This window comes from Gloeobacter violaceus PCC 7421 (assembly GCF_000011385.1).
GTDB lineage: Bacteria > Cyanobacteriota > Cyanobacteriia > Gloeobacterales > Gloeobacteraceae > Gloeobacter > Gloeobacter violaceus.
In genome coordinates this window covers 901,497-1,014,627 of the sequence record NC_005125.1, presented here as the reverse complement: position 1 = coordinate 1,014,627, position 113,131 = coordinate 901,497, and the positions used below count along the sequence as shown (strand labels likewise).

The following is a 113,131-nucleotide window of genomic DNA, read 5'->3' as shown; positions in this document are numbered from 1 at the left end:
GCTCACTCCCCTCTACGACGTGCAACGCATCGGCACGATTCCCGCCGGCCGCCACATCAACATCCCCGTTCCCTACGCGCCCAATTGTCCACCCAAAGACCCCCAGCGCCGCCGCTGGGAGGCGGGGGGCGTCTCCTACCAGGGTTTCATCTTCCCGAACATCACCTACGGCACCTCCGCCCACACGGTCTTCTTCTCGCGCTACATCCCGGTGAATCCGACCGTCACCCGCTTCGAGGCGTTCATCTACCAGACGCCTGCCCAGCACGCTGCCGAGCCCTACATCGGCGAAGCCGGACCGAGCAAAGTGGGCCAGGAGGACACCGACGTGTGCACGCTCTTGCAGGAGGGCGTGCGCTCCCGCGCCTACCAGATTTCCCACCTGGCCGAGGAGCACGAACTGGGGATCAGCCACTTCTACAACACCGTCCGCGCTTACCTGGGCTAGGTGGCACCCGTCCGCATCGACTTTTAGTGAGGAGTGAGTCCGCAATGAAACCATTGGCAGACGTAGTGATCGTGGGTGGCGGCATCCTGGGGGTGGCCGTCGCCTGGGCGCTGGCCGAGCGCCGCTTCAAAGTGGTGCTGTTGGAGGAAAAGTCGCTGAGCGCCGGGGCGACCGGTTGCACCTTCGGCTGGCTCAACGCCACTTCCAAGACCACCGACTGGACCTATCACCGTCTCAACGCCCGGGGGATGGAGATATACATAGAACTGGAGGCGCGCTGGGGGTGCGAGGCGTTGGGGATGGGCGGGGGCGGCTATCTCGCCTGGGTGAACGGGGACGACTCCAACGCGGTCGACAGCCTGTACGATCAGATCCGCCGGCTGCAGCAGTGGGACTACCCGGCAGAATTGCTCGAACTCGACACCCTGCGGCTGCTCGAACCGCAGGTACGCTTTCCTTCCGCGGCCCTGGGTCTATTCGCCCCGGCGGATCGGTGGGTAGAAGCGCCGGTACTCGCCGGCTTTTTTGCCGGGCGGGTGCGTTCGCTGGGTGGAGAGATCCGGGAGCGCTGTCCTGCTGTTGCTTTTCGGTTCGAGGACGCCGGGCATCTGGCTGCTGTGGTCACCCCCCAAGGCGAAATCGCCACTGCGATAGCGGTGCTGACAGGCGGCATTCACCTGCCGGCGCTGGTGCGTATGGCCGCCCGCGATCCGATCGACGGCGAGCGCTTCGCGGTGCGGCGGGTGCCGGGGCTGTTGGTCCAAACCCCGCCCGGCTCGGCGATCGGGCTTATCGAGCGTCTGGTGGAACCCCTCGACGGCAGCGGGCTGCACCTGCGGCCCACACTCGCGGGGGGAGTGATGCTGGGAGCCGACGGCATCGACGAGCGGCTGGGAGACTTGCCGCCGGGCGAGGAGCCTCAGGCTCAGGCCGCCGAATTGTTGCACTCGGCTGCCCGGCACCTCAAAGCCCTGGACGATCCCGGTCTAACGGCGCGCTCGAAGATTGGCGTGGGCGTGCGGCCAGTGCCCGCCGACGGCTTTCCGATCGTCGGGCCGCTTGCCAGTGCCCCGGGCGTTTACGGCGTGGTCACCCACAGTGGTATCACCCTGGCACCGCTTCTGGGCCGGTTGCTCGCCGAGGAGATTGCCACCGGCCGCTGTCCGGACCTGCTCAAGCCCTACCGGCCGGATCGCTTCGTCGGAGCGGCGGTGCACTAGGTTCCGTTGACATTGGGGGCGAGGTGTACGCTGCAAAAAAGGCCCGCACCTTCTGTGTAGGGTTGGTGGTCCGTCCTTCGGTCATGGAACCTTTCTCCACCCTGGATTGGCGTGGGACGGCGAGTGAACGCCTTACTTGTAACCGGACTTGCGGCCTCCCAGCCGCTCAGAATCTGCACGGGGCAATTCGCGCACCGAAATGGTCGCGTAGGGGCCACGCCCGCGATCGGCGATCAAAAGGCGGATAAAATCGCCCGTGGCCTCGACCATCCAGGCGTTGCGAAGCGTACCGCAATCGACCGCCACAAAACCGATATCCTCCGCCAGGGTCGACACCGTTTGCCTGGCGTCCGAATCGTCGCCGCAGACAAATACCGACACCCCGTACTCCTTGAGCGGCAGCGGCGAAAGCTCAAACACCTCCTGGGCAAAGGTGTTGAAGGCTTTGACGACCCGGGCGGCGGGTACATCGGAGGCGACTTTCTCGGCCAGCGAAGGGCGCGAGGGCGGTTCGAAGGCAAACCCCTCGGGAGTTTCGCGGTTGTTGCAGTCGATAAGCACTTTGCCGTCCAGAACATCCGTACTGGTAAAAACCTCGGACGGCGGCTGCCGGACCGCATACAACAACACCTGCCCGAAGCGGGCGGCTTCGTCATTGGTGCCGCCCCGGGCCGCCCGCCCGGCCAACTCCGCCGCCTGCCGGGCCTTGTCCGGCTCGCGCGACCCAAAAAAGACCGCGTGCCCCCGCTCGGCCCAAAGAATGCCGAGCGAGCGCCCCATGTTTCCTGTACCGATGATCCCAATCTCCACCGCTTCCCACCTCCCAAAAGCCCCAAACTCCGACCTTTACAGGAAAATCCACGGCCGGCTGTTCCCGCTGCACCAGGTTTATCAGGGTCGCCGTGCACCTGTCCAATAGATAGATGTACCCGCCACAATCGATGCCGTAGATTGTCTTGCATGGACTTGCAGTTTTTGCGGGGCTTCCTGGCGGTGGCCAGCCGAGAAAACGATGAACGCCCTGCCCTGCAGTCCTTGCTCGGTGTCGCCCGCGCGCACCGGGAAATTTGACAAACGTGCGAGGTGCGTCGGCTACCCTAAGGGTCATCTGGCCGCCGGCAGTGTGGAGCGCGCCAGCACGGCATAGGCGTAATCGGCGAGGATGCGGCCGACGGCAGCGGTGGGGTGCACTTCGTCCCAAAACAGGTATTGCTCTGGATCGGGGCAGACCGCGGTTTCTGTCAGACAGGGCTCGGTGACGTTGGTGAGCCCGAAGCGGGCCGGGTTGTCGATGAGCGCCAGCACCAAAGCGTAGGCGTCGAGCAAGATCGGCTTGAGACCGGGTTGGGTTTGCTCCAACAGCTGCAACCGGCGTTCCAGCTTGCGGTTGTAGGTCCGCGTCAGCACGCCCAAAGCGGCAACCTGCTGGGGGTCGGAACCCGCCAGGGGCGTTCTGGATAGAGGCGGCAGGTTGGTCACGACGATGGTCCGCGCCCCCTGGGCGTAAAGTTCCGAAAGGGCCGTGGCGACGTTGTCGAGCAACAGGTCAATATCGCTCTCGCCGAAAAGCAAGATGTCGTTGGAACCCGCCACGACAAAAAACAGATCCTCCGGGGCCACCGGCGGCCGGGTTTCGGCGAAAGTGGCCACCTGGGCAAGCACGCCCGGAATGCCGGGGGGAATCCCGGGCGGCGGGGGTTGCGACGGCTTGAAGCCCGTCGTTGCACCTCCAAAAGCGTAGCCGGTGCCCCCTTCAAGACTGGGTTGCAAAGGCAGGTTCAGCCGGGCGGCCAGATCTTCGATCCACAGCGGGCCGTTGGACAGGCGGCCCTCGAAGTACGGCGGACTGGGAGGAAAGGTTCCTCTCGAAATGATGAAGACATTGCCGAGATCGACAAGGCTGTCGCCAAAGACATAGAGCCTCTGGGCATTGGCCGGGGAGAGCGCTTGCGCCAGAGCGGCAGGTGTCCCCAGGCCAGAAGCGGCTACTACAAATGCCAATGCGAATAAAGAACTCCAGACCGGCGGGCCACTCGCCCGCCGGGTGTGCAAAGTGTCCATGACTTCTCCCTCAGGAAATCGGTGAGGGCATTGTAGTGGTTTCGGCGAGAAGAAAGAACTGTCGCTTCCCGCACACCTGCTACGCGACCCGGTGGCCATGTCGCCGGAACGACATATTTTGCATTGTGTATGGCAGTCGGCCACCGGGCGCCTAACCGCGGTAGACTCCTCGAAGGGACGCCTTACTTGGGAGATTGTCAAGATGAGATGTCATCCGTTGCCGCTTCTGTCCGGCTTGGCCTGCTCGGGGTGGGCCGTTGCCCGCTCGCTGGGATTGGGGCTCGCGCTGACCTGTTTTGTAGGAACTGTACCCGCGCGTGCACAGGTGGATTTTGCCCCGGCCGTCAATGTGGCGACCGTGAGCTTCTCGCAGGATCTCGTTGCCGGCGATTTTGACGGCGACGGGGATCTGGATCTGGGGACTGTGGGCAGTTCCCAACTACAGGTGCTCACAAACACCGGCACCGGCTCCTTCGCCGGTGCGGGCGTTTTTGCCGTCGGCTCGTATTCTGTCGGGGCCACCGTGGGCGATCTCGACGGCGACGGCGACCTCGATATCGCCGTTGCCACCTCCCGCGGTTATCTGTCCGGTCGCGATCAGGCGGTGGTTCTCTTGGGCAACGGCGACGGAACCTTTGCCGCTCCGGCCACGGATCGCGTCGGTGCCTCGCCCTTCGAGATCACCTCCGCCGACTTCGACGGCGACCGGGACCTGGATCTGGCCACAGTCAACTTCGGCTCGCAGAATGTCTCGCTGCTACCCAACCGGGGCGACGGCACCTTCGGGCGGGTGCGCAATTTTGCCACCGCAAGCGCCGCACCGCGGGCCATCGCCGCGGGCGACCTCGACGGCGACAGCGATGTGGATCTGGTGGTGGGCGACAACTACGACAGCGCCATCGTGCTGGTCAACAACGGCCGGGGCCGATTTGCGAACGGTGGTGCCTTTGCGGTCGGGGACTTTCCGGAGGCGGTGGCCGTGGGCGACCTCGACGGCGACGGCGATCTCGACCTGGCCACGGCCAACATCGGCTCCGACGACGTTTCGGTCCTGCTGAACAACGGCAACGCCACCTTCGCAGCCCAACGCCGCTTTGCAGTCGGGGATCTGCCGAATGCCATCGCGATCGCCGACCTCGACGACGACGGCAATCTCGATCTGGCGATCGCCAATCAGGGTCCGGACACCGTTGCGGTGCTGCTCAATCAGGGGAAGGCCAACTTTGCCGCCGCCCAGAATTTTGGGGTGGCCGTCAATCCGATCGCCGTGGTGAGTGGCGATTTTGACGGCGACGGCGACCTCGATCTGGCCACGGGCAACAACCCTTCCGCCAGTGTCTCGGTGTTGATCAACACCACACCGTGAGGTGCCCCGAGCGGCCCTCAGCCGTAGAGGGCTGCGAAGCGCTTGTGCAGCTCCTCGGGCGTAACTTCTTCGGTGGGTGTCGAGATCATCCAGACATGGCCGAAGGGGTCGATGAGTTTGCCCATGCGCTCGCCGTAAAACTGGTCCTCCACAGGAGCGCACAACTTCGCCCCGGCCGCGACGGCCCGATCGGCGAACGTATCGACATCCTCGACGCGCATCACGACGGTCACCGACGAGCCGCCGAGCGCCTGCGGGCTCAAAAAGCCCATGTCGGGAAATTCATCGGCAAACATGATGAGCGCGTCCCCAATCTTGATCTCGGCGTGCATGATTTTGCCGCTCGGGTCCGTCATGGGCGCCATGGCCTCGGTCGCTCCAAAGGCGTTTTTGTAAAACTCCAACGCCCTGCCGGCATCCCGGGTGCACAGATAAGGGATCGCGGTGGTCCGGAGGCCACTGTGAACAGAGTTGGCCGTACTGCTCATCGCTTCTCTCCTGAGGTGGCGGGCCGATGGTGCGCCTTGAACCGGAACACCGGACCGGACCGCCTTTTCGCCCACCAGATTACCGCGCTTGAGATCTTTTGTCCATATTTAATTTCGATCCGTCAGGCTTCATCGACCACCGAGACAAAGAAGCCGTCGGCCGGTTTTTGGCTGAGGTTCGATTCTTTGTCGATGGCCTGGAGCAGTTTGGCCGCCGAGGCCGTCTCGACGACGTTCACCCCCCAGTCGCCCAGTTGTAAGGCATCGGGGGAGGTGCTTCTGGCCGGGCTGGTTTTTTTGGCGCCATAGACCAGCACCGTGGGGTGCAACCACTGCTGGGGTTGCAGCTGGTGGCGCTTTTGGATCAAGGCCCTGGCGCACGCCTCCCCGATCCGGCGGGGGGGCAATACTGCGCACGAAAAGCGAATTTCGAGCATCCAGTAGGGGCTGTGGTCGAGGGACCGGCACACCAAGCCGCTGTACGACCCGAGGGCGCCAAGAAAGGCGGCGGCGATCTCGTCGGTACCCAACCAGGGAACGATCCCTTCCGGAATGTCGAAACTATGGGACAGCAGCATGCGGGACATGGGCAGCTTGCCCACCGTTTTCAACTCCTGGCAATGTCGGCGCGTCAGCGGCAGCAACAGGCCGTGCCGCCGTTCGGTGTACACCGAACGGCGGCGGTCTTTTCCGCAAACCCAGGGGCGGGAGCGCAAGAACCCCTAGACGATGCCGCGGCCGGAGCGCAGCAATTGCTTGGGATCGACCAGGCGCTTCTGGCCGGTGCGGTTCAGGCTGGTGTCGCTGCTGGCATCGCCGCCGAACAGCCGGATCATTCGCTCGAAAGCCGCCACCGACTGTTGGCCGACCTGGGACTTAAATCCGCGGTGGTAGGGAACGACATTTTCGCCGAAGGTTTTGACGTACTCGTCGCTGTCGATATAGGAATCGATCTCCGCGTCGTAGCCCTGCGACTGATAGCGATCGAGATGTTCGATAATCTCCGAATGATTGTAAGGAGCACGGCCCAACAGGTGTTTGAAATTCAATTCAATGAAGCGATTGTTGGAGGTGCAATGGAAGAAACTTTCTTTGTACAAGTCCGATTTGGCCAGAAGCCGCACAAACTCGCGCACGCTGATCGAACGGTTGCGCAACAGCGACTCGGCAGACACAATCCGTTCACTCTCCATGACGTGGATATTGCCGAACACCTGTTTGTAGGCAACGGCGATCACCGCCTGCACCTCCGCTTCGCCGGCCCGGGGATATAGCTCGACCACCGGCGGCTCCATGACCGCCGGAAAGTTTGCGCGGCTTTCGGAAGCTTCGCCTTCGGTGATTTCGAGAATCCGGCCGCCGTTGCGCTTGATTCTGGTCATTTCGGGCAACAGCCGCTCAAGCGATACGATCGTGCTGTAGCTGCTCTGGCTCGGTTCGTGGGTGTCGAGACCGGGCCAGGGATGGTGCGCGAGGGTCGGTGAGAGGGCGATCGTGATCTTGAACAACTTGCTGCCGCGCTGCTGGTTGTCGCCGGTGAGCACGCTCATGGTGGGGTTCTCCTAACATGGGACGTCAAAATCCCAGGGCAGTCCAGACGAACACCCGCGGCAACAGCAACGCGCAAACTGCCGGTGGCAGTCCATCACAATGCCAATGCTGCGAGGCGACCGAAGGGCTTCCCTGGCTCTGGGATTGCTCTTAAATTATTCTGCAAACCTTCAACCTCAGAACATCAAGAGTTGTGAAAAAAATTAGAATCTCCCCCGATCGATCCCCGCGGCGAACGTTACATCTGATTGCCGGTTTCAGCCTCCGCCATTTTGCCCTGTTGCGGTTGAATTTTCTGTGGTACAACGGCGGGAGTGAGCGAAACAGCTTCTGCAATTCATTACCAGAATTGACAGTAGTGATTTCCCCGGCGGTTCTGGTGTTTTCCCCGGCGCCGCTTTTCTACTCGGTCGGTTGTTGAATGTCGATGATCGCCGTCTTGGGTGGCGGTGGTGCTTGGGCGGCGATCGTTTGCAACCGCACTTCCGAAGCGCGTCGCCCAAGCGCTTGCCCGCCGCGCTCTCGCATGGGTGTGTCAAGTCATACAGAGCGGCCGCCCGAATTGTCCTAACCTGGCTGCCAACGTTGCAAGGTCTTACGAAGATGGTGCCGCTGCCCCGGGCCCTCGCGCGATCGTGGCCGGCGTTGCTGGCGGGCCTGGCTGTGGCCGGTTGCAGCAGCCAGGCCGAGGAGATCTACTTTGGTCGCCTGGACCCGCCGCCCGAGAACATCCTGCGGGTGGGTAACGGCCACGAACCGCGTTCGTTCGACCCCCACAAGTCGATCGCCTACCCGGAAGGCCACGTCTATCTGAACATTTACGAAGGACTGGCCAGCCGCGACGGCAAGACCCTCGAACCCCGTCCGGCCATCGCCACCGGTTGGCGGACCACCGCCGACCGTCGCCGCTGGATTTTTGCACTGCGCCGGGGAGCGCGCTTCAGCGACGGTGTACCGATCACCGCCCACGACTTTGTATTTAGCTGGCGGCGGCTGGTGGAGCCGGAGCGCGCCTCGCCCTACATCTTTGCCGCCTACGGCATCAAGAACGCCCGCGCCATCTGCGAGGGCAAACTCCCGATCGATGCGCTCGGTGTGCAGGCCCTGGACGATTTCACCCTGGCAGTCGACCTGGAGCAGCCGACGCCCTACTTTGACAAACTGGTCACCGCCTGGGCCTTCGTCGCCCTGCCGCGCCACGTCATCGAGCGCCGGGGAGACCGCTGGACGCAGCCTGAGCATCTGGTGGCAAGCGGCCCGTTTCGTCTGGCTGAACATGTCCCTTACCACCAGATTGTGCTGGAGAAAAATCCGTTCTACTGGGACCGGCGCAACGTGCAGCTGGAGAGGGTCTACCTCTATCCGGTGGCTGACGGAGCCCAGAATGTCAATCTCTACCGAGCCGGGGAAATCGACGTGATGCGCGGCGGCTACCTGCCCCTGCCGATGATCCCGCGCCTCAGCCGGAAGCGCGATTTCCAGCGCGGCCCCTATTTTGCCTCGCGCTACTACAGCTACAACCTGGCCCGCAAACCCTTCGACGACGTGCGGGTGCGCCGGGCTTTGAGTCTCGCTGTCGATCGCGCCGTCCTCGCAGCCAAATTCATCGGCAATGGTGAGGTGCCCGCCGGTGGCGTCGTGCCGCCCATCGTTCCGGGTTACCGGGCGCCTGAGGCCGTGGGTTTCGACCCCGAGCGCGCCCGCCGGTTGCTTGCCGAGGCAGGCTATCCGGGCGGCCGGGGTTTTCCGGCCTTCAGCCTCACTTTGTTTACCCGCGACGACGTGCGCAAAGTGGGCGAGGCGATCCAGAGCATGTGGAAGCACACCCTGGGTATCGACGTGCGGCTGGAGAGCGAGGAAGGCCAGACCTACACCGCCCGCCTGGAGCGGCGCGATTTTGCGGTGACCACCGACGGTTGGGTGGGCGATTACATCGATCCGACCGCCTTTTTGGACATCTTTGCGGAGGCGAACGCCAACAACCACTCGGGCTGGACCGATCCGCGCTACGGCGCACTGCTCAGACAGGCGAGCGTCGAACCTGACGCGCGTCGCCGCTTGGCGCTTCTGGCTGCAGCCGAGGCGCGGCTGGTCGAAGAGTCGCCGATCATCCCCCTCACCTATATGGCGCTCAATTACCTCAAAAAACCCTGGGTGCAGGGTTGGTACGTCGATCCGCTCGAACAGCACCAGTTCAAGTACGTGCGCATCGAGCGCGGGTGGCAGGCGGCAACCAGCGGCACCCCCGCCCATGGGCTTTAAACCGACGCCGGGCGGCCCGCGATGCTGCTTGCCTGGAACCATGCCCGGATCCGGCGGCCCGCTGGGGGGTGACGGCTCCCTGGCCCGACGTGGTACATTGCTCGAATTGGGTCGCTGAGCGCGAGCCGGGATCAATGCTGAAAGTTCGCCTCGCAAGCCGACGTCTCTGGTGCGCTTTCGATGCTATTTAACTCGCATCTATTTATTTATTTGTTTTTGCCCGTGGTGCTGATGTTGTTTTTTCAGATCGGCAAACGGGGAGGACAAAAACCGGCGACCCTCTGGCTGATTGCCGCTTCACTGGCGTTTTATGCTTACTGGAAAAGCGCCTACCTGTTGCTGTTGATCGCTTCGATCACATTCAATTATGCTGTCGGAACCTGGATGGGCCGAGAGTTTGCGGGGCAGACTCCCCAGGCGAAGCTGCTGCTGGGGGTCAGTGTCGCTGCGAATCTGGGCCTGCTTGCCTACTACAAATACACCGACTTTTTTCTGGCGAGTACCAACGCGATCTGGGGCACCGGCTTTGCACTGCCCAATATTGTTCTTCCGCTCGCGATTTCGTTTTTTACCTTTAATCAGATTGCCTATCTGGTCGATGCTTATCAGGGCAAAGTCGAAGAGTACGATTTTTTTAATTACTGCCTGTTTATCGTCTTCTTTCCCCATCTGATCGCCGGTCCCATCGTCCACCACCGCGACATTATTCCTCAATTCAACAAATTCAACTTTTCTGTTGATAGTGCCTGTGTAGGCCTGGGGCTGACAATCTTCAGCGCCGGTCTGTTTAAAAAAGTGGTCTTTGCCGACAGCATCGCCGCCTACGCCACTCCGGTCTTCGCGGCGGCTTCAATGGGCGTGGAACTGACGGCCGCCGAGGCGTGGCTCGGCGCCCTCGCCTACACCCTGCAGCTTTATTTTGATTTCTCGGGCTACTCCGACATGGCGGTGGGGCTGGCGCTGCTCTTCGGGATTCGCTTTCCCTGGAACTTCGACGCGCCCTATAAAGCGGCGAGCATCATCGACTTCTGGCGGCGCTGGCACATCACCCTGTCGCAGTTTTTGCGCGATTACCTGTACATCCCGCTGGGGGGCAACCGCAAAGGCCCCGCCCGCCGCTTCGTCAACTTGATGATCACGATGCTGTTGGGCGGGCTCTGGCACGGCGCCAATTGGACTTTTGTAGCCTGGGGGGCCCTGCACGGTTTCTATATTGTCCTCAACCACCTCTGGAACGACCTGCAGCGCAGGCGCGGTGGCGCTCGCAGTCCCCTGGCTCCAGGAATCGGCACTGCCGTTACCTTTGTTGCCGTGGTGGCCGGCTGGGTGATCTTCCGCTGCGACAGCCTGGCGGCGGCGGGGACGATGTTCAAGAGTATGGCCGGGATGCATGCCGCAAATGCCGCAGCGGGCCTGTTTCCGCATCTGGGCTTTGCGGATCCCGACTGGGTGCCGCTGTTGTCGCTCGCAGGCTTGCTGGTGATCTGCTGGTGGACCCCGAGCCTCAAATCGCTGGTGGAGCGCTACGAAAAAGATCCGCCGCCGGCCGAGGGCTGGTCGCTGCGCTGGCGGCCGAGCGGCGGCTGGGCCGTTTGTGTCGGGGTGATTGCCTGGCTCGCGCTGATGTCCCTGGCTAGGCCCACCGAATTTCTCTACTACCAGTTTTGAAGTATGGGAAACTACAGCCGCGTTTTGCTTCTGACGGTCGTCCTGTTGAGTGTCGTGCAACTGGTGGTGGCGATCGCCGTGGATCCCTACGACGTGTTTGGGGTCGTGCGCTTTACCAAGAAAAACTTTGAGCCGAACACCCGCTACCTTAAAGTCGAGTACCTGCTGACCCAGCCGCGCTTCGACGCGTATATTTTCGGCTCCTCGCGCACCATGTACTATGCCGCCGCTGCCGCCGATCGCGCCAGCGGCGAGCGCTATCGCTTCTTTAACTTCGGGGTGAGCCTGGAGAACGGCTTCGGAATCCGCCGCAAACTGGAGTGGCTCATCCGCCAAAAACGGATCCAAAAAGCGCTCATCGGCCTCGACTTCGACATCCAGTCGGTGCCCACCGATCCCCTCGATTTGTTGCGCCAGGATCATCCGCTGGTGAGCGGCGATTCGGCCCTGGGCTTCTACGGCAAATACCTGCTCTTCCAGCCGCGAATTATCGCGCTGTTCGTCGCGGAGAATCTCGACAGCCGCAAAGCCTACGGTTTTGAGACCTGGGACCGCGGCAACGACAACGGCCCGCAGGCGCTCTACCCCATCGGGCGGCCGTTCGACCCTGAGCGGCTGTATGCGGTCAGTGCGGGTGCCCTTGCCCTGGATATCGCCCGCTCGAACCGCAAGCCCCCCCGACCGGTTGCGGCGAGCGGCCTGGAGGAATACGGGCGCAGCGTCGCTTTGCTCGATGCGGCGGGAGTCGCGCGGGTGCTGGTCGTACCGCCTTTCAGCCTCGAAAAATTTCGTTCCTACGACATCGACGCCTACCTGAGCTGGCTTGCCGAGACGGTGCGCGTCGGCGGCCGGGTCTGGGATTTCGCGGGCGTCAATTCGGTGACCGCCGATGGGCGCAACTTCGGCGACCCGGTGCACTTTTTGAAGCCGGTGGGCGACATGGTCCTGCGCCGGGTGCTCGATCCCAATCCCACCGGCCTACCCGCCGATTTTGGAGTGCTGCTGACTTCCCAAAACCTCGCAGCGCGCCTGGTGCAGCTGCGCGCCCAACACCGCAAACTCCAGTTGCAAGATCAGCCCAAAAGCGTCACAACACCGTCATCGAGGTCGTAGCGCCCCCCCAACACCTTGACTTCACCGCTCAGGAGCTTGGAGTGGATGATATCGGAGGCCGTCTTGATTTTCTCGACATTGCGCAGCACATTGGCCCGCAGTGCGTTTTCGTCCAGATCGCCCGCTTGCGCCCGGCACATTTCCACCGCCGGGCGGATCGCCTCGATGAAGTGGCGCACATAGCCGTTAAAGGTCGCCCCAGCGGTGGCCGCTGCGATCGCCGCCTGGATCGCCCCGCAGCGCTCGTGGCCAAGCACCAGCACCAGCGAGCAACCCAGGTGCTCGACGGCGTACTCGATGCTGCCGAGGATGTCGTCGCTCACGCAATTGCCCGCCACCCGGTTGACAAACAGATCTCCCAATCCCTGATCGAACAAGATCTCCGGTGCGACGCGCGAATCGGCGCAACCGACCAAGACGGCGAAGGGATGCTGGCTGTGGGCAATCGAGCGCACGTAGGCAGCCGTGCGGTGGGGATTCTCCAATTTGGCCGCCACAAAGCGGCAATTGCCTGCCAACAAACGCTCCAGGGCCTCATCGGGCGTCAGCCCGGCGGCGATCATTGCTTCGTGTGGCCCTGGGTGTTGCTTCATGGACTTGTCTATTTAATTTCAACAGGGAGATACTACCATACCGCCGTCCTAGGCGAAGGCCGCTGCCCAAAAGCGCTCCGTGATCCGCATGGTGGGTATCTGGTTGCAGCGCACCACATAACTGCGCCCGAGCAGCGGCGCTTCAGGATCGGTGCCGAAGTAAGCGGCCCGGCCGCCCGCCGCCTCGTGCCAGTAGCCGCTCAACTCGCGGTAAGTCTCGGTGAGCTCCTCGCGCAGCAACTCGCCGATCCCTTTGTCGGTGGCAAGCAGTCCCTCGCGCAGATCGGCTGTGAGCCGGTCGATGAGGATAGTCGACTGGGCATGCACGTAAGCTTGCCCGCTGATGCGGCCCGTCAGCAGCACCTCGCGCTCGTAGACCCGCTCGCCCAAATCCCGCATCACCAGCGGCCCGAGCTTGCGCACGGCGATGGGCTCCAGAAAGTAAGCCGCCAACAACTCGGTCACCGTCCCGTCGGTGACCATCAGCAGCCGCTGTACCGGCGACAGGGCACCCAGGGCGATCGCTTCGGCGCGCTCCCCAGGCCACCAGTCCGCCAGCGGCCCGACTTCGCAATATTGCTTCATCTATTCAGTCTATCCGGGCTCAGGCCGGGCGCAGGCTGCCGTTGCTGGCCACCGTGGTTAAAAACTGCAGTACGCGGGAGGCGACCGCACCGGAATGGCGCACGCAATCTCCCAGGGAGATGCCGCCGAAGTAATTGCCGACCAGGAACAACCCCGGCAGTCCCAACAGCGCCCGTTCGACCCGCTCCTGCTTGCTGGGATGGCCGAGGGCGTACTGGGGGATGGCCTGGGGCCAGCGCGTCACGCGCAGCAGTTGATAGCCCGCCTGGAAACCGAGGACCGTCTGCAGTTCGCGGTGGGCGAGGCTGGCCAGTTCGGTGTCGCTGAGGTTGGGGGTGGCCGGATCGGTGGTGCCGCCCACAAAACAGGTATAGAGCCGCCAGTTGGGTGGGGCGGTATGGGGAAAGAGGCTGCTGTTCCAGATCACCCCGAGACTGCGCAGGGTCTGGTTGCGGGGAATCAAATGCCCGAAGCCCTCCGGCGCGTTGGGCACCTGGCTTTTGGAGTAGGCGAGACTGATGCTCACGACCGGTGGGTAGTAAATGCTTTCAAGGGCGCGTCCGAGACCGGCGTCCAGGGGACGCAAGACCGAAGCCATGGCGTGGGCGGAACCCGACAGAATCACCGTGCGCGCCGCAATTGCCACCGGCTCGCCCTGCGGACCGGCCACCACCGCCCGCCAGCGATCCCCGGCCAGGTGTTCAAGCGCCTCGAGGCGGTGGGAAAGCAGGATTTGCGGCTGCAGGCGCTGGGCGAGTGCCTGGGGCAACTGCTCCAGGCCGCCGCGCAACGTGCAGAGGCGCTTGAAGGGTGGGCGGGTGCGGGCAGTCCGCCACAAACCCCGCAGCACCCCGCCGTGGCGGCGCTCCAGATCGACCAGCCGCTCGAAGGTGGCTTCGATGCTCAACTGGCCGACATCGCCCGCGCACATCCCCGAAACCAGCGGATCGACCAGCCGCGAGAGGACTTCTTCGCCGAAGCGGCGCAGGACAAATTCGGCCACCGTCTCCTCGCGGGGCTCGCCTAGGGCCGGGACGAACAACTCCCACAGCAGCCGGGCTTTACCGGACCAACTGAGTAAGTCGGAGCGCACCAGCTGCGCCGGGGTGAGCGGCACCGAGCGCAGGCGGTTCTCCCACCAAACAAAGCGCGCCAGGCGCGGATCGGCGGTGACGATTTGATCTTCGAGTTGCAACTGGGTCAACAGCTCGATGAGGGGTGGGGATTCTTGAAAACTGTTCGGACCCCCCTCGCATACAAAACCGTCGGCGATCGCGGTGGTGATCGCTCCGCCCACCCGCTCGCCCGCCTGACAGACCAAGAACGTGCAGCCGGCCCGCTTGAGTTTCCAGGCGAGCGCCAGCCCGCTCAGGCCAGCGCCCACCACCAGTACATCCAGCAATTCCTCGGCCGTGTTCATTGCCCGAATCAGTCTCTTTGCCAACTATGACACGACCGCCCTTCCCCGGGATCTCCCCGTGCGCTGCCGCGGGCAATGTTCCGCGACGAAACATTGCCGACGCAACAGAATAATCGCGCATAAAGTGAGGTCGAAACTGACAAATAGAAAGGCCGATGCTCAGCAATGGGTTACCGCAAACATAGCTACACTTATTATCGGTTGGCCCGAGCAGGCAAGCGCGAATCGCCAAGATTATGAAGTCTTCTGAAACAGGGTATTGAGATAGGTGCGGGCGGCGCGCCGGTCTCCATTGCCATTTTGCAGCAAAAACAAAGAGAGGGCGGCGGTGAAGATACGGTTTTGATCCCAGTCGGGATGGTTGTCCAGATAGACTTGAAGCGTATCATGCAATTCTTCGGGAATCTCAGCCAGAACGCTGACCATTGTTTTCATCGGTTTGAACTCGTGTTGATCAAGTTGAACCTATTGTTTGTCGGTGGAGGCGGACTGTCAATCGCCCGAAACTGTCGAGTACAACGAAGCATTTGTCCAGACGACATAATTCGATCGGTTATATTTCCCGATCCCGTACACCTAGCTTAATAATAGCGCCGCCCCTCGGCGGCGGCGGTTTTCCACAGGTAGTGTCCTGAGGGACACCATCTACGTCGCAAGCCTGTGGAAAACTTGTGGAGGAGCGGCGCGAAAGTGGGGAAAGCACCCAACTAGTGTTACGAATTGTTAAATCTGAAGACCGGTCCAAAGTCGCCCCGCCGTGCCGACATCTGGTAGCATAAACGACGTTTTTTGCCCGGGCGGCGGGCCGCAGGGCGTTTGTGGGCGGAGCAGGCCTGCCCTTCCTGTAGAATCGTTTTTATGCTCCCGTCCCTGCGGATACCCGGCGTAGGTGCGCGCCTGCGCGTCGGTCCTGTGACCAAAACGGTTTTGAAGGTGGTGGCCAGTCTGTCGCTGCTGGCGGTTTTGCTTTTTTTCGTCGATGGGCGCAAGGTGGCCGCGGTGCTGGCGGGCACGGATCCCCTCTGGTTGGCGGTGGCGGTGGTCGGGTTTCTGGCGGGTCAGGCGCTCAACGCCCTGAAGTGGAACTGGCTGGGGGAGGCTCTGGCTCTGCCGTTTACCCGCCGCCGCTATGTGCAGGTCTACTTTATGGGGTTGTTTCTGGCGGTATTTTTGCCGGGCAGCCTCGGGGGCGATGTTGGTCGGGCGGTGCTGCTCGGGCGCGAAAAGCGCGGCTGGGCGGTCGCCTACACGGTGCTTGCCGACCGCTACAGCGGCATGATGTTTCTGTTGGGGCTGGCGAGTGCCGCCTGCGCCACCCTCGGTACCTACGACCGCCTCAAGCCCTGGCTGTGGGCCTTGGGCGCGGCAGTGTTCGCCGCCTGGGCGCTGTTGGGTCCGCTGAGCCGCCGCCTGGCCGGGAAGCCCTTCAAATTCGCCCCTGCCCTGGGCGCGGTTGCCGATTGGGAGGGGCGACTGCGCACCCCCGGCAATCTGGCGCGCATCGGCACCAGCAGCCTCGCCATCCAGCTCATCAATTGGGGGGTGCTGGTGGCGATTGCCCTGGCACTGCCGATGGATGTACCGGCGGCGGCTTTGATGACCGCCTACGGCCTCACGACCCTGGCGACGCTGGCACCGGTGAGTATCAACGGCCTGGGGGTGCGCGAAGGGGGGTATGTGTTGCTGTTGGGCATGGCGGGGGTGCCTGCGGAGCAGGCCCTTGGTTTTGGAGCGCTGTGGTTCGCCGTCTACACCGTCGCCGCTCTATTGGGCGGCATCGCCTGGCTCCTGCCGGGGGGACGGCAGGTCAAGGCCGGATAAGAATTTTGCAGGTCTCGGGGGTTGGATGCACGGCCTGCTCCACCGCCGCCGCCAGTTCAGCGAGCGGATAAAAGTCCGAGATGAGCGCCTGCACGTCGATGCGCCGCCCGAAGACAAGATCGGCTGCCAGGTGCTGGACTTTGAACGAGGAGCTGTAGGAGCCCATCAAGTCGATTTCGCGCCGGTAGAGCACGTTCGGATCGAGCGGGATTTGCACCGATTCGGCAAATTCGGCAAAAAACAGAATCTTGCCGCCCTTGCGCGTCGCATCGAGGGCCTGGGAAAAGGCCTGCACGCTGGGCACCGCGAGCAAGGCGACATCCACTCCGAGGCCGCCGGTGAGGGCGTGGATCCGGGCGGTCAGATCGGCGGAGCGCGCATCGAGGGCAGCCTCGGCCCCGAGCGCGCGGGCGCGCTCGACGCGCGAGGCGAGCAAGTCGGTGACGATCGGTTTCGCTCCGAACTGGCGGCAGAGCATGGCGAACATCAGCCCGATGGGACCGGCGCCGGTGATCAGCACCCACTGGCCGGGCTGGACCTGGGCTTTTTTCACGGCCTTCAAGCAGCAGTTGGTGGGTTCGACGAAGCTCGCTTCTTCGAAGCTCACCCCGTCGGGAATCGCCATCAGACCTCCCGAGCGCACGATGTGGCCGGGCACCTTGACGTACTCGGCGAAGCCGCCGCCGGCGGGTGCAAAGCCGGCGGTAGTGGTCACTTCTTTGTAGACCCGGCACATCGAGTAGTTCTCGTTAAGGCAGTAGGGGCAGTGAAAACAAGGAATATGGTGCAGCACCACCACCCGCTCGCCTACCCGCCAGTGCTCCACCGCTTCCCCGGCGCGCACGATCGTGCCGCTCGTCTCGTGGCCGAAGATGCGCGGCGGGTCGAGTAGCGGGTAGCGCAGCTTTTTGATGTCCGACTGGCACAGACCGCAGGCGCGCACCTGCACCAGCACCTCGTCCGCCGCGACTTCGGGAACCGGCACCTGTTCGTAGCGCAGATCGCCTACGCCGTAGAAAACCGCCGCGTGCATCAGCTGGGGAACGTCCATGGGCTTGTTGCCATCCACTCGCCAGCACCATTTTTGGCCGCTTTTGCCCTGCGGGCAAGGCGCAGGAGCATACTACAGATAGGTTACTCAGCGATTTCGCGACCATTGCCCTAATCGGTGAGGCTCAATTCGGCTCGGCAGCCGTGCTCCCACAGGGCCAGCAGCCGCGCTTCGCACTCGGGGGGCAACTCGGCGGCGAAGATGCCCTCCTCGCTGGTCAGCGCGCTCGCCAGCCACACGCCGATGACGCTCACTTCCACGAACCCTTCCTCCGCCCGGCACAGGGCAATGCCCGGTTGGCCCGCGAGGGAAGCCGCCCCGGGCAGGTTCGCCACCAGCACCGACGCCCAGCCCGGCTCGGCGATCAGGTTTGTCCCCACCGAGGCGGCAAAGGTGCCGCGCTCGCCCACGAAGCGCTCGACGGACAGGGCCACCGCCTCTATGTAGATTCCCGCTTCGGTGTACATCAGCTTCAACATGGTCGTGCACTCTCCCGGGTCGTAAGGTTTTCTCGGTAAACTTCGGGACCGGCAAGTGGATTGATGCCATGCAAAAACCCCCGCCTCGGTGGTCCGGAAGCGGGGGTCAGAAAGAGGGTCGATTCTTTCTAGCCGTCTGCAGGTACAGCGAACCTGTACCACCCGCTTCGCCGGAAATTGGGCAGATCTGCCCCGAGCATGCGACGCAGATCGCCGATCTCGGCGGCCTGCAGCAACAGGGCAAACTTGCCCGCGATGGTGCCCGCTTGCGTCCACCCTCTGGGGGTGGGGCAGAAGCCGGTTCTCGGGGCACCGTGGCGGGTTGGGCGTAACATCGGTCGGCGGGATTCCAAAATTTCGTATTACAGATATACTACGCCTCTGCCGCCCGGGTCAAGCCCTCGCAGCGGATTGCTGCGGACTTGGGACCGCTAAGATTAGGAAAGATTTTTTGTGGTGGAGAAGCGATGGCGTGGCGGTGTCCGGAGCTGTTGGCCCCGGCGGGCGATTGGGAGTGCGCCCGGGCGGCGGTCGAAAACGGCGCCGATGCCGTCTACTTTGGGCTGGAGCGCTTCAACGCCCGCCTGCGTGCCCACAACTTCACCGAAGCCGATTTGCCGGAGTTGATGGCGTACCTGCACAGCCGCGGCGTGCGGGGCTACGTCACCTTCAACACCCTCGTCTTTGCGGATGAGCTGGCCAGTGCCGAGCGCAGCCTGCGGGCGATCGTGGCGGCCGGGGTGGACGCGGCCATCGTTCAGGACATCGGCGTGTGTCGATTGATCCGCCAAATCTCGCCGGATTTTGCGATCCACGCTTCCACCCAGATGACCGTCACTAGCGCGGCAGGAGTGGATTTTGTGCGCGAACTGGGTTGCGCCCTGGTGGTGCTCGCCCGCGAATGTTCGCTCGCCGAGATTGCCAAAATTCGCACGGCTACCGCCGAGCGGCCTTTGCCGCTGGAGATCTTTGTGCACGGGGCGCTGTGTGTGGCCTACTCGGGGCAGTGCCTCACCAGCGAGGCGCTCGGGGGCCGCTCGGCCAACCGCGGCGAGTGCGCCCAGGCCTGCCGTTTGCCCTACGAACTGGTCGCAGACGGTGAACGGGTGGACCTGGGGGAGCGCGCCTACCTGCTGAGCCCCCAGGATCTAGCCGGGATTGACCTGATCCCCGAGCTGCTGCCAGCCGGGCTTGCCTCGCTCAAGATCGAAGGCCGGCTCAAATCTCCCGAGTATGTGGCCAGTGTCACCCGTGTCTACCGCCAGGCCCTCGACCGGGCGGCGGCTGAGCTAGAAAAGACCGGCCCTGTCGATCCCGCATCCTACTACGCACTGGAGATGGCTTTTTCGCGGGGTCTCTCCACCGGTTGGCTTGAGGGCATCGACAACCAGCGGTTGGTCCACGCCCGCTATGGCAAGAAGCGGGGCGTCTACCTGGGCGAAGTGCTGCGGGTGCAAGAAGGCACAGTCGAACTGGTACTCGAAGCGCCCCTCAAACCGGGGGACGGCGTCGTCTTCGACGGCGGCAGGCCCGACGAACCCGAGCAGGGGGGCCGGGTCTACATGGTCGAAATGCACCACTCACTCGCCCGCGTCGGTTTTGGTCGGGGCGACATTCGTTGGCGGCGGGTGCAGCCGGGGGACAAGCTCTGGAAGACCAGCGATCCCGAACTGGAGCGCCGGGTGCGCCGGAGCTTTGCACCCGGGGCGGCGCCTTTTCAGCGGCCTGTACACCTTCAGGTGTCCGGCCGGCCGGGCGAAGCACTCGTCCTCGAAGCCCAGGACGAATCCGGTCGCCTGGTGCGGGTACAATCGTCGCTGCCCCTGGCTGAAGCCCACAAACACACCCTCGACACCGAGCGGCTGGCGGAACAGTTGGGGCGCCTGGGGGGAACCCCCTTTAAGCTGGGTGCCCTCGACAACCACATCGAAGGTGCCGTCCATCTGCCGGTGAGCGAACTGAACCGGCTGCGCCGCGAGGTGGTGGAGCGATTGATCGCCCTGCGCGCCGAGCCCTTGCGCTGGCAGAGCCACCCGACCCCGGCGGCCCCGCGTGTCAATGGCGAGGCACCGACCCTTGCCGAGCCGGAACTGATCGCGCTGGTGCGTTCGTTTGCCCAACTCGACGCGGTGCTGGATAGCGGTCTGCGCACGGTTTATTGCGAATTGGAGGATGTGCGGCAGTATCGCCGGGCGGTGGAGCGCGCCCGCGCCGCGGGGGCCACCCTCTTTGTCGCCCCGCCGCGCATCGCCAAGATGGGCGAAGAGTGGATCTTGAGCCAGGTGAGGGCGAGCGGTGCGGACGGCTACCTGGTGCGCAACTACGATCACCTGCATTACTTCGCCTCCGAACGCTGCGTCGGCGATTTCTCTTTGAACGTCGCCAACCCGCTTGCCGCCAAGTACCTCAAAGAGCGCTACGCCCTCGAACGGCTTACCGCGAGTTACGACCTCAATGTCGCCCAGCTTTCGGCACTGCTGGCCGGTGCCCCGCCCGCCTGGTTTGAGATCACCATCCACCAGCACATGCCGTTGTTCCACATGGAGCACTGTGTCTTTTGCGCTTTTTTATCCGAAGGCACCGATCACACCAACTGCGGCCGTCCCTGCGAGCGGGTCGAAGTGCAACTGCGCGATCGCGTCGGCTCGGCGCACCCCCTGAAAGCGGACGCCGGTTGCCGCAACACGCTCTTTAACGCTAGAGCCCAGAGCGCAGCGGAGTACGTGCAGCATCTGGTCGGATTGGGGGCGCGTTATTTGCGGGTGGAATTTCTTAACGACCCCCCCGAGCGGGTGGGCACCGTCCTCGACAGCTACCGCAAGCTTTTGGCGGGCCAGATGAGCGGCAGCGAGTTGTGGCGGGAATTAAAACTTTTCAACCAGTTGGGTGTCACCCGCGGCCAGTTGCCTTATTGAGTATTCTTTGCCACCGCTTTTCAATATAGCGGTGAGCTAAAATACACGGCCAAAGTTTGAGACCGTATATTCTCATCGGTGATAGCCGCCTCCGGTTCTCTCAAACTCCGGGCCGGTCTAACTCAGTATCTGATGCACACTGTGCTGCACATTTCGCTCACTAGAGAAGGGTAAAACATGGACCTCAATGCAATCGGTCAAACGATTCTTGTTACTGTCACCGACGTTGGCTTGAAGATTGTCGGCGCGATTCTTCTTTATATCTTCGGTCGCTGGCTGATCGGCGTGGTCATCGGATTGGTGCAAAACGCCCTTTATAAACAAAAAATTGATCCGACGGTCGTCCGCTACGTGGGTTCGATTGTCGGCGTGCTCGCCAACATCGCGCTGGTAGTCTCCATTCTTGGTTACTTCGGCGTCGAGACCACCACCTTCGCCGCCCTGGTGGCAGCGGCCGGCGTAGCCATCGGTGCCGCCTGGGGCGGGCTGCTCTCGAACTTCGCCGCCGGGGTTTTTCTGATCATTTTGCGGCCCTTCAAAGTCGGCGACTTCATCACCGTCGGAGGCGTCACAGGCACCGTCAAGGAGATCGGTTTGTTCGTGACGGCGATCGACACCCCGGACAACGTCCACACCTTCGTAGGCAACACCAAGGTCTTCGGCGACAATATCCAGAACTACTCGACCAATCCCTACCGCCGCGTCGAGTTGACCGCTCAGCTCAACGCTGGCGTCGATCACGCCGACGCCATCGCCCGCCTCAAACAAAAGCTCGCTTCGATCCCGAATGTGCTGATCGACCCGGCCCCGGACGTCGAGATTCTCGAATTCAGCGCCGCCGGTCCGGTGCTCGCCGTGCGGCCCTTCTGCAACAACGCCCATTACTGGCAGGTCTACTTCGACACCAACCGCCTGATTCGCGAAACCTTCGGCGAAGCGGGCTACCCGGTGCCGCAGCAGTACGTGACGATGCGCAACGTAGCGTAGGAAGCCCTCATCCCCCTGGCCCCTTCTGCTCAGGGGGATAAACCTTTTGCACAACAAACTTTGCCGCTCGCGCTTAGAGTTGAAGTTGTTCCTTTACCCATTGCCTGAAAGCTTTCAGCGCGGGGCGCGTCCCCGCTGTGGCGGCCATTTCGACGAAGCCGGGAAACCTCTCCACCAGCAGCAAGTCCGGAAAGGTTGGGCTGATTGGCGATTCGACGTACCGGCCCGACTGCAGAACATCGATGCGTAGCCGTCCGGATTCGTACCTCCACAACTCCGGCACACCCAGGACCCGATATACTTCAAGCTGCGTCTTGGAAGTGAGGTCAACCTCGATTGCGAGGTCGGGCGGCGGATCGATGGTCAGATCGAGGCGCCGTTTGCCGATCATCGCCGCATGGTTTTGGATGTAGAAGCACTCGTCCGGTTCGATGCCTTTGGCCATGTCTATGCGTTTAAACGTGGATGAGCCAAAGGGCTCAAAATCGATATCTAAGGCTTCAAGCAAGTTTTTTACAAAGTCACTGAGGAGAACTTTGCTCCTTTCGTGCTCCGGCAGGGGCATGCGAATCTCCAGCATTCCGTTGTCGTATGCCAGTCGGCTGGCCCGGTGATCTCCCAGTTCGGTGAGGATGGCTTCAAACTGTTGCCAGCTCACGTCGCGCAGCACAATCCGCTGTCCTGGCATGATGCTCAGTTGTTCAAGCTGAAGTGTGACCGTCATCGCCGTTTTCTCCCGAGCCTATTCCCTCTTACAAATTGGTCGAAATCGCCGCCACCGGGCAGACCGGGACGCACTGTTCACACACGATGCAGCGGGAGCGGCGAAACTGCAGCAAAAACGTCTCCGCGTGCAGGGCCAGGGCGCCGGTCGGGCAAACCCCCGTGCACAGGCCGCAGTGAACGCAGAGGTTTTCGTCAATCACGATTTCGTGTCCCAGCAGCGAGACGTCGATGCCCTGATCGCGCATCCAGGTGATCGCCGCTTCGATCTGATCGATATCCCCCGACAGTTCGAGCACCAGTTTGCCCACTTCGTCGGGGGCCACCTGGGCGCGCAGGATGTTGCTCGCGATGTTGAAATCCTTGGCCAGCCGGTAGGTGACCGGCATATGCACGATGGCGGGCGGAAAAGTGAGAATGACGCGCTTGCGCATTGGTTACACTCTACTCAGCGAGGGGCTCGACAGGATGCGGCAGATACGCAACGCCCGCTGGGCGGGAGACGGGAATCTCTACAGTCTACTGGTGGCCGAGGGACAACTGCAGGCGGTGGACCCATCGGGCGACTGCTGGGAAGGGAGCGCCGACTCGATCGATCTGGCGGGAGCCTGGGTGAGCCCGGGGCTGGTGGATCTGCAGCTCAACGGCGCTCTGGGGGTCGAATTTTCGGAACTGGAAGGCGACGAGGGCCTGGAGCAACTGGGGCGCATCTCGACCTATCTCTGGTCGATTGGCCTCTCGGCCTGGTTGCCCACCTTGATCAGCGTCCCGGTCGAAAAGCTGCAGGGAGCCCTCGCGGTGATTGGCCGCTTTCGGCCCCCCAAAAGCGGCGCGCGCATCCTGGGGGTGCACCTCGAAGGACCGTTTCTCAACCCCGAGTACGAAGGCGCCCACATGCGCCGGTACCTGCTGCCGCTCACCGTCGAAGACGCCAAGTGCGTCCTGGGGGATTACGCCTCCCTGGTGAAGCTCGTCACCCTCGCCCCCGAACTCGACCCGGACGGCCAGACGATCCCCTGGCTGGTCGCCCAGGGCATCCACGTGAGCCTCGGCCACACCGCCGCCACCTTCGAGCAGGCGCAGCGGGCCTTCGACGCGGGGGCGCGGCTGGTGACCCATATTTTTAATGCCCAGCGCCCCTTCCACCACCGCGAGCCCGGCGTGGTGGGGGCGGCTTTGCTGGATGAGCGGGTGCAATGCCTGTGCATTCCCGACGGCATCCACCTGCACCCGGCTGCCACCCAATTGCTGCTGCGCGCCAAGGGCGAAGCGGGCCTCATCCCGGTGAGCGATGCGGTGGCACCCTTGGGAATCGCCGACGGTCGCTACGACTGGCATGGCCTCGCCATTACCGTGCGCGCCGGGCAGGTGACCCTCGAAGACGGTCGGCTCGCCGGTAGCGCCCTCAGCCTCACCGATGTACTGGCGCGGCTGGTGGGCCAGTGCGGGGTCGATCCGGGCGTGGCCCTGCGCCTGGGGGCGCTCCAGCCGCGGCGGGTCCTGGGCGAACCGGTCGATTGGCCGCCGGATGCCGATTTGCTGGTGTGGCCCCCGGGCAAAGACCGGCCCGAGCGCTTGGAGGTACGATGAGCCCCCCCGCCGAACGCCTGCGCGAGTTTCGCTGGCGCGTCTTCAACATCGTGATGGCGATCGTCGGACTCTACGTGGTCGGCGTGATCGGCTACATGGTCATCGAAGGCTGGGATTTCTTCGACGCGCTCTATATGACTGTGATCACCCTGGCGGGGGTGGGCTACGGGGAGACGCGGCCCCTCAACACCGATGGACGCATCTTTACGATCGTGCTCATTGTGCTCGGTGTGGCGACTCTCGGCATTCTGGTCGGCCGGATTGTCCAGGCCCTCGGAGAAGGCTATCTTCAAGAAGGACTCAAATATACCCGACAGAAGCGTATGCTCAGCCAGCTGAAGGACCATTTCATCATCTGCGGCTACGGCCGGATGGGCAGCCGCATCTGCGAAGAACTGACGATAAGCCATGCCCAGTTCGTCGTCGTCGAGGCGGACCCGCGGGCGGCAACCATCGCCCGCTCCAAGGGTTACCGGATCATCGAGGGTGACGCGAGCGCCGATCAGACCCTGGTCGAAGCCGGTATCGAGCGGGCCTGCAGCGTCATCTGCGCGCTCACGTCCGACGCCGATAATCTATTTATCGTGCTCTCGGCGCGCAACCTCAACCCGAAGGTGCGCACGATCACCCGGGCCAGCAGTGAAGAAGCGGCCGTCAAATTGCGCCGGGGCGGGGCGGACGAGGTGGTCTCCCCCTACACCGCCGGGGCGCGGCGAATGGCGGCGATTGCCCTGAGGCCCGGGGTGGTCGATTTTATCGAGACGGCCTTCAGCGGCACTGGCGGCGGTTCGCTCATCGTCGAGGAGGTCAAACTCGACGAGCGCAGTTGTCCTTTTGTCGGCATGTCGCTGCAGCAGATCAACCTGCGCAACCGCAGCGGCGGCCTGGTAGTGGCCATCCGCCGCGCCGACGGCACACTGGTGGGCAGTCCCACCGGCGAGACCATCCTCGCCCAGGGGGATATTCTTTTTTGCCTGGGCACCGACGCGCAGCTGCGCACTCTCTCCGAGGCGCTGTTGCCGGTGAAGACTGGGTAGTTAGCCCAGGCGAGCAATCAGCGACTTGTAGAGATCCGCGTACTGATGGGCGGAGGCGCGCCAACTGAGGTCCGCTTCCATGCCGCGCAATTGCAGTCGTCGCCAGTAGTCTTTGTAGCGAAACGCTTCCTCGGCGCGGTAGAGCATGGCAAGCAGGTTGGCCGGGTCGTAGCGGTCGAACAAAAAGCCGTTGCCTTTTTCATCGAGCGGATTGTGGAAGAAAACCGTGTCGGCGAGGCCACCGGTCTTGCGCACCAAAGGCACCGCCCCGTAGCGCAGCGCAATCATCTGGCCGATGCCGCAGGGCTCGAAGCGCGAGGGCATCAAAAACAGATCCGCGCCGCCGTAGATGCGCTGGGCGATGGGCACGTTGTAGCTCAGCACCGCCTTGATGCGGTCCGGGTAGCGCTCCGCCGCCGAGCGAAACAGAAATTCGTAAAACGGGTCGCCGCTGCCGAGCACGACCAGTTGGGCGCCGCTGGTGTGCATCCAGTTGTCCCAGAGCGGCGCGAGCAAATCGAAGCCCTTCTGGTCCACCAGCCGCGAGACGATACCCACCAGCAAGCGATCGGCACTGACCTCGAAGCCGAACTCGCGCTGGAGGGCCAGTTTGTTCTCGACGCGCCGATCGAGACTGGTCGTGTCGTAGTTGACCGTCAGGTGCTTGTCGGTGGCCGGGTCGAGGGCCTTGGTGTTGATGCCGTTGAGGATACCGGTCAGGCGGTTTCCCTGGCCCCTGAGCAGGCCGTCCAGGCGCTCGCCGTACTCGGGGGTGCAAATTTCGCGCGCATAGGTGGGCGAGACCGCCGTGATCGCGTCGCTGTGGATGATCCCCGCCACCATCGGGTTCCAGGCGCCCGTGTCGTAGGGGACGTCCACGAAGGCGCGAAAGTACGGCAGGGGCGGTCCCTGGTAGGCGAGGTTGTGGATGGTGAAGACCGTCATCACCGGCATCGACCGCATCCAGAGGGGCAACAGTCCCGTGTGCCAGTCGTGGCAGTGGAGCACCTGCGGATCCCAACCGCCCCGCCAGAGAAATTCGGCCACCGTGCGCGAGAAGAGCGTGAAGCGCCAGGCTTCGTCCTCAAAACCGTAGATGCGCTCGTTGGCAAAGGCCGGGTGACCGACCAGATAGAGGGGGATGTCGCTGCCGGGCAGGCGCGCTTCGTAAATTTCGACCTGCTGGAACATGGCGCCGCCGGTCCAGACCGGCTGCTCGGACTTGGGCAGCTCCCCCAAAAAGCCGTAGTAGGGCAGGATGATCCGTACATCGAGCCCCATCTCGGCCAGGGCCAGGGGCAACGAGCCCACCACGTCCGCCATGCCGCCCACCTTGGCTAAGGGGGCACACTCCGCCGCCGCAAACAATACCTTCACGCTCGTCCTTGTGATGCTTCTTTACGATTATCCCGCCTCGCGGCCCAAGCGCCAGTCTTCGGCACCACCGGTTACTGGTTGGCCCGCCAGAGCAGGTAGGCACCCACGGCCATCGTAATCAGCGCCGGCAGCCAGGCTCCGAGCCAGGGCGGCAGCACGCCCGTCTGGCCCAGGGCCTGGGCGATGAATAGAAAAATGTAGTAACTGAAGATGATCAGGATGCTGAGGCCCAATCCCAGGGCGTTGCTGGTGCGCTGGCGGCGCAGGCCCAACGGGGCACCCACCAGCGCAAAGGCAAAACAGACGCTCGGAATGGCGTACTTCTGGTAGAGACTGACGAGCAGCCCCCGAATTTCCTGGCGGGCGTTCTGGGCCAGTTCGATATAGCGGCGCAGTTCGACGGTGGTCATCTCCTCCGGCCGGCGCACTTCCTGGGCGAACTTGAGCGGATCTTCGCTGATTTTGACCTGTTGCTCTTGAAACTGAAGAATATTGCGGTAAGTGCCGTCGTTGCCGATCAGATAGCTGGTGCCGTTGCGAAAACGCCAGGCGTCGGTCTTCGGATCGAAGTAGGCTGAATCGGCGGTGATCACCTGGTTGAGGTTTTCCTGGCTGTAGTCGAGAATCGTCAGCCCGTACATGATCCCGTCGCTGTAGCGGCGGGCATAAAACAGCCGAATGAGGGCGTATTCGCGCTCGCCGGCCTTGCCCGGCACCCAGTTGTACTCGGGATAGAGAATGTTGTCCTTAGTAAATCGCGGCCGGTCGCCCCCGCCAATCGCCCGCGCCAGGGTGGTGCTCGCCTCCTGGTTGGCGGTGGGGACCACCACTTCGTTGAAGAAAAAGGTAATGACGCTGACTATGACGCTGAGCAGCAGCGTGGGAACGACGACGCGCAGGATACTCACGCCGCTCGCCTGCAGCGCCGTGATCTCCAGATCCCCCGACAGACGCCCGTAGGCCAGGAGCGTCGCAAAGAGCACCGACATCGGGAAGGTGTAGGTGATGATCTGCGGCATGCGCAGCAAGAAGACCTGCAGCGCGGTGGTGAGCGGCAGGCCGTTTTCGGAAATGAGCCGGACCAGTTCAAAGAGCGATCCGATCGCCATGCCGATCGAGGCGAAGGCCGCCACACCGAACAAAAACGGCAAAACCAGTTCGCTTGCCAGGTAGCGGTCCATAATCGTCAGCCCCGGCAGCGAAAAGCGCGACCTTGCCTCGGCAAATGTCTTCAAAGGGGTGCTCTCCGCTCGGCCCGGGTAAAGCCGCCGGCCAGGGGTTCTTTCAAAAACCGGATCCAAAGATGTTTCATCGTCGAGCGGATCACCCTGGGCAAGCCGAAGTCGATGGGCATCATCGTCTCAGGCAGCCGCCAGTCGGGGCAGCGCAGTTGCTCCAAAGGCGGGCCGTCCAGCATAATCCCCGTCAGACCCTCCGGGATCACTCCCAGTGCGCGCGCCGCACACAGCACCGGCACCTGCTCGGGGTCCACCCCCAACAATGCGCAAAACATCCGGTCGATGGCAAAGACGTCGGCCGAGGCGCCGAGCAGACCCAATGCGCGCGGTTCGCCCCCCGAGGGGCCGTTGCCTTCGTGGCCGACGATGCCGTCGATAATCGTCAGATCCGGCTGGAGGGTGAGGGCCGTCTCCACGAGCATCTTGCCGAAGCGCAGGCTGTCTTTGCCCGCCTCCATGTGCCACCAGGCCTTCATCTTGCCGGGCACGCAGCCGAAGAGGTTTTTGACCCCGAGGGTGACGGTCAGCTGCATGTGGGATTTGACCTTGGGCAGGTTGATGAGCACGTCCGCCTCCATCGCCTCCTTGCCCAGGCGCAGGTGCTCAAAAGTTTCGCCCGCCGAGCGGTATCGGCTCGACGAAAATTCGACAATCGGAAGGGCCAGCTCTTCGCAGATAGGCAGCAGACCGTTGGCCACCGCCACGCCGCGGCCGGTGCCAAAGGCGGGACTGTCGCCCAAGAAGGGCTTGCCGCCGCACCCGCGCACCAACAGCGCCACCTGGCGGACGATCTCGGGGTCGGTGGTGCAGGCTTTGGCGGGCCTGGCGCCGGTGAGCAAATTGGGCTTCAGCAGCACCCGGTCGCCGGGGCGGACGTAGGCGGCCATCCCGCCGAGCGGCTCCAAGAGCTGCGCAAGCCGCGGTCCCAGTACCCCGGGAGCGTAAGAGGAAGCTGTACGCAGACTGACGACGCTCATGCAGTGGCCTTTCCTGGTGTGTACACGGTAGAGTCTCCTTCAGGATATAAGTCTGACTCCAACCACTGCAACCATGAACACCGATACGGTATTTGGCAAGATCCTCCGGCGGGAAATCCCGGCCGCGATTGTCTTCGAGGACGAGCGCGCTCTGGCGTTTCGTGACATCAACCCCCAGGCGCCGGTCCACATCCTGGTGATCCCCAAGCGTGCCATCGCCCAGCTCGAGCAGGTCGCCCCCGAGGACGAAGCGCTCCTGGGCCATCTGCTCTATGTCGCTGTGCAGGTGGCCCGCCAGGAAGGACTCGACAGCGGCTACCGCCTGGTCGTCAACAACGGCGTCCAGGGCGGTCAGACAGTCTACCACCTCCACGTCCACCTGCTGGGCGGCCGGATGCTCGCCTGGCCACCCGGGTAACGGATGCTTCACACTTCTTGGGCGCTTGTAAAATGGTCAAAGTTTTAACTTCGGAGAGTGAAGCGATGGCGGTAGCGCAGTTTCTTGAGGGAATCAACGAAGAGATTACAGATATCCGGGTGATGGCGTCTAAGTACGATACTTCCCGAAAGACTGCGCTCATCTACATTGCCGCGCCGAAGGCCGACCTCAACCAGGTGATGAGCTTCCGCATGCGCGACGAAGAAGGCGAAATCACCGTGCGCGACATCCGCTCCAAGCACCTCAACGGCAAATTCATCGGCCTTGAGATTAGCCACGAAATGGGTTCCGACGCCGCCTGGAATCGCTTCTACCGTTTCATGGAGCGCATGGGTTACGCCTGAGTCTCCGGCGGCAGCACCCGGCTGCGGGCAAAGGCAGTCGCATCGCGCCGCACCTCGCGCTCGGAGCGATAAAAGCCGTAGCGCACCGGAAAACAGCTCGACAGCGTGGCGAGTTGTCCGTCTTCCTGCTCGCACCAGACCTCCCAGATGTGGCAGAGGCTCTTGAATACCCGCCCGCGCCCCAGATAGCGGTAAAAAACGACGGTGCGGTCGATGCGCAGCAACTTCACTTCCATGGATCGGGTTCTACCTGCGGATGGATGACAACGGATTCGTCTTATCGTATACGCGAAAGTGACGAATCATACCCTCTCTCTAAAATGAACCTGACCGAACAGCGCTGCACCGCCTGCCGCCCCGACGCCCCCCGGGTGGGTGCGGCCGAAATCGCCGAATTGCACCCCCAGATCCCGGCGTGGCGAATCGTTGAAATTGAGGGTACCCCACGCCTCGAGCGCCAGTTTCGGCTGCGCGACTTTCGCGAGGCCATCGCCTTTACCGTCCGCGTGGGCGAGGAGGCCGAGGCGGAGGGCCACCACCCGGCTTTGCTCACCGAATGGGGCTCCGTCAAGGTGAGTTGGTGGACGCACGCCATCGCCGGGTTGCACCGCAACGACTTTGTGATGGCGGCCAAAACCGATGCCATTGCCGCACAGGTGGGCGCCGTGTAGCCCGGTTGGGTGCTCGGCTAGAATACTGCCATGCCAGCCGATGCCGAACCGCGGGGTCCATCCGTCTTCAAGATTCCCGAGGGTGACAATCGGGAGCGGCTGGTCTGTCCTGACTGCGGCTTTATTTACTACGACAACCCGCGCATCGTCACCGGTGCGGTCTGCCTGTGGGAAGACCAGGTCTTGCTGTGTAGGCGGGATATCGAGCCGCGGCGCAACTACTGGACGCTGCCTGCGGGGTATCTCGAACTGGGGGAGACCACCGAGGCCGGGGCGGTGCGCGAAGCCTGGGAGGAGGCGCGCGCCCGCATCGCCATCGAGGCGCTTCTGGGCGTCTACAACGTGCCGCGCATCAGCCAGGTACAGCTGATTTACCGCGCCCGGCTGCTCTCCCTCGACATCGGTCCCGGCCCGGAGAGCCTGGAGGTGCGCCTGTTTAGCTGGGAAGCGATCCCCTGGGGCGAATTGGCCTTTCCTTCGGTGCGCTGGGCGCTCGATCATTTTCAGCAAACCCGCCACCTGAGCGAATTTGCGCCCCGCTCCAACCCGCCGGGGGCCAGCGACCGGCTTGAAGGGGAGGGGCTTTGAGCGTTCTATTGTGTAGAATTGTTGCATGAACAGCGAAGATATCGCCCGCTACATCGAGGCCACCGACAGCCTCTCCAAGCCCTGGCTTTTGGTGCAGTTGCGCATCGCGATGCTGCGCGAGCGGCGCGATACGACCTCGCCCGAGGAATATGCGCGCGAATTTGCTGAGCTGCACCGGCAGTTGATGGCGCTCGGTCAGTGGTGGAAGGGCATCGAGGGCGAGGCGTTCGGCGAATCGTGATACTTGGCAGTTGGCTTTGCACGAGGGTCTGTGGGGCGAGAGGCGGAACCCCCTTCGCGCTTCCCCTCTCGCGCTCTCCAACCTCCCCGTGTCGAGGGGGTGCCACCCCCCCGACACCCCCCGGACTTAGCGGCACGGCCAGGAACGAGACTTGGGGGGTGGGCTTATTCTTTTAGGGCCTGCACGACGCGTGTCGACTGCGGCACAATTCTGAGTAAGTTGCGCGCCGAGGAGTATGTCCGCAAACCTGCACAGGCTCCGGTTTTCCCTGAAACCCGTTTCAAACCTCGATCCGCCCCAACCAGCGATAGGTCAAAAGCCCGAGGTACTCGCGCACGACGATGAGCCGCTCGCGCAGTTCGGAGAGTTTCTCCGGAAATGGGGAGGTGACGGCGGCACTGTTGAATCCGGCTTCTTTGAAGGTGCGCAGCGAGCGCAGCATGTGGGGGGCGTCGGTCACCAGCAGCAGCGTGCGTACCCCCGCGGGCCTGAGGATGCGGGCGGTAAATTCGGCGTTCTCCTGGGTGGTGCGCGAGCATTCCTCTCCGGCCACGGCCTTTGCCGGTAGGCCCATCCGGCGCAAATCGGCCACCATCGTATCGGCGTCGTTGCGACCGCTGATAAAGATGCGCGGAGCACGACCGGCCCGCCACAGCCGGGCGGCCAGTTCGACGCGGGTGTGCCTGAGCCGCTCGCCGCGCCCGAGCACAACGATGGCGTCCGCCTTCAGATTGGAGGGCGCTTCCGGATAGTCCCCCAGTTGGGCGTCTGCGAGGGCCAGGGCCGGGGGCGACACCGCGGCAAAGTAGACCAGCAACAGCGCGATGGCGAGTACACTGATCGGGATCTTCCAGGGCAGCGGCCGGATCCACCAGGGGGCCGCCAGCAACAGCGCCAGGGGCGCCACTACCAGCCAGGGATTGGCGAGCCATTCGAGCAGCCAGACGGTAAACACCGTCCAGCCCTCGGGGGCGCGCATGCACAGCGCCGGGTCGATCATCGGATTCTCTTGAAAGGTGTCACCGCCAGCATAGGCGTTCGACCAAGCTTGCCGGTGCCATGCTCAGCACGGTCTGAGACGGTCATCAAATTCCGTCGGCTTCTCGATGATCACCGCAGCGCCATCGATGAACCGGGTGCGCAACGCATATCCCTGCAGCAACCCAGTGCCAAGCAACGGGTTTGACTGTTCGAAAAAATGGTTCGATGAAGTACAGTACCTTTGCCCGCCGTTGTTTCACCTTGGACTTAAGGGATCTAATACCCGACAATCAGCACCCATAGCCCGCCAGCTAGAGTCAACACCCCCAGATGCTGCGGTAACAGTGAGCGCACGGGAATGCGCGCGATTTTTTGGGTCAACCAGATGCTGAGCGGCACCGATGCGATCAGCAAGGCACCCTGCAAAAAAGTGATCACTGCCGGGTGGGCAACCAGCACCGGCAGGTTCGCTCCGGCAAGGCCAAAGGTGGCTAAGGTAACCGGAACAATCCTTCCCGCTTCCCCGAGGCCGAGATTTAAGTAATGGGCGAGGGTGCCTCCCAACACCAGGGGCAAATAGCCATAGGCCAGTTCGACGAACGGCCGGGCGCTCTGCCCGCCTGCCACCAGGCGAAACAGGCCGTGGGCTGCGAGCGGTACCAAGGCCGGGACTGCCAGGGCGATCAGCGCCAGCGCCAGATGTGCTCCAAACGCCTCAATCCCCCACGGCCAGCCGAGGCGGCTCTGCACCTCGGGTAAGCGATGCAGAAAAACGCCGCCCAATAGCAACAGCAACAGCGCCACCTCGTAGCCGCGTGGGACGTGGGTCGTCCACAGTTCGATGCCGGGCGGGCGCAGGTTCAATTCGACCGAGCGGTGCGGGCAGGCTTTGAGGCAGGTCATGCACAGCACGCAGTCGCGGTTGTCCTCGAGCTGGGCGGGGTGGGAGTAGAGCGGACAGCCACCGGTGGCCTGGCCTTCGTCCTTGGCGGGACCGCCTTTGTAGCACTGGTAGGTGGTGCAGGTGGCTGAGCAGATGCCCTGTTGGGCGCGCAGTTCGGTGACGGAGAGCTTGGCGAATAGACCGTTCATGCCGCCAATCGGACACAGATATCGGCACCAGAAGCGCCGCTCGAAGATCAGCGAACAGACCACCGCCCCGCCGGTAATCAGTAACAGCAGCCAGGCAGAAAGGTAGGCGGTGTTCTGCAGATCCCACAGTTCTTCCCACAGAAAAATCAGGACGAATAGGGCAAAGAGAAACCAACCGCCCCAGCGCTCGGCCTGCTCGCGGGGCCAGCGCCTGAGGGTGCGCGGAAAGATAAGCAACGAGATTTTCTGGACGATTTCTCCCCAGATCATGAAGGGGCAAACCGCACACCAGAGGCGGCCCACGAAAGGGAAACCGACCAATACCAGCGGCCACCACCAGGCCCAGAACATATTGAGGGCAAAGTTCTCCTCGCGCTGTTGCGGCCCGACAAAGAGCACGGCGACGATAAAAACGAAAAAACCGGCGGTAAATCCGAAGTTGATCCGGTCGGGCCACCAGGCGCTGCGCAAAAAGCGCCTCAGCCACGGAAAGCCGTTGAGCAAATTGGCGCGAAAGCGTTTTTTGCGCCCCTGGGCGGGCCAGAAGACTTCTTCGCTCAGTTCGCGCGCCCCGGCCGCCTGGGAAACCGCACGACTCACCAGCGTGGCCAGTTCCGCCAGGTTGCCCGGAAAATCGTAGCTCTGCAATCGCCTGAGGGCCTCGGGGCTGACGCGCGGCTTGAAGGGTAACCCCTCGGATCTGACCAGCAAATTGAGGTAGTAATCGACCTGCACGGCGATATCGCCCTTGCGCACCCGCAGTGGCGGTACCTTGATGACCTGGCCCATCAGCCGCTCCAGGCCCGAGAACGCTTTTTCAGAAACCAGCACGACGCGGGCGCGCAAGGGCCGCGGGGCGGGGGGGATCTCCTCCGGGCGGGCGACAGGCCGGTAGGTGCCGGTAGCGAGCATCTGCTCGACGGTGGCGAGCAATCCGGCGGGCAAATCCTGGATGTTGTTGAGCACCAACGTGCCCTCCCCCACCCACTCGATGAGGCCGGGCCGCCCGCCCGCCCGGCCGAACAGATCGGCACCCCCCGGCTGCAGCGTGGCGCAATTCACCTGGATAATCGGTTCGCGGCGGGCGGGGGAGCCGAAGTGGATGAGGGCCGCCGCGTTGTCCTTTTCGAGGCCCGGTTCGCCGAAGAGGAGCACGGGCTTGCGATCGGCCGTGGCCGACCGGATCTGGCGGCGCAGGGTGGCGGCGTAGCGGCTCTTGCCGACGATGCCGCGGCGGGCGCGGGTAATTAGATACGGCCTGAGCGCGGCGGCGCGCTCCTGTTCGTAATTGAGCTGGGCCGCCAGTTGCGCCACTTCTGCCGCCAGCGCCTCCGGCAGAGCGCGGGCGATCTCGCGATAGCGGGCAGCAAGCTCGCGAAAGCGCACCGCCGGAACGATCCAAAGCCGGCAGTCGGCAAGGGTGATAAGCGTCCGTTGCACGGGGCGCTCCATCAGCAGTTCGACTAGATGCACCACCGAACCTGGGAGCAAACTGAGCGCGGCGGCCGGGCCGCTCGGACTGGTGCGGTAACTTTCGAGGCGGCCTTCTTTGAGAATGATCAGTTCTTCGGCAGGGCTGTCTTCGAGTACCAGCCGCCGATTGCCCTGGACCGTTTGCTCAGTCAGTTCGCCCGCCAAATCGGCGAGGGCCGCTTCACCTAGCGCTGCGAAGAGGGTATTTTCACGAAGCCAGGGGATGGCCTCGGCGGCGGTCGGCTGCATACTGTAGAGGCGTTCGCGCGTACTTATTATGGTGCACCGGATCTGTCGGCGCCATCACACCCTTATCGTCGCCCAAGCGGTGATAATGTGCGGATGGTTGCAATGATCACTTTTCAGGAACCCTGAAGTACCTCTGGATCGTCCAACTGCCTAGATTAAAAAGTGGGTACCTATGCAAGGTTATACGCTGCCCCCGGAATTGAAACTGCCCATCGCCGAAAGCCCCGGTATCGGCGTCGTGCTGCTTCCCGAGTCGCTCGATTGGAACTTGATCCGCTCGCTGAGCGGCAAGCTCGGCGAAGAACTGCGCTCTATCGTCCCGCTCGCCTTTTTTAACAAACAGCTTTATCTGGGTAGCTTCAGCGCCCTCGGCGAGACCGATCTGCGCCGATTGCGCGAGAAACTGCCCTGCGAGCTTCGCGCCCTGACCCTGGCTTCCTCAGAGGTGCGCCGCTGGTGGCAAATCGGGCGCGAGCGGCTGCCGGAATATTTTCAGGCTGCCGGAGGGGGCGGTCTTGAGCCCCTCGCGGCGGCCGAACCCTCGGTTGCCATCACCATCGGCACCGACGGCACTCCCGAAGGCAAGCGCATCAGCGCCCAGTTGCAAAGACTCCTCAACGAAGCGCTCAAAAGCCGCGCAAGCGACATCCACCTCGAATCGCAGGAAGACGGTCTCAGGGTGCGCTTTCGCATCGACGGCCTGCTGCGCGAGATGGGCACTTTTCCGGTTGCCGAGAGCAAAGCGCTCATCTCACGGGTCAAAGTGCTCGCCGAACTCGACATCGCCAACCACAGAAGCCCCCAGGACGGCCGCGTCACCCAAGAAATCAACGGCCAACTAGTCGATTTGCGCGTGAGCACCCTGCCCTGCCTGCACGGCGAAAAAGCAGTCCTGCGGCTGCTGCCCAAGAACAACACCTTCACGCTGCTGGAGGAACTAGGATTTGACGCGGCGGACCTGGCCACCTATCGCCACTGGCTCGGCCGCGCCCAGGGGTTAATCCTCATCACCGGCCCCACCGGCTCCGGCAAGACCAGCACACTCTATACCAGCCTGCGCGGGATCCTCAAGCCCGAGTGCAACATCGTCACGATCGAAGATCCGATCGAATACCAGCTTGCCGGGATCAACCAGGTGCAGGTGCACCCGAAGGCGGGTCTCACCTTCGCAAGCGGCCTGCGCTCGATTCTCCGGCAAGACCCCGACATCATCATGGTGGGTGAAATCCGCGACCTGGAGACCGCCCAGACGGTGTTCCAGGCGGCGATGACCGGTCACCTGGTGCTGTGCACACTGCACACCAACGACGCGCCCAGTGCCGTGAGCCGCCTCCTGGACATGCAGGTGGAGCCTTATCTCATCGCCGGGGCGCTGGTGGGGGTGGTTGCCCAGCGCCTCGTGCGCCGAGTGTGCCGCCACTGCGGCGAACCGTACTGCCCCGACAGCGTCGATCTGCAGCGGCTCAAACTGGACGCCCACCCCGAGTACGCCAATGTTCCGCTCGAATGGAAGCGCGCCCACGGTTGCCAGCACTGCTTCGGGTCGGGCTACTTCGGCCGCGAGGGCATCTTCGAGGTGATGGAAGTCGACAACCACCTGCAGGGGCTCATCCACGCCCGCGCCTCCAACGCCGAAATCACCACCTACCTGCGCGCGCGCAACATCCGCTCGCTGCCCGAGGCCGGCATCGCCAAGGTCATGGAGGGCAGCACCACCATTGAGGAACTTCTGCGGGTTGTGTCAGTCTAGACGGGCGTCCATCGGAGAAAAATGCACGTGAAACGCTGGCTGAGCTTGCCCGCCGGATTCCTGCTTGCCGGCTGTCTGAGTACGGCGGCCTGGGCCGCCCCCCTGGCGGGCATCGATGTGGAAGGCAATACCCTGCGCATCCGCACCGCCGGGACGGTCGCCTTTCAAATCGAGCGCAACACCCCCAACGAGGTGGTGCTGTTTTTGCCCGGCACCGAACCGGGCAGCGTGGCCGCGAGCCAGGAGACGGCCGCCGGGACGGTGAGCGTGCAGGTGGTGGCCGGGGGAATGCGCCTCACCTACCGCCCCCGCGCCCTGGGCAGCACCTATCAGGTCGTGGCCGGCCAAGCGGTGGCGGATAGCCAGACTATCGAAATTCGCGGCTCGGGGGGACTGGCCACGGTGCCGCCCCCTCCGCCCATAGCCCAGACGCCGCCGCAGGTGTCACCCGAAGAGCGGGTGAGCCTGAAGGTGCGCGACGGCGATGTCAAAGACACCCTTGCGCTGCTCGGGCGGGTGGCCAGGGCCAACGTCGTCACCGAAAGCTCGGTCAGCGGCCGGGTCTCGCTCAACCTCGAACAGGTCACCTTCAACGACGCCCTCACCGCCGTCGCCCAGGTGGCGGGCCTCACGATCAACAAATCCGAAGGCAATGTCTATGTCGTGAGCCAACTCAAAAGCGGCCTGCCCCAACTGCCGGTACCGACGACCCCCGGCGGCGCCGACCCGAGCAAGCGGCCGGTCAGCTTCAGCGTCAAAAGCGCCGAGCTGGGCACCGTGGTCGAAAATATTTCCAACCAGGCGGGGGCGCAGCTCATCATCAAAGGCCAACTCTCCGACCGGGTGACCGGCCGGGTCTCGGGGATCCCCTTCGAGGAGGCCCTCGGCCAACTGCTCAACGGCACCCGCTACGGATTCGTCCGCGAGGGCCGCACCTACCTCATCGGCGATGCCACCCCCGGCACCCCCACCAGCCGGGCCATCGAGCGCACCGAAGCTATCGCCCTCTCGTTCACCCAGGCGAAAAACGTACCCAAGCTCATCCCGGCGAGCCTCACCCAATTTGTCAAAATCGACGAGCCGCGCAACGCCGTGGTGGTGAGCGGCACCGACGTGTTGCGCACCCGGGTGCGCGACTTGTTGCAGCAGATCGACAAGCCCCTGCGCCAGGTGGTCTTCGAGGTGAAGATCGTCGAACTGAGCGACGCCGGTTCGCGCGAACTGAACGCCCTGCGCACCATTCAGTCCGGCAGCGCCGTCTCCCCCGGCAACACCGCTCCTTTGAGCTTGGGTGGTTTGTTCTCGCCGCCCACCTCGTTTGCCACCTTCAACGACATCGCCCGCGCCATCGTTGTGATCAACGGGCTGATCACCGAGAACAAAGCGCGGGTGGTCACCGACACCAAGCTCAACACGATCACTGGCCAAAAAGCGTCGATCGACGTGCAAACCGACATCAACTTGATTCTCAACCAGCTAACCAACGTCAGCGGCGCCACCGTCAACAACACCACCCTCAGCACCCTCCGCGCCGGCACCGTGGTCGAACTGACCCCCACCGTCCAGGCCGACGGCAATGTGCTGGCCGAATTGAGCGTCGAATCCTCCGTGCCCCAGGGCACCACCACGTTGACCTCGTCCGGCACGACCGTCCCTCCGAACATTGCCCGGCGCAAGGTCAAAAATATCATCCTGGTCAAAGACGGCCAGACCCTCGAAATCGGCGGGCTCATCCAGACCACCAACCGCGAGGTCATCACCCGCGTGCCGTTTTTTGGCTACATCCCGCTTATCGGCCAGCTGTTCAGCAACACCAATGTGAGCCTGGAGCAGAGCGAACTGGTGGTCTTCATCACCCCGCGCGTGCGCGATGTGCAGCCGTTACCCGACACCAAACTGCCCCTGGAGCCGCCGCGGTGAGACGCATCCGCAACCGCCGGGGCTTCACCCTGGTGCTGGTGCTGCTTTTGGGGGCGATTTTGCTGGTGGTGGGGACGACCGTCTTCTCGGTCTCGGTCAACAACTCCCGCGCCACCACCGGCGAACGAGCGCGCACCGAAGCGTACCTGTCGGCAGAATCGGCCCTCACCCATGTCCGCAGCCGCATGGGCCGCCAGTTGCTCTCGATGAACGACCGGGGCGAGGCGGTCTTTGCCGAGGATACCGGCCCGTTTGGTCTTTACCGCCGCGACGGCAAATTTTATCTGGGCTACGCCAAGCTTTCCTTCGACGGCACTGTGCTCGGCATGCACGATCTGATGAGCGCCGAGCCCTTGCCCGATACCTTCGAAGCCACGGCCCTCAAAGAAGGCACCCCGAATCAGCGCTGGTGGGTGCATCAGCTGGGGGCGGTGCGCTGGATCCCGCTGTCGGTGGCCGAGGCGGTCGAGGGCGGCGGCCTGTTGCCGGTGGCGGCCCGCCAGGTGGAGGTCGTGGGCGAGAGCGGCGGCGACGGCAGCGACGGGCGCCAGGCGGTGGCCCAGACGTTGCGCCTGGCGGTGGATTTGAACGCCCAAGCGGTCACCCGCCGCCCGGAAGTCGCCCTGGGAGTGGTCTCGGTCGCCAAGGTCAATCCGGAACCGCTGCCGCCTTTTAGCCTGAAAGTCGCCCAGGAGCAACCGAGCCGCATCCGCATCGAAGGGCCGGTGCTCGTCGATACGCCCAAAGTCGAGGGGGACTGGGCGCGATTGGAGGGTCAGGCCAAATTCACCGTCACCGCACCGCGCAACCCCGACACCGGCTCCTCCTACGGCGAGAGTACCGACGGTACCCCCGCCCGGCCCCTCAACCCGGACTTGTTCAAGTTTGCCAACGACAAAGAAAAGACGATCCTCAGCCAGGGGGGCGACCGCCGTTTCGCCCGGCCGGGCAAAATCGATCTAGAAGCCGACTTCGAGAGCTTCGAGGAGTCCGAAAGCCCCGGCACGCTGCAGCTCACCGTGCCGCTGGCAGAATTGATTGGTCAAGCGGGCACCACCTTCCGCAAGGATTTCAACGACGCCAACAACATCCTCAACCCGCGCGGCGAGACGATCTACGACGCCAAAAAAGCGGAGTTTGACTTTAATAAAGCCCGGCGCGGGATATTTTATCTGCCCGACCGCACGCTGTTGTTGCGCGGCCAGCCGTTCAAAGTCTTTACCTACAAGGGCCGGGGCACCCTGGTAATCACCAGCAGCAGCAGTTGTTTGTCGCTGGAAAATGCCGGCCTGGTGCCGCTGGGAGCAAGCGACAGCCTGACGATCGTCTGTGCCCTCAAGCCGCCGGATCCGAAGGCCCAGGCGGCTGCCGGGGCGGCAGGAACAGGCGCTTCCACCCCCGGCGGTTCGACAACCCCCTCCACTCCAGCCGGATCCACCCTGCCCGGTGCCCCGGTGCCCCCGGGCGGCGCCTCCGGCCTCGGCGGCTCTACCACCGGTCGTCCCGGCCAGCCGAACGCCCCCCCGGCGGGACCGCCCCCCAAGCCGCCCGCCATCAAGATGTCCTTCTCCAGCGGCATCCCGGTGACGGTACTGGCCAACGCCCGCGGTATTCCCCTGACCGTCGAGCGCAAGGATCTCGAACGCGACATCGGTGCCCCGCCCAACCTGCCCACCACCCTCAGGCGGCTGATTAGCAGCGTCACCGTGGACGGCATCAGCATCCCGAGCGGCGCCAGGGCGGTCACCCTCGACCGGCGCAACTACATCCTGGCCCGCCTTTCGGAGCGGGACGCGCCTGAGGTGCTCGTCTCCATCGGCGTCAACAGCCGCGGCCAGCAAGGCTCGCTCCAGCGCGAGAGTGTGCGCGGCGAAGCGCAGGTGGTGCCCCTGATGCGGTTGCAGGCCCAGATCTTCAGCAATGGTCCGTTCTTGAGCGAAGGGAGCGCGCGGCTGGTGGGATCGCTGATTGCCCCGGCCATTGCCATCGGTCCGCCCCGCTACGCCCCCAATACCCAAAATCTGCTCTACGGGGATAATAGTTACGGCCTGCGGGTCCAGTTCGACGCCATCTACCGTCGCACCCCCCCGACCGTCGGCGCCCAGCTGATGACCTTCCGGCCCCGGCAGCGCCCCGAACCGTTCGTACCGGTGCCGGTGGCCCGCGTCGACGGCGCCCTCTGGCAGCGCTTCAACTTCGACCAGTGGCGCACCCCCCCCGCCTCCACACCGGCCGAGACCACTGAGACTACTGAGACCACCAGCTCAACGGGTATGCTTTGAAGAAAGTTGTTCTATGGACTGCCGTCGCTCTGTTGCTGACTACCGGCACCGCCGACGCCTACCGCATCTTGCAGGGGATCGTCCTGCCGCCTGTCGCCGACAACCCGCCGGTGCGCATCGACGGGATCTCCAGCAGTCTTCAAGACAAGGAGTATCAGGGTATCAACCTCATCTGGGATACGACCGTTACTTACCGCAACATCTCCCCCAAGCCGATCGACCGCTTGGAAGTCGAAATCTCGATGGCCGATGTCCAGGGCACGATCATGGCCCGCCTCACCTGTCCGTTCGCAGCCAATCTGCAGCCCGAAGCGGGCGACCGCTTGCGCCTGCGCGAACTGTACCTGGCCTGGCCGGGGGCGATCGTCGCCGCTCAGCTCAAATCGGTCGTCTTTGCCGACGGCGAGCGCTGGCCGGCGGGCGACAAGCCCAGCGCCGAGGCGATCCCCGCCCTTTCTGCCGGACCCAAACCGACACTCGCCCAAACCCCCATCTGCCGCAATGATATCCCCCGCCGTTAAGCTCGTCGTCATCGACGACGACCCGACCGGCTCCCAGACGGTCCACGGCTGCCTGCTGCTGATGCAGTGGGATGTCGAGACGCTCAAATTGGGCATCGCCGACGATTCGCCCCTGATGTTCATTTTGGCCAACACCCGCGCCCTCGACCCCGAGCGCGCCGCCGAGACGACACGCGCCGTCTGCCGCAACCTCAAAACAGCCCTGGCTGCGATGGGCGTGGCCGATTATCTGCTGGTGAGCCGCTCCGATTCGACCCTGCGGGGCCACTATCCGCTCGAGACCGATGTGATCGCCCAGGAGATGGGGCCGATCGACGCCCACTTTCTGGTGCCCGCCTTTCTCGAAGGGGGCCGGCTCACCCGCGACAGCGTCCATTACCTGAACGGCGTGCCGGTGCACGAGACCGAATTTGCGCGCGACTCGGTCTTCGCCTACCGCCACAGCTATCTGCCCGCCTACGTCGAGGAGAAGACCGGCGGTCGCATCCCGGCTGAAGCCGTCGAGCGCCTGGTACTGGGCGATATCCGCGGGGAGTGTCTGCAGGAGCGGCTGATGGCGCTGCAGGACAACCGCAGCGTCGTCGTGGACGCGGAGGTTCAAGACGATCTCGACCGCTTTGCCCGGGTGCTGCTGCGCTCGGTGGAGCGGGGCAAACGGTTTTTGTTGCGCAGCGCCGCCAGTGTGCTGACGGCCCTCGCCGATCTGCCTCCGCAGCCGGTTCCCGCCGAGGCAATGGCGTCCTTCGTGCGCGGCGGCCGGCCGGGGGCGGTGATCGTGGGCTCGCACGTGCGCAAGACCACCGAGCAGCTCGAACGGTTGCTCCAGGAGCCCGGCACCGCCGGGATCGCCGTGGAGGTGGAACGGCTCCTGGCGGGGGGGGAAGCGGCGCGCGCCGAGTTGCTCACCGAAGTGAATGCCGCCGTGGCGGCGGCCCACGCCCGAGGCGAGACGCCCGTCGTTTACACCAGCCGTCGGGAGCTGACTTTTCCGGATGTGCAGACGCGCCTGGCCTTCGGCGAGACGGTCTCGGGGTTGCTCATGGCCGTGGAGCGCCACCTGCCTGAAACGATTGGCTATCTGGTGAGCAAAGGGGGCATCACCTCCAACGACACCCTCAGCCGGGGACTCACCCTGCGCACCGCCCGGCTTTTGGGCCAGATCCTACCCGGATGTTCGGTGGTGCGCACCCCCGCCGATCATCCCGATTTTCCGGATCTGCCGGTGGTGCTCTTTCCGGGCAACGTCGGGGCCAAGGAAGCCCTGGCGGTGGTCTATCGCCGGCTGTCCCGGTCTGCAAAAAAATAGGTGCCGGGGGATTTCCCCCGGCACCCGGCTGGAGCGGAAGCAAAATCAGGGATGCATCGGCACCCGGGCCACGAGCGCGTCGATATCGCTCAGTTGGTGATCCACAGCCCAGTAAGTCACCGGCAGGGGCTTACTCAACGCGCAACCCACCGCCAGCATCAACCCCAGGGCGGTGCGTGGAAAGCTTTTGTACTCGTTGGTAAAGGCCACGTCGATGGCCGTTGCCTGGACGATCACGCGGGTGTTGGCGACACCAAAATCATCGGAGTTTTTCATCACAATCTCCTGGAATGAAGAGGGAAAAGCAGTGGATGCAGGGGCGGATCTTGCGTGTGTCTCTAACTGTCATCTATAAATAAATACGCGCGATAATGCACCGCAGTAGCTCAATTTGGACCCCCGGAAGGGCAAAAGTTTTGTAAACAGTTTGCCTTCGCAGAGCGCGACTTTGGAGCGATCGTCTTGCGGACTGGGGAGTATTGGGATTCCAGAGCACCGACAATTTGCCGGGCAACCTCCGTTTGATCGGCAAAGCCGGATTGCAGCGGCCGATCGAAGCTTTCGGACCACAGTTGCACACCGCTACGGGCATCGATAAGCTGGCTGACTACGCGGATGTGCCCGCCGGTGCGGCGCACACTGCCGCTGAGCACTGCCTCGGTGCCGAAGGGTCGGCGCAGGTGGTGATGGCTCCCGCCCGTGGCCGCCCGCCCGGCGATGATCGTAAAGCGCCCGGTTTTGCCCAGCTGATCGGCGAGATCGACTGCGACGCCTTTGCTGAAGTAGGCGCTCCGGCCGTCGCCGCTCAAGTTCTCGAAGGGCAGTACGGCAATGGCTCGGCGGGCGGGGGGAACGGCGGCCTGCAACGACCACCAGCCGAGACCCACCGCCAGACAGGCTGCCGCCATTGCCGTCACCAGCCGCCGGTGGGCACGGATTGGCCACAGCAGCGTGCCCGTCCGCGGCCACGGGAGAGCCTGGCCCGTCAGGTGGCGCTCGATGGCCAGGGAAAATGCCGCCACCGATCCGAAGCGATCGAGGGGATCTTCGCAGAGCGCCTTGAGCACAAGACTGGCGAGCGGACCGGCCAGTTTTCCGGTGAGCTGCTGTGGGGTTGCCTCCCCTGGCCGCCGGCCGCTCAGCAACTCGCACAGCACCACCGCCAGGGAATACTCGTCGCTAGCCGGGGTGATCGCTTCGCCTTTGATTTGCTCCGGCGAGGCGTACCCGGGCGTCAAAAGCCGGGTCATCGACTGGCTGAACACGGCGGTGGCCTCGGGGTCGGCGGGCAACAATTTGGCGATTCCAAAATCGAGCAGCCTGGGATTGCCCTCCGGGTCGATCAAAATATTGGCAGGCTTGAGATCACGGTGGATCACCCGGTGGGCGTGGGCATAGTGCACTGCCTCGCAGACTTTGAGAAACAGCCGCAGCCGTTCGTCTACATCCAGTTTCCGTTCGTTGCAGTAGAGATTGATGGGCTGCCCTTCGACGTAGTCCATCACCAGATAAGGCAGCCCCTGCTCGGTGGTGCCGCCGTCGAGCAGACGGGTGATGTACGGATGATCGAGGCTTGCGAGGATCTGCCGCTCGCCGATGAACCGTTCGCGCAAGCCCGGCCCGTGCAGTTGCGGTTGGAGAATTTTGACGGCGGCGCGCTTGTCGAACTGGCCGTCGTCGCGCTCCGCCAGGTAGACCGCCCCCATGCCGCCCTGGCCGACGGGTCGGATAATCCTGTACGCTCCCAGGCGTTGACCGGCGCTGAGCGGTTCCTCGCCCATCGGTTGAGCGGCTGCGCACCGATATTCATCGTGCTGCGGTGGTGGTTCGACTGCCATGGTCCCCTCGATGCTCTGTACCCTGTACCGGTGTCCCCCGTACTTAGTACGCCGCCCGGCACCCCAGCGGGATCTCGACTCCGCCCAACGACCCGCAGGGCAGGGAGAGTTTGCCTAAGGGGCTTCTCATCAAAACTTCACAAAGCGCTCATTGCCGTCCCTGAGTATGAAGTCATGAGCCCAGAGCGCTCAAAAACACACTTTCAGCCCAGGAGACACCGCCATGCACCGTCGCTTTGCCCCCGTCCTCGCCGCTTTTGCCCTCGTCGCCTTCTGCGTTCCCGCTTTGGCCGTCGACAAAGGTCTGCGCTCGCAGTACCCCGGCCTGAGCGTCCAGCAAATCAAAGACATCCAGGCCGGCAAGACCGTCGCTCCTACCCTGAGCGCCGAGGGCGGCCGCCTCGGTGGGGTGGTCTTCAGCCCCGGCGCCGAGCAGTGCATCGACAACCCGCGTTTCAACCCGGACAACGACGAGAGCGGTCCGCGCGCTTCGGAGCCGTACACCGATTCGACGCCCTACGCGGGCACCGCGACCGCCCTGGCGAGCGCCAACTGCCGCTAAGAGTCAAGCGGCCCGGGTCAACCAACATCGCAAGCGGGTGTCGGTTGACCCGTCGGCTGAGCAGCGCGGCCGGGCGATAGAGTTTTCCTGCCGGACGCGGCGGGTCCAGCGCTGAAAGGTAATGGGTGAGGCCCCGGTGGGTCTCACCTTTCTTGTCCGGCGATCGATGACTCGTGGACGCGGCTGGCTACGATGAATCAGCCGGTCTATTCACCATGTCCATCCGTCCCGCCCGTCCCACCGACAGCCCCGAGATCGCCTACCTGGCCTACCTGGCGAACCGCTCCCACCTGGCGGTGGCTCCCTACGATCTGTTTTTTCCCGGCTCTTTTGAGCAGCGGCTGGGGGTGCTCGAGCAACTGGTGCGCGCCCGAACGGTGACCTGGTTTCACTGGTCGCATTTCGTGGTGGCCGAGGAACAGCGGCGGGTGGCGGCGGTGCTCGCAGGTTACGACAGCCGGGCTGTGGGTCTGCACTGCCTGGGTGAAGCGCTCTACGAAATCGGTTGGGGCGAACGGCAAATTGCCGAGTTGAACGAGCGGGTGGAGCCGTTTGAAGGTTGTACTCCGAGCGAAGGGGAACACGCCTGGAGCATCGACCATGTCGCCACCCTGCCCGCCTATCGCGATCGCGGCCTGGCAAGCGCGCTGCTTATTCACATGGTCGAAAAGGGCCGCGGCCTGGGTTTCTCAGCTGCCCAGCTCAATCTCTACATCGGCAACAGCGCCGCGCAGCGGATCTACGAAAAAGCCGGCTTCCGGCTGGTCGAAAAGTGCACCGATCCCGGTTTCGAAGAGGCGCTCGGCTGTCCGGGGATTGCGCGCATGGTTCTGGCGCTCACGTAGATGACCAGAGTTGCCTTGATTCAGTCCGCCAGTACCTGGCCGCGCGTCTCGATCACCAGGGGAATAAACAGCAGCCCCACCAGCGGCACGAAGCCGACCCAAAAGAGGGTGCTCAGGGCGCTTTGCAGGCTGTTGGCCCCCTGGCTTGCGATGTAGCCCACCAGGAACGGTCCCCCCGCCGCCACGATCCGCCCGACGTTATAACAAAAGCCCGCCCCGGTGGCCCGCAGGCGCGTCGGAAATAATTCCGGCAGGTAATAGGTAAAGCTGCCGAAGACGCCGAAGACCGTGAGGCCGATCGGGAAATACAAATAAAGCCGCACCTCCGGGGGTAGTTCGAGACCGAAGGTGACCAGCAGCGCCGCCCCCGACAACAAAAAATACAGCGCGAACATCGTCCGCCGCCCCAGGTACTTGGCGGCGGGCACGGTGAGCAGGGTGCCGATCAGGCCGCCTAGGTTGAAGCTGTTGGAGGCGATCGCTTTCCAGTTTTCGATCAGACCCTGGGTCTCGGGCTTGGCGAGGCCGCGCAGGGCCGCCTCGCTGGCAGCCAATCCCGTCGCCACCACCGGAATAAACGCCGAGCTGCTCCACCAGGTGAGTAGCGCCGTGACGGCCATCAAAAAGCCGCTCAGGGTCAAAGGCAGGTTCTGCCGTTCGAACAATTCGGCGATGGCGGGGGGCTTCTGCTTGCCTGCCACCTGCTGCCAACGCTCGGGCTCTTTGAGAAAAAGACGCACAAACAGCGCCGCCGCCGCCGGGATGAGCCCGAACAAAAATACGTAGCGCCAGCTGGTCTCGGGGCTCGATTTCAAGAAAACCCCCGCCACCTGCAGATTCAAAAAGGTCGCAAGCAGCAGACCGGCCGGGGCCGCCGTATAAAGAATCGCCCCCGCCTCGACGCGCTTGTTCTCGGGCACCACCTCCGCCACCATCGTCGCCCCCGCCGCCCACTCGCCGCCGATGCCCAGGCTTGCCACCAACCGGCACAGCGCCAGTACCCAGATATTGGGGGCGAAGGCGCAACTGGCGGTGCCCACGGCGTACAGGATGATGGTAAACAGCAGCGTCTTGGTGCGACCGATCTGATCGGCAATCTTGCCGAACAGGATGCCGCCTGCCGCCCACCCCAGCAACAGCAGCGAAGTGAGAATTCCCGTCCACTGCAATGTCGCTTCTTTGGCTTCCGGCGAACCGATGGTCAGCCCCAGCAGGGTCGGCACGCAGTTGGGGGCGACAAAGTTAAAAAGCAGACTGTCGAAAATGTCGAATCCCCAGCCGAGCCAGGCGGCGAAGAGGACCGTCCACTGATAGCGGTTGAGCGAGAGCATGGCGGCAAGAGCGATGTCGGGTGCAGTATAAGGTACATCGTTTGCCCTGCCAACGGTACACCCGCAACTGCTAGATTGTTCGGCGCAGGCTGTGGAGAGTGCGCGTGTCGCGAAGCTGGTGGGTTGCGCTGTTGTGGTTGATCTGGCCCGTTGTGGTCCACGCTGTGCCGATTCCTGAGGATACCGCCCAGTTGATCCTGGTCACCAGTGCCGACTGGCGGGCGACCACCGGCCGTTTGCAGCGCTACGAGCGCTCGGGCGTTACCTGGAAACCTGTGGGCGATCCCTGGCCCATCGTCCTCGGCAGCGGCGGCCTCGGGTGGGGGCAGGGGCTGGCGGCCCCGGCGGCGGGTGGACCCACCAAGCGCGAGGGCGACGGCCGCTCCCCGGCGGGGGTGTACCGGTTGAATGAGACTTATGGCTACAGCAGCGCCCCACCTCCCGGAACAGCCGTGACTTACCGAGCGCTTACCGCTGCCGACCGCTGCGTGGACGACCCGCAAGCCCGCGAGTACAACCGGATCGTCTCCATCGGCCCCGACCGGCCCGAGACCTGGTCTTCCGCCGAGGTGATGCGCCGCGACGACGAACTGTACCGCTGGGTGATCGTGGTGGCTCACAATAGCGATCCGCCCCGGCCCGCGGGCGGATCGTGCATTTTTCTGCACGTCTGGGCCGGTGCGGCCTCGCCCACCGCCGGCTGCACGGCGATGGCGCGCGAGCGGATCGAGACGCTGCTGTCCTGGTTGAGACCCGAGGCCGAGCCGGTCATCGTCCAGCTTCCCGAAGCTGTTTACAAAGTCCTGCGCTCCGGTTGGGGGCTGCCTTGACCGTGCGGCGCATGCAACGTTTTGCGCAGGCGACAGGCTCGTTGGGGTTGCGAGGCGCATAATTTTGCGCAAGCGGATCTCGGTTGGTATTAATCCGCCGAGGAGGTCACGACTGCCATAAACAAAGCGGCAACCCCTTGCAGGGGGTGCCCAACGGCGATCTCAACATTCCCTTGCTCATCGCCCTCTCGCCAAATACCGCCGCCGGATTCGCGCGCCTCAACATCGATCCGCTCGATCCGGCCTATCGGGGCAGCGGCAAGACGATCATCGACAGCCAGGGCAGGCGCGTCGAGTTGCCCGACCCGCAAAAAATCGAACAAGCCTTCGACAATGCGGTGCTCGATGTGCCCTTCGGCCATTTCGAAAGTTCGCCGGACGGCATCAACGACACCACGCAGATCCCGAATCTGTTCACCTTTAGAAGCGGCCCTTACACCGCAGACGGTTCCTTCGCCGCCGGTCCTTTCGGCGGGTTGAGTTCTGTAAACAACGGCGTGCACTCCTCAGAAGTCAACTTGCTGGCCGCCTCCCAGATTAGCGAAGCGACCCTCGGTATCGACCGCGAAGTGTACCTGGGAACGGTACTGCAAAACGCCAACGATCCGAAGGTGCGCCTGCCACAGGGCAAGCCGGTCAAACCTTCCGAGTGGCTGCGCGAGGTGGCGCCCGACCCGGAGGCGGCCGAACTGGAAGATCAAGTTCCTGCTCCCGGCACCGGCAGCTACCCCAATCTTTCTCCGTCATTGTTTACGTTCAACGGCTTGGTATTCAGCCCCAACACCGACAGGCGCAACGACAGCGCCAGCGGCCCGTTCCTGTTTGCCGCCAACGCGATGGCAGCCTTTCAAAACAGCCTGCTGCCGCCCGCCAATCGCACCCAATCCAATCGTCAGGCGCTCGCCACCGGTGCAGTGCGCCGCGGCGCCCGGGTCTTCGAGCAAGCCAGTTGCACCGCTTGCCACCCGGCTCCGTTTTTTACCGACAACCGCATCCACCCGGCGGGCACCATCGGCACCGATCCGGCCCGCGCCCGCTCGCGCCTCGGTTTGGAGCCGCTGCTGGTGCCGCCGCTGTTGTTTACCTTCGACACCCCGGTACCCGTCCCACCCGGCGCCGAGATCCTGGCTGTGCCCACCGCGGGGATCGCCCCGACACCCACGTCATTGCCCACCGGCATCGTCCCCGACGGCGGCTACAAGTCCCCGGCTTTGCGCGGGTTATATTTGTCCGCGCCCTACCTCCACGACGGTGGTGCGGCGGTGCGCGCGGGCGCGCTGCAGTTTTTTGCCGACGGCAGCTTCGCTGTTGTCGATCCGGCTGCGGGCTTCACCTACGCTCAATAGAGGGACCTGGTCGATTTTTTGCTGTCGCTCGACGACGATCCCGGTCGCTATTAGCGGTGCGCCGGCAAAGTTAAACTGTGGAAGCGGCGTGGAGAGCAGGCCGATGGCGATGACGATCGCGGATGTCGAGAAAGTTCAGCGGCTTTTTCCGGACTACCGGATCGAACTGCGCGATGGGGTGATCACGATCATGAGTCCATCGGACGCGGTCTCGGGGATCGTGGGGGTGCGCCTTTCGACGCGCTTGAACCTGTGGGTCGAACAGCGGGCTCTGGGATACGTCTTCGACGCCGGCACCGGTTTCTGTCCCCCCAACACCGATCTCACCGCCCCAGATGTGTCGTTCGTCTCGCGCGAGCGGCTCGGCCGCGCCCCGCGCACCTATGCCCAGGTGGTGCCGAATCTGGTGGCGGAGATCAAATCCAGCACCGACCGCCTCAAAGTGCTCGAAGAAAAGTTGTTGGCCTATCTGGCGATTGGAGCGGAGGTCGGGCTGCTTCTCGATCCGGACAAACGGACGGTGAGTGTGTATCGTCCCGGGCGGCTGCTGGAGGTGCTGAGCGGTACAGACAGCCTTCGATTTGCGGATGTGTTGTCCGGTTGGGAAGTGCCGGTTAGTGAACTGTGGCCGCCGGTCTTCGACTGACGGCGGCTACCAAGCTGTGGATCATGGAGACGGCGCATGCGGACTGTGGGAATCGTAATCTTTGATAATGTCGAGGTGCTCGACCTGTGCGGCCCTTTCGAGGTCTTCTCGGTGGCCCGCGCGGACGGCGACGACGGCGACGAGCAGCCGCTTTTTGAAGTGCTCACCATCGCCGAGCGCCACGCCGTCGTGCGGTGCGTGGGCGGGCTGCAGGTCCAGCCCCAGGCGGTACTCGCCGACCACCCGCCCCTCGATGTTTTGCTCGTGCCGGGCGGCATCGGCACGCGCAAACTGCTCGGCAACCAGAAACTCCTACAGTGGATCGCAGGGCAACACCGGACCACCGAAATCACCGCGAGCGTCTGCACCGGGGCGCTATTGCTCGCCGAGGCCGGCTTGCTCGATGGACGGCGGGTCACCACCCACTGGTCGGTGACCGACTGGATGCGCAGTCGTTACACCCAGGTGGAGGTGCTCGAAAACACCCGCTTCGTCGACGAAGGCAAAATTCTCACCTCAGCGGGTATCTCCGCCGGGATCGACATGAGCCTCTATCTGGTGAGCCGTCTGCACGGCCCGCAGGTGGCCCGCTGGACCGCCCGGCGCATGGAATACGATCACTGGCCCGCACAGACCGCCTCATAAAGGTGATAGCCCGCCCGGCAGCGCGCGCCGGGGTTTGGCGGCGCTCAACTTTTGGCCTTCCCCGGATAGACTTTGGATGCGGTGTTTTTTTGGGTGCGATGTCGGTCCGGACGCTCAGTTTCGAACAAGCCATCGAGCAAGCGACCCAACTGCTCGATGCCCAGGCGGCGGGACAGCTCGGCGGCGAGGGGCTCTACCAGGAGGTGGCGCAACTGATCTCCGCGGCCAACGGCGCACGGGGCTTTTTTGTGACGTTTCTGCCCGGCCGGTGGGCCGCCGCCGATCAAGTGCCCGAGGAGGTGCTCGCGGCACTGCGCACGGCGCCGGAGTTGGTGGCCGAGCTGATGATTAAAAACCTCGCCATGTCCACGGCGATGATCTGGGCGCACCGCGAGGGCGGCGACGAGCAGGCCGCTTTGGGCTCTGATCGGGTGGCCCGCCGCAGCGCGGCTTTGATCGCCCAACTAAAAATAGAGCCGCTCGCACGCCATCTGGAGCTGCTGCGCCAGGCTTTAGCCACTGGAGAGGGTGATTACGCCGCCTTCTTGCAGCGCTGGGGTTACGGAAGCGAGCAGCGCGTGGCGATTTCCAGGGCGATCGCGGAACTATCCATCCCCAGTGGTTAGCTGAAAATACTTTGGCACCTTATAGCTACAGCAGCTCGATGAATCCGGCCTGCTTGAAATGACGGTCGGCGGCAAAAGCCTCGGTGATTTGCTCATGATCCCTGATTTGTCACATTGGGACTTTTCAACGAAAGCACGGGGTTTCAGCCCACGAAAAATCAACGTTTCACCCGTGTTTGGCAGATCAGTGGGATCAGGCTTGAAACCTTTGTTCACCAAGGCCTCCAGGTGTCAGCTATAAACCGCTCTAGAGGTGTTGCCAGAGGCGCAATGTGCTGTCTTTGCCGCCTGCTATCAACATTCGCCCATCCGGGCTGAATCCCAGCGAGAGCACCCAGTCTGGAAGATCGAACCGATGGATCTGCCGGCGGGTATCGGGTCGCCACAGCCGCACGGTGCCGTCGATGCTGCCGCTTGCGACCAACTGACCATCCGGGGCGAGGCTCACCGCCGTCACCCGGCCGGTGTGTCCGCTCAAGCGGGTGCGTACCGTCCGGCCAGGTACATCCCACAGCGCCACGGTTTTATCCCAGCTTGCCGAGGCGAGGGTACGGCCGTCCTTGCTCCAGTCGAGGGCGCGCACCGGAGCGCTGTGGCCGCGCAGGGTAGCCAACAGCTTGCCGTCGGCGCTGTTCCACAGGCGGATCGTCTCGTCTTTGCCGGCGGAGGCGAGGGTGCGGCCGTCCGGGCTGAAGGCGACGGCGAAGACCCAATCACCATGGCCGCGCAGCCGGTACAGTTGCCGCCCGGAGGCGATGTCCCACAGTCGCACGCTGCGATCGCCGCTGCCGGAGGCGAGGATGCGGCCGTCGGGGGCCATCGCCAGAGTCCAGACCGGCTGGCTGTGTCCTTTGAGGGTGTGCCGCAATTTGCCCGTGCCCACATCCCACAGGCGAACGCGCCGGTCGCTGCCGGCGGAGGCGAGGGCTCGACCGTCGGGGGTAAAGACCACGGCGCGCACGGTGCCTGTGTGGCCTTCCAGCGTCTGCAACAGGGTCCCGGCGGGGGACCATAGCCGGATGGCCCCATCGTCGTCGCCACTGGCGTACATGCGGCCGTCGGGCCGCACCGCGCTTGCCCAGACCGGGCCGGGGTGAGCGCCCACTGTCCTGGCGCGCGCCTGCTGCCAGGATGGGCAATTGTTGCCCTGACAGCGCGCCGCCGGGGAAGAAGCGATCCGGGCGGGTGCGGGGGGACCGGGCTGCCACAGGGCCACGGCGGCACCCGCCAGCGAAGCGACCAATACCAGTGCCCCGGCAATCGCCAATCTGGGCGTGCGGCGGGCCTTGCGCCGCTCCAGCGATTGCCGGCGCTCCCGCACAGCTACCGGCAGCCGGGCGGTCAGCGCTTCGATAGCCCGCGCCGTTGCGTCCGTCGTAGCGGCCGGCTCCTCCCCGGCTACAAACAGCCGCACCGGTTCACCCCGGCGCCAACCCTCACGGGCGAACGCCTTGATGGGTGCAGGCAGAGCCACCCCCGGCCGCGCCGCATCGGCGGTCGTCTCCTCGCCCCAGGCCACACTCACCAGTGCCGTGGGCAGACTCGCCCGTTCGACAAAGGCAAGCGGTCCGCGCTCCAGAGCTGCAAAAACCCGCTCCAGCCGCACAGTATCGAGGGGATCGCGCAACCGGTAGCACAAAAAATACGGCACGTTCGCGCGGCCGATCTCGTCGCGCCCGTCGTTGTACAGCCAGCCGAACAGCGTGCGGCCGCAGGCTGGATCCCAATGCAGAAAAGCCGCCCGAAAGTTGGCCGGGGGTGGGTCGTAGGCGTTCCAGTGGCGAGAGACGATCTCATCGAAGAACACTTGGCGCGTGGCTTCATCGACGGCATCGCTCGTCAGGGTCGCAAACCCCCTGCCCGGCAGACTGGTATAGATCAATGGTTCAAGCAGCAAAGACATGGCGTTTTGTGATGGCCCGACAGAAAGCAACCGCTAGTGGGGCTTGGATGCGGAGGGTTGCGAGGCAAGCAGCGCCCCGAGCGCCCCTCGCTCAGTCTGGTTTACCGGGCCGCCTCCGAGCAAGCCCGCAAGCCATCTGCCCACCGTCTGCGTCCAGCGGTCGCGGTGAGCCTTGTTGACCTCCGAGACCAGCCACACCAGCGCGTCTACCCCAGCGGTCGCCTCGACAGGGACCGGCGCCCCGGCCCGCAGGATCATCCCGGATTGAAAAACCCGGTAGTGGCAGCCTAGGGCCTGCAGTTGCTCTAGCACCGGCTGCAGACGTTCCTCCAGCCGCACCGCCAATTGCGGCTGCGAGCGCAGGCGGTCGCACTTGGTGAGCACCAAGGTAAAGGCGTACTTGAGCCCATTGAGGGCAACGAGATTGGCAATCAGCATCACCTGTTCGATTACCCCCGCCGCTTCTTCTAGATAACCTTCGCGCTCCAGAAGCGCCTCGGCGTCAAGAAAGGCGCAGCAGCCGTGGGAGGTGAGGATCATCTGCCGAAAAGCCGGGTCGAGCACGTGACAAATTTCGCCCGGAATATCCTGCCAGCGAAAGTGGCAGAGCGTGCGCGTCCCGAGCGCCGAGCGGCATTTAAGACTGAACTGAAAGGTGCTCACTGCGGCGGTGGCCGGCGGATACTCGCCCGTGCGGGCCATGTACTCCAAGATCTTGTCAATTTGTTTGCGCGAGTCGCCGTCTCTGCTCTCAAACCAGAGCGGCCGGCTGGGATCCCGGCGCTCCAGCAGGTGGGCGCAACTGCCCGCCAGAAATACCGTTTTGCCCACACCCCGCTGGCCGATGCTCAGCAGCGTGAACGTCTTCGAGGGAATCGCAAGTTGTGGGGCCATACGCGTTGTGCCGATTGAGGGTGAGATTCGACGCCGGAAGGGCCGATGGCGGTGCAACCAGTCGGCTTTTTTGGTCGTAATCCCCCCACAAACTTACGCCGCCGGTGGCCCTGCGGATGAGATCAGTGTCTGGTGAGCGCATCTTAAAATAAAACCCCGATGGAGGGGAGGCTCCACCGGGGTTTGTCGCTAGCGCCCCTAGCGCTTGCCTTTTTTGTCTTTGCCAGCGTGGCCCTTGAAGACGCGCGTCGGCACGAACTCGCCGAGTTTTTGGCCCACCATCTGCTCGGTGACGTAGACCGGCAGGTGCTCCTTGCCGTTGTGCACCGCGATCGTGTGGCCAATCATCTGCGGCACGATCGTCGAAGCGCGCGACCAGGTCTTGATGACGCGCTTCTCGTTTTTGCTGTTCATCGTCTCGATCTTGCGCAGGAGGTGATCGGCGACGAAGACTCCTTTTTTCAGCGAACGTCCCATGATGCTTGCTAACCTCGCCCGGAAGCCGTCTTGCGACGGCGGATGATGAACTTGCTGCTGGGCTTGCGGCGCTTGCGGGTCTTGGTGCCCAGGGCACTCTTGCCCCAAGGGGTCTGGGGTTTGCCGCCAATCGGACTTTTGCCCTCGCCGCCGCCGTGGGGGTGATCCACCGCGTTCATGACCACGCCGCGGTTGTGGGGGCGTTTGCCCAACCAGCGCTGGCGACCGGCTTTGCCGATGGAGATGTTTTTGGCGTCGAGATTGCCCACCTGCCCCAAAGTGGCGTAACACTCCTTGCGCACGACGCGCACTTCGCCCGAGGGCAGGCGCAGCGTGGCGTAGTCGCCTTCTTTGGCCATCAATTGGGCAACCGCCCCGGCGGCGCGGGCCATCTGGCCGCCCCGCCCCGGCAACAGCTCAATGTTGTGGACGTTGGAGCCGAGCGGCAGCTTCTCCAGCGGCAGTGCGCAGCCAAGTTCGATAGGCGCGTCTTCGCCGGCACTGATGCGCGCGCCGACTTTGAGCCCGACCGGATGCAGGATGTAGCGCTTCTCGCCATCGGTATACTGCACCAGGGCGATGCGCGCGTTGCGGTTGGGGTCATATTCGATGGCCAGGACTTCGGCCGGGATGCCGCGCTTGTCGCGTTTGAAGTCGATGAAGCGGTACAGGCGCTTGTGACCGCCGCCGCGAAATCGGCTGGTGATCACACCCTGGTTGTTGCGCCCCTGCTTGCGGTGGACGTACTTGGTGAGTTTCTTCTCGGGCTTGGACTTGGTGACCTCGGCAAAGTCAGCGCCGGAGCGCTGGCGGGTGCCCGGGGTCATCGGTCGATATTTGCGAATGCCCATAGTGCATGTGCTCCTGGCAGATCGAAACCGCCCTCGCGAGCGGTCTCAGCGGGCGGAAACACCAGCCGGTGCCGGAGTCCGCCACAATAGCGACAATGCACAAGTGTACAGAATTTTGAGCCGGGCGTCTAGTGCTATTGGAACTTCTTCAAAAAGCGCAGATCGTCCGGGTTGACGAAGTGGCAGCGACTCGGGAAACCGTCTTCGGAGTCGTCGGTGCAAATGTAGGCCCAGCCCGTCTCCGTCTCTTCGATGAGCGTGTAGGTGTCCTCGGAGATAAAAAAGCCCTGATGGTTGCGCGTGTCAGGTATCACTTTGCAACGGGCCTTGAGACCGTGCACACGATTCTCATCGAATTCGCTCATCTGCGATCGGATGATGTTCTCCATGGGACAGCACCTCCACGTATGCCTGGCTACCGAAACTGGGTTCTGTAACCGTACCATTCCCCTACTTAACATGCGCTCACAATCAAGGCATTTTCGATTAAGTTTGGCTACGGAACGCGTGGAGATCAACGACGGCTCCATCGTCTGCCGAGTCCGCGGCGGCGATTGATCCTCGTGCAGGCGGGCGTGAGAGGCAGATAGGCGTTCCGGGTCTATGTTAAACTGACCGCAGCCAGGGCCTAGACTGTCTTGGACTGCCCGTAGCGCCCGAGCGGTTCGCTGTCTCTATAAATGGGTACATAAGGTGGTTTTTCCTGACTTGCTGCCGCGCAGATCCACGGTACAACCGGTGCGCCTGATGGGTGACGAGCGGCTGAGATTGTTCTCCGGTTCGGCCAATCCGGAACTGGCCCAACTGGTGGCCCGCTACCTGGGCCTGGCCCCCGGACCGCTGGTGCGCAAGTCCTTTGCCGACGGCGAATTGTACGTTCAGATTCAAGAGTCTATCCGCGGCTGCGACGTCTATCTGGTCCAGCCCACCTGTAGCCCCGTCAACGACAGCTTGATGGAGTTGCTGATTCTCATCGATGCCTGCCGCCGCGCTTCCGCCCGCCAGATTACCGCCGTGCTTCCTTACTACGGCTACGCCCGCGCCGACCGCAAGACCGCCGGTCGCGAATCGATCACCGCCAAATTGGTGGCCAACTTGATCACAGCGGCAGGTGTCGACCGGGTGCTTGCCATGGACCTGCACTCCGCTCAGATCCAGGCCTATTTCGACATTCCCCTCGACCACGTCTACGGCTCGCCGGTCCTGCTGCAGTACATCAAAGAAAAGCAGCTGGGCGATATGGTGATCGTTTCCCCCGACGTGGGCGGTGTCAGCCGGGCGCGCGCCTTTGCCAAAAAACTCGATGACGCCCCGCTTGCCATCGTCGACAAGCGCCGCCAGGCTCCCAACGAAGTCGAAGTCATGAACGTGATTGGCGACGTCAAGGGCAAAACCGCCATCCTGGTCGACGACATGATCGACACCGCCGGCACCATCTCGGAGGCGGCCAAGGTGCTGTTGCGCCAGGGGGCCAAAGAAGTCTACGCCTGCGCCACCCATGCGGTCTTCTCCTCCCGGGCCATCGACCGCCTCTCCGACGGCACTTTCACCGAGGTGCTGGTCACCAATACCATCCCGGTGCCGCCCGATCGTCGCTTCCCGCAACTGCGGGTGCTCTCGGTGGCGGATCTGATCGGCGAGGCGATCTGGCGCATCCACGAAGATTCCTCCGTCAGCAGCATGTTTCGCTGAGCCTTGCTTACCAACTGGTCGATCGCGCTTGCCGTCAACACCCTTCTGGGCGCCCTGGCTTTCCCGGCCAAGTTGCTCACCAACTGGGGCCTGCTCAACGCCTGGGCGCTGGGGGTGCTCGTTTGGGGCGCTCTAGGTTGGCGGGGTTACGCAATCATCCTTGTGTACTTCGCGCTGGGCACGCTGGCGACGCGCATCGGGTTTGCGCGCAAGGCGGCCAAGGGAATCGCCGAGGGGCGTGGGGGGCGGCGCGGGCCGGAAAACGTCTGGGGTTCGGCCGCCGTCGCGGCCCTGTGCGCCTTGGGGTACATTGCTGTTCCCAATCCGCTGTGGCTATTGGCCTACACCGCGAGCCTCGCCACCAAACTCTCGGACACCGCCGCCTCCGAAGTGGGCAAGGCCTACGGCAAAACAACTTATCTCGCGACGACGCTGAGGCCCGTTCCCGCCGGGACCGAGGGGGCAGTGAGCCTCGAAGGCACCCTGGCCGGGGTGGCCGGATCGCTGGTGCTCGCGGCCTGCGGCTGGCTGGTGGGATATGTTTCGGGCTGGGGATTGCTCTGGTGCGTGGTCGCTGCCTTCGTGGCCACCACCTGCGAAAGCCTGATTGGAGCCACCCTCCAGCAACGCGGCTGGCTCACCAACGAGATGACGAACGTGATCAACACCGCCATCGGTGCCGCTGTGGCAGCCGGTCTTGGCATGTCCGGCTCTTAATCGCCGGGAATTCCGATTGTTGGCTATATATTTATTTGCAATTTAAGTAATTGTTCGTATATATGCAAACCGTTTTGGGCTGTGGTGGATGCTACGGTAACCACCCGTAGAGTTAAGTAGTGGTTACCCAATGAAACGGACAATGGCATTGTTGTTTGCTGTGCTTGTTTGTGGCGCCGTGCCCTCTCAAGCAGCTGGAGAGCCAGGTTTTGCGGTCGGCGGTTTTCTTTTTGAATCCAAAGAAGCGTTCATCGGCAGTGGTGCCCGTTGCGCCGCCGCTTCGCCGAACCCGGCGGTGATTAAGGAAGTGCAGCAGAGAATCGACAAATGGCTCATCGAGCGGCGCAACAAGTCCAACATTGCTGCCCCCCAGCGCGGTGCCAGCGTCCCGGTGGCTTTTCACGTCATCTCCAGCGGCTCCACAGGCAACCTTTCCGACACTGATGTCTACAATCAGATCGCCGTTTTGAACTCGGCCTACGGCGGTACCGGCTTTTCTTTTTATGTGCAGTCGATCGACCGCACCGACAATGCCACCTGGTTTGCAATGACGCCCGGTTCAAGCGCCGAGCGCGAAGCCAAATCGGCCCTTGCGGTCTCGCCCACCTCGACGCTCAATTTTTATACGGCCAATCCCAGCGGCGGTTTACTGGGCTGGGCGACTTTTCCCTGGTCGCTCTCGAGCGACCCGACCAATGACGGTGTCGTGGTGTTGTACTCCTCTTTGCCCGGCGGCAGTGCCTTTCCATTTAACGAAGGCGACACGGGTACCCACGAAGTCGGGCATTGGCTGGGTCTCTATCACACCTTCCAGGGCGGCTGCTCTTACTACGGCGATTATGTCGGCGACACTCCCAGCGAGAGTTCTCCCGCTTCCGGATGCCCCGTCGGTCGCGACACCTGCAGCGCATCCGGTCTCGATCCGATCGAAAACTTTATGGATTACTCCGACGACGGTTGCATGTTTCAATTTACCGCCGGCCAGGTAAGCCGCATGCAGGCTGCCCGCGACATCTATCGACCCTTCCTGCCTTAGCCTGGTGCGCATCGACGCTGCAGCCCCTTTTCTGACTCAGAAAAGGGGCTGCGGCACGGGCTCTGGGCAGTGGAAGGTCGGCTCCGTCGCTAGGGGGCCTTGTCGGCGTCGGGCTTGGGAGCCTCGGCAGCCGGCAGCGACTTTTGTGAGCCGAGTTGGGACTTGAGGGCAAGCAGTTCGTCCTCGACGCCACCGCCCGATTCGAGGACTTTAAATTGGTCTTCGAGGTTGTCGGTCGCCAGTTCTGCCACCGCCTGGGAGCGGGCTTCCAGTTCGTTGACCTTTTCTTCCATGCGCTCGAAGGTCGAAAAGGAGCCGCCGGTGTTGACTTTGCCCAGAGTCTGGTTGATTTGCTCGGTCGCCTTGGCGGAGCGGGCGCGGGCCACCAGCAGATCTTTTTTGGCCTTTGCCTCGGAGATTTTGCCTTCGAGGCCGGTCAGGTTGGTCTTGAGGGTGGCGACGGTCTTGCGCTGCTGCTCAAGCTGGGTCTTGAGGCCCGTGGCGCTTTCAGAAAAAGACTTTCTGCGGGTCAGCGCTTCGCGGGCCAACTCGTCGTTGTCCTTGGAGACGGCGAGGGCGGCGCGGCGCTGCCATTCGTTGGCCTGGGCATCGGCCTGGAGGTACTGTTGTTCTATACGTTTTTCACTGGCAATCGCCTGGGCCACGGCCTGACGCAGCTGGACGAGGTCCTCCTGCATGTCGTTGACCGTCTGGTTCAGCATCTTCTCGGGATCTTCGGCCTTGGTGACCACAGAGTTCAGGTTGGACTTCAAGACCGCGGCGATGCGATCGAATAATCCCATAGCGCTCTCTCCAGTGTTTGCCTCTCAATGTGTCGTATTGTAGCCAGTTGCAGGCGCCGTTTGCCAGCGTCGGCTTAATTATTTATTGGACACCCAAGGACTCAATCGAACTCATGGCCAAAATTCACGCAAGCGCCCGCTGGAGCGAAGCCGCCCTGCAGATCCTCGCGGACGAGACGCGCCGGATTCTCAAACACGAGGCGGGCACGCGCGCGGGGGAAGACCCGGAGCAACTGCACCAGATGCGCGTCGGCATCCGGCGGTTGCGATCGGCATTGCGTCTTTTCGAACCGGCCTTGAAGCTCCCCAAGCCCGCCCGGCGCCGTTCGCTTTCGCCGCTGGCGGCGGTGCTGGGCAGCGTGCGTGACCTCGATGTGCAGATGGAGATGCTGCGCGAGCGCTATCTGGGGGCGCTGCCGGAGGGGGAGCAGCAGGCCCTGGAGCGGTTGCTGGCGCACCTGGAAAGCCTGCGCACCCAGGCGCGAAGCGCCATGCTGCGCTACCTCGACGGGCTGGATTACGAACAATTCAAATCGGCCTACACCGAATTTTTGGAATCTCCCAAATTCAGGCGGGGAGCTGACGAGAGCTTGTACCACCTGCTGCCTGCTTTTTTGCGCGAGGCACTGAGTACTCTCTGGGCGCACCCGGGCTGGGAGGAGCCGGATGTCGAGACCATGCACGACCTGCGTATCGCCGTCAAACGGGTACGCTACAACCTCGAATTTTTCCTGGGCTGCTACGGCAAGGCGGTGCGCTCGCTGCACGGCGAACTGAAGCGCATTCAGGAGGAACTGGGGATCATCCACGACTGCGACGTGCTTCTGGGCCAACTGCACACTGAGCCACTGGGTCCTGCCACCCCCTGGCAGCAGCCTTTTTCCCGTTTGACGGCGCTGGTGAGAAACGAACGGCGCAACGCTGTACGCCGCTTCCGGCGGCTGAAGACGCGACTGCTGTCTGAGGACATGCGCAACAGCCTGGCGGTGTGGGTGAGCTGGCCGGGCACCGCCGACGATCGCGAGCTGTTCGAGGGCAACCAGTTGCCCGTAGGAGCGCTGGAATTGGAGCGGCGCTACCGCCTCGCGGTCGGCCGGCGCACCCATCTGGAGGCGCAACTGGGCGATAGCGGCTTTCGTGCTGAACCCGCCGCCCAGCAGACCGACCACTATCTGGAGGTGCTGGGGCCGCACCAGTACCTGCGCCTGCGGCGGGCCGAGGCGGCTTCGCGGGTGCACTTTTATGTCACCCGCAAAGACTACGGTCCCGGCGCCAGCCGCCGCGTGGAAGAGGAAACCGTCAGTCCCCTGATCTACCGGGCATTTCTGGCGCGCTTTCACCAGCTGCCCGTGCCGGTGGTCGCTGTCGTTCGGACTGCCTGGAATGGCTTCTGGGAGCAGGTACCTTTGAGTGTCGCGTTTGAGAGCATCGAAGGCATCGGTCCGGAATCGGGCGATTACGCGACGGTGGCGGCCCTGGTGCCGGACGAGGTACTGCTCGAAGCCGCCGGGGCCTGCCTGGAGCGCTTTTGTACGAGTTTTGGTCTGGAGGAGATCCAGCGCCAACACCAGAGCGAAGTGAGTTTGTTGCTGGGGTGGGTGGCCAACCAGCAGCTCGCCCCCGCCCCGACCGGCCGCTGATCGAAAAAATCGTCGCAAACCGTTGACCGGTACTCACAGCACCGGTATTGATAATAGTGAGTAAAAGTTGGACTGTTTTTGGACTGGAGGATGAACAGCAAGCCCGACTAAGCTGCTCTCAAGCGCTTATGCAGCCAGCAAGGTATCAATTTGTAGCACCGCTGGGATTGTGCGATGCCCCCCGGAGGGATATCGCTAACGGTCTAGCGGATTGTTCAATCGACAGTACTTGCCGAGGAGTTTGTCATGCGCTTTCAGGTCTGGGTGTTAGGTTTGGGTCTTGTTCTAGGCAACCCGCCTGTCCACGCCGAGCACGTTCCCACCAAAAACGAGTTGCAGCGGCAGGAAGCAGGCATCCGAACACTGGCCCAAGCCCTGGAGCCACCGGCAGTCAGCGTCTCCCAGGCTCCCCCGGACGAAACGGCGATCGAATCGATCGGGCCGGCGGGCAGCTATAGCCTCGACGAGGTCACCGTCACCGGCACCCTCCGGCCGGCGCGCACCAACGAGACTTCCACCACGGTCTACACCGTCGATCGCAAAGAAATCGAGGACAAAGGCGCCAACAGCGTCGGCGAAGCGATCCGCGGCGTGCCCGGCGTGCAGTCGAACGTCTTCGGAGCGGGTGCCGATGTACACAACAACTTTTTTATCCGCGGCCTGCCGAATCTCGGTATCGGCATCCTGGTGGACGGGCGGCTGATTACCAACCTCAACCAGGAACACTTTGATCTGAGCGATCTGCCGGTCTACAACACCGAGCGCATCGAGGTGCTCACCGGCAGCGGCACGACGCTCTACGGCACCAACGCGGCGGGCGGGGTGATCAACGTCATCACCCGCAAGCCGACCGGCCCGCTCGAAGCGGACCTCAAAGTCGAGTTCGGCGGCTACGGCTACAGCAACTACAGCGCAAGCTACGGCGGCAAAGTCGACAAATTCGGTTTTCGCGCTGGCTACCGCCAATTCGACACCAACGACGATTATTACTACCAGGTCCAGCGGCCGACAACGGGGCTTTTTACCGGCAACCGCCCCAACGCCTACCAGCACGCCAAATTTTACGACCTCAATTTGAGCTACGACTTTGACGATCGCAACCGCCTGCGCCTCGACGGCTACTTGCGGGGCAGCACGCGGGGAATAGCTCCTTTTTCGATTTTCGATCCGGCCAGGCCCTTTCTCGATTCGGCCACGGGCGAGCCGCAGTTCGAGATTACCCGCCTGGTCACCCAGGCGAACGGCCTCGCCCTCACCTACGACAGCGACCTGGGCCAGGCGCGCGACTCGAAGCTGCAGGTACTCGCAGCCGTCGATCGCAATCTGGTGGAAGAATTTTCGGGCGTCGACCTGGGCGATCCGGGTACCTACACCGACATCTCCGTCTTGAACTTTCAGGTCCGCCACAACTGGCAGTTCAATCCGACCAACAACATCACCTACGGCTTCGAGTACCAGCGCCAATTTGGCCGCTCGGGCGAAAACAGCGGTGAGATCACCAGCTTCGATACCGGCCAGGATCTGCCGGCCCTCTTTGCCCTGTACACCTGGAAACCGCTCGAACCGCTGGTGATCACCGCCGGTGTGCGCGCCACTTTTGTGGGCAATATCGTGGCGCGCGGCCTGGTGCGCGATATTCCCAGTTCCGTCGACCCGTCGGTGGGTTTTCGCTACCAGCTGTTGCCGGGACTAGCTCTGCGCGGCAACTACCAGCGCATCTACCGCGCCCCCAACTTTAACGATCTCTTTGGCCGCACCACCCACATCGGCAACCCGTTTTTGGAGCCCGAATCGGGCAACGCCTTCGACATCGGCCTTGACTGGCAGACCGGGGGCACCAGCTTACTGCGGCTCACTTACTTCACCGCCGATGTCAATAACCTCACCGACTACCTGCTGGTGCGCAACGCCTGCGATCTGAACGGCAATGCCCCCGACTGCAACGACGACCCGCGCAGCAATGCCGAGCGCTTTCGGGTCAATTACCCGCGCGTCAATTCCTCCGGCCTGGAGGCCGCCTTCAACTGGAAGATCGCCTCCGAGTGGAGTACTTTTGCCACCACAACCCTGGTCGATTCGCGTCTGGTGGCCGCCCCCGATCCGGCCACCGTCAACAACCAGCTGGTGCAGCTCGGCAGCATCAACAACTCCGAGGACGGCACCTTTCGTGTCGATGTGGCCGAGCGCAACGCCCTGGTGCAGACCCAGTACCCGCTGGTGCCTTTTTTGACCTCCCGATTGGGGGTCACCTACGAGCCGCCCGGCGGGTTGCGGGCCAGCCTCTTTGCCAACATTTCGGGGGGCCGATCGGTGGATGTCAACCACGTCGGCCCCTTCGACACGCTGCACCCGGCCCGCCTCACCCCCGGTTCGCTGCTGCCCGGCTACACCACCGTCGATATGTCCGTACGGGTTCCCCTCACCCCGTCCGTGGCCCTGAACGGATACGTGTTCAACCTGTTCAACAGCTACTACGAGCGCTCCTACGGCAACCCCGGGCCGGGGATTAACTTTCGGGTGGGGCTTTCGAGCACGTTTTAAGCGCCCGTCATGGCGTGACCAAAAAGCGGTTGTGGCTGGCGGCACTCCCGGCTGTGGTGGTCACCTTCACCCGGCCGCTGAGCGCCCCCACCGGCACAGTCACTCGCACTTCGTTATCGGAAACGACCGTGAAGCTGGTGGCAACCCCGTCTTTGAAGGTGACCGCCGTCGCCGCGGCCAGCCCCGAGCCGGTGAGGGTCACCTGCGTACCGACCGGACCGAACCTGGGGGAGAAAACCTCGATGGCGACGGGTATACCGGTGGCGGTGGTATTGAGCAGCACCGAGACAGTGCTGGCATTGAATACCGCCGCGGCCAAATCGAGGTCGCCGTCGCCGTCGAGATCGCCGACGCTGACGCCGAAGGGCGCCGTCTCGCCGGCCGGGAAGTTGAGGGCAGAGGCGAAGGTGCCGTCGCCATTGTTCAGCAGCGTCGAGACGTAGACGTTGTTAGCCGCAGCCAGATCCAGATCGCCGTCTCTGTCGATGTCGCCCACGGTGACGGCGTAGGAGCCGTTGCGGATGAACGCGTTGCTCGGAGCATCGAAGCTGCCATCGCCTCTGTTGATGAGTACCGAGACGTCATCGGACAGATCGTTGGCGGCGACCAGGTCGAGATCGCCGTCGTCGTCAAAATCGCCCTCGATCAAGGATACCGGTGCGGAGCCGACCGCAAAATCGCTCGCCCCCGCGAAGGTGCCGTCGCCGTTGCCCAGCAGTACCGAGACCGTATTGGCATCCTGATTGGCCGCCGCCAAATCGAGATCGCCGTCCCCATCGAGATCGGCTGCGGCGACGGCTTTGGTTCTCTGAGCCGCCGCGAAGCTGCGGAAGGCTGCGAAGGTGGCATTGCCGTTGTTGAGCAGCACCGAGATGTTGTTGGAGTAAACGTTGGCCGTGGCCAGATCCAAGTCGCCATCCCCGTCAAGATCGCCCACCTCAACAGAACTGGGACCGCTGTCGGTCCTGAATTTGACGGCGGTGGCGAAATTGCCGCTACCATCGCCTAACAGCATCGAGACTTCGTTCGTCGCGACATTGGCGCTGACTAGATCCAGATCACCGTCGCCGTCAAAATCGCCTGAGGCTACCGAAAGCGGCGTGTAACCGACGGCGAAGTCGCGGCGTTCGGCAAAGGTGCCGTCGCCATTGTTCAACAACACCGAGACGTTGTTGGAATCGCGATTAGCGGTAAACAAATCAAGATCGCTGTCGCCGTCGAGGTCGCCGCAAGCCACTGCGTAGGGACTGATGCCCACCGAGAAGCTCTGAGCGTCGGAAAAGGCAACTTGGGCTTGCACCGGCAGTGCCGGCAACGCCACACTCGCCGCCAAACCGAGCCCGATCAGCCAAGGCGGTAGTAGACCCATCTCGACGGCCGCGGGTTTGCGGAACCCGCTCAATAGGCACGCAGCAAAATTCATGAAGATCTCCTGGAAGGCAGAATGTGTCATATGATACAGCCAACAGTCAGAGCAGCCGACTGTCCGGCATAGACGAAGATGACTTTTCACAGAGTCAAAGCAATCGCCATTGCTCCAGATAGGCGCATCGACTAACCCCGCTGCGCCGATTCTGCAATAACGCACTTATGGTCTCAGGCCGGTGGCACCGAGCGGGAACCACACCCTTTGCACAGTCTCTAGGCACATTGAAGTCATGCCTAAGCCTGGAGCTGCCTAGTTGACCATTGCTGCAACCGTGGTACAGTTCTCAAAATAAGTCCTCCTTCTCCGCCTGTCAACCACCTCTCTCATTTTGTAAACATTCCTTCAAGTTAGCCGCCTGCTATACCTTCTGTGGTGTTCGATACTTCAGGCTCTGATGCAAACGCTGTCCGTTGAAAAATCGCAGGTACACACCGATTTCTCCTGGGATTCTCCTCTATCTTCATAAGCTTTCAAGTACACTTCTTGACACTTCAATGATCGCCTCAGCTTTTCCACAAACAAATTGTCCAGGCATCTACTTTTGCCGTCTATGCTACTTTTAATCCCCTTACTAAATAATACCTTTGCAAACGCTTCACTTGGTAAAGTGACTACCCTCTTCCATTTGAATGTCTTCGGCATTCTATACTGCAGAGCGCGCTGAAAAGCCTCCGCGCAAAAGCGTGCTTCTAGCATATTCGACAAACTTAGACAATTCGTATCGACGGTGAAAATTGACGGTAATTGCCAGATACAGATAACTATTGCTGATCAGAACACAGATAATATCTGCCGCCCAAATTTGATTGGTTCTCACCACCAGCACTCCTCGCGACGGAGACGGCCAAATTTTGTGTTCGTGGGCTTTGCGGCTGGTGTCAGCCTTCGGGTACACCGCCTCGATGCTCGTCTGCCATACCAGACTTTGCATGTGCTTGCGATTGGCCTGATATCCTTCGCGCAAGCCAGGCAGCCAAATGCTGCGAAGCGTAGAATGGCGCGTCCAGACACTGCTCAGCGATGAGTCGCATCCTATGCAGGTCTTCCCAGATACCGGTGCCGGTCGGTAGTATAGCGAAGAACGCGCCAGTTCCAACAATCTGTATTGTCGATTTGGCGAGAGCGTACCGTCGTAGCGTTCGAGTATTCTCAGACAACCTGTGCCACTAACTTGCTGCACTTGCGCCCTTAAAATTGTGTTCGACCGTCAATTGCCGGATTTAGCGGTACAACGCGTCGATTTTGGCGTTGCCGTGTTTTTCTTGCTTGGTTTTGGCCGTGGCAAAAAGATCGCAGGCTTCCTCGGAAAGCTGCTTTTTCTATTGGGAGATCTGAACGGGCCGCAGTTGGCCTCGTACAGCTAATTTAGCGATCGTCTGTTCTCCTCGCAGGGCTTCGAGGGCGATCTTGGCCTTCCAGTCTCGACTAGATCTTTTGTAGGGCTGTTTCACCTGCTCTGCTCGTCCTGGTAAGCGGTAGAGACATAGCTTAGCTGCCTGTCCAAGCACTTGGATTCATTCTCGTACCTTTCCCCGCAAGCACACCAGTACCAATTGGAGATTTTGATCACTTCCGTAAGACGGATGCATTGATGTGTGTACTCCATCGTCAGGGCTTCTTGTTCTTTAACTTTGACTTAGTGGTTTCATAATCTTGGCTTTACGTGTCATCGGTAAATTTTTGAGGGCCCAATGACAACCGCGCCAGGGTCGTGCGGTTGATCAACCTTGCGGTCCACGGGACAAGCCTGCCCGCTGTGCGGCTTGAATCTATTTTTTGAGGGTGGAAAATGCGCAAATGGACTCTTGGATTGGCCCTGGGGATGCTCCTCGGGGGTGGAATCGCCCTGGCTGCGGCCAGCGGTGTGCTGCCTGTGGCCGCGTCGCCGACGGTGGGAGGCTTTAAACCCTTGGCGCGCTACAACGTCAGCGGTTCGATCGCCGAGATTATCTCCGCCAGCCCGGACGGCAAGTTGTTGGCTTACACCGACGCCGGGGAGCAACTGGTGGGCTTCATCGACCTCCAGAATCCGGCGCTACCGGTGGAGGCGGGCAATGTCGACGTGTCAAGCTTCGGCGAGCCGACTTCGGTAACAATCACCCCGAACGGCCGGTACGCCCTGGCGGTGATCAAAGATGACGAAGAAGACATCGCCGCCCAAAAGCCGGGGGTGCTGCTGTTTATCGATCTGGTGAGCTTCACGGTCGTAGGGCAGGTCAATTTGCTGGGCATCGGCCCGGACAGCATCGCGCTCACCCCCGACGGCGCCAAGGCTGTGATCGCCATCGAGGACGAGGAGGACACCGACAACTTGCCCGGTAGCCGCCCCGGCTCGGTCAATGTCGTCAAGCTCGACTACGACTCCCCCGCCAACTCCGTGATCACCAACGTACCCATCGACCTCGCGTCGGTCCCGGGGGCCAATTTCGTAAGCGATCCGCAGCCGGAATTCGTGGCCATCTCTGCGAACGGCAAGACGGCGGCAGTGAGCGTGCAGGAGAACAACGTCCTATCGCTCATCGATATCGAGAGCGCCACGGTCGTACGTAGTTTCTCGCTGGGTACTTCGACCCACCGGGCGGCGGATCTGATCGACGATAACGACATCAAGTTCGTGCAGCCATTTGCGGGACGGCGCGAACCGGATGCGGTCGCCTTCACCCCGGACGGCAGGGCGCTGGTGATCGCCAACGAAGGGGACACCGAGGGCAGCGATTCGGGCGGGCGAGGTTTCAGCGTCATCGACCTCGAAGGCAGCGTGCTCTACGACAGCGGTTCGAGCCTAGAGTCGCGGGCTGTGCTGTTCGGCCACTACCCCGACTCGCGCTCTGAGAACCGGGGTCTTGAAGTCGAAGGCGGAACACTCGCCACCTTCGGCGGCACGCCCTTCGCGTTTCTTGCTTCTGAGCGGGGCAGCTTCCTCGCGGTCTACGACCTCACCAACCCCCGAGCTCCCCGCTTCGTGCAACTGTTGCCCACGGGCATCTCTCCGGAGGGGGTGCTTGCCATCCCGAGCCGCGGACTGGTGCTCACCGCCAACGAAGAGGACGGTACCGTCGACATCTTCGAGGCCATTCCCGGCCGCTACGTGCCGCCTGTGAGCCAGCCCACGGTCAGAAGCGGCGAGCTGTCGCTGCCCTGGAGTGCGCTGAGCGGCCTGGACAATGGCCCCGACAACGTGCTGTACGCCGTGCCGGATAAAGCCTTCCAGCCCTCGCGCATCTTCACAGTCCGCCTGCAAGGATCGCGCGCGGTGGTGGAAGCAGCCCTCCCGCTCACCAAAGACGGCGCCCCGGCAAACTACGATCTCGAAGGCATCGCCGTCGCCCCCGAAGGTGGCTTCTGGCTTGCAAGCGAGGGTGAGGAAGCCAACGACCCGCCCAACCTGCTCATCCGCACCGACGCGAGCGGTGCGGTGAAAGAAGAAATCACGCTGCCTGGCGAGATTGCCGCGCGGGTGGGCGACAACGGCTTCGAGGGCGTTGCCGTCAGTCCCTCCGGCCGCAAGGTCTACACGGTCATCCAGCGCGAGCTGGCAGGCGATGTCGGCTTTGTGCTGGTGGGTGCCTACGACCGCGATACGGCCAGTTGGGCGTTCTACAACTACCCGCTCGACACTCCGCCGGAGGACGGCTGGGTGGGCCTCAGCGAAATCACCGCCCTGGGGGACGAAAGTTTCGCCGTCATCGAGCGCGACAACCAGGCGGCGGGCAACGCCACCGTCAAGCGCATCTACTCGTTCAGCCTCAAGGGCCTCGCCCCCGGCGCGACGGTAAGCAAGCAGTTGCGCGTCGATTTACTGACCCAGTTCGGCTTCGACCTGGAGAAGATCGAAGGCACTGCCCTCAAGCGCGGCAATCTCTGGGTGGTCAACGACAACGACGGCGCCGGGGAAACCCGATTGCTCAACATCGGCAAACTGCCCTGATTCGGCTCAGGGCGTGACCTCAAACCTGCCCCGACTGGTCGCTGTACCGGTCGGGTTTTTGACGAGGATACGTCCTGACACAGCGCCGGTCGGCACGATCGCCATGATCTCGGTGTCGGAGACGACAGTAAAGTCTGCGGGCACGGCGCGGGTGGTGTTGCCCTTGAACAAAACGGCCGTGGCCTCTGCAAAACCGCTTCCAGAGATAGTCACCTCTGTGCCCGCCGGACCACGGCGCGGGGTAAAAGTGTCGATACTCAGCGCTGCGTCCAAACCGGTCGTGTTCAGCAGCACTGACACATTTGCAGCCTGGAAGTTGGCTGCGACCAGATCCAGATTGCCGTCGCCATCGAAATCCCCAACGTTGATACTCCGGGTACCTTTGTCGGCGGCAAAGTCGAGTGCCGGGGCAAAGTCGCCGCCACCACCATTCAGCAACACCGAAATATTGTCTGAACCATAGTTGGCTGTAGCCAGATCCAGATCGCCATCGCCGTCAAAATCTCCCACCGTGACAGAGTAAGGTCTGATTTTGATCGAAATGCTCTGGGGTGAGGCAAAAGTGCCGTTGCCATTACCCAACAGCACGGATAGGGCACTAAAAGAGGCATCAGCGCTGACAAGATCGGTGTCGCCATCGCCATTGAAGTCGGCAGCCTGGATAGAGAGAGGATTACCACCGACATTGATGGACGAAATGAACGAAAGCTCGCCTTTGCCGTTGTTGAGAAAGACAACAACATAGCCATTGTCGCCAAATCCGCTTGAAGTAATCGCGACATCGAGATCGCCGTCGCCGTCCAGATCGCCGACGGTGACAGCATTCAGTCCATAGCCGCCATAATCAAAACCTGTCTCGACAAAACTTCCATTGCCACGGTTCAAAAGCACCGAGACAGCGCCCAGATCATAAGTACTGACAGCGACAAGATCGAGATCGCCGTCCCCGTCAAGATCGCCGGTGGTTACCGCATAGGGAAAACCCAAGCCGCTGATTTGGAAAGCTTGCGGGGGTCCGAACGTGCCGTCGCCGTTATTCTTGAGTACCGATACCGCTTCGCTGTCAAACCCGCCGTTTGCTACAGCCAGATCCAGATCAGTGTCGCCATCGAGATCTCCTGCCACCACCGACACCGGCAGATCGCCGGCTCCAAAGGTGGATGGAGCCGAAAATACACCTTGGCCATCGTTCAACAGCACCGATACCGGCCCGGAGTCGCCGTAGCTGCCGTTGGCCAGGGCCAGGTCAAGATCACCATCTCCATCGAAGTCACCAACAGCTACAGAGTTGGGGTTGCCGCCCGCATAAAAATTTTGAGCAGGTGCAAAGTCCACCTGTGCCCGGACAGGTAGCGTTCCAAGGCTAAGCGATACTGCCAGACCCAGACCGATGAGCCCCGTTCGGGTCGCACAACTACCCACAGCACTTCCAGCAAAAAACAACCGCTGCAATGTGGTTTCCATACACATAACTCCACAGAAAAGATCAGTGCGCAATTGTATGACGGCTAATCTTTGGTCGCTGGTGCTCTACGGCACTACCCGTATTTCTTTACAAGCCAGGGCAGCCTTGCCTCTGCTGGCACACTCACGAGCTGGGGTTTATCGTACAGCCTGAACAGTTAAACTCAACGGTATCAACAAATGGCTTTAGTATCTGATGGAGCGCAAGTCGGTCACTATCCATTTTCCTGCCGAATTGCTCCGCAAGGCAAAGGCGCTCAAGGGCGCGGGAGAATCCTTCAATGAACTGGTCGTGGAAGCTGTCGACCGGGAAGTGCGCCGACGCCGAGGGTGGGCGGCTCATCGGCGTATCGTTGCCAGGCGCGAACAAATGCGTGCCGCGAAAGCGATCGAAGTCGATTCCACAGCCCTCATCCGCAGCTTGAGGGAGGACGAAGGACGGCGTGACTAAAGCTCTATGTCTGAATACAAGCGTGCTTATCAAGTACCTGGTTGCCGAAGAGTCCAAAAATCCTTATCCTGGAGCACCTTTGGCAAGTAATAAGCAGTGAATTCTCAATTTTAAGTTAGCATACCCATCGCAGCCCGACTATGTGAAGACTGAGTTTCAAGAACGCAAGCCGCTGGGTACGACCCAGCGTTCGAGCAGATCGAAGGCGAACTGTACGAGTAGTGCCAGTCCCGCCGCCGGGATGGCGCCTGCGAGCAGGGTGGCGTTGTCGTTGAGGGCAAGCCCTGTGGCGATGCGCTCGCCGAAGCCGCCCGCGCCGATAAAGGCGGCGATCGTGGCAGTGCCGACGTTGATGACGGCGGCGGTTTTGATCCCGGCCAGGATCGTGCGCGAAGCGAGGGGCAATTCGATCAGCCGCAACCTGGCTCCTGCCGGCAGACCAAGGGCAAGCCCCGATTCGCGCAGGCCGGGGGGGATATCCATCAAACCGGTATACGTGTTGCGCACGATGGGCAACAGCGAATAGAGAAACAACGCCACCAAAGCCGGGACGGTGCCGATCTGCTGCAGGACGGGGATGAGAAAGGCCAGAAGCGCCAGCGAGGGAATCGTCTGGATGATGCCTACGCCCGAGAGAATCACCTGGGAAAGCGCCGGTTTCGCTGCCGCCCAAATTCCCAGGGGCACCCCGACGGCTACACCGACAAGCAGCGAAGCGAAAACGAGTAGCAAGTGTTCGAAGGTGAGCCGCCCGAAGTCTGCGCCAAATAACTGATCGATAAATCCGCTTCGGGTGGTGGCCTGGTCGGTCTCGCCGCGCAAAAACCGCCCGGCAATCTCGGCAAAAGTAAGCCCGCGCAACTCCGCATCGGCGTTCAGTTGCACCATCTGCTTCTCATCGAGCTTGCCTTCCAATTGACCAATCGCCGCCCAGGTCTTGGGCAATCGTTTCGGCAAGTCCAGCCGGTAGAGCAGCACCGCGTCGTAGGCCGGGAAAAACCGCTTATCGTCGGTGAGCACCCGCAACCGGTAGCGGTCGATCTTGGCGTCGGTCGAGTAGATGTCAATCAGGTCAATTTGTCCGGCCGCAATCGCTTCGTAGGCAAGCCCGTGCTCCAGGGCGCGCGGTTGGGCGGCAAGCCCGTAGACGCGCCGCACCCCGGGCCAGCCGTCGGCGCGGTTGAGAAATTCCTGCGACAGCCCGTAGCGCAGTTCGGGGTGCCGCTTCAAATCCGAGAGGGTGCGGATACCCAGTTTTTCGGCCTGATCTGCGCCCATGGCGAGCGCGTAGGTGTCGTTGAAGCCGAGGGGCACCCCCACTCCCAGCCCTAAAGGAGCCAGTTGCTTTTGCAAGGTCATCAGATCCGCCGGGGTGCGGTTTTTGAGCACTTCTTTGTCGATGGTGCCGGTGTACTCCGGGTAAAGATCGATTTCACCGCTGGTCAGGGCCGCGAACAAGATGCCCGTGTTGCCCAGCCCCTGGCGATGGGTGACCTGCGCTTCGCCCGCCCGCTCGGCCGTCTGGCGCACCAGTTCTCCCAAAATGTAGGACTCGGTAAACCGCTTGGAGCCTACTACCAGCCGTTCCTCAGCCCCAGCCGCCCAGGCTGTACACAGCACAAAGACCACCAACCACAGATATTGCATGGGTCACGCTTCCGGCGGCAGCAAGTCCGGCCGCCGCTCCCGAGTGCGCGTCAGTTGCTGCTCGCGCCGCCAGTGGGCGATCTGGGCGTGATGACCGCTGAGTAACACCTCCGGCACCTGCCAGCCTCGAAAGTCGGCCGGGCGGGTGTACTGGGGATATTCAAGCAGGTTGTCCTCGAAACTTTCCGATTCGAGGGAGGCGCGGTTGCCGACAGTACCGGGCAACAGGCGCACAATCCCGTCGATGAGCGCCAAAGCCGGGATCTCGCCGCCGGTGAGCACAAAATCCCCCAGTGAAATTTCGTGGGTGGCCAGATGGGCGCGCACCCGCTCATCCACCCCTTCGTAGTGGCCGCACAAAAGCACCAGTTGGGCGTAATCGGCCGCGAGCGAGCGCAGGAACACCTGCTTGAGAGGACGGCCCTGGGGAGTCAGCAGAATCACCGCCCGCGGTGCGATGATCGGCAACGACTCGACCGCCGCGAAGAGCGGTTCGGGTTTGAGCACCATGCCCGCCCCGCCGCCGTAGGGAGTGTCGTCGACCGTCCGATAGCGGTCGGCGGCAAAATCGCGCGGGTTGGTGATCGCGATGTTGCACACTCCGCCTGCTATCGCCCTTGCGAGCAAACTGCACTGCAGGGGGGAAACAAAGAACTCCGGAAACAACGTGACGATGTCGATCCGCATTGCACCTGACGGGGCCTACGATCAGATTATGCTCACCAATCGCTACGCTCTGCCGCATCCACTGCTGCTCGATCCGCTGCTTTCCAGTTGGCTTGCCGAGGATTGGGGCCGCGGAGACCGCACCAGTGAGGCGCTGTTTGCCGAAGAAAGCCCCGACGGCCACGGCAAAATTTTGCTCAAAGAAGCCGGGGTAGTGGCGGGGCTGCCACTGGTGGAACGACTCTTTGCCATCGTCGATCCGGCGGTGCGCTTTGCGCCGATGTGCGAAGAAGGGACCGCCGCCGAAGCGCGCACGGTGATTGCCGTTGTCGAAGGGCCGGTGCGCTCGCTGCTCATGGGAGAACGGGTGGCCCTCAATCTGCTGCAGCGCCTCAGCGGCATCGCCACAATCACCCGCCGCTATGTCGAGCGGCTTGCGGGCCACCATGCCCGGTTGGTCGACACGCGCAAGACCACACCGGGGCTGCGGCTCATCGAAAAGTACGCCGTGCGGGTGGGGGGTGCGCTCAACCACCGCTTCGGCCTCGACGACGCCGCCATGATCAAAGACAACCATATCGAGGCAGCCGGGGGCATCCGGCCGGCAGTCGAGCGCCTGCGTGGACGCATCCCGTTTTTGATGCCCATCGAAGTGGAGACCGAATCGCTCGAACAGGTCCAAGAAGCGCTCGGGTGCGGCGTGCAGGTGATCATGCTCGACAACATGCCTGTCGAGCGCATGCGCGAGGCGGTGCAACTGATCGCCGGCCGCGTTCTTACCGAGGCTTCGGGCAACATCACCCTCGATACATTGGGCGATGTCGCCGCGACCGGCGTTGATTACATCTCCACCAGCGCCACGATCACCCGCGCCCCCTGGCTCGACATCAGCCTCGATTTGCGGCGCGTCCCGACAACGGATACCCTGCCGCTCGATTGAGCCGCCGCGACCGAACTTCCGTTAGCTTGGACGAGTCTGTAGATCTTTACCTATGTCTGCCTCCGCCTTCGCCGAACGCGCCGGTACCTTGCAGCGAGACACGCTCGAAACGCTGCAACTCAACCTCGGCAAATACTGCAACCTGGCTTGCACCCACTGCCACGTTGAAGCGGGTCCCAACCGCACCGAGATGATGGACTCCCCCACCGCCCGGCGCATCGCCGCCTGGCTGGGGGCCAACCGCGTGCGAAATCTGGATCTGACCGGCGGTGCGCCGGAACTGAACGCGCAATTTCGCTTTCTGGTGGAAACCGGCCGCGCCTTGGGCCTGCACGTCATGGATCGCTGCAACCTGACGGTGCTCTTCGAGCCCGGCCAGGCGGATCTGGCCGAATTTCTCGCCGGCTACCGCGTCGAAGTGATAGCCTCCCTGCCCTGCTACTCGCCCGACAATGTCGATAAACAGCGGGGCAACCGCGTCTTCGAGCAGAGTATCGCAGCCCTCAGGCAGCTCAACCAATTGGGTTACGGCCAACCTGCGGGCGGCCTGCTGCTCAATCTGGTCTACAACCCTGTAGGCGCCCACCTGCCGCCCGCCCAGACTTCCCTCGAAGCGCGCTACCGGCAGGAGCTGTCGGAGCACTACGGCATCGTCTTCAACCGCCTGTTCACCATCACCAACATGCCGATCCGCCGCTTCCGGCACTATTTGCAGAGGATGGGCCAGCTCGATACCTACAACCGCCTTCTGAGCGACAACTTCAACCCGAGCACCCTCGTCGGCTTGATGTGCCGCAGTTTGGTGAGCGTCGACTGGCAGGGGCGGCTCTACGACTGCGATTTCAATCAGATGCTGGACCTGACGGCCCTGGGAACGACCGGACGTTTTCTCTGGGAGTATTCTGCCGCCGATTTGATCGGTCGGCCCATTGCCACCGGCGAGCATTGCTTCGGTTGCACTGCAGGTTCGGGTTCCAGTTGCGGCGGTGCCCTCGCAACCTGAACAAGCTGTTAATATCCTCCAAAAATGGGACACCCTCAAGGTATATTGTGGGGGACGCAACCCACCCACCCCCGTGACCAAGCCTGCCACGCCTCGCCTTCGGGTGCGCCGCCGGCCCCCTCCGGCTCCCGCCTCGTACCGCCGGCGCAATCTCACCCTCGCCGCCCTGGTGCTGCTTACCGGTGTCGGAGCGAGTGTTTTCGGCTTTCAATTCGGCCAGTCGGCCCTGGAGGATGTCTCCGCTCCCAAATCGGCCCTGGGTGACGCCCGCAAGCCCTTGGGCAAAAGCAAGGGCCTGCTCAAAGAGGCGCAGATTCTCGGCTCGCTCACGACGATGCCGGACCCTTCCGATACCCTGACCGAAGACCAGCTGCTCGAACAGCAAGAGGATTTGGCCGCCGAGGATACCAGCGAAGCGAAAATCAGACTCGGCACCGCCGTCAGCGACGAGAACGTCACTTTCACCCTCGATTCGGTCGCCTGGCGGGGGAGTAATCTGGTTTTGCAGGTGGGCTTGCAGAACAAGAGTTTTCATCCGGCCCGCTTTATCTACAGCCCCGCCTTCAACTTGCTGGTAATCACCGACGATCAAGGCAAGCCGGTGAGAACGTTTAGCGAGGGTCTGCCGGGCGAGCTTCCCGCCGACCGCGAACTGTACAAAGGCACTATCCAGATCTCCGCAAGCGACATCGACAAGGCCCAGGCCCTCAGCCTCAGCCTCGCCGATTACCCGGACCGCGAACTGCAGTTTTTGGTCGACACAATTCCCATCCCACCGGCCCCGCCGCGCTAGCGGGCGGCTCGACAATCGTCAATTGTCGGCCTGGATGACTCGGAACTGTTTTTGTCTTTCAAGCTCGATCAGCCGCTGAACTTCGGGGCTGTCGAGGGCATTGACCAGGCTGAATCCGAACGGCTCCTGACTTAGCGAACGCACGTAGCCTGGTTGCAGAAAAGCACGATAAGCCGTCTCACCGGCGAGGTGGGTTTTGAAAAAGGCCAGGCTCAGGGCGTTGAGGGCCGCAAAGAAGTAAGGCTCAGGGCTCGGCCCGACGAACTGGGCCGGGATGGGCAGCACCGACTGGGTTTCTGTCGGATCGATGGCCGGGGTGAAGTGGGTGGCGTTGCGGGCCAGGACGAGATATTTCTCGGAGGTCGTCAACACGCTGAAGGGCAAGAGCTGCTCCAGCAGCGGCCGGGCAAAGGCATCTTTATTGGCTGAGACGATCAAGGTCGGCACCGCGATACGGGCCAGTTCCTTGCGGCCGAACAGAGCAACGCCGATCGGATTGACGGCAAAGATGGCCTTGATGCGCGCGTCACCCAGTTGAGTGGGGGCGGAAGTCGGCAAAGCCAGCGCGCCGCACTCGAGCAACAGCGATGGATTGACGATGTCGCCCAGCCGGTCGGATTTCTCGCAGCCCAGGCGGACGGTCTCTTTGTCGATGCCCGCTCCCCCCGAGGCAAGAGCCGTGTAGCCTCCGAGGGACTGACCGGCGATACCTGCTTGCTTGGGATCCAAGCGGCCACGCCAGGTCGGGTCGGTGCGCACCAGCCGTTCCAGTTCGTCGAGCAGGCTGCTCACGTACTGGGGTCGGGCGATGAATTCTCCCGGACCGCTGCTGGTGGCGGATCCGCTAAAAATGGAGGCGGCCAGCTGCTTGTCCGATCCTGGATGGTCAAGCACTGCCGCAGCAAAACCCCAGGAGGCCAGATGGCGGGCCAGGTAGGCAAACGTGGTGCGGTCGGAGGCGAGTCCATGGGAGATGACGACCACCGGCGCCGGTCGGCCGAGCCCCTCGGGCAGATAGACATCGGCGGCAATCATCGGGGTGGAGGCCTGCCTCAGCCACGCTTGCGCCCCGGCGTAGCGGGGATTGGCAAAGACCAGCGAGCGCACCTGAAAGCCGAGGGGACCGGCCGGGCGCGGATCCCCCAGGTTGGCCGGAGGTGGTGGGGCAGGGGGAGCGGCGTCGGCCTGCTTTTCGATGGCGCTGAAGGTCGTCTCGCCCAGGTCGAAGGCATTGCCCACTTCGACGGCCAGTTGCGCCCCGAAGGCGACGTCGATTCTCAAAGTCTGAAGTGGGTAGTAGCGCAGAAAATTGAGCAGCGTCAGCCCCTGAGGATCGCCTGCAGCCAGGATGCTCGCGGCGCGCAGGGCCAGGAAGCTGTTGTTGTCGGCATCGGTGCGCAGCAGGTTGCCGATGCGCTGCAAAGTCCGCTCACCCAGGGGAGTGTAGGTCAGCTGGGCGACTTGCGCCTGGGAAAAAGGCAGCGGTGTATTGAGCGCGTCGCGCAGTCCCACCACATCCTTTGCCCCGGCAAGCGAGGCTAGAAAGGCCATCCGCTCGCTCATCACCCCGGTGCGGGTGTAGGTTTCGAGCTCGGTCACCGGCAGCGAAAGACCGAGTAACCCGTAATTGAAGAAAATCCGCTCCGCCGCATCCGCAGGCACGGCGCACAGCACAGCCCCAAGCAGCCCGCCGCCCACTTGAGTGAGTCGGCGCCGGAAATTGCGCATTCGAGCCTGTTTCCTCATTTTTTTCGAACCCCTGATGCGGTAGAACAGCCCGCAGGTAAGCCACAAGCATCCTATCTGCTTGTGGCTGCAATGGGCCTACAGAACCTTGCTTCAGGAGCGCTCCTGCGCCTTCGGGACCGCCGGACGGCCGCTGCCGCTGACCGGTGGGGTTTTGCCGCTGAAGTCGTAGGCGAAGACGCGCACCAGGGGCGCTCCCCCGCTTTTGGGCAGGTTGGCGGCGCTGATCTGCACCAGCGGGTTGGTGTAGACCTTGACCGTGTCGCTTTTGAACAGCTGCAAAAACGGATCGACCCCGCCCAGTTCGCATCCATCCTCGGCCGCCTCGGTCCGGTAATACATCGGCACCACCATGCGCGGCTGCAACTCCTCGGTGGCCTGGTGGGCCAGTTCCGGATCGAAGCCTTTCTCGCCGCCGCCCACCGGGACAAACAGCAAGTCGGGTTTTCCGAGCAGAATTTTTTCTTCGTCGCTCAGGGGGGCGGCAATCACCCCCAGGTGGACGATGTCGAGGCCCGCCTGCCGCCAGCGCCAGGCGACGTTGACGCCGAAGCGGCGTCCGTCCTTGCGGTCGTGCAGCGTCTTGACGCCCTGGAGTTTGTCAAAGCTGTCGACGGTGAACACTCCCGGCTGGTAGAGCACGCGGGGGTTGCCCTTGACCACGTCAAGGGCGCCCTCATCGAGCAATCGGGAACTGAGCAAGATCAAATCGACTGCCACTTCCGGGCGGCGGTAACCCGCCGTGCAGCCGGCCGGCCTGAAGGGATTGACCAACAGGCGCCCTTCATCGGAGATGAACAAAAAGCAGGTGTGCCCAAGCCACTGCACCTGCAAAGCTTTCGAACGGGCGGGTGCAGCCTGCAGCGGCTGCGTGCACGCCCACAGATAGCCGGCCAGGCCGGTCTGCAGCAATGGTCGTCTTTTCATGCGCTCGGTAAACTCTCAAGAAAATTGCGCAGCAAATCTTTACCTACGGCGGTCAGAATGCTCTCGGGATGGAACTGGACCCCCTGAATGTGGCGCCAGGTGCGGTGACGCACGCCCATTACCGTACCATCTTCGGTCCAGGCGGTAATCTCAAGGACCGCCGGAAAGGCTTCGGCGGCAATCGCCAGCGAGTGGTAGCGGGTGGCGACGAAAGGTTCGGGCAGAGCCGCAAATACCCCCTCCCCCCGGTGGTGGATAAGCGAGGTCTTGCCGTGCATCAGCTCGGGTGCCCGGACAATTTGACCACCGAAGACGCGGCCGATGCACTGGTGGCCCAGACAGACTCCCAGTACCGGCAACTGTGAGCCCAGTTCGGCGATAATCGCCTCCGAAACTCCCGCATCCTCCGGCCTGCCCGGACCGGGGGAAATCACCACCGCCCCGGGTGCCAGGGCGCGCACCCCGTCGATATCGATGCGGTCGTTGCGGTGCACCTCCACCTGGGCACCCAGTTCCGCCAGATACTGCACGAGGTTATAGGTAAAGCTGTCGTAGTTGTCGATCACCAGGATCATGGCTGTACCGGCGGCCCGCATCCCAATAGCCTCCCTATCATAAACAACGCCGGGCGCGAAAGCCGGATGGACCCGCCCGCTTCCCCGCATCAATCCAGTCGGAAGGAGCGGGCGACCTCCTCCGCGACCGGCTGCACTCGCGGGTAAAAAGTCGCCGGTCCCACCACCAGCAGCGTGACCAGCCGGTCGCGATCGCCTCCCACCGAGACGAGGATCCGGCCTTCAGGGGTCGTGGCGGCGGTCGGCACGCCCTTAAACAGCAGCGTGGCGGTGTTGAAGTCGCCGGTGCGGCCGGGTTGGGCGCCCAGCAAGCCGAACTGTTTGTAGGTGCTGCCCAGACGGCTTTGGGCAAGTCGCTTCCGGTACACCTGCCCCAAGCGTGCCAGCTGGGCCGGTGTAGCAGGCCGGCCGTCGTCTTTCTGGCCGGGGGCCGGTACCACCGAGATGAGCAGCAAAGTCTTGCTGGCGGGCTCGACGAGAGAAACCTCTCCGAGCTTGTCTTTGCTTTCGAGAACATGCCAGCCGGGCGGCGGCACGAACCGAAAGCCCAAGATCCAATCGCGATAGGGCTGTACCGTCTGGGCGCAGACAGCACTTGCAAAAAGCACAAGCCCGATACCCGTCACCCATCCGCTTTTGGTGCTCATCGAGCGGCGGTGTGGACGGCGAGCGGGTCGGGGATCGCGGCGCTGGGGGCTTCGAATTGGCCTAGCAGCACATACTGCAGCCGGTGCTTGAGCCAGAGGATAAACTGGCCGTCGGTGGAGACGACGGCTGCCGCCGGGGCCGGGCAGCGGTGCCGGAGATCGGCAAACTCCGGCACCGCCAGAAAGGCCGGAGTACGCACCAGCCAGAAATCGATTGCCTTGCTGTGAGCCAGGTAGTGGCGGGTGCGCTCTTCGAGCACCTCTTGAGCCTGATGTCCCTGCAAGAAGCGATCGCTTGCCGCGAGAAAATAATACGTCTGTGCCATGCTGTGCCTCGGGCTTCATGGGGTACATATTAGCGTACGGGCCGTTGGCCCAAATGAAGCTAAATCCGGTCCGGAGTGCCGATGTAGCGATGAGTTTGATCCATATACTTGGGTGTAAAGTCTGAAGGTGAATTCGATGGCTATAAGGCATTCGTATGTCTTGCTTGCCGGATTGGCTTGCGGCCGGCTGCCGCGACGGCGACGCAGCTTCGCATCCTACAATTAGATTACGATTTCGAACTGCGACTGTGCATTATCTTGCTGAATTTGACGTCGTCGTCGTCGGCGCCGGCCACAGCGGCTGCGAAGCGGCCCTCGCCGCCGCCCGCCTCGGCTGTCGAACACTCCTGGTCACCATGAACCTCGACACGATCGCTTGGCAACCGTGCAATCCGGCGGTGGGCGGCCCGGCCAAGTCGCAGCTGGTCCACGAGGTCGATGCCCTAGGCGGCGAGATGGCCAAAATCACCGACCGCACCTATCTGCAAAAGCGCGTCCTCAATAGTTCCCGCGGCCCGGCGGTCTGGGCGCTTCGGGCGCAGACCGACAAGCGCGAGTATGCCCGCGAGCTGAAGCAGGTGCTCGAAGCCACCCCCAACCTCACCCTGCGCCAGGGACAGATTACCGACATCCACCTGGGTCCTCACGACGAAATTTGCGGGGTCGGCACGTTTTTTGACGTGCACTTTGCCTGCCGGGCGGTGATCTTGACCACCGGCACATTTTTGGGCGGGCGCATCTGGATTGGCCGCAAGTCGATGAGCGCCGGGCGGGCGGGCGAATTTGCCGCGGAGGGTTTGACTGCGACCCTGGAGCGGTTGGGTTTTGAGACCGGGCGGCTCAAGACGGGCACCCCCGCCCGCGTCGACCGGCGCACGGTCGATTTTGGCGTCATGGAGGTGCAGCCGCCCGATCCCGAGTTGCGCTGGTTCTCGTTCGACCCGCGCGCCTGGGTAGAGCGCGAGCAGCTCAACTGCTATCTCACGCGCACCACCGCCGCGACCCACCAAGTGATCCGCGACCATCTGCACCTCTCGCCGATGTACAGTGGCGACATCGAGGCGCGCGGGCCGCGCTACTGCCCCAGCATCGAGGATAAGATCGTCCGCTTCGCCGATAAAGAGAGCCACCAGATTTTTATCGAGCCGGAGGGCCGCGACACCCCCGAACTCTACGTCCAGGGCTTTTCGACCTCGCTGCCGGAGACTGTCCAAATCGCGATGCTGCGCACCCTGCCGGGTCTGGAAGCGTGTGCCGTACTGCGGCCCGCCTACGCGGTCGAGTACGACTACCTGCCTGCCACCCAGTGCTATGCGACCCTGATGACCAAGCGGGTGGAAGGACTGTTCTGCGCCGGGCAGATCAACGGCACCACCGGTTACGAGGAGGCCGCCGCCCAGGGGATCGTGGCGGGGATCAACGCCGCGCGCCTGGTGCGCGGCGAAGCGCTCGTGATCTTGCCCCGCGAAGGCTCCTACATCGGCACGCTTATCGACGATCTGGTCACCAAGGAGATCCGCGAGCCGTACCGGATGCTCACCAGCCGCTCGGAGTATCGCCTGGTGCTGCGCTCCGACAACGCCGATCGCCGCCTTACCCCGCTGGGCCGCGAGATCGGCCTGGTGGACGACGAGCGCTGGGGGTTGTACCAGAAAAAAATTGCCGCGATCACCTGCGAGCGCCAACGCCTCGAGACCACACGCCTCAATGCCCGCGATCTGCCCGTCCACCTCGCCGCCAAACCGGGGTCGATCACCCTGGCGGACTTGCTGCGTCGGCCGGGGTTGCACTACGGCGATCTGGAGAGTCTGAATCAGGGGGTTCTCCTCGATGCGCAGGTGCGCGAGGGCGTCGAAATCGAAGTGAAGTACAGCGGCTACATCGAGCGCCAGAACGAGCAAATTGAGCGGGTAAGCGCCCAACACGCCCGGGTGATTCCCGCCGATCTCGACTACGAGCGGCTGAGCACCCTCTCCAAAGAATCCCGCGAGAAATTAAACCGCATACGCCCCCGGACCATCGGCCAGGCCGGCCGCATCGGTGGGGTGAACCCGGCGGATGTCAGTGCGCTCTTGGTGTATCTAGAACTAGCCCAGGCTGGGCGTTTGACCCCTGCTGCCCCCTGAAAATGTGGAGAAAGACTACCGTGGGGTTTACAGACTATGCCGCTCGTCGTATACTTCAGGACTAGTGAGGGGTGAATGGAAGAAGGGCTCAGGACGAAACGCGGACAGTCCTGCAGCCCTTCTTTATTTGGGAAGCTTTTTGAATGGGTGGGGCATCGCATAGAATGAAGGAAGCGGAGACGCATGTTTCCGTTCACTCCTCACACCATGTTCCGCCCGGTCGCTCCGGGCGGTTTCTTTGTGCCGGGGCCTTGATCCCCGCCGTAGGCGCGGGCCGAAGGCCCATGGTACACTGAGGAAAAACCCTTGTATCAGGAGCACCATTAGATATGTCAGCTGCAGTGCCGGTTGGTGATTCGAACTTCAAAACCGAAGTTCTCGACAGCGAATTGCCAGTGCTGGTTGATTTCTGGGCTCCCTGGTGCGGGCCGTGCCGCATGGTGGCGCCGGTGGTCGACGAGATTGCCCAGCAGTACAGTGGCAAGCTCAAGGTGGTCAAGGTCAACACCGACGAAAATCCCCAGGTGGCAAGCCAGTACGGCATCCGCAGCATTCCGACGCTGATGGTTTTTAAGTCCGGCTCCAAGGTGGATATGGTCGTCGGTGCCGTTCCGAAGACGACGCTGGCCACCACCCTCGAAAAGCATATCGATATCAAATAGTGCAGGTGTGCTTTGACCTCGATTGCGGTTGATCCCCACAGCGAGTGGCAACTATCGACCGGGTCCACTTCCCGGGTCGGCGTCACCGATACCACCTTTCGCGACGCCCACCAATCGCTTTTGGCCACGCGCATGACCACGGCCCAGATGTTGCCGGTCGCGTCGCGGATGAACCGCATCGGTTTTCATTCGATGGAGGTCTGGGGCGGCGCCACCTTCGACGCCTGTATCCGGTTTTTGGGCGAAGATCCGTGGGAGCGGCTGAAAGTTTTGCGCCGCGAGATGCCCGACACCCGCCTGCAGATGCTGGTGCGCGGACAGAACCTGCTCGGTTACCGCCATTATCCTGACGACATCGTCGAGCGATTCATTCGCCGCTCGGTGGCCAACGGCATCGATATCATCCGCACCTTCGACGCCCTCAACGACGTGCGCAACATGCGCAAAACGATCGAGACGGGCAAGGAGTGCGGTGCCCACGTGCAGGGCACGCTGGTCTATACCGTGAGCCCCGTGCACGACGTTGATCATTACATGGCGGTTGCCCGTGACCTGGTAGCTATGGGTATCGACTCGTTGTGCATCAAAGATATGGCGGGTCTGCTGAAACCCGACGCCGCCGGCCGCCTCGTGCGCGCTCTGCGCCCGGTGGTGGGTACCCTGCTGCCTATCCAGATGCACGCCCATTCGCTCTCGGGCATGGCCTCGATGGCGTACTGGGAAGCCATCCAGATGGGAGCCAACGCCGTCGACACGGCCATTTCGCCTCTGGCCCTGGGATCGAGCCAGCCGGCCACCGAGACGATGGTAGTGGTACTGCGCGATACGCCCTTCGACACGGGCCTCGACATTGACGCTTTAGTCGACGTGGCCGAATCTATCGAGCGCATCTTCCGCGACGCGGGCAACGCCCCGATTCGCCAGACGATCATCGACACGCGCGTACTCTCGCACCAGGTGCCCGGCGGCATGATCACCAACTTGCTCGCCCAACTCGACCAGCAGCGCGCTTCGCATCGCCTGCAAGAAGTGCTGCGCGAATTGCCGCGGGTGCGCGCCGATTTTGGCTATCCGCCCCTGGTCACCCCCACCAGCCAGATCGTGGGCACCCAGGCGGTGCTCAACGTGCTGATGGGCGAGCGCTACAAGATTATCCCGGCCGAGGCGCGCGACTATCTCTTGGGGCGCTACGGCCGCCCGCCCCACCCCATCGCCGAGCATCTGTTCGAGCGCGTCGCCGAAGGCCGGCAACCGATCACCCACCGACCCGCCGACGATCTCGAGCCGGGTTGGGAGCCGGCGCTGGCCGAAAGTGCCCCCTGGGCCACTTCTGAGGAAGATGTGCTTACCTATGCGATGTTTCCGCAGGTGGCCACCAACTACTTCAAAGCCCGGGCGCGCAAGCTTTGCGGCGAGCGTCGGCCCTTCCCGGTCGCACTGCGTCAGGTGAACGAAATGGTGCGCGGTTTTGCCGAAGCGACTGCTCTCGATCGCTTTGAGTGCGAAGTGAACGGTCTGCGCCTTCGACTGGTCCGCTAATTGCCGGTGATTGCCGGCATTTATCGCTATCGTTAGTTTCGGTACAGCTTGGGAAAACCCACTGCGTTGAGTTGTCGTCCAAACTCAAGCAAGCCCGACGCGGCTCTGGGTGTTACTGCTTTGCTGCGCTACACTGCTAGCGACTCGACCGTGGCAAGTTCGATGCACCCGAAGCCCAAGAACCGGCCCGCCCTGGAACTGTGCAGCGAGTGCGGGCTGTGCGACACCAGCTATCTGCGCTACGCCAAATGGGCCTGCGCCTTCATCACCCAGCACATGGACGAGCTGGAAAGCAAAACCCACGGCCGCGAGCGCGACCTCGACAATGAGCGCGAACTGTACTTTGGGGTGCACCGGCAGATGTACGCCGCCCGCAAGCGCAAGCCCGTCGAAGGGGCGCAGTGGACCGGCATCGTGAGCACGATCGGCGTGAGAGCCCTCGAAAGTGGTCTGGTGGACGCGGTGCTGTGCGTGGGTGCCGACAAAATCGACCGGTTTACCCCCCGACCGCTGCTGGCCCGGACTCCCGAAGAAGTGCTCGCCGCCCGCGTCAACAAGCCTACCCTCAGCCCCAATCTCTCGGTGCTCGACGAGATCCCCAAGCTCGGGATCAAGCGGTTGCTTGCCATCGGCGTGGGCTGCCAGATTCAGGCTTTGCGAACGGTACAGGACAAACTGGGCCTCGAAGCGCTCTATGTACTGGGCACCCCTTGTGTCGACAACGTCACCCGCCAGGGTCTGCAAACGTTTCTCGACAGCACCAGCCGCTCGCCCGCCACGGTGGTGCATTACGAGTTCATGCAGGACTTTCGCATCCACTTCAAACACGAGGACGGCTCGATCGAGAAGGTACCCTTTTTTGGTCTGGACACCAAAGCCCTCAAAGAGGTCTTTGCCCCTTCCTGCCTGAGCTGTTTTGATTACGTCAACGGCCTCGCAGATCTGGTGGTGGGCTATATGGGCGCCCAGTTCGGCTGGCAGTGGATCGTCGAGCGCAACGAAAAAGGACGGGTGCTGCTGGACCTGGTGCGCGATGAACTGGAATTTACCGACATTGTCGAATCGGGCAAGCGCTTTGCGGCTGTGCAGCAGGGCATCGAAGCCTACGACAAAGCGGTGACGCTGCCGATGTGGGTGGCGAAGGTCATGGGCGCGGTGATCGACAAGATCGGTCCGCGTGGCCTGGAATATGCCCGCTTCTCGATCGATTCGCACTTTGCCCGCAACTATCTCTACGTGCGCCGCCGCTACCCCGGTAAGTTCGACCGGCACATTCCCCGTTACGCCAAAAAAATTGTCTCCCGATACAAGCTGCCGGTCGATTAGCACGCTCTTCGATCGGCACAACCTCCAAATAGCAAATAGATATCTTGAATCATTGCAGGGGAACGGGTGACGCTTACAGTTGTTAGATTCTACTAACGGCTTCAAAGCGTCACCCGTCGGCAGGCTTGACCCCTTCAGCGGGCGGCGCGACCGGACAGGCTTGCAAGCAAAGCGTTCAGCAGTCCCTGGTTGAGGGAGACGTACTTGGTCTGCCCCTCCTTCCGTTTGTTGATCAGTCCCACGTCCACGAGCAGCTTCGTATGGTGGCAGGCCAGCGGTAGGCTGATTCCCAGCCGCTCCGCCACCTCCGAAGTGCTCGACTCGCCGCCCGAGCCCAGCAGTTCGACGATTTGCAGCCGCGTCGGATCGGAAAGGGCCATGAAGGCCCGTGCCCGCTGTTCGTAGTCCGATTGCACGTCCATGGCTTCTTAAAGTACCACCACCATCCTGAATGGTCAAATGCTCAAATAAGTGTTTGACTAACCAAGTCGTTTCCCGTACTGTGGTTGTAGATTTCCACACGTACAGCGTTCCCGGTTGGTTTTTCAATGGGCCGGGTGAGCGCTTCGGTTCCACCAATTTCAGTTACCGGTCGGCCGACTTCGGTCGGCTGCACTTTTCGTTGCTGTTGTTGCGGGTGGCTTTATGTGGATTGTCCGGTTGGCCCTGCGCCGTCCCTACACGTTTATCGTCGCCAGTTTGCTTGTCGTGTTGTTGGGGGTGGTGACCATCCGCCGAATGGCTACCGACATCCTGCCGGAAATCGACGTGCCGGTGGTGAGCGTCATTTGGGCGTATCCCGGGGTAAGCCCCGAGGACATGGAAAAACGGATCGTCACGGTCGCCGAGCGGGCCTACACCACCACGGTCAACGACATCGAGCACATGGAATCGCAGTCGATGAACGGGGTGAGCGTCATCAAGGTCTTCTTCCAGCCGGGGGCCAAGGTCGAGGCGGCGGTCGCCCAGCTCACGTCGATCTCCCAGACGATTCTGCGCATTTTGCCGCCGGGGATCACTCCGCCGCTGATTATTCGCTACAGTGCCGCGAGCGTACCGGTTCTACAGGTGGGCATCGGCAGCAAAACGCTTTCTGAGCAGGAACTGTACGACTACAACCTCAACTTTGTGCGCACGCAGCTGGCCACGGTGCAGGGGGCGTCGATTCCGCTTCCCTACGGCGGCAAACCGCGGCAGGTGATGATCGACCTGGATCCGGAGGCGCTGTTTGCCCGCGGGCTCTCGGCGACCGACGTCACCGCCGCCATCAACGCCCAGAATCTCATCCTCCCCGCCGGTACCGCCAAGATCGGCGAGCGCGAGTACAACGTGCAGATCAATTCCAGTCCCGAGGTGCTGGCCCAACTGGCGGACCTGCCCATTCGCGAGGTGAACGGCAGCACGGTCTACATCCGCGACGTGGCGCAGGTGCGCGACGGCTACGCCGTGCAGACCAACGTCGTGCGCCAGGACGGGCGGCGCTCCAGCCTGCTCACGGTGATCAAAAACGGCGGCGCTTCGACGCTCGATGTCGTCGAGCGTATCAAGGCGGCCCTGCCGCGCATCCAGGCCACCTTGCCGCCGGAACTGGAAGTCAAGCTGCTTTTCGATCAATCGCTTTTCGTGCGCGCGGCCGTCGACGGCGTCGTCAAAGAAGCGCTCATCGCCGCGCTGCTCACCGGCACGATGATCTTGTTGTTTTTGGGCTCCTGGCGCAGCACCCTCATCATCACCATCTCGATTCCGCTGTCGATTCTCTGCTCGATCGTGGCCTTGAGCACCCTCGGCCAGACCCTCAACGTCATGACCCTGGGCGGGTTGGCCCTGGCGGTGGGCATTCTGGTGGACGACGCCACCGTTGAAATCGAAAATATCCACCGCAACCTGGGCCAGGGTAAACCGCTGCGCGAAGCGATCCTCGATGGAGCGCAGCAGATTGCCACCCCTGCCTTCGTCTCGACCCTGTGCATCTGCATCGTCTTTGTGCCGGTGTTCTTCTTGAGCGGAGCGGCCCGCTCGCTGTTCGTACCCCTGGGGATGGCGGTGGTCTTCGCGATGCTCGCTTCGTATCTGCTCTCGCGCACGCTGGTGCCGGTGCTGGTGCGCTATTTGCTCAAGCCCGAAGTCGAGCTTTACATCGCACCCGAGCAAGCCCAAGGCGACTGGATCTGGGGAATCCACCGGGGCTTCGATCGCGGCTTTGAGCACTTTCGTGGCGGGTACCGGGGGATACTCACCTGGGCGCTCGGCCATCGGGGTGCCGTCTTTGCACTGTTTGGCGGCTTTTTTGCTCTTTCTGCGCTGCTTTACCCGCTATTGGGTCAGGACTTCTTTCCGAGTGTGGATGGTGGCCAGTTCCGCCTGCATGTGCGCGCCCCGGCGGGAACGCGCATCGAACAAACCGAAGTGTCTTTCGCCAAAGTCGAGGCGGCGATTCGCCGGACGGTGCCCGAGCGCGAACTGGCGCTCATCATCGACAACATCGGTCTACCCGTGGGTGGGGTGAACCTGGCTTTTAGCGACAGCGCCACGATCGGCGCGGCGGACGGCGAAATTCTCGTTTCCCTCGAAGAGGGACACGGTCCCACCCACCAGTACGTCGAGCGCCTGCGCCGGACGCTCGAAACCGAATTTCCCGAGTTGACCTTTTTCTTTCAGCCCAGCGACATCGTCACCCAGATTCTCAACTTCGGCCTGCCTGCCCCCATCGACGTGCAGGTGAGCGGCCCGCCGCGCAACCAGGCCGAAAACTATCGCATCGCCAGAAAACTCGAAAGCGAGATCGCCCGCATCCCCGGCGCGGTCGATGTGCACCTGCACCAGATCCTTGATGCTCCTGCCCTGCGCGTCAACGTCGATCGCACCCGGGCGGCCCAGATCGGCCTCAGCCAGCGCGATGTGGCAAACACGCTACTTTATTCGCTTGCGTCGAGCGGCCAATCGGCGCCCAACTACTGGCTCAACCCCAAAAACGGCGTCAACTATCTGGTGGCCATCCAAACTCCCCAGTACCGGGTCGATTCGGCTGCGGCCCTCGAAAACACACCCATCACCGCCGCCGGGCTCAGCGCGCCCCAGTTGCTGAGCAACCTGGCTTCACTGGAGCGGCGCAACCAGATGCAGGTGGTCAACCACTACAACGTCCAGCCCACCTTCGACATCTACGCGAACGTCCAGAACCGCGACTTGGGCGGTGTCGCCTCGGAGATCGGCGCCATCGTCGCCCGGGCCGAAAAAGAACTGCCCAGGGGCAGCCGCATCGCGATGCGCGGCCAGGTGGAGAGCATGAATACGGCCTTTACCAGCCTCGCGTTGGGTCTGATTTTTGCCGTCGTACTGGTCTACTGCCTGATGGTGGTGAACTTCCAGTCCTGGGTCGATCCGCTGGTGATTATCGCTGCTCTACCCGGGGCACTGGCGGGCATCTGCTGGATGCTCTTCGTCACCCAGACCACCGTGAGCGTGCCCGCTTTGATGGGAACGATCATGGCCATCGGCGTGGCCACCGCCAACAGCATTTTGCTGGTCACCTTCGCCAACGACCGGCGCGGCGAGGGCGACGACGCCACCGCCGCCGCCCTCGCGGCCGGGTACACGCGCCTAAGGCCGGTGCTGATGACGGCGCTTGCGATGATTCTGGGCATGCTGCCGATGGCGCTTGGTCTCGGTGAAGGGGGCGAGCAGAACGCACCCCTGGGCCGGGCGGTGATTGGCGGCTTGCTGGTAGCGACATTTACGACCCTCTTTTTTGTGCCGGTGGTCTATAGCGTCCTGCGCCGCAAGCCGCCCCACGATCCGGAGGCCGAGGAAACTGAACCCGCCGAATCCCTTGCCCGCCCCGCCTACTCAGCCCTACCGCAGCAACAGCAGGAGTAGTCCGCCATGCCTTCTTCGACAACGTCAAAGGTGATAGCCGGCCTCGTCGTAGGCGGTTTGCTATTCGGGGGACTGTTCGCCCTGGGTTTGCTTCCCCGCCTCACTCGTCAGCAGGAGTTGCTTGCCGCGGCAAACGAAGCGGCGAGCGAAACCAGTGTTGTGGCGTTGGCGCGCCCGACGCGCGCGGCGGCCCCGGCTCCTGTGCGGCTACCCGGCAACATCCAGGCTTTGCAGGAAACGGTCGTGAACGCCCGCTCAGACGGTTACCTGCGCCGCCGCCTCGTCGATATCGGCGACCGGGTGCGCTCGGGCCAACTGCTGGCCGAGATCGACACCCCCGAACTAGATCAACGGGTGAGCGAACTGCGCTCGACATTGGCCCAGGCCCGCGCCGATCTCCAGCAACAGGAGGCCAATTTGGCCCTCGCCCGCACCACCTTCGAGCGCTGGCGCACTCTGCGCGAGGAGCGAGCCGTCTCCCAGCAGGACGTCGATGAGCGCCAATCGGCCTACCGGGCGCAAATGGCGGCGGTCGAAGCCCAGCGCGCCAACCTCCGCGCCCGCCAGGCGGATCTCGATCGGCAGGTGGCCTTGCAAAACTTCAAGCAGGTGCGCGCCCCTTTTTCGGGTATCGTCACCGCCCGCAACGTCGATACCGGGGCGCTCATCGCCGCAGGCAGCAGCCAGAACGGTCTATTTCGGGTCGCCAAAACTGAGCGATTGCGCATCTTCATCGATGTGCCCCAGACTTTTGCTCCAGCAATCCGAGCCGGCCAGAGCGCCCGAGTCTCTGTCCAGGAGTACCCGCGCCCCTTCGAAGGCCGGGTGACGCGCACGGCGGGTGCGCTCGACCCGGCGGCGCGCACGCTGCGCACTGAGGTGCAGCTCGACAACCGCAACGACCGGCTGCTGCCGGGTATGTACGCCCAGGTGGAGATCGCGGGTAGGCGAGTCAGCCCACCGCTCACCGTCCCGGCCAATACGCTGCTGGTGCGCGCGGGGAGCACGCAGGTGGCGGTGGTGGGTTCCGACAGCGTCGTACACTTGCGCCGGGTAGGTCTCGGGCGCGATCTGGGCGAAACGGTAGAAATTGTCTCGGGACTTGTCGGCAGCGAACGGCTGGTGGTCAATCCGGGCGACGAGATTGCCGAGGGCAAGAAAGTCGAAGTTGCGGCTCCGCACGAGTAGCCGCGAGCGTGGGCACAAAGCTTCCAGGCCACGGGTGTTAAAACGCTTAACTTGCCACCGACTTGGCAGGCCGCTCCGGACGGGGAGGCTTGCCTTTGGCGGCAGCACCGCCACCCGCCGCGGCCGGTTGTTTTTTAATCCAGGTCAGCGTCGTCGTGAACTGCTGCAGGATCATCACGACGATCTGTTTGGCATCGACGCCTTTGAAGCCGCGCTCGGGGGGCATGAACATCTGCAGCACCCGGCCGGGGGACTTGACCTCGTTGTAGGCGATGGTCTTGCGGCCTTCGAGATTGCCTTCGTCGAAGTAGATCGTAAAGGTCTTGTTGCCGTTGTCCCAGGTGGCGGTAAAGTCGGCCTCCCCGGCCGTGAGTGCGACATCGGCCGCCCCTTCCGCCTTCATGCGCTTTTCGAGTAGCGGCAGAATATCTTCCTGGATGTACTGCGGCAGCGGCTTGGCCGGGGCATCGCCGGGTTTGGGCCGGGGTGGTCTGGCCGGGGCAGCCTCGCCCTCGGCAGCAGCTGGAGCCGCTTCAGTAGCATCCCCCTCGGCACTCGCCGCGGCGGGCCGGGGGCGCGGCGGGCGGGGTTTGGGAGCGGGCGCTTCTCCGTCGGGGGCGGGGGTGGCATCCGCCGCTTTGGTGTCGGTGGGGCTTTCGGGAGTCTGGGTGGCGGCGGCCTCGGCGGGCGGCGGCGCCTGATTCTCTTCCGGCATGGCGATTTTGGTGGTTTGGTGGCCCAGTGTTCATTGTGGACGCGATTGTCGCAGCGAGGCAAGGGCTGGTAATCTCGTCTACTGGATACCAAGCCTTACAGGCCGCGGATGCAGCTGGATTTTGTTTCTGTCGAAGAATTTTATTTCGCCCTCACCCTCGACACGCGGCTCCTTTACGAGTGGCACGACCCGGCCCTGGTCGAGCAGGTGCGCCTAAGGCTCAAAGCTGGCTACGGGGAGCCTTCTACCGTCGCTGCCGCCCGCCAGAACACGTTCAACTATGTGTTTCGGGTGATAGGCAATCTGCCGGCGAACACGCTCATCGAGGTACTCGACTGGGGAGAACAACTGCGCCTCAACAGCAACTACGGTCTGGAGCGCACCCCCGGCGGCAAAGTCAACCGCCTTCCCGCCTACGAAGAACGCCCCCAGTTTGCTGCGGCTATCGCTGCCACCCTCGCGCAGTTGCTGCACGTTCCCCTGATTGCAGACTGATTTTGGCACTCAGCAAGCTGCCTTCAATGCCGGAGCTTGAGAACTCCTATGCATAGAGACAAGAGAAAGACCAATCCGAGCAAATAAGTGCCGATAGCGATGCTTGTGCCCAAGGGACTAAGCCAGAAACTCCACGCCCCAGCTACCAAAGCGACGAGAGCACAGGCAATGGTGAACCTTCGCAGAAGGGGGCGTCCCATCAATGCAAACGCCATCTGTGATACTAAACCGCCTAAACCGCCGAAAGTGAAGGCCCATGCGATAAATTCGGGTTTAATCAGTCCGTCCATGTTGCGCTTTTATTTTTAAGGTTTGTCTGGTTTTGTGTAAGGAGCCTGCGTGCCATGTTCCTCACAATGCTGATGAGCATCAAGAACCCAAGCATTGTCCTGGCGCACCTTTTCGCCGTAGATCGTTCCACCGATACCCCCCGCCAAGCTGCCTACAGCCATACCAAATGCCATGCCTGCAGGACCACCCACAGCACCACCTAAAGCTCCTCCCAAAGCACCGGTCCCCATACCTGCCAAACCGCCGTAAATCCCGGGGTAGGTCACTTGCTCCATCGAACGCCGCTCTTCTTCAGCCCGCTTTTGCTGGGGAGTTTCCGGGTACTTCTTTGCCAGCTCATGTTCAAATGCACACAATCTATCGTCAGGATAACCATTCGGATAGTCTCCAGCATAATCCGATGAATCTGTTGGCCGCCCGGCGATAAGGTCAGTATCTGTATCTAATAACTGTCCCTCAGTTTCACTGCCGAAACCGATTCTAGTGGCCACATAACTGTCGATCACTCCTTGGCTTTGGTCAGGCTGCTGGAAGTCTTCATGGGCCTGTGCCCACCAATGCTCTGGATTTTCAGTCCAATTCTGCGAGTAATCTGCAGACGACCACAGCTCAGACTTATCGTCCAGGCTAGTCTGCTCCTGGAATCCGTAAGCAACCTCCTGTGGTCTGTACTCTTGCTGGAGCTCTTCATGCCATTCTTCGCCTGAAGTTTGCTCTTCTCCAAATTGACTCAAGCTTTCAAAATCTGTGTTTCTGTGGAGCGTGTCGATGTAGGTAGCGCTCTCGCTGCAACCTAGATCGCCTTGAAGGAAATCTTCCTCTTCCATGTCCAAATGCAGAAATGTTGAATCAATGGACATATGTACACGCTCTGGGCAGCCGCGCTCTACGCCTCTGGCTACCGAGTAATTTTCCTAGCCAATGCACATAACTGATTTCTTGGCACATACAACATTGCAAGTAGCGCAACTTATCCAACCGTTGGCTCCCCCAAATCTTCGGCACGCTCACCAGTTCCAGCAACAGGTGGGCAATCAGGGTGATGTAGAGCTGCATCCGGATACCATTCTCATTTTTTGTCATCAGCCGCTTCAGCTTCAAATGCATTTTCAGAAACTTCCATAACAGCTCTATTTGCCAGCGTTGACGGTACAGTTCCATCACCTCCTCGTCCCTGACTAACCATTCGCCTTCGGCAGGCAAATTGGTGACCAATCGATACTCAGCCCGGTTCTCGATATCGCAGAAGTTGACCACCCGATACACCCCGGACTCTTTGCCCGTTCCCACCCGCATCTGGCCAGCATTGCCCTCGAAGGTGAGCTTGTAATTGCTCGGGATGCGCATTAAAAAATATTTGCTTGATGCCTGGGCATTTTTTAGATATTCCAGTCCTGCAAAGCCCCGGTCGAATATACCTACGCCATTTTCAGGAATCGCTTCAAGCATATCATTTACGAAGTTGGAATCGTGGTCGTAGCCAAAGTTGATCAGGCTACCCTCGGTGGCGCCGCTGCCGTGTTCAAGGCAGGTGAGCAGTTTGACCTGGTGATAGTCTTGTGCCCATAGCAATTTGCTTGTCAAGCCGACTACCGTCGAGTCAATTGGGCAAGGATGTAGTTTTTTAGCGGGCAGTTCTCGCCTGACCCGGACCAGCAAGGCCTGATACAACTGCTCGAAGATTTGGAGAGAGCGGGACTTGCAGGCTTTGGAAAAAGTGGAGATATCGACGGGGATGCCAGTGTGGTTGACGCGTTTGAAGAGGTCCCGCATGCTGACGGTACTTTTGTCCATCACCAGGGCAAGCCAGCAACTGAAAAAGAGCCTGGAATCGAGAACAGGAAAATCATCATTGGGCAAGGAAGACAGAGCGGTTTTGACAAGTTGCGGAAAATCGAGTAGCATTGTCTCAACATAATGAAATTGAACACAGCTCGAAGTTTACACGACTTCGAGCTGTTTTTGTAGGATCAATTCCTGACATTCAACACTTCTGGTCCAAATGTTCCTGCGTCCAAATGTTCCTGCGCAGAAAGATTCTCCAGAAAGCCTATGCAAAGCAGTGGCAATTGTCAAGACGGCGTAAGAATCGTCATCTGTGTGTTGCGTAAAGGGGTGACAAAATACAAGTAGTCACGCTCTCGCCCATGCTCGGTCAACCCTTAACGTTGAGCCGATAGAGCGTCCTCGAAAATCACGTCTTTGTAGCACCTTGCAATCGCCAGTTCGCAATCTAGGCTTTCCAGGTGCATGGTGTCTTCAGCGGCGTAGAGCACCAGTTTCCAGGTACGCTCCGACTCGCGGCGGTAATGCTCCACAGCAAGCTTGCGCGAATCGAAAAGCATGTATTCTTGCAACGTGTCGATGCGCCGGTAGTCGCCGAACTTGTCGCCACGATCGAAAGCCTCGGTGGTCGGAGAGAGCACTTCGACAATCAAGCAGGGATGGCGAATGGTGTAGACGGCATTGCGATCGCGTTCGTCACAGGTAGCCATCACATCTGGGTAATAGAACGGACCGTCCTCGGTGATCTGGGCTTTGACATCGGAGACGAAGACCCGGCAGGGACTCCTCGAGTCCTCCAGGTAGTTGCCAATCAACCTGGCTACATTGACAGCGATCGTGTTGTGGGCAATGCTGCTACCCGTCATAGCGAAAATTTCGCCATTCACGTACTCGTGCCGGATTTGCTGGTGGGTCTCCCACTCGATGTACTCGGCAGGGGACATCCGTCTGGGGACGCTGACCATGGAGATGCTCCAGTAAAAGAGGAATGGTTTTCGCAGCGTTCTGGCCTCTATCGTAGAGCAGCCGATCCCTTTACAGCAAAACACCCGATGCGATTGTCAATCGGGATATCGAGAGCCTCGAAAGCTTTGCTGTTGCAAAGGCAATGTTCTGTTACAGCCACAGGCTTGATCCCCGCCCCCGTGATAGATTGACTGAGTCGCACCGGGGCTATGCACAGATTGCCTGTACAGCTTCTGGGTTTCCCTGGGCGAACGGCCTCTGTAGACGGGCCGAGGCGCTCAATTTTCGGTTGAGCGGTGAAGCCTCCAGTCATGTTGCTGGTGGTTGTTTACTCCCAAAATGCAGCGTAATACCATGTCCCACAGTGGCGGCGAAAAGCTTCTGTGGGACTTTTCTGAGCGGTCTCAGTCGCGCAGTTCGGCAATCGCGTCCTGGGTGGCCCGCGCCAGGGTCTGCTCGCTGGCGCGGGGCAGATAAAAGTAGCGCCCGCCCGCCTGGGTGGTCAGTTCTTTGGCAAAACCGGTGGAGACGAAGCGGTTCTCGGTGTCGATGACCAGCAACTTGAAACCCAGGGTACGGATGCGGCCCGCGAGGGCGAGCAGTTCACCCTTGATGTCGGGTTTGTCGTCCCCCGGCGGTTCGCCCAGCGAGCGGGCGAGGGGTATGTTGCCCCGGCCGTCGGTAATCGCCACGATAATCACCTGGCCGACATCGCCCGCGCTCTGGGCGTTCACCCCCAGGCGGATCGCCTGGCTGAGGGCGTGGGCCAAGGGCGAACCGCCACCGCAAGGCAATGATTCCAGGCGCCTGCGGGCCTGGGCGATCGAGCGGGTGGGCGGCAGCAGCACGTCCGCTTTTTCGCCGCGAAAGGGAACGAGTGCCACCTTGTCGCGGTTTTGATAGGCCTCGGTGAGCAGTTTCAACACGGCACCTTTGGCTGAGCGCATCCGGTTGAGGGCCATCGAGCCGCTGGCGTCGACCACAAAGGTGATGAGCGCCCCGGCCTTGCGCGCCAGGCGCTTGGCGCGCACATCGCCCGCTTCGACAATCACCCGTCTACCCGGTTCGCGCTCGCGGCGGGCTTTCTGGTGCGGGGCGGCGGCGCGCAGGGTGGCATCTACAGCGATGCGGTTCACCCGGCCCCGGGGCAGGATCGGCTTGACGTAACGGCCGCGCGAGTCGGAATAAATCTTGGTGCGCGCCCCGGATTTGCTCTTGCGCCGCACCGTCTGGGCAAAGGCCAATAGCCTCGGATCGAGAATGACCCCCTCGGCGTCGAAGACAAAATCCTCGGGTAGGCTCGGGGGCGCTTCCTGCTCCTCCTGCTCGTCAGTGTCGTTTTCCTCGGGGTCGTCGTCCTGCTGCTCGTCCTCGTCCTGCTCCTGCTCGTCGGTGGGAGGCGGTGGCGGTGGGGGTGGCGGCGGTGGGGGCTCCTCCGAGGGGATCACCGTCGAGCGCGGAATAATCACCAGCTCGACCGCCCGGCGCAAGTCCTCGGCGTTGACGCGGGTGCGCCCATCGAGGGCGCAATGCACCTTCGCCGCCCGGAGGGCAAACAGTTCCGCCCGGTGGCCCTCTACCTCGCCGCGCACGGCTTCTTCGACCAGGTAGGCAATCTGCTCAGCTTCGATGCTCACTTCCGCGAGACGCTGGCGGGCAAGCACAATCTGCGTCTGCAATTCTTCGATCTCGCCGCGGTGAGCGGCCACAAACGCCGCCGGATCGCGGGCGTACCCGCGCGCCTGGTCCACCACTTCGAGACGCTCCTCCAGGCTCAACTGCGCCTCGGCGGGCAGGCAGATGGCGATGCGGTCGAGCAGGTGTTCGCGCAGTTCGCCCTCTTCAGGGTTGAACGTGGCGAGCAACACCATCGCGCAGGCATGCTCAAAGCTGAGGCCCTCACGCTCGACGCGGTTGATGCCTTCGCTGAGGGTTGTCAGCAATAAATTGGCGATCTGGTTGTCGAGCAGGTTGATCTCATCGATGTAGAGGATACCCCGGTTCGCCTCGGCGAGCAGCCCCGGCTGAAAGACCGGTTCGCCCAGGCGCATCGATTTTTCGAGATCGACGGTGCCGATCACCCGGTCCTCGGTAGCCCCGAGCGGCACCTGCACAAAAGGCACCGGCCGCATCGCCCGTTGGGGAGTCTGCTGGGCATAGAGGCGGCGGCACTGGTCACACCAGGATTCGGGCCAGTCGGGATCGTCGTTTGCTGGGCAACCGGCGATCACTTCGATGGGCGGCAGCAGGGCGTGGATGCCCCGGGCCATCACCGATTTGGCCGTGCCGCGCCGACCGCTGATGGCCACCCCCCCCAGCCCCGGATCGGTGACCGCGAGCAGCAGGGCGAGCTTGATCGCCTCCTGGGCGACGACGGCGGTGATCGGAAAGGCAAGGGGCACAGAGGCAGTCATGGGCAAAGGCGCTGCTGAATCAGCGGGATAAGCGGGGCGTTCGCCACCGGAAACGTGTAGCCATCCAGTTCCCGCGGCTCCACCCACTCGACGGCATCGCAGGCGATCGCCCGGGCGGCGTCGCTCTCACTGTGGCACAGGTAGGCGCGGATGCGGACGAAAAAATCGGAGTAGTCGTGCTCCAGAATAGCCAGCAGTTCGCCCACGGTTACGGTAAGTCCCACTTCCTCCAGCACCTCGCGGGCCACGCACGCCTCAGGTGTCTCTCCGGGGAGGATTTTGCCGCCGGGAAACTCCCACAACCCACCCAGCGCCGCGTCCACGGGCCTGCGATCGATGAGCACTTTGCCTGCGAAGCACACGATGCCGATGGCAATTGCTTTGGGCATTCAACCGGCCTGCGTCCCCACGCCGAGGGCAGTGTCGATTTCTGTCAGATAAACCGCCTCCGCCTCGCTCACCCGCTTGCCGCCGATACCCATAAATCCGCCTTCTTTGGCGGCCTCGGCCACCTTACGGGCGATGGCCGCGAGCCAGCGGCGGTACTGCTCGGCTTCCTGAGGGGTGGCTTTTTCGGCGAGCAGGGCCACACTTCGGCGGCACAGATCGAGCGTCTCGGCTTTGAATTGGGTGCGCGCTTCGGGGCTATCGAGGCGGGGCTTGGTGTCCAGTTGCTTTTCCTCGGAGAGGATGCCTTTGATAATGACGTTGTCGGGAAAATCGGCGGCGCAGGCAATCGCTCCCATGGCGAGGGCCACGCCCTCCTGGAGCATCCCGAAAAAACCGCTCGCGGTATCTGCCACCATCACCGCCGCCCCGATGCTGAGGGGCGTCTCCCGCAACAGGCGCCACTCCCCGGCCGAAAAATCCGCTTTGGAAGTCATGCTGCTCCTCCCCGCTTCGCGTGTCTCGCGCCGATAGGCACTTCCAGTAATATACCCAGCCGACCTACTTCGCGACCGTCCCGCGCACCTGCGGTCTATCCACGACATCAAAGGGAATATCGAAGTCGCGGGCGATCTCCCGGGCCGTCATCTTGGCGGACATCATCACCGCCGGGGTACCGCCGCCGGGTTGGGTGTTGGCGCCGACTAAGTAGAAGTTGGCGATGTCTTCGCTTTTGTTGTGGGGGCGAAAGTACGCCGACTGCCACAGCACCGGCTCGATGCCGAAGCCGTTGCCCAGCCGGCTGTTGAGCGTGTGCTCGAAGTAGTCGGGGGTGATGAAGCTCTTGTAGACGAGCCGCTCGCCCAGCCCCGGAATATACCCGCGCTCGTCCAAAAAGCGCAGCACCCGGTCTACGAAAGGATCGGCGAGTTTCGACCAGTCGAGGCCGCTGCCGTTGTGGGGGACGGGTACGAGGGTATAGGCGCAGTGGTGCCCCGGCGGCGCCAGGCTCGGGTCGGTAATCGAAGGAATGTGCAGGTACTGCGAGAAGTCCTCCGCTAGGATCTTCCGGCCGAAGATGTCCTTGAGCAATTCTTCGTAACGCGGACCGAGGATGATGTTGTGGTGTCTGAGGTCTAGATTCAATCCGTCCGAGCGAAAGCCGAAGTAAACGACCAGCAGCGACATCGATTGGCGCGCGAGCTTCAGGCGTATGTCCGGGTGGCTCGGCCGGTGGACGCGGTCGATGAGCTTCAAGTACGTGTTGACGTAATCGCCGTTGGAAGCGACGAGGTCCGCCGGGTGGCGGCTGCCGTCCGCCGGCACAACGGCGGTGGCCCGGCGATGCTTGCCGCTGCCTTCGATTTCGATGCGGGCGACTTCGCTCCCATAGCGCATCGTCCCGCCCAGTTCTTCGAATTTGCGCACGAAGCCGCGCACGAGTGCCCCCGTGCCGCCCATGGCGAAGTGGATACCCCAGGTCTTCTCGACAAAATGGATCATCGCGTAGATGGCGGGCACCGCGAGCGGGTTGCCGCCCACCAGCAAGGGCTCAAAGCTGAAGACCTGCCGGAGCTTGTCGCTTTTGAAGTAGCGCTTCACGAACGAAAACAACGGCCGCACCGCATCCAGCTTCACCAGATCCGGGGCGATGCGCAGCATCGAGGGCACGTCGCGAAAGTAGGTAAATCCCAGCTCCAGAAAACCGCGCTCGAAGATGGCCCGCGCGTCGCGGTGAAAGCGCTCGTAGCCTTCGAGATCTTCCGGTGCGATGGCGCGGATCTGCTCGCGGGTGCGCTCGGGATCGCCGTCGTAGTCAAAGTGTGTCCCGTCGTCGAAGTAAATGCGGTAGAAGGGCAAAATCGGAATGATCTGGACATACTTCGAGGTGGCCGGTCCCCCGCTCACCCCCGAGGTGATTCGGCGGTTTTCATCCAGGACAGCTGCCGGAAAGTCCGGCTTATCGAGTGCAGGTTGATCCCGTTCAAGGGCGAACAGTTCCTCGATAAAGTGGGGCACGGTGATCACCGTCGGCCCCATGTCGAAGGTGAAGCCCTCGGCGCGGCGCACGTAGGCCCGCCCGCCCGGTCCGTCCAGCTTCTCGAAGATCGTCGTGTCAAACCCGAGGCTCTGCAGACGGATCCCCAGCGAAAGCCCGCCGACACCCGAACCGATGACAATGGCCTTCTTACGCTCCAAAGCTGCTCCCTTCCGTGTCCGACGCTTGATTACAGATCGTAACACTGCCCCAGGCTCACAGTGCCGATTCCAGGCTGCCCATGTCTCGAACATCCTTGGCAGGGCCTGAGCGGCAATGATTTGTGGATGCAGAGCTGAAAGTGCGGAAGTTTCGCCTCTGTTGTGCTGCAGCGTTTGTTTTATTGGCCGCGGGGGGACGATGCTAGCCTGTCAAAGGTCTTTGAAGGGACGGGCAAGTTGTGGGATACAGCAGTGCAAAACCATCGCTCAACAACTGCTCCGAGCCCGAACAGGTCGTCCGGCTGCGGGCCCAACTGTTGGAATGGTACGGCCGCATGGGTCGAGATTTGCCCTGGCGCCGTACCCGTGATCCTTATGCCATCTGGATTTCGGAGATCATGCTTCAGCAGACCCAGGTGAAAACGGTCCTGCCCTACTACCAAAGGTGGCTTGCGGCTCTGCCGACCGTCGCGGCTCTTGCCGCCGCCGAGCTGGAGGCGGTGCTTAAGCTCTGGGAGGGCCTGGGCTACTACACCCGGGCGCGCAACCTCCATAAAGCCGCGCAGGTGATTGTCAAAGAGCACGGCGGAGTTTTTCCCGAGACCGCCCAGCAGTTGCAACAAGCGCTGCCGGGTATCGGCCGCTCGACGGCAGGTGCAATCGCAAGCAGTGCCTTCGGCCGGTGTGAAGCAATCCTCGATGCCAACGCCCGCAGGGTACTGGGGCGCCTGTTCGCGGTGGGCGATCCTCCTGCGCGGGCAGAAGCGAAGCTTTGGGAGATCTCACAGCGGCTGGTAGACCCGCAAGCTCCCCACAACTTCAATCAGGCGTTGATGGATCTAGGAGCGACAGTTTGTACAGCAAGATCTCCTCTGTGTCTGCTCTGTCCGTGGCAAGTCGATTGTCTGGGGCGCCGCTCGGGAGATCCCACGCACTTTCCGGTTCGCCCCGCCCGCGCGGTGCGCTCCGAGATCGCAGGGGTCAGCGTCGCGATCGAGTGCCAGGGAAAATTCTTACTTGTCCGCCGACCGGAGCGGGGATTGCTCGCTGGGCTCTGGGAATTTCCGTTTGTCGAATCAGTTGGCGGCGGCGAGCCGGAAGAAACCGTCCGAGTGGCCTTTGGCAATCGCCTGGAATCGCTTGAGCGGCTGGGGCAGGTGGAGCACGAATTTACCCACCGCCATCTGACAGCCCAAGTACTGCGGGCACAGTGGATTGCCGCTCCGGCTGCGCTGCCGAAGGTTTTTGACTGCCGTGAACACACCTGGCAGCCCCCCGAGTGCTGGCTTAAATTCCCGATGCCGGGTTATGTTCACAAGATCTGCAAGCTTTTGAAAGAGGCACTCCCGAAAGTCTCCGTCGACTGAGTATGCCAGCAGACGCACCCCACCACAGGAGGGGGAGTATCCTGAAACGGGCAGCGGCAAACTGTGCTTTTTGAAACGTTTGAGCGAAGCATACTGAACGCCCGATTGTTCGACCTACGGTCTGCTGCCCGCCAGAGGCGCCGTCACTATTCCACCCGAGTTGCGTCAAGTGCCCGCCGCGCGGACGATTTCCGTTCCGCCGACTTGTGGAGCGTTCCCCAGAGGCTTCTGGCTTGCGATTTTTGATCCCACTTACTTTCGGAGAACCGCACTATGCGCAAGGTTATGGTTACTCTCGGCGCGCTGGCTGCCCTTACCGTGGGCGCCCACCCCGCCTTTGCCGAGACTCCCACGCTGTCGGCCATCCTCTTGGGCGGCAACGAAGTGAGCAGCACCGGTCAGGCCAACGCTGGCGATCAAGACGGCATCGGCTTCATCCACGTCCGCATCGACCCGGCAAAGGGGCAGGCGTGCTACTCGCTCAGGGTCGACAACCTCGGCAAACCGACCGTCTTTCATATCCACAACGCCAAGGCCGGGGTGAACGGCTCTGTGGTTGTCGATCTGGTTCCACCCGACAGTGCCGATCCGGGCAGCATCAACAAATGCGTGCCGGCCGATCCGGCGGTTGCCGAGCAAATACTTAACCAGCCGCTGGAGTTTTACGTCAACTTCCACACAGAAGAGTTTCCGGATGGCGCTTTGCGCGGCCAACTGTTCTACCGGCGCTTCTAAAGCCACGGCCGCACCTGCACCTCCGGGCAAATAAAAGCCAGGTCCGGCACTGCGATGGGAAGGGGTGCCATCCGGCACCCTGCGCCGTTCGAACGGCATACAGATCGATAACAACTGTGCCGAAGCATGGAATTGACCTTACGAGGCAAGACTTTCCATGCCGCCCATCAAATCGATTTGCACAGCGCTGATGCTGCTGGGCCTGGCCACCCAGGCCGCCCCGGCCTTCGCCCAATCGGCGCCGTTCGGAAACAGCCAAAAAAGTGGCGCCCAGAATCTTTCCAAAGAAGACTTCGGTCCCATCGTCCGCATCGTCTCGCCTGTACCGGAGTCGCTGATCGCCCCCGGTGAAGGTGTCGTCGGTGCGGGCAGCCAGAATGGAACCGGCTTTGCCCTCAACGTCGAGGTGGTCACCCGCGACCGGGTTCCGCTTGCGGTCCGCGAGGCCACCGACATCCGCGACACCTCCCGGTTGGGCCTGACCAACCAGAGTTTTCCGGGACTGCTGGTGTTCTTCGATACCGACCTTGTCAAACCGGACGGCGGGATCATCCCGAAGGGCACCAACCTGGCCGCCCTGTTCAACGTGGCGGGCACCGACGACACCCCCGGCTCCGGGATCACCGTTTGGGCCGGCTGGCACGTGCTCGAGTCGCTGCCGCCGGGGGTCGATCGCTTTGCTGTCACTGTCGCGGTGGTCGACCAGAGCGGCCGGGTCGGTGTCGATCGCGTCGGCTACCGGGTGGCCAAAAACGGCGCCACCTCCGGACAGGCCCTCACCCCCCAGCCGGAAGCGGTAGCAGGCGACGGCCAGGACGATCCGGACGGACCGGAGGTGACGATGATCGCCCCGCGCGTGCCTACGGGGGTCTCCCCGGGACCGACCGGTACGCCGGTGGCCCCGGACGGATCGCTGTTTTTCATCCAGGTGAGCGCGGTGGACCGCTCCCGCCACGGCATCGGCCTGACCGAAGGGGTGATCCTTGATGGGTCGCAGGTTCCGGACCCGGCGGTCAATCCGGCGGGCGGACCGAACCGCTTCTACCCCGGGTTGGTGCTGACCTTCGATGCGCCTTTGCGCCAGCCGAACGGCAATTTGATCCCGGCCGGGGCCAACCTCGCGCCGCTGTTCAATATCGCGGGCAGCGAACTGACGACCGAAGGGTTGGTGCGCGCCACCGCCGACTGGGTGGTGGGCGGCTCGCTGGAATTGCCGGCCGGCAAGACCACGCTCACCGTCATCGCCAGCGTCACCGACGCCACCGGCCGCACGGGCAGCACCCGCCAGATCCTGGGCATCAGCCCGGTGACCAACGGCCAGGATCTGACGGCGACACCTTGAGCCGAGCCGACTTTTGCGGGGGTCGTGCTCTGCGCCCCCGCAAAAGTCGGCGCCCCAAATTAACAGATTGCTAACATCCGCCCGACAGACTGAAGACCACGACAGGCAAGGAGGCCAAACCGCCGATGCACAGACCCTGGTCGATTCTGGCGGCGGGCCTCTGGCTTGCCGGGCTGGGTGCGTTTGCCTCTCCGGGTGGCTCCCACTCCGAGACCCCCTTCCTGCAGGCGATGGAGGACATGCACCGGGCGATGGCCGCCCTGCCGGCCGGCGGCGACACCGACCGCGATTTTGCCGGATTGATGCTGTTGCACCACCGGGGGGCCATCGACATGGCGCGCGCGCAACTGCTCCACGGCAAAGACCCGGCCCTGCGCCGGCTTGCTCAGGAAATCGTTATCGAGCAGCAAGCCGAAATCGAACTGATGCGCCTGTGGCTTGCCAGACAGCGCTAACTACGAGGAGACTTTTATGGCGAGACGAGCCATAACGTGCGCTTTGCTGCTGGCGGTCCTGGCCACTCCCGCTCTCGCAGGACAGGTGCCAGGCCCCGCCTCGGCGCCGGACGTTCCCATCGGCCCCCGCGACCGACTCTACAGCGCCGATCAGACTTCCAACACGGTTTCGGTTTACGAGCCCGGGTCCCAGCGCCTGCTGGGCGTCATCCGGTTGGGGGACACCGTTCCTCAGAACTTGAGCCCGCTGTACCGCGGCCAGTTGCTCGTGCATGGTCTGGCGCTCTCGCCCGATCGCCGCACCCTCGCCGTCGTCTCGATCGGCTCCAATTCTGTCTCATTTATCGACACCGGCACCCACCGGGTCCGGCACACCGCCTACTTGGGGCGGGCTCCCCACGAAGCCTTTTTTACCCCCGACGGCGGCGAACTGTGGGTGACGGTGCGCGGCGAGGATTACGTGGCGGTGCTCGACGCGCGGACCTACCGGGAAAAGCGGCGCATCGTGGTGGCGGATGGCCCGGGCATGGCCGTTTTCCGCCCCGACGGCCGCTACGCGTTCGTCTGTTCGAGTTTTACCCCCGAACTCGCCGCGATCGACCCGCGCACCTACCAGACCGTCGCGATCGTCCGGCAGCTTTCGCCCTTCTGCCCCAACCTGGCCGCCACCCCCGACGGCCGCCAGGTCTGGCTGACGCTCAAAGACACCGGTAAAACCCAGATCCTGAGCGCCGAGCCGCCTTTTTCCACCCTGGCGGTCCTCGACACCGGGCCGATCACCAACCACGTCAACTTCGTGCGCAACGCCAGGGGGCAATTTGCCTACGTGACCGTCGGCGGCGAAAACACCGTCAAAGTCTTCACCACCGACGACACTCCCCGGCCGGTCGCCACCATCCCGGTGGGGGCTTTGCCCCACGGGTTGTGGCCCTCCGCCGACGGCACGCGCCTGTACGTCGGGCTGGAGCACGCCAACGCCATTGCCGTGGTCGATACCCTCGCCAACCGGGTCACAGCTACCATCCCGGGCGGGCAATCGCCGCAGGCCATCGTCTACGCGCCGGGGGCGGCCGGGGACCCCGGGGAAGGCGCCGCCCTCGAAACCCTAACGCCCGTTCCCGGGGTGCTGCTCGCCCTGGGACCGCCCGGCTCGTCGGCCCGTCGGCCCGCGACCACCGTCGCCGTCAACCCCCAGGGGCTGCTCGACCACCTGCAGGCGGCCGTGAGCGGCCTGGAACCCGGCCGCACCTACCGGCTCGCCCTCGCCGAGCGACCCAGCGAACCTTTCGGACGGCTCCAACCGCTAGCGCTCTTCAAGACCAACCCGGCCGGGGCGGCGATCGTTGCCGCCCTCGGCCCGCTCAAGACGCTCCTGGGCGAGGGCGACGACCCCCTGCCGCGCCGCTACCTGGTGATCGTGCCGAGCGAAGGCGGCGAGGCGGCCAAACCGGTGCAGGTGCAGTTGCCCCCGCCCGGTCTGCCCTAAGTTGTGCTCCGGCTACGCCGCCGAGTCGGGGCGCCGCACGGGCAGGCGCAGGATCACCGCCGTTCCCCGGCCCGGGGCGCTGGCGATTTCGAGGCCGACCCCCTGCAGGCGGCACAGGCGCTCGGCGATGGCGAGCCCCAGGCCGAACCCGCCTCCCGAGCGAGCCGGATCCGCCCGCCAGAAGCGTTCGGTCGCCCGTTTGAGCACCTGCGCGTCCATGCCGGATCCGGTGTCTTCGACGGTGATCTGCACCGCCCCGCCGCCGGTGTCGCGCGCCGAGAGGATCACCGAACCGCCTTCAGGGGTGTACTTGACGGCGTTGTCGAGCAGGTTGGCGAGCACCTGGGCGCTCAGATGCGCGTCCAACCTGACGGCCGGCAGGTGCCCGGACCAGCGCCCATCCAGGAAGACGCCCCGGGCGATGGCCTGCGGCTCGATCCGCTCGAGCGCTTCGCCGAGCAGTGCGGCGATCGGGACCTCCCGCAGGCTGACTTCGAGTTGGCCGCTGTCGGAGCGGGCCAACAGCATCAATTGATCAACCAGTTGCCCGAGGTAAATCGCTTCGCGCCGCATCTTCTCCAGGTAGCCGCCCACCTGCTCGCCGTTGACGACCCCGTCGAGCACCGCCTCTAAGCTGAGGCGCATTGCCGTCAACGGCGTGCGCAGATCGTGGGAAATGTTGGCCAGCAACTCCCGGCGGGAAGCTTCCTGGGCTTTGAGGCTCGCGATCGTCTCCTCCAGTCGTCCGGCCATCGCGTCGAGCGTCAAGCCCAGGCGGGCGATTTCATCGTCCCCGTCCAGGCCGCAGCGGGCCTGGTAGTCCCCCGCTTCCAGCTGTCTGGCCTGCCGGGTCAACCGCTGCAAAGGACCCGCGATCGTGCGGGCGAGGCCCAAACCGGCCAGTACCGCCAGCACCATCGCCCCGCCCACGCACAGCATCGCAAGACCGGTCACCTGCTGGGCAAAACGGCGGGGCCGCAGCAGGGGCATCGCCACGTAGACCGCCGCGCCGATCGCGCCGCTGGTGCGCACGGGTGCGGTGCTGTAGAGCCACCAGGGATACTTGGTCTCCCCCTCGACCCAGAGGCGGCCCCGCTGGCCCTGGCCTGTGAGGGTCTTGCGGACGATGCCGCGGGGGATCACCACCTGGTGCACCCCGGCGAGCCCCTGGGCGCTCGCCACCGTGTTCTCCCGCGCGTCGAAGACGAGCACCTGCAGTTGATTTTGACGGGCGCTCAGGCGAGTCGCCGCCCGCCAATCGGAGGGCGCCAACTCCGCGAGCCCGCGAGCCTGGCGGTCGAGGCGCGCCTGGGCGTCTTGAACAAAAAAATTGTTGAGGGCGTCGCCGAGCACCAGGCCGATTCCCCACAGGCAGGCGGCCGTCAGGCCCACGAAGGCGAGGGTCAGGCGGCCCCAGAGCGTGCGGGGCACCAGGGCCCTTGGGTGGAAGCTCACCGCGGCGGTCCCGCGAATTTGTAACCCACACCCCAGACGGTGAGCACATAGACCGGGCGGGTGGGATCCGGCTCGAGCTTCTCGCGGAGCTTGCGCACGTGCACGTCGATCGTCCGGTGACCGCCTTCGAAGTCGTAGCCCCAGACCCGCTCGAGCAGTTCGTCGCGCGAGTACACCCGGCCGGGGTGATCGGCCAACTGGGCGAGCAGGTCGAATTCCCGGGCCCGCAGGTCGATCGGGCGACCGTGCAGCTGCACCTGACGGGTGTTGCGATCGACCAGCAGGCCGTTTTTGGGGCTGCAGTCGCGGTAACCGCTGGCGTAGGCGCGGCGCAGCAGGGCCTGCACCCGGGCCACCAGTTCCTTTGCAGAGAAAGGTTTGTCCAGGTAGTCGTCTGCCCCGCCCGCCAGAGCGCGCACGCGGTGGTCCTCCTCGGTGCGCGCCGTGAGCATCAACACAGGCGCGAAGTACTCCCCTTTGCGCCAGCGCTCGCACAGCGCCAGACCGTCCACGCCCGGCAGCATCCAGTCGAGCACCACCAGATCCGGGCGGTGGCGCAGGGCGAGCCGGTCGGCCTCCCAACCGTCGGCGGCGCAATGGCAACGGTGCCCTGCGTGTTCGAGGTAGCGGCGAATGGTCTCAAGAATGAGCGGGTCGTCTTCGACGACGAGGATAGCGGCGTTCGGCATGGTTACACCCGGAGACGGCGGCACAGGCGGGGAGGCTCTGCCTTGAGACCCAGGCTACCGAAAGAATGTTAGAAATCTGTTAAACACGGGAAAACGCCCAGCCGCGGCAGGTGCCGACAGACTGCGCGCTTGCGCGAATCGATGGGAAACGCGGGATCTAACCGGCGCCGAGACCGGCGTAGGAACCGTAGAAGAACAGCCCCAGGATCGCAATCACGCCCAGACCGGCCATCACACCCACCATCCACAGGGGAATTCTTTGCGGCATCGTCGCGCTCCGATTAGTTGATGAAGTAGTTGGAGAACAGCAAGATGATCACGAGCACCAGCACCAGGCCCATGTACAGGGAAGTGCGGTTCAGCTCGACGCCAGGATTTTTCGGATCTTTGGACACGAGATTTTCTCCGTCTTAGCGCTGGATAAACTGCATCGCGGCCAGAGCGCCCAGGAAGAAGATCGTGGGCACGGTCAGGGCGTGGACCGCCAGCCAGCGGACGGTGAAGACCGGGTAGGAGACGGGCTGGGTCGGGCCACCGGGGGTGGGACGGTTCGAAGAAGTGGTCATGACAGTGCTTCCTGCAAAATTATTTGTTCTTGGTGGCTTCGTCCAGCTGCTGCTTCGCCTCGAAGCGCTTGTTCACCAGCGGCTTTTTGGTGTTGTCGGAGTTGTAGTATTCGTCGGGGCGGGGAGTGCCGAACACGTCGTAGGCGAGCCCCGTGTAAACGAATAGAAAACCACTCGCAAACAAAATGGTTATAGCGGGAATGTGAATGATCCAGTAGCGCGTACTGGTGATGATATCGGTGAAAGGGCGCTCGCCAGTGCTGCGGCTCGACATAAGATAAGGCCTCCCAGGACTCTTGACTGCAATTTTACACAATGATACGGAACATTACACGAGACAACAAGAATTTAATCTGCGGCCCCCCGGTATTTGAGCAACACGCCGTTCTGGCCCAACACGAAGCCTTTGTTGCCGATAAATTCGACGTTAAGCAGGCTGCCTTTGATGCCGGGAACCTCCTCAGCCTTCCAGTTCTGGCCGTCGTCGGCGCTGACGATGAGCGTGCCGCCGCCGCCCGCCGCCCAGATTTTTTTGTCGGCGGCGGTGTAGTCGGCGTCGAGCAGACTGAGGCCGTTGAGGATCACCGAGCGGCCCGGCGTCCAGGTTTCGCCCTGGTTGGCGGTAAATTGCATCTCGCCGCCCTGGTTGATCATCCAGCCGGCTTTGCCGCTGCTAAAGCCCATCGCCTGGATGCGCCGGGAACTGGTGCGTTCGTAGTTGGTCCACTGCGGATCGCCGGGCTTCCATTGCAAATAGGAGCCGCCCCGAGTGGAGACCACCCAGTAGGAACCGTCGGCGACGCGCTCGGCGCTGCGGATGCCGCCCGCTGAGGCCGGGGTAACCACCTGCCAGTTCTTGCCGCCGTTGACGGTCTTGATCACCAGGCCCGAATTGAGCACGACTTCGGCGGTGTCGGCACCAAGGGCATAAACTTTGAGGGGGCTACCCGGCAGGCGCTGATCGAGGGTGATCGACGTCCAGCTTGCGCCACCGTTGACGGTGCGCAACAGCCGCTTCGGTTCGCCGCCTATCCAGCCGTTTTTGCCGTCGAAGCTCACCGACAAAAAGCGCGAATCCGAATCGAGCTTGACGGGGACGGCGGTCCAGCTCTCACCACCGTCGGCGGTGCGCAGCAGCGTCGAGCGGCTGCCTACCGCCCAGCCGTTCTTGTCGTCGACAAAAGCGATATCCAGCAAATCGGCCTTATCGGAAAGACCCGTCGGGATCACTTTCCATTCATCGCGCTCGAGGGGAGGCGCCCCGCAACCGGCGAGCACCAGCAGCAGCAACCCCAGCCCCAGCCCGCTCCATTTGCCCATGTCAGTTGCCCAAAAAATAGATGCTCATGAAAAACAGAAAACCCAAGAACAAAGCGCCAAAGATCAAGACGTTCTTGGTCTGGGCGTTGAGGACATTGACACCCCAGCCGTAGCCGGCGTTCTCCTCGAACCCGGCCACCGTTCCCACCTTCGGGCCGATGCTTTTGAAGCGGCTGGTGGCCGAGGAGCAAATCGGACAGCGCCAGTCGGCGGCGAGTTCCTCGAAGGGTGTGCCCGCCGGTACCGTAGCGTCACCCTTGGTCGGCTCGTAGATGTAGCCGCAGGTACGGCACTCGTAGCGGTCGAGTTGCGTTGGGTCGGTAATCTGGGTCGTCATGGCGGTTGGCAGCAAAGCGACGGGCTAAATATGAAGAAAAACTTAATTTCTCTTCACTATAGAGGATACCCCCTCCCTCCGCTTTGTGCCACGATTTGACGCTCCCTATCGCCGTATTTAGGATGGAAACAATTCTTCAGCAGATCTTCATGGTTCAGCAAATTTCCCCCTGGCAATCGCGCATCGAAGAGGTGGACCGCAATCTGTCCAGTCGCCATATCGATCTCGACGCGGCCGGGTATTTTTTAATCGCCGTCGACCGTCAGGAGGGTCTGCTTGTCGCCCGGCACTTCGGCCTCACCGTCGACGCTCGCGGTCTGGCGATTGACCCCCAGACCGGTAAGCCGCTGCCGGCGCGCGGCCCGGTGAGCACGCCGCTGCTGTCCACTTACACAGCGCGCACGGCCAAGGAGATGTGCGTCAAGCTGTTCGAATCGGACGCCCCGCCGCCGGTGGGCATGTTCAACCACGCCGCCTACCTGGGACGCGAATTGCAACGCGCCGAGTACGCCCTCATCCACGGTACCGAGTACGTGCAGGACTGAAGACCGATGCGCTGCCCCCGCTGCGGCACCTTGCTGAGCGAGAAGGAACTGCATTGCCCCGAATGCCGGCTGGGTTTTCTGGCGGGCGACCGTCCGGGTATCCGCATCGCGGTGGCCCCCAAAGGCGAAGTGCTCTGCGGGCACTGCACCTACCGGGAGGATTGCAATCTGCCCGATTTTCCGGAGGCGCGGCGCTGCACGCTTTACCGCGACGAGCGCGCCCCGGCCGAGCCGCCGCCGATGTACCAGACGCCCGTGAGTAAGCGCTTCTGGAGCGTGCCGCTGCTGTTTGCGCTGTTGCTGTTGATTAGCTGGCTTCTCACCCTCAGGCCGTGAACGCTCACGGATCGGCGTGGCGCCAGGTGGTCGGTTTTTCTTTGTGGTCGATAAGCACGATGCCCTGATCCAGTAGTTGCTTGCGGATGCGGTCGGCCTCCGCCCAGTTGCGCTCTTCGCGGGCCTGACGGCGCAGGGCGATTTGCGCTTCGATCTCAGCCTCGGGAAGGGCCGATTGGCGCGCCTCGGGCTCAGCGGCCTTCAGGCCCAGGATGTCGCACAGCAGAGCAAATGTGCGCCACTCCCGGGCAAATCGCGCCGGGTCCGCGAGGGGCGTGCCGTGGATGGCGGCGTGGTAGCGGCCGGCCAGTTGCTTACCCAGGGCGATTACCTCGGCGAGGGCGGCGGCAGTATTAAAATCGTCGTCCATCGCCTCGTTGAAGCGCCGCACCCAGGGTTCGGACTCGATGTCGTCGGTGGCAGGCCGGCCCTGCCCAGCAATCCAGCCCGCCAGTTGCAGCACCTCTTCCAGCTCTCGCCAGTTTTGCTCGGAACCCTTGAAAGCTTCGGCCGAAAAGGCGATCGGGTTGCGGTAGGAGGTCTTGAGCAAAAATAACCGCAGGGCCATCGGTGGGAAAACTTCGAACAGATCCCGCAGCGTCTTGAAGTTGCCCAGGGACTTAGACATCTTCTCCTCGGCCCCGGAGGAGTTCACGACGTTGAGAAAAGCGTTGTGCATCCAGTAGCGCGCGAGCGGCTTACCCGTCACGGCCTCCGACTGGGCAATTTCGTTTTCGTGGTGGGGAAATTGCAAATCCTCGCCCCCGGCGTGGATGTCGATGGTTTCTCCCAGACTTTTTCTCACCATCGCCGAGCACTCGATGTGCCAGCCCGGCCGACCCGCTCCCCAGGGTGAATCCCAGGCGGGCTCTCCCGGTTTGGCTCCTTTCCAGAGGGCGAAGTCGAACGGGTCTTTCTTGCGCGCCAGTTCTTCGTCCTGCAGCCGCTCGCTTGCTCCCGCCTCCAGTTCGGCCAGGCGCTTGCCCGAGAGCTTGCCGTACTCGGCAAAGCGCCGGACGCTGTAGTAGACATCCCCCGCCGCCGGATAGGCGTACCCGATCGAGGTGAGCCGATCGATCAATGCGCCGATCTCGGGCATCGTCTGGGTGGCGCGCGGGTAGCTGTCCGCCCGCAGGACGTTGAGTCTGTCCATGTCCTCGAAGTAGGCGGCGATGTACTTTTCGGCAACCGCCTCCATCGTGGTGCCTTCCTGCTGGGCGCGGCGCAGGATCTTGTCGTCGACGTCCGTAAAATTCTGAACATACGTGACCGCGTAGCCGCGCGAAATCAGGTAGCGGCGAACGGTGTCCCAGACGACGTAGGTGCGCCCGTGGCCCAGGTGACAGTAATCGTAGACGGTGACGCCGCAGACGTACATTTTGACTGTGCCCGCTTCGAGGGGGACGAACGGTTCTTTGCGGCGCGTGAGCGTGTTGTAGATCTGCAAGGCCATGGACCACCCTGGGCGTGCTGTTTCTATCCTATGGGGAGTGCCGGAACTTCCACCGCTTCGCTGCGGCCGAGGGCGGCGGAGCGCTCGCAGGCGGCGGCTGTCGCCAGAATGTGCAGGCTGCGCTCGGGGGTGGTGTACAGTTCGCCCCTGCCTTGGAGGACATCGAGCACCATGCGCGTGTCACGCTCGAAAAGCCCCCGGCGGCTGCCGGGCTCCAGGATGCGGGTATCCTGGCCATCCAGCACCAGCAGCTTTTCGCCGTCGTGGATGACCGCCCCCCGGCTGCCTGCCAGTTCGAGGCGGGTCTCGGATTGGTAGCAGCCCGCTCCTTTGGCGTAGGCGAGCTGTCCGACCGCTCCGCACTCAAATTGAAGTTGCGCCACGCACGAACAGCCGCGGTAGTAGCCGTCGGGGGTCAAATCGAAGTAGCGGTTCTGGCAGAAGACCGAGGCGACCGGCCCTACCAGGTCCACCAGGCGGCTGA

The 113,131-nt window shown here is 62.8% G+C and carries 108 protein-coding genes and 2 pseudogenes (2 of these 110 only partly in view); 53 read left to right on the top strand and 57 right to left on the bottom strand.

Going from position 1 to position 113,131, the window contains the following annotated elements; all coding sequences use genetic code 11:
* A protein-coding gene (locus GLL_RS04980) for an aromatic ring-hydroxylating oxygenase subunit alpha (protein ID WP_011140959.1) crosses the window boundary here: on the top strand, positions 1-448 show its 3' portion. The gene continues 626 nt to the left of window position 1, outside the view; only the last 448 of its 1,074 coding nucleotides appear in the window; the start codon falls outside the window, past its left edge; it ends in the stop codon at positions 446-448.
* A 44-nt stretch (positions 449-492) separates the two neighbouring features.
* Entirely contained in the window at positions 493-1,668 is a 1,176-nt protein-coding gene (locus tag GLL_RS04975; RefSeq protein WP_164928643.1) for an NAD(P)/FAD-dependent oxidoreductase, read from the top strand.
* A 132-nt stretch (positions 1,669-1,800) separates the two neighbouring features.
* On the opposite strand, the gene GLL_RS04970 is transcribed toward GLL_RS04975, so the two are convergent.
* The gene (locus GLL_RS04970; protein WP_011140957.1) at positions 1,801-2,478 is read right to left on the bottom strand and encodes an NADPH-dependent F420 reductase; all 678 of its coding nucleotides are present in this window, start codon (positions 2,476-2,478) and stop codon (positions 1,801-1,803) included.
* A 294-nt stretch (positions 2,479-2,772) separates the two neighbouring features.
* Complete coding sequence (locus tag GLL_RS04965; protein WP_164928642.1) at positions 2,773-3,729, bottom strand: SGNH/GDSL hydrolase family protein; 957 nt, start codon at positions 3,727-3,729, stop codon at positions 2,773-2,775.
* A gap of 202 nt (positions 3,730-3,931) precedes the next feature.
* Here GLL_RS04965 and GLL_RS04960 point away from each other — a divergent pair, with 202 nt between their 5' ends.
* Complete coding sequence (locus GLL_RS04960; RefSeq protein WP_011140955.1) at positions 3,932-5,095, top strand: FG-GAP repeat domain-containing protein; 1,164 nt, start codon at positions 3,932-3,934, stop codon at positions 5,093-5,095.
* Between the two features lie 17 nt (positions 5,096-5,112).
* Here GLL_RS04960 and GLL_RS04955 read toward each other — a convergent pair whose 3' ends face one another.
* The 3 genes from GLL_RS04955 to GLL_RS04945 all read right to left on the bottom strand — a co-directional run bounded on the left by GLL_RS04955 (position 5,113) and on the right by GLL_RS04945 (position 7,133).
* Entirely contained in the window at positions 5,113-5,583 is a 471-nt protein-coding gene (locus GLL_RS04955; protein WP_164928641.1) for a VOC family protein, read from the bottom strand.
* 122 nt (positions 5,584-5,705) lie between these two features.
* The gene (locus GLL_RS04950; protein WP_011140953.1) at positions 5,706-6,254 is read right to left on the bottom strand and encodes a DUF2656 domain-containing protein; all 549 of its coding nucleotides are present in this window, start codon (positions 6,252-6,254) and stop codon (positions 5,706-5,708) included.
* Positions 6,255-6,305: 51 nt separating this feature from the next.
* Positions 6,306-7,133 (bottom strand): phycobilisome rod-core linker polypeptide, encoded by an 828-nt coding sequence (locus GLL_RS04945; protein WP_164928640.1) that lies wholly within the window; start codon positions 7,131-7,133, stop codon positions 6,306-6,308.
* Positions 7,134-7,737: 604 nt separating this feature from the next.
* Here GLL_RS04945 and GLL_RS04940 point away from each other — a divergent pair.
* From GLL_RS04940 to GLL_RS04930, 3 genes are all read left to right on the top strand, one after another.
* On the top strand, positions 7,738-9,396 hold the full coding sequence (locus tag GLL_RS04940) for a peptide ABC transporter substrate-binding protein (protein ID WP_011140950.1): 1,659 nt from the start codon (positions 7,738-7,740) through the stop codon (positions 9,394-9,396).
* A gap of 180 nt (positions 9,397-9,576) precedes the next feature.
* Positions 9,577-11,064 (top strand): MBOAT family O-acyltransferase, encoded by a 1,488-nt coding sequence (locus GLL_RS04935; protein ID WP_011140949.1) that lies wholly within the window; start codon positions 9,577-9,579, stop codon positions 11,062-11,064.
* 3 nt (positions 11,065-11,067) lie between these two features.
* A complete protein-coding gene (locus GLL_RS04930; RefSeq protein WP_011140948.1) occupies positions 11,068-12,177 on the top strand; it encodes a hypothetical protein in 1,110 nt (369 codons plus the stop codon).
* Here the strand turns inward: GLL_RS04930 and GLL_RS04925 are convergent.
* From GLL_RS04925 to GLL_RS04910, 4 genes are all read right to left on the bottom strand, one after another.
* Entirely contained in the window at positions 12,138-12,770 is a 633-nt protein-coding gene (locus GLL_RS04925) for a carbonic anhydrase (protein ID WP_011140947.1), read from the bottom strand. The two genes, GLL_RS04930 and GLL_RS04925, sit on opposite strands and share 40 nt — an antisense overlap.
* 48 nt (positions 12,771-12,818) lie before the next feature.
* Positions 12,819-13,355: a chorismate--pyruvate lyase family protein gene (locus GLL_RS04920; RefSeq protein WP_011140946.1), complete on the bottom strand. Its 537-nt coding sequence runs from the start codon at positions 13,353-13,355 to the stop codon at positions 12,819-12,821.
* Between the two features lie 19 nt (positions 13,356-13,374).
* Positions 13,375-14,775, bottom strand: coding sequence for a protoporphyrinogen oxidase (gene hemG, locus GLL_RS04915; protein ID WP_011140945.1), 1,401 nt, complete (start codon positions 14,773-14,775; stop codon positions 13,375-13,377).
* 234 nt (positions 14,776-15,009) lie between these two features.
* Entirely contained in the window at positions 15,010-15,210 is a 201-nt protein-coding gene (locus tag GLL_RS04910) for a DUF2811 domain-containing protein (RefSeq protein ID WP_011140944.1), read from the bottom strand.
* Between the two features lie 423 nt (positions 15,211-15,633).
* On the opposite strand from GLL_RS04910, the gene GLL_RS04905 reads away from it, so the two are divergent.
* On the top strand, positions 15,634-16,596 hold the full coding sequence (locus GLL_RS04905; RefSeq protein WP_011140943.1) for a lysylphosphatidylglycerol synthase transmembrane domain-containing protein: 963 nt from the start codon (positions 15,634-15,636) through the stop codon (positions 16,594-16,596).
* Here GLL_RS04905 and GLL_RS04900 read toward each other — a convergent pair.
* Together GLL_RS04900 and GLL_RS04895 are read right to left on the bottom strand one after the other, a co-directional pair.
* Positions 16,583-17,629, bottom strand: coding sequence for a zinc-dependent dehydrogenase (locus tag GLL_RS04900; RefSeq protein WP_164929595.1), 1,047 nt, complete (start codon positions 17,627-17,629; stop codon positions 16,583-16,585). The genes GLL_RS04905 and GLL_RS04900 overlap by 14 nt on opposite strands.
* A gap of 128 nt (positions 17,630-17,757) precedes the next feature.
* A complete protein-coding gene (locus tag GLL_RS04895; protein WP_011140941.1) occupies positions 17,758-18,126 on the bottom strand; it encodes an alr0857 family protein in 369 nt (122 codons plus the stop codon).
* A 467-nt stretch (positions 18,127-18,593) separates the two neighbouring features.
* Between GLL_RS04895 and GLL_RS04890 the strand changes: the two genes are divergently transcribed.
* Positions 18,594-21,041 carry a U32 family peptidase gene (locus GLL_RS04890; protein WP_011140940.1) on the top strand — a complete coding sequence of 816 codons (2,448 nt, stop codon included), beginning with the start codon at positions 18,594-18,596 and terminating at the stop codon, positions 21,039-21,041.
* Positions 21,042-21,218: 177 nt separating this feature from the next.
* The gene (locus GLL_RS04885; RefSeq protein WP_011140939.1) at positions 21,219-22,028 is read left to right on the top strand and encodes a mechanosensitive ion channel family protein; all 810 of its coding nucleotides are present in this window, start codon (positions 21,219-21,221) and stop codon (positions 22,026-22,028) included.
* A 73-nt stretch (positions 22,029-22,101) separates the two neighbouring features.
* On the opposite strand, the gene GLL_RS04880 is transcribed toward GLL_RS04885, so the two are convergent.
* Together GLL_RS04880 and GLL_RS04875 are read right to left on the bottom strand one after the other, a co-directional pair.
* Entirely contained in the window at positions 22,102-22,752 is a 651-nt protein-coding gene (locus GLL_RS04880) for a Uma2 family endonuclease (RefSeq protein ID WP_011140938.1), read from the bottom strand.
* Positions 22,753-22,780: 28 nt separating this feature from the next.
* The gene (locus GLL_RS04875) at positions 22,781-23,185 is read right to left on the bottom strand and encodes an NIL domain-containing protein (RefSeq protein ID WP_011140937.1); all 405 of its coding nucleotides are present in this window, start codon (positions 23,183-23,185) and stop codon (positions 22,781-22,783) included.
* Between the two features lie 34 nt (positions 23,186-23,219).
* Between GLL_RS04875 and nagA the strand changes: the two genes are divergently transcribed.
* Entirely contained in the window at positions 23,220-24,341 is a 1,122-nt protein-coding gene (gene nagA, locus GLL_RS04870) for an N-acetylglucosamine-6-phosphate deacetylase (protein WP_164928639.1), read from the top strand.
* On the top strand, positions 24,338-25,378 hold the full coding sequence (locus GLL_RS04865) for a potassium channel family protein (RefSeq protein ID WP_011140935.1): 1,041 nt from the start codon (positions 24,338-24,340) through the stop codon (positions 25,376-25,378). The genes nagA and GLL_RS04865 overlap by 4 nt, the downstream gene beginning before the upstream one ends.
* Here the strand turns inward: GLL_RS04865 and glgA are convergent, their stop codons facing one another.
* From glgA to GLL_RS04850, 3 genes are all read right to left on the bottom strand, one after another.
* Positions 25,379-26,755 (bottom strand): glycogen synthase GlgA, encoded by a 1,377-nt coding sequence (gene glgA, locus GLL_RS04860; protein ID WP_011140934.1) that lies wholly within the window; start codon positions 26,753-26,755, stop codon positions 25,379-25,381. It abuts the gene before it with no gap.
* 71 nt (positions 26,756-26,826) lie between these two features.
* Positions 26,827-27,990, bottom strand: a complete 1,164-nt coding sequence (locus GLL_RS04855) for an LptF/LptG family permease (RefSeq protein ID WP_011140933.1) — start codon at positions 27,988-27,990, stop codon at positions 26,827-26,829.
* The gene (locus tag GLL_RS04850; protein WP_011140932.1) at positions 27,987-28,970 is read right to left on the bottom strand and encodes a DUF362 domain-containing protein; all 984 of its coding nucleotides are present in this window, start codon (positions 28,968-28,970) and stop codon (positions 27,987-27,989) included. The genes GLL_RS04855 and GLL_RS04850 overlap by 4 nt, the downstream gene beginning before the upstream one ends.
* A 73-nt stretch (positions 28,971-29,043) precedes the next feature.
* Between GLL_RS04850 and GLL_RS04845 the strand changes: the two genes are divergently transcribed.
* Complete coding sequence (locus GLL_RS04845; protein WP_011140931.1) at positions 29,044-29,388, top strand: histidine triad nucleotide-binding protein; 345 nt, start codon at positions 29,044-29,046, stop codon at positions 29,386-29,388.
* Positions 29,389-29,420: 32 nt separating this feature from the next.
* Positions 29,421-29,753 (top strand): photosystem II reaction center protein Psb28, encoded by a 333-nt coding sequence (gene psb28 / locus GLL_RS04840; RefSeq protein ID WP_164928638.1) that lies wholly within the window; start codon positions 29,421-29,423, stop codon positions 29,751-29,753.
* Here the strand turns inward: psb28 and GLL_RS04835 are convergent.
* Positions 29,744-29,989 (bottom strand): hypothetical protein, encoded by a 246-nt coding sequence (locus GLL_RS04835; RefSeq protein ID WP_011140929.1) that lies wholly within the window; start codon positions 29,987-29,989, stop codon positions 29,744-29,746. The genes psb28 and GLL_RS04835 overlap by 10 nt on opposite strands.
* Before the next feature lie 84 nt (positions 29,990-30,073).
* Here GLL_RS04835 and GLL_RS04830 point away from each other — a divergent pair, with 84 nt between their 5' ends.
* The 3 genes from GLL_RS04830 to GLL_RS04820 are packed head-to-tail and all read left to right on the top strand — an operon-like array spanning position 30,074 to position 31,253.
* The gene (locus tag GLL_RS04830) at positions 30,074-30,424 is read left to right on the top strand and encodes a 4a-hydroxytetrahydrobiopterin dehydratase (protein WP_011140928.1); all 351 of its coding nucleotides are present in this window, start codon (positions 30,074-30,076) and stop codon (positions 30,422-30,424) included.
* Between the two features lie 30 nt (positions 30,425-30,454).
* Positions 30,455-31,012: an NUDIX hydrolase gene (locus GLL_RS04825; protein WP_011140927.1), complete on the top strand. Its 558-nt coding sequence runs from the start codon at positions 30,455-30,457 to the stop codon at positions 31,010-31,012.
* Positions 31,013-31,037: 25 nt separating this feature from the next.
* The gene (locus GLL_RS04820) at positions 31,038-31,253 is read left to right on the top strand and encodes a hypothetical protein (RefSeq protein WP_011140926.1); all 216 of its coding nucleotides are present in this window, start codon (positions 31,038-31,040) and stop codon (positions 31,251-31,253) included.
* A 280-nt stretch (positions 31,254-31,533) separates the two neighbouring features.
* Here the strand turns inward: GLL_RS04820 and GLL_RS04815 are convergent, their stop codons facing one another.
* Positions 31,534-32,253, bottom strand: coding sequence for a YdcF family protein (locus GLL_RS04815; protein WP_011140925.1), 720 nt, complete (start codon positions 32,251-32,253; stop codon positions 31,534-31,536).
* A 257-nt stretch (positions 32,254-32,510) separates the two neighbouring features.
* On the bottom strand, positions 32,511-35,048 hold the full coding sequence (locus tag GLL_RS04810; RefSeq protein ID WP_011140924.1) for a sigma 54-interacting transcriptional regulator: 2,538 nt from the start codon (positions 35,046-35,048) through the stop codon (positions 32,511-32,513).
* 172 nt (positions 35,049-35,220) lie between these two features.
* Between GLL_RS04810 and GLL_RS04805 the strand changes: the two genes are divergently transcribed.
* From GLL_RS04805 to GLL_RS04785, 5 genes are read left to right on the top strand one after another with little or no spacing between them, the layout of a single operon-like run.
* Positions 35,221-36,798: a GspE/PulE family protein gene (locus tag GLL_RS04805; RefSeq protein ID WP_011140923.1), complete on the top strand. Its 1,578-nt coding sequence runs from the start codon at positions 35,221-35,223 to the stop codon at positions 36,796-36,798.
* A gap of 21 nt (positions 36,799-36,819) precedes the next feature.
* Positions 36,820-38,718 (top strand): secretin N-terminal domain-containing protein, encoded by a 1,899-nt coding sequence (locus GLL_RS04800; RefSeq protein ID WP_011140922.1) that lies wholly within the window; start codon positions 36,820-36,822, stop codon positions 38,716-38,718.
* Complete coding sequence (locus tag GLL_RS04795) at positions 38,715-41,000, top strand: hypothetical protein (RefSeq protein ID WP_011140921.1); 2,286 nt, start codon at positions 38,715-38,717, stop codon at positions 40,998-41,000. The genes GLL_RS04800 and GLL_RS04795 overlap by 4 nt, the downstream gene beginning before the upstream one ends.
* Positions 40,997-41,521: a hypothetical protein gene (locus tag GLL_RS04790; protein ID WP_164928637.1), complete on the top strand. Its 525-nt coding sequence runs from the start codon at positions 40,997-40,999 to the stop codon at positions 41,519-41,521. The genes GLL_RS04795 and GLL_RS04790 overlap by 4 nt, the downstream gene beginning before the upstream one ends.
* A complete protein-coding gene (locus tag GLL_RS04785) occupies positions 41,505-42,827 on the top strand; it encodes a four-carbon acid sugar kinase family protein (protein WP_164929593.1) in 1,323 nt (440 codons plus the stop codon). Before GLL_RS04790 ends, GLL_RS04785 begins: the two co-directional genes overlap by 17 nt.
* Before the next feature lie 45 nt (positions 42,828-42,872).
* On the opposite strand, the gene GLL_RS04780 is transcribed toward GLL_RS04785, so the two are convergent.
* Both GLL_RS04780 and GLL_RS04775 read right to left on the bottom strand, forming a co-directional pair.
* Positions 42,873-43,103, bottom strand: a complete 231-nt coding sequence (locus GLL_RS04780; protein WP_164928636.1) for a hypothetical protein — start codon at positions 43,101-43,103, stop codon at positions 42,873-42,875.
* A 110-nt stretch (positions 43,104-43,213) separates the two neighbouring features.
* On the bottom strand, positions 43,214-44,665 hold the full coding sequence (locus tag GLL_RS04775; protein ID WP_011140917.1) for a serine/threonine protein kinase: 1,452 nt from the start codon (positions 44,663-44,665) through the stop codon (positions 43,214-43,216).
* Between the two features lie 223 nt (positions 44,666-44,888).
* Here GLL_RS04775 and GLL_RS04770 point away from each other — a divergent pair, with 223 nt between their 5' ends.
* Positions 44,889-45,227 (top strand): hypothetical protein, encoded by a 339-nt coding sequence (locus GLL_RS04770; protein WP_011140916.1) that lies wholly within the window; start codon positions 44,889-44,891, stop codon positions 45,225-45,227.
* Positions 45,228-45,442: 215 nt separating this feature from the next.
* Entirely contained in the window at positions 45,443-46,072 is a 630-nt protein-coding gene (locus GLL_RS04765) for a GNAT family N-acetyltransferase (protein ID WP_164928635.1), read from the top strand.
* Between the two features lie 20 nt (positions 46,073-46,092).
* Here GLL_RS04765 and GLL_RS04760 read toward each other — a convergent pair whose 3' ends face one another.
* Positions 46,093-47,403, bottom strand: coding sequence for an MFS transporter (locus tag GLL_RS04760; protein WP_011140914.1), 1,311 nt, complete (start codon positions 47,401-47,403; stop codon positions 46,093-46,095).
* Between the two features lie 104 nt (positions 47,404-47,507).
* Here GLL_RS04760 and GLL_RS04755 point away from each other — a divergent pair, with 104 nt between their 5' ends.
* The 5 genes and pseudogenes from GLL_RS04755 to GLL_RS04735 all read left to right on the top strand — a co-directional run bounded on the left by GLL_RS04755 (position 47,508) and on the right by GLL_RS04735 (position 51,496).
* Positions 47,508-48,233: a L,D-transpeptidase family protein gene (locus GLL_RS04755; protein WP_164928634.1), complete on the top strand. Its 726-nt coding sequence runs from the start codon at positions 47,508-47,510 to the stop codon at positions 48,231-48,233.
* 134 nt (positions 48,234-48,367) lie between these two features.
* A pseudogene (locus GLL_RS04750) lies at positions 48,368-49,579 on the top strand (hypothetical protein); the annotation flags it as partial.
* Positions 49,580-49,682: 103 nt separating this feature from the next.
* Positions 49,683-50,225, top strand: coding sequence for a Uma2 family endonuclease (locus GLL_RS04745; protein ID WP_164928633.1), 543 nt, complete (start codon positions 49,683-49,685; stop codon positions 50,223-50,225).
* Between the two features lie 36 nt (positions 50,226-50,261).
* The gene (locus GLL_RS04740; protein ID WP_011140910.1) at positions 50,262-50,870 is read left to right on the top strand and encodes a DJ-1/PfpI family protein; all 609 of its coding nucleotides are present in this window, start codon (positions 50,262-50,264) and stop codon (positions 50,868-50,870) included.
* Between the two features lie 98 nt (positions 50,871-50,968).
* Positions 50,969-51,496 carry a hypothetical protein gene (locus tag GLL_RS04735; RefSeq protein WP_164928632.1) on the top strand — a complete coding sequence of 176 codons (528 nt, stop codon included), beginning with the start codon at positions 50,969-50,971 and terminating at the stop codon, positions 51,494-51,496.
* A gap of 247 nt (positions 51,497-51,743) precedes the next feature.
* Here GLL_RS04735 and GLL_RS04730 read toward each other — a convergent pair whose 3' ends face one another.
* The 5 genes from GLL_RS04730 to GLL_RS04710 form a co-directional block, all read right to left on the bottom strand.
* On the bottom strand, positions 51,744-53,399 hold the full coding sequence (locus tag GLL_RS04730; RefSeq protein WP_011140908.1) for a WD40 repeat domain-containing protein: 1,656 nt from the start codon (positions 53,397-53,399) through the stop codon (positions 51,744-51,746).
* A gap of 33 nt (positions 53,400-53,432) precedes the next feature.
* A complete protein-coding gene (locus GLL_RS04725; protein WP_011140907.1) occupies positions 53,433-54,293 on the bottom strand; it encodes a hypothetical protein in 861 nt (286 codons plus the stop codon).
* Between the two features lie 198 nt (positions 54,294-54,491).
* Entirely contained in the window at positions 54,492-54,770 is a 279-nt protein-coding gene (rpsS, locus tag GLL_RS04720; protein WP_011140906.1) for a 30S ribosomal protein S19, read from the bottom strand.
* A gap of 8 nt (positions 54,771-54,778) precedes the next feature.
* Positions 54,779-55,621, bottom strand: a complete 843-nt coding sequence (gene rplB, locus GLL_RS04715; protein WP_011140905.1) for a 50S ribosomal protein L2 — start codon at positions 55,619-55,621, stop codon at positions 54,779-54,781.
* A 134-nt stretch (positions 55,622-55,755) separates the two neighbouring features.
* Positions 55,756-56,010 carry a hypothetical protein gene (locus tag GLL_RS04710; protein WP_197530120.1) on the bottom strand — a complete coding sequence of 85 codons (255 nt, stop codon included), beginning with the start codon at positions 56,008-56,010 and terminating at the stop codon, positions 55,756-55,758.
* Positions 56,011-56,329: 319 nt separating this feature from the next.
* Here GLL_RS04710 and GLL_RS04705 point away from each other — a divergent pair, with 319 nt between their 5' ends.
* From GLL_RS04705 to GLL_RS04695, 3 genes are all read left to right on the top strand, one after another.
* Complete coding sequence (locus tag GLL_RS04705) at positions 56,330-57,313, top strand: ribose-phosphate pyrophosphokinase (RefSeq protein ID WP_231848393.1); 984 nt, start codon at positions 56,330-56,332, stop codon at positions 57,311-57,313.
* Between the two features lie 3 nt (positions 57,314-57,316).
* Positions 57,317-58,030, top strand: coding sequence for a TIGR00297 family protein (locus tag GLL_RS04700; RefSeq protein ID WP_011140902.1), 714 nt, complete (start codon positions 57,317-57,319; stop codon positions 58,028-58,030).
* A 130-nt stretch (positions 58,031-58,160) separates the two neighbouring features.
* Positions 58,161-59,066: a zinc metalloprotease gene (locus tag GLL_RS04695; RefSeq protein ID WP_011140901.1), complete on the top strand. Its 906-nt coding sequence runs from the start codon at positions 58,161-58,163 to the stop codon at positions 59,064-59,066.
* 89 nt (positions 59,067-59,155) lie between these two features.
* Here the strand turns inward: GLL_RS04695 and GLL_RS04690 are convergent, their stop codons facing one another.
* Complete coding sequence (locus GLL_RS04690; protein WP_011140900.1) at positions 59,156-59,869, bottom strand: PspA/IM30 family protein; 714 nt, start codon at positions 59,867-59,869, stop codon at positions 59,156-59,158.
* Positions 59,870-59,982: 113 nt separating this feature from the next.
* On the opposite strand from GLL_RS04690, the gene GLL_RS04685 reads away from it, so the two are divergent.
* Both GLL_RS04685 and GLL_RS23385 read left to right on the top strand, forming a co-directional pair.
* Complete coding sequence (locus GLL_RS04685) at positions 59,983-61,509, top strand: CHAD domain-containing protein (RefSeq protein ID WP_164928631.1); 1,527 nt, start codon at positions 59,983-59,985, stop codon at positions 61,507-61,509.
* A 246-nt stretch (positions 61,510-61,755) separates the two neighbouring features.
* Positions 61,756-64,050 carry a TonB-dependent receptor plug domain-containing protein gene (locus tag GLL_RS23385; protein ID WP_011140898.1) on the top strand — a complete coding sequence of 765 codons (2,295 nt, stop codon included), beginning with the start codon at positions 61,756-61,758 and terminating at the stop codon, positions 64,048-64,050.
* 7 nt (positions 64,051-64,057) lie between these two features.
* Here the strand turns inward: GLL_RS23385 and GLL_RS04675 are convergent, their stop codons facing one another.
* Both GLL_RS04675 and GLL_RS04670 read right to left on the bottom strand, forming a co-directional pair.
* On the bottom strand, positions 64,058-65,473 hold the full coding sequence (locus tag GLL_RS04675) for an FG-GAP-like repeat-containing protein (RefSeq protein WP_164928630.1): 1,416 nt from the start codon (positions 65,471-65,473) through the stop codon (positions 64,058-64,060).
* A 649-nt stretch (positions 65,474-66,122) separates the two neighbouring features.
* Positions 66,123-66,443: a hypothetical protein gene (locus tag GLL_RS04670; protein ID WP_164928629.1), complete on the bottom strand. Its 321-nt coding sequence runs from the start codon at positions 66,441-66,443 to the stop codon at positions 66,123-66,125.
* Positions 66,444-66,675: 232 nt separating this feature from the next.
* Between GLL_RS04670 and GLL_RS04665 the strand changes: the two genes are divergently transcribed.
* On the top strand, positions 66,676-66,843 hold the full coding sequence (locus GLL_RS04665) for a hypothetical protein (RefSeq protein ID WP_164928628.1): 168 nt from the start codon (positions 66,676-66,678) through the stop codon (positions 66,841-66,843).
* Positions 66,844-67,268: 425 nt separating this feature from the next.
* Complete coding sequence (locus GLL_RS04660) at positions 67,269-69,407, top strand: esterase-like activity of phytase family protein (RefSeq protein WP_011140895.1); 2,139 nt, start codon at positions 67,269-67,271, stop codon at positions 69,405-69,407.
* A gap of 6 nt (positions 69,408-69,413) precedes the next feature.
* Here the strand turns inward: GLL_RS04660 and GLL_RS04655 are convergent, their stop codons facing one another.
* Positions 69,414-70,871, bottom strand: a complete 1,458-nt coding sequence (locus tag GLL_RS04655; RefSeq protein WP_164928627.1) for an FG-GAP-like repeat-containing protein — start codon at positions 70,869-70,871, stop codon at positions 69,414-69,416.
* 196 nt (positions 70,872-71,067) lie between these two features.
* On the opposite strand from GLL_RS04655, the gene GLL_RS04650 reads away from it, so the two are divergent.
* Positions 71,068-71,322: a YlcI/YnfO family protein gene (locus GLL_RS04650; RefSeq protein ID WP_011140893.1), complete on the top strand. Its 255-nt coding sequence runs from the start codon at positions 71,068-71,070 to the stop codon at positions 71,320-71,322.
* Positions 71,323-71,478: 156 nt separating this feature from the next.
* Here the strand turns inward: GLL_RS04650 and GLL_RS04645 are convergent, their stop codons facing one another.
* Positions 71,479-72,969 carry a glycine betaine ABC transporter substrate-binding protein gene (locus GLL_RS04645; protein ID WP_011140892.1) on the bottom strand — a complete coding sequence of 497 codons (1,491 nt, stop codon included), beginning with the start codon at positions 72,967-72,969 and terminating at the stop codon, positions 71,479-71,481.
* Between the two features lie 3 nt (positions 72,970-72,972).
* Entirely contained in the window at positions 72,973-73,656 is a 684-nt protein-coding gene (gene trmD / locus GLL_RS04640) for a tRNA (guanosine(37)-N1)-methyltransferase TrmD (RefSeq protein ID WP_011140891.1), read from the bottom strand.
* A gap of 28 nt (positions 73,657-73,684) precedes the next feature.
* On the opposite strand from trmD, the gene nadC reads away from it, so the two are divergent.
* From nadC to GLL_RS04625, 3 genes are all read left to right on the top strand, one after another.
* Positions 73,685-74,575 carry a carboxylating nicotinate-nucleotide diphosphorylase gene (nadC, locus tag GLL_RS04635; protein WP_011140890.1) on the top strand — a complete coding sequence of 297 codons (891 nt, stop codon included), beginning with the start codon at positions 73,685-73,687 and terminating at the stop codon, positions 74,573-74,575.
* A gap of 52 nt (positions 74,576-74,627) precedes the next feature.
* Positions 74,628-75,578, top strand: a complete 951-nt coding sequence (gene arsS, locus GLL_RS04630) for an arsenosugar biosynthesis radical SAM (seleno)protein ArsS (RefSeq protein ID WP_011140889.1) — start codon at positions 74,628-74,630, stop codon at positions 75,576-75,578.
* A gap of 73 nt (positions 75,579-75,651) precedes the next feature.
* Positions 75,652-76,371, top strand: a complete 720-nt coding sequence (locus GLL_RS04625) for a hypothetical protein (RefSeq protein ID WP_164928626.1) — start codon at positions 75,652-75,654, stop codon at positions 76,369-76,371.
* Positions 76,372-76,389: 18 nt separating this feature from the next.
* Here GLL_RS04625 and GLL_RS04620 read toward each other — a convergent pair whose 3' ends face one another.
* The 5 genes from GLL_RS04620 to GLL_RS04600 form a co-directional block, all read right to left on the bottom strand.
* Positions 76,390-78,099, bottom strand: coding sequence for an alpha/beta hydrolase (locus tag GLL_RS04620; protein WP_164928625.1), 1,710 nt, complete (start codon positions 78,097-78,099; stop codon positions 76,390-76,392).
* Between the two features lie 111 nt (positions 78,100-78,210).
* Positions 78,211-79,044: an MBL fold metallo-hydrolase gene (locus GLL_RS04615; RefSeq protein WP_011140886.1), complete on the bottom strand. Its 834-nt coding sequence runs from the start codon at positions 79,042-79,044 to the stop codon at positions 78,211-78,213.
* Positions 79,041-79,619 carry an anthranilate synthase component II gene (locus GLL_RS04610; RefSeq protein WP_011140885.1) on the bottom strand — a complete coding sequence of 193 codons (579 nt, stop codon included), beginning with the start codon at positions 79,617-79,619 and terminating at the stop codon, positions 79,041-79,043. Before GLL_RS04610 ends, GLL_RS04615 begins: the two co-directional genes overlap by 4 nt.
* Positions 79,620-79,708: 89 nt before the next feature.
* Complete coding sequence (locus GLL_RS04605; RefSeq protein ID WP_164928624.1) at positions 79,709-80,266, bottom strand: hypothetical protein; 558 nt, start codon at positions 80,264-80,266, stop codon at positions 79,709-79,711.
* Positions 80,263-80,592, bottom strand: coding sequence for an MgPME-cyclase complex family protein (locus GLL_RS04600; protein ID WP_011140884.1), 330 nt, complete (start codon positions 80,590-80,592; stop codon positions 80,263-80,265). The genes GLL_RS04605 and GLL_RS04600 overlap by 4 nt, the downstream gene beginning before the upstream one ends.
* A gap of 155 nt (positions 80,593-80,747) precedes the next feature.
* On the opposite strand from GLL_RS04600, the gene mnmG reads away from it, so the two are divergent.
* From mnmG to GLL_RS04580, 4 genes are all read left to right on the top strand, one after another.
* Positions 80,748-82,718: a tRNA uridine-5-carboxymethylaminomethyl(34) synthesis enzyme MnmG gene (gene mnmG / locus GLL_RS04595; RefSeq protein ID WP_011140883.1), complete on the top strand. Its 1,971-nt coding sequence runs from the start codon at positions 80,748-80,750 to the stop codon at positions 82,716-82,718.
* A 329-nt stretch (positions 82,719-83,047) separates the two neighbouring features.
* Positions 83,048-83,380, top strand: coding sequence for a thioredoxin (trxA, locus tag GLL_RS04590; protein WP_011140882.1), 333 nt, complete (start codon positions 83,048-83,050; stop codon positions 83,378-83,380).
* Positions 83,381-83,392: 12 nt separating this feature from the next.
* Positions 83,393-84,919 carry a pyruvate carboxylase subunit B gene (locus tag GLL_RS04585; protein ID WP_011140881.1) on the top strand — a complete coding sequence of 509 codons (1,527 nt, stop codon included), beginning with the start codon at positions 83,393-83,395 and terminating at the stop codon, positions 84,917-84,919.
* Positions 84,920-85,081: 162 nt separating this feature from the next.
* A complete protein-coding gene (locus tag GLL_RS04580; protein WP_164928622.1) occupies positions 85,082-86,245 on the top strand; it encodes a Coenzyme F420 hydrogenase/dehydrogenase, beta subunit C-terminal domain in 1,164 nt (387 codons plus the stop codon).
* 134 nt (positions 86,246-86,379) lie between these two features.
* Here GLL_RS04580 and GLL_RS04575 read toward each other — a convergent pair whose 3' ends face one another.
* Positions 86,380-86,667 (bottom strand): ArsR/SmtB family transcription factor, encoded by a 288-nt coding sequence (locus GLL_RS04575; protein WP_011140879.1) that lies wholly within the window; start codon positions 86,665-86,667, stop codon positions 86,380-86,382.
* A gap of 223 nt (positions 86,668-86,890) precedes the next feature.
* Here GLL_RS04575 and GLL_RS04570 point away from each other — a divergent pair, with 223 nt between their 5' ends.
* Entirely contained in the window at positions 86,891-90,121 is a 3,231-nt protein-coding gene (locus tag GLL_RS04570; protein ID WP_011140878.1) for an efflux RND transporter permease subunit, read from the top strand.
* A gap of 6 nt (positions 90,122-90,127) precedes the next feature.
* A complete protein-coding gene (locus tag GLL_RS04565; RefSeq protein ID WP_011140877.1) occupies positions 90,128-91,309 on the top strand; it encodes an efflux RND transporter periplasmic adaptor subunit in 1,182 nt (393 codons plus the stop codon).
* Positions 91,310-91,355: 46 nt separating this feature from the next.
* On the opposite strand, the gene GLL_RS04560 is transcribed toward GLL_RS04565, so the two are convergent.
* Positions 91,356-92,024, bottom strand: coding sequence for a DUF2996 domain-containing protein (locus tag GLL_RS04560; protein ID WP_011140876.1), 669 nt, complete (start codon positions 92,022-92,024; stop codon positions 91,356-91,358).
* 108 nt (positions 92,025-92,132) lie between these two features.
* On the opposite strand from GLL_RS04560, the gene GLL_RS04555 reads away from it, so the two are divergent.
* Positions 92,133-92,519: a hypothetical protein gene (locus GLL_RS04555; RefSeq protein ID WP_011140875.1), complete on the top strand. Its 387-nt coding sequence runs from the start codon at positions 92,133-92,135 to the stop codon at positions 92,517-92,519.
* 305 nt (positions 92,520-92,824) lie between these two features.
* Here the strand turns inward: GLL_RS04555 and GLL_RS04550 are convergent, their stop codons facing one another.
* From GLL_RS04550 to crtI, 7 genes are all read right to left on the bottom strand, one after another.
* Positions 92,825-93,670 carry a hypothetical protein gene (locus tag GLL_RS04550; RefSeq protein WP_164928621.1) on the bottom strand — a complete coding sequence of 282 codons (846 nt, stop codon included), beginning with the start codon at positions 93,668-93,670 and terminating at the stop codon, positions 92,825-92,827.
* Entirely contained in the window at positions 93,660-94,715 is a 1,056-nt protein-coding gene (locus GLL_RS04545; protein ID WP_011140874.1) for an IS4-like element ISGvi3 family transposase, read from the bottom strand. Before GLL_RS04545 ends, GLL_RS04550 begins: the two co-directional genes overlap by 11 nt.
* A gap of 257 nt (positions 94,716-94,972) precedes the next feature.
* Positions 94,973-95,560, bottom strand: coding sequence for a Uma2 family endonuclease (locus tag GLL_RS04540; protein ID WP_011140873.1), 588 nt, complete (start codon positions 95,558-95,560; stop codon positions 94,973-94,975).
* A 405-nt stretch (positions 95,561-95,965) separates the two neighbouring features.
* Positions 95,966-97,975: a putative cobaltochelatase gene (locus GLL_RS04535; protein ID WP_011140872.1), complete on the bottom strand. Its 2,010-nt coding sequence runs from the start codon at positions 97,973-97,975 to the stop codon at positions 95,966-95,968.
* Positions 97,972-98,364, bottom strand: coding sequence for an 8-oxo-dGTP diphosphatase MutT (gene mutT / locus GLL_RS04530; RefSeq protein ID WP_011140871.1), 393 nt, complete (start codon positions 98,362-98,364; stop codon positions 97,972-97,974). Before mutT ends, GLL_RS04535 begins: the two co-directional genes overlap by 4 nt.
* Positions 98,365-98,859, bottom strand: coding sequence for a hypothetical protein (locus GLL_RS04525; RefSeq protein WP_011140870.1), 495 nt, complete (start codon positions 98,857-98,859; stop codon positions 98,365-98,367).
* Positions 98,860-98,923: 64 nt separating this feature from the next.
* On the bottom strand, positions 98,924-100,606 hold the full coding sequence (gene crtI / locus GLL_RS04520; protein WP_011140869.1) for a 15-cis-phytoene desaturase CrtI: 1,683 nt from the start codon (positions 100,604-100,606) through the stop codon (positions 98,924-98,926).
* A gap of 194 nt (positions 100,607-100,800) precedes the next feature.
* Between crtI and mutY the strand changes: the two genes are divergently transcribed.
* From mutY to GLL_RS04495, 5 genes are all read left to right on the top strand, one after another.
* Entirely contained in the window at positions 100,801-101,928 is a 1,128-nt protein-coding gene (mutY, locus tag GLL_RS04515) for an A/G-specific adenine glycosylase (RefSeq protein WP_011140868.1), read from the top strand.
* Between the two features lie 285 nt (positions 101,929-102,213).
* Positions 102,214-102,663, top strand: coding sequence for a CHRD domain-containing protein (locus tag GLL_RS04510; protein WP_164928619.1), 450 nt, complete (start codon positions 102,214-102,216; stop codon positions 102,661-102,663).
* A 157-nt stretch (positions 102,664-102,820) separates the two neighbouring features.
* Entirely contained in the window at positions 102,821-104,005 is a 1,185-nt protein-coding gene (locus tag GLL_RS04505) for a hypothetical protein (protein WP_011140866.1), read from the top strand.
* A 125-nt stretch (positions 104,006-104,130) separates the two neighbouring features.
* Positions 104,131-104,460: a CopM family metallochaperone gene (locus GLL_RS04500; RefSeq protein ID WP_011140865.1), complete on the top strand. Its 330-nt coding sequence runs from the start codon at positions 104,131-104,133 to the stop codon at positions 104,458-104,460.
* A gap of 16 nt (positions 104,461-104,476) precedes the next feature.
* Positions 104,477-105,946 (top strand): YncE family protein, encoded by a 1,470-nt coding sequence (locus GLL_RS04495; protein ID WP_011140864.1) that lies wholly within the window; start codon positions 104,477-104,479, stop codon positions 105,944-105,946.
* A gap of 12 nt (positions 105,947-105,958) precedes the next feature.
* Here GLL_RS04495 and GLL_RS04490 read toward each other — a convergent pair whose 3' ends face one another.
* From GLL_RS04490 to GLL_RS04455, 8 genes and pseudogenes are all read right to left on the bottom strand, one after another.
* A complete protein-coding gene (locus tag GLL_RS04490) occupies positions 105,959-107,401 on the bottom strand; it encodes a sensor histidine kinase (protein ID WP_011140863.1) in 1,443 nt (480 codons plus the stop codon).
* Positions 107,398-108,090 (bottom strand): response regulator transcription factor, encoded by a 693-nt coding sequence (locus tag GLL_RS04485; protein WP_164928618.1) that lies wholly within the window; start codon positions 108,088-108,090, stop codon positions 107,398-107,400. The genes GLL_RS04490 and GLL_RS04485 overlap by 4 nt, the downstream gene beginning before the upstream one ends.
* Before the next feature lie 157 nt (positions 108,091-108,247).
* Positions 108,248-108,361 (bottom strand): annotated as a pseudogene (locus GLL_RS04480) (photosystem II reaction center protein J); the annotation flags it as partial.
* A gap of 10 nt (positions 108,362-108,371) precedes the next feature.
* On the bottom strand, positions 108,372-108,485 hold the full coding sequence (gene psbL / locus GLL_RS04475) for a photosystem II reaction center protein L (protein ID WP_011140860.1): 114 nt from the start codon (positions 108,483-108,485) through the stop codon (positions 108,372-108,374).
* Between the two features lie 15 nt (positions 108,486-108,500).
* Positions 108,501-108,656, bottom strand: coding sequence for a cytochrome b559 subunit beta (gene psbF / locus GLL_RS04470; RefSeq protein WP_011140859.1), 156 nt, complete (start codon positions 108,654-108,656; stop codon positions 108,501-108,503).
* 19 nt (positions 108,657-108,675) lie between these two features.
* On the bottom strand, positions 108,676-108,930 hold the full coding sequence (psbE, locus tag GLL_RS04465) for a cytochrome b559 subunit alpha (RefSeq protein WP_011140858.1): 255 nt from the start codon (positions 108,928-108,930) through the stop codon (positions 108,676-108,678).
* 74 nt (positions 108,931-109,004) lie between these two features.
* Positions 109,005-109,976 (bottom strand): photosynthesis system II assembly factor Ycf48, encoded by a 972-nt coding sequence (locus GLL_RS04460; RefSeq protein WP_011140857.1) that lies wholly within the window; start codon positions 109,974-109,976, stop codon positions 109,005-109,007.
* Between the two features lies 1 nt (position 109,977).
* The gene (locus GLL_RS04455; RefSeq protein WP_011140856.1) at positions 109,978-110,313 is read right to left on the bottom strand and encodes a rubredoxin; all 336 of its coding nucleotides are present in this window, start codon (positions 110,311-110,313) and stop codon (positions 109,978-109,980) included.
* 122 nt (positions 110,314-110,435) lie between these two features.
* Between GLL_RS04455 and GLL_RS04450 the strand changes: the two genes are divergently transcribed.
* Both GLL_RS04450 and GLL_RS04445 read left to right on the top strand, forming a co-directional pair.
* Positions 110,436-110,858 (top strand): DUF4346 domain-containing protein, encoded by a 423-nt coding sequence (locus tag GLL_RS04450; protein ID WP_011140855.1) that lies wholly within the window; start codon positions 110,436-110,438, stop codon positions 110,856-110,858.
* Between the two features lie 6 nt (positions 110,859-110,864).
* A complete protein-coding gene (locus GLL_RS04445) occupies positions 110,865-111,194 on the top strand; it encodes a hypothetical protein (protein ID WP_011140854.1) in 330 nt (109 codons plus the stop codon).
* Positions 111,195-111,198: 4 nt separating this feature from the next.
* On the opposite strand, the gene cysS is transcribed toward GLL_RS04445, so the two are convergent.
* Both cysS and GLL_RS04435 read right to left on the bottom strand, forming a co-directional pair.
* Entirely contained in the window at positions 111,199-112,647 is a 1,449-nt protein-coding gene (gene cysS / locus GLL_RS04440) for a cysteine--tRNA ligase (RefSeq protein WP_011140853.1), read from the bottom strand.
* A 23-nt stretch (positions 112,648-112,670) separates the two neighbouring features.
* Positions 112,671-113,131, bottom strand: partial view of a Gfo/Idh/MocA family protein gene (locus GLL_RS04435; protein ID WP_164928617.1) — the 3' end only. Its footprint extends 523 nt past the window's final position; the window shows 461 of its 984 coding nt (coding positions 524-984); its start codon lies off the right edge, out of view; the stop codon is at positions 112,671-112,673.

Coding starts and splice junctions, on each gene's coding strand:
- GLL_RS04975 (WP_164928643.1), top strand. CDS start 493: ATGAAACCATTGGCAGACGTAGTGATCGTGGGTGGCGGCATCCTGGGG.
- GLL_RS04965 (WP_164928642.1), bottom strand. CDS start 3,729: ATGGACACTTTGCACACCCGGCGGGCGAGTGGCCCGCCGGTCTGGAGT.
- GLL_RS04960 (WP_011140955.1), top strand. CDS start 3,932: ATGAGATGTCATCCGTTGCCGCTTCTGTCCGGCTTGGCCTGCTCGGGG.
- GLL_RS04955 (WP_164928641.1), bottom strand. CDS start 5,583: ATGAGCAGTACGGCCAACTCTGTTCACAGTGGCCTCCGGACCACCGCG.
- GLL_RS04945 (WP_164928640.1), bottom strand. CDS start 7,133: ATGAGCGTGCTCACCGGCGACAACCAGCAGCGCGGCAGCAAGTTGTTC.
- GLL_RS04940 (WP_011140950.1), top strand. CDS start 7,738: ATGGTGCCGCTGCCCCGGGCCCTCGCGCGATCGTGGCCGGCGTTGCTG.
- GLL_RS04935 (WP_011140949.1), top strand. CDS start 9,577: ATGCTATTTAACTCGCATCTATTTATTTATTTGTTTTTGCCCGTGGTG.
- GLL_RS04930 (WP_011140948.1), top strand. CDS start 11,068: ATGGGAAACTACAGCCGCGTTTTGCTTCTGACGGTCGTCCTGTTGAGT.
- GLL_RS04925 (WP_011140947.1), bottom strand. CDS start 12,770: ATGAAGCAACACCCAGGGCCACACGAAGCAATGATCGCCGCCGGGCTG.
- GLL_RS04920 (WP_011140946.1), bottom strand. CDS start 13,355: ATGAAGCAATATTGCGAAGTCGGGCCGCTGGCGGACTGGTGGCCTGGG.
- hemG (WP_011140945.1), bottom strand. CDS start 14,775: ATGAACACGGCCGAGGAATTGCTGGATGTACTGGTGGTGGGCGCTGGC.
- GLL_RS04910 (WP_011140944.1), bottom strand. CDS start 15,210: ATGAAAACAATGGTCAGCGTTCTGGCTGAGATTCCCGAAGAATTGCAT.
- GLL_RS04905 (WP_011140943.1), top strand. CDS start 15,634: ATGCTCCCGTCCCTGCGGATACCCGGCGTAGGTGCGCGCCTGCGCGTC.
- GLL_RS04900 (WP_164929595.1), bottom strand. CDS start 17,629: ATGCACGCGGCGGTTTTCTACGGCGTAGGCGATCTGCGCTACGAACAG.
- GLL_RS04895 (WP_011140941.1), bottom strand. CDS start 18,126: ATGTTGAAGCTGATGTACACCGAAGCGGGAATCTACATAGAGGCGGTG.
- GLL_RS04890 (WP_011140940.1), top strand. CDS start 18,594: ATGGCGTGGCGGTGTCCGGAGCTGTTGGCCCCGGCGGGCGATTGGGAG.
- GLL_RS04885 (WP_011140939.1), top strand. CDS start 21,219: ATGGACCTCAATGCAATCGGTCAAACGATTCTTGTTACTGTCACCGAC.
- GLL_RS04880 (WP_011140938.1), bottom strand. CDS start 22,752: ATGACGGTCACACTTCAGCTTGAACAACTGAGCATCATGCCAGGACAG.
- GLL_RS04875 (WP_011140937.1), bottom strand. CDS start 23,185: ATGCGCAAGCGCGTCATTCTCACTTTTCCGCCCGCCATCGTGCATATG.
- nagA (WP_164928639.1), top strand. CDS start 23,220: ATGCGGCAGATACGCAACGCCCGCTGGGCGGGAGACGGGAATCTCTAC.
- GLL_RS04865 (WP_011140935.1), top strand. CDS start 24,338: ATGAGCCCCCCCGCCGAACGCCTGCGCGAGTTTCGCTGGCGCGTCTTC.
- GLL_RS04850 (WP_011140932.1), bottom strand. CDS start 28,970: ATGAGCGTCGTCAGTCTGCGTACAGCTTCCTCTTACGCTCCCGGGGTA.
- GLL_RS04845 (WP_011140931.1), top strand. CDS start 29,044: ATGAACACCGATACGGTATTTGGCAAGATCCTCCGGCGGGAAATCCCG.
- psb28 (WP_164928638.1), top strand. CDS start 29,421: ATGGTCAAAGTTTTAACTTCGGAGAGTGAAGCGATGGCGGTAGCGCAG.
- GLL_RS04835 (WP_011140929.1), bottom strand. CDS start 29,989: ATGGAAGTGAAGTTGCTGCGCATCGACCGCACCGTCGTTTTTTACCGC.
- GLL_RS04830 (WP_011140928.1), top strand. CDS start 30,074: ATGAACCTGACCGAACAGCGCTGCACCGCCTGCCGCCCCGACGCCCCC.
- GLL_RS04825 (WP_011140927.1), top strand. CDS start 30,455: ATGCCAGCCGATGCCGAACCGCGGGGTCCATCCGTCTTCAAGATTCCC.
- GLL_RS04820 (WP_011140926.1), top strand. CDS start 31,038: ATGAACAGCGAAGATATCGCCCGCTACATCGAGGCCACCGACAGCCTC.
- GLL_RS04815 (WP_011140925.1), bottom strand. CDS start 32,253: ATGATCGACCCGGCGCTGTGCATGCGCGCCCCCGAGGGCTGGACGGTG.
- GLL_RS04810 (WP_011140924.1), bottom strand. CDS start 35,048: ATGCAGCCGACCGCCGCCGAGGCCATCCCCTGGCTTCGTGAAAATACC.
- GLL_RS04805 (WP_011140923.1), top strand. CDS start 35,221: ATGCAAGGTTATACGCTGCCCCCGGAATTGAAACTGCCCATCGCCGAA.
- GLL_RS04800 (WP_011140922.1), top strand. CDS start 36,820: ATGCACGTGAAACGCTGGCTGAGCTTGCCCGCCGGATTCCTGCTTGCC.
- GLL_RS04780 (WP_164928636.1), bottom strand. CDS start 43,103: ATGAAAAACTCCGATGATTTTGGTGTCGCCAACACCCGCGTGATCGTC.
- GLL_RS04775 (WP_011140917.1), bottom strand. CDS start 44,665: ATGGCAGTCGAACCACCACCGCAGCACGATGAATATCGGTGCGCAGCC.
- GLL_RS04770 (WP_011140916.1), top strand. CDS start 44,889: ATGCACCGTCGCTTTGCCCCCGTCCTCGCCGCTTTTGCCCTCGTCGCC.
- GLL_RS04765 (WP_164928635.1), top strand. CDS start 45,443: ATGTCCATCCGTCCCGCCCGTCCCACCGACAGCCCCGAGATCGCCTAC.
- GLL_RS04760 (WP_011140914.1), bottom strand. CDS start 47,403: ATGCTCTCGCTCAACCGCTATCAGTGGACGGTCCTCTTCGCCGCCTGG.
- GLL_RS04745 (WP_164928633.1), top strand. CDS start 49,683: ATGGCGATGACGATCGCGGATGTCGAGAAAGTTCAGCGGCTTTTTCCG.
- GLL_RS04740 (WP_011140910.1), top strand. CDS start 50,262: ATGCGGACTGTGGGAATCGTAATCTTTGATAATGTCGAGGTGCTCGAC.
- GLL_RS04735 (WP_164928632.1), top strand. CDS start 50,969: ATGTCGGTCCGGACGCTCAGTTTCGAACAAGCCATCGAGCAAGCGACC.
- GLL_RS04730 (WP_011140908.1), bottom strand. CDS start 53,399: ATGTCTTTGCTGCTTGAACCATTGATCTATACCAGTCTGCCGGGCAGG.
- GLL_RS04725 (WP_011140907.1), bottom strand. CDS start 54,293: ATGGCCCCACAACTTGCGATTCCCTCGAAGACGTTCACGCTGCTGAGC.
- rpsS (WP_011140906.1), bottom strand. CDS start 54,770: ATGGGACGTTCGCTGAAAAAAGGAGTCTTCGTCGCCGATCACCTCCTG.
- rplB (WP_011140905.1), bottom strand. CDS start 55,621: ATGGGCATTCGCAAATATCGACCGATGACCCCGGGCACCCGCCAGCGC.
- GLL_RS04710 (WP_197530120.1), bottom strand. CDS start 56,010: ATGGAGAACATCATCCGATCGCAGATGAGCGAATTCGATGAGAATCGT.
- GLL_RS04695 (WP_011140901.1), top strand. CDS start 58,161: ATGAAACGGACAATGGCATTGTTGTTTGCTGTGCTTGTTTGTGGCGCC.
- GLL_RS04690 (WP_011140900.1), bottom strand. CDS start 59,869: ATGGGATTATTCGATCGCATCGCCGCGGTCTTGAAGTCCAACCTGAAC.
- GLL_RS04685 (WP_164928631.1), top strand. CDS start 59,983: ATGGCCAAAATTCACGCAAGCGCCCGCTGGAGCGAAGCCGCCCTGCAG.
- GLL_RS23385 (WP_011140898.1), top strand. CDS start 61,756: ATGCGCTTTCAGGTCTGGGTGTTAGGTTTGGGTCTTGTTCTAGGCAAC.
- GLL_RS04675 (WP_164928630.1), bottom strand. CDS start 65,473: ATGAATTTTGCTGCGTGCCTATTGAGCGGGTTCCGCAAACCCGCGGCC.
- GLL_RS04660 (WP_011140895.1), top strand. CDS start 67,269: ATGCGCAAATGGACTCTTGGATTGGCCCTGGGGATGCTCCTCGGGGGT.
- GLL_RS04655 (WP_164928627.1), bottom strand. CDS start 70,871: ATGGAAACCACATTGCAGCGGTTGTTTTTTGCTGGAAGTGCTGTGGGT.
- GLL_RS04650 (WP_011140893.1), top strand. CDS start 71,068: ATGGAGCGCAAGTCGGTCACTATCCATTTTCCTGCCGAATTGCTCCGC.
- GLL_RS04645 (WP_011140892.1), bottom strand. CDS start 72,969: ATGCAATATCTGTGGTTGGTGGTCTTTGTGCTGTGTACAGCCTGGGCG.
- trmD (WP_011140891.1), bottom strand. CDS start 73,656: ATGCGGATCGACATCGTCACGTTGTTTCCGGAGTTCTTTGTTTCCCCC.
- nadC (WP_011140890.1), top strand. CDS start 73,685: ATGCTCACCAATCGCTACGCTCTGCCGCATCCACTGCTGCTCGATCCG.
- arsS (WP_011140889.1), top strand. CDS start 74,628: ATGTCTGCCTCCGCCTTCGCCGAACGCGCCGGTACCTTGCAGCGAGAC.
- GLL_RS04620 (WP_164928625.1), bottom strand. CDS start 78,099: ATGCGCAATTTCCGGCGCCGACTCACTCAAGTGGGCGGCGGGCTGCTT.
- GLL_RS04615 (WP_011140886.1), bottom strand. CDS start 79,044: ATGAAAAGACGACCATTGCTGCAGACCGGCCTGGCCGGCTATCTGTGG.
- GLL_RS04610 (WP_011140885.1), bottom strand. CDS start 79,619: ATGATCCTGGTGATCGACAACTACGACAGCTTTACCTATAACCTCGTG.
- GLL_RS04605 (WP_164928624.1), bottom strand. CDS start 80,266: ATGAGCACCAAAAGCGGATGGGTGACGGGTATCGGGCTTGTGCTTTTT.
- GLL_RS04600 (WP_011140884.1), bottom strand. CDS start 80,592: ATGGCACAGACGTATTATTTTCTCGCGGCAAGCGATCGCTTCTTGCAG.
- mnmG (WP_011140883.1), top strand. CDS start 80,748: ATGTCTTGCTTGCCGGATTGGCTTGCGGCCGGCTGCCGCGACGGCGAC.
- trxA (WP_011140882.1), top strand. CDS start 83,048: ATGTCAGCTGCAGTGCCGGTTGGTGATTCGAACTTCAAAACCGAAGTT.
- GLL_RS04580 (WP_164928622.1), top strand. CDS start 85,082: ATGCACCCGAAGCCCAAGAACCGGCCCGCCCTGGAACTGTGCAGCGAG.
- GLL_RS04575 (WP_011140879.1), bottom strand. CDS start 86,667: ATGGACGTGCAATCGGACTACGAACAGCGGGCACGGGCCTTCATGGCC.
- GLL_RS04570 (WP_011140878.1), top strand. CDS start 86,891: ATGTGGATTGTCCGGTTGGCCCTGCGCCGTCCCTACACGTTTATCGTC.
- GLL_RS04565 (WP_011140877.1), top strand. CDS start 90,128: ATGCCTTCTTCGACAACGTCAAAGGTGATAGCCGGCCTCGTCGTAGGC.
- GLL_RS04560 (WP_011140876.1), bottom strand. CDS start 92,024: ATGCCGGAAGAGAATCAGGCGCCGCCGCCCGCCGAGGCCGCCGCCACC.
- GLL_RS04555 (WP_011140875.1), top strand. CDS start 92,133: ATGCAGCTGGATTTTGTTTCTGTCGAAGAATTTTATTTCGCCCTCACC.
- GLL_RS04550 (WP_164928621.1), bottom strand. CDS start 93,670: ATGTCCATTGATTCAACATTTCTGCATTTGGACATGGAAGAGGAAGAT.
- GLL_RS04545 (WP_011140874.1), bottom strand. CDS start 94,715: ATGCTACTCGATTTTCCGCAACTTGTCAAAACCGCTCTGTCTTCCTTG.
- GLL_RS04540 (WP_011140873.1), bottom strand. CDS start 95,560: ATGGTCAGCGTCCCCAGACGGATGTCCCCTGCCGAGTACATCGAGTGG.
- GLL_RS04535 (WP_011140872.1), bottom strand. CDS start 97,975: ATGACTGCCTCTGTGCCCCTTGCCTTTCCGATCACCGCCGTCGTCGCC.
- mutT (WP_011140871.1), bottom strand. CDS start 98,364: ATGCCCAAAGCAATTGCCATCGGCATCGTGTGCTTCGCAGGCAAAGTG.
- GLL_RS04525 (WP_011140870.1), bottom strand. CDS start 98,859: ATGACTTCCAAAGCGGATTTTTCGGCCGGGGAGTGGCGCCTGTTGCGG.
- GLL_RS04510 (WP_164928619.1), top strand. CDS start 102,214: ATGGTTACTCTCGGCGCGCTGGCTGCCCTTACCGTGGGCGCCCACCCC.
- GLL_RS04505 (WP_011140866.1), top strand. CDS start 102,821: ATGCCGCCCATCAAATCGATTTGCACAGCGCTGATGCTGCTGGGCCTG.
- GLL_RS04500 (WP_011140865.1), top strand. CDS start 104,131: ATGCACAGACCCTGGTCGATTCTGGCGGCGGGCCTCTGGCTTGCCGGG.
- GLL_RS04495 (WP_011140864.1), top strand. CDS start 104,477: ATGGCGAGACGAGCCATAACGTGCGCTTTGCTGCTGGCGGTCCTGGCC.
- GLL_RS04485 (WP_164928618.1), bottom strand. CDS start 108,090: ATGCCGAACGCCGCTATCCTCGTCGTCGAAGACGACCCGCTCATTCTT.
- psbF (WP_011140859.1), bottom strand. CDS start 108,656: ATGACCACTTCTTCGAACCGTCCCACCCCCGGTGGCCCGACCCAGCCC.
- psbE (WP_011140858.1), bottom strand. CDS start 108,930: ATGTCGAGCCGCAGCACTGGCGAGCGCCCTTTCACCGATATCATCACC.
- GLL_RS04460 (WP_011140857.1), bottom strand. CDS start 109,976: ATGGGCAAATGGAGCGGGCTGGGGCTGGGGTTGCTGCTGCTGGTGCTC.
- GLL_RS04455 (WP_011140856.1), bottom strand. CDS start 110,313: ATGACGACCCAGATTACCGACCCAACGCAACTCGACCGCTACGAGTGC.
- GLL_RS04450 (WP_011140855.1), top strand. CDS start 110,436: ATGGAAACAATTCTTCAGCAGATCTTCATGGTTCAGCAAATTTCCCCC.
- GLL_RS04445 (WP_011140854.1), top strand. CDS start 110,865: ATGCGCTGCCCCCGCTGCGGCACCTTGCTGAGCGAGAAGGAACTGCAT.
- cysS (WP_011140853.1), bottom strand. CDS start 112,647: ATGGCCTTGCAGATCTACAACACGCTCACGCGCCGCAAAGAACCGTTC.